86 protein-coding genes and 2 pseudogenes (1 of these 88 running past the window's edge) are annotated in these 115343 nt (G+C 41.6%); 33 read left to right on the plus strand and 55 right to left on the minus strand.

The annotated features are described in order from the left end of the window. The 4 genes from HWQ42_RS06395 to HWQ42_RS06410 all read left to right on the plus strand — a co-directional run. On the plus strand, window positions 1–932 hold a 932-nt coding region (locus HWQ42_RS06395; protein ID WP_292810314.1), incomplete at its 5' end, for a hypothetical protein. Between the two features lie 156 nt (window positions 933–1088). Further along, window positions 1089–2795 (plus strand): amidohydrolase family protein, encoded by a 1707-nt coding sequence (locus HWQ42_RS06400; RefSeq protein ID WP_292810316.1) that lies wholly within the window; start codon window positions 1089–1091, stop codon window positions 2793–2795. A gap of 718 nt (window positions 2796–3513) precedes the next feature. Beyond that, window positions 3514–3789 carry a hypothetical protein gene (locus HWQ42_RS06405; RefSeq protein ID WP_292731765.1) on the plus strand — a complete coding sequence of 92 codons (276 nt, stop codon included), beginning with the start codon at window positions 3514–3516 and terminating at the stop codon, window positions 3787–3789. A 172-nt stretch (window positions 3790–3961) separates the two neighbouring features. Continuing rightward, complete coding sequence (locus HWQ42_RS06410; RefSeq protein ID WP_292810318.1) at window positions 3962–5530, plus strand: HlyD family efflux transporter periplasmic adaptor subunit; 1569 nt, start codon at window positions 3962–3964, stop codon at window positions 5528–5530. Between the two features lie 86 nt (window positions 5531–5616). Here HWQ42_RS06410 and HWQ42_RS06415 read toward each other — a convergent pair whose 3' ends face one another. Next, on the minus strand, window positions 5617–7755 hold the full coding sequence (locus HWQ42_RS06415) for a peptidase domain-containing ABC transporter (RefSeq protein WP_292810320.1): 2139 nt from the start codon (window positions 7753–7755) through the stop codon (window positions 5617–5619). A gap of 431 nt (window positions 7756–8186) precedes the next feature. Between HWQ42_RS06415 and HWQ42_RS06420 the strand changes: the two genes are divergently transcribed. From HWQ42_RS06420 to HWQ42_RS06465, 10 genes are all read left to right on the plus strand, one after another. Continuing rightward, entirely contained in the window at window positions 8187–8480 is a 294-nt protein-coding gene (locus HWQ42_RS06420) for a type II toxin-antitoxin system HigB family toxin (protein WP_292810322.1), read from the plus strand. 14 nt (window positions 8481–8494) lie between these two features. Further along, a complete protein-coding gene (locus tag HWQ42_RS06425) occupies window positions 8495–8872 on the plus strand; it encodes a helix-turn-helix domain-containing protein (protein WP_190894980.1) in 378 nt (125 codons plus the stop codon). A 276-nt stretch (window positions 8873–9148) separates the two neighbouring features. Next, window positions 9149–9562, plus strand: coding sequence for an Mpo1-like protein (locus HWQ42_RS06430; RefSeq protein WP_292810326.1), 414 nt, complete (start codon window positions 9149–9151; stop codon window positions 9560–9562). Then, window positions 9546–10550 carry an aromatic ring-hydroxylating dioxygenase subunit alpha gene (locus HWQ42_RS06435; RefSeq protein ID WP_292810327.1) on the plus strand — a complete coding sequence of 335 codons (1005 nt, stop codon included), beginning with the start codon at window positions 9546–9548 and terminating at the stop codon, window positions 10548–10550. The genes HWQ42_RS06430 and HWQ42_RS06435 overlap by 17 nt, the downstream gene beginning before the upstream one ends. Window positions 10551–10806: 256 nt before the next feature. After that, window positions 10807–11547 carry a hypothetical protein gene (locus HWQ42_RS06440; protein ID WP_292810329.1) on the plus strand — a complete coding sequence of 247 codons (741 nt, stop codon included), beginning with the start codon at window positions 10807–10809 and terminating at the stop codon, window positions 11545–11547. A gap of 5 nt (window positions 11548–11552) precedes the next feature. Further along, window positions 11553–12605 (plus strand): aromatic ring-hydroxylating dioxygenase subunit alpha, encoded by a 1053-nt coding sequence (locus tag HWQ42_RS06445; RefSeq protein WP_292810330.1) that lies wholly within the window; start codon window positions 11553–11555, stop codon window positions 12603–12605. 131 nt (window positions 12606–12736) lie between these two features. Further along, window positions 12737–13642, plus strand: coding sequence for a ferritin-like domain-containing protein (locus HWQ42_RS06450; protein WP_292810332.1), 906 nt, complete (start codon window positions 12737–12739; stop codon window positions 13640–13642). A 39-nt stretch (window positions 13643–13681) separates the two neighbouring features. Further along, window positions 13682–14887 carry a P-aminobenzoate N-oxygenase AurF gene (locus HWQ42_RS06455; protein WP_292810334.1) on the plus strand — a complete coding sequence of 402 codons (1206 nt, stop codon included), beginning with the start codon at window positions 13682–13684 and terminating at the stop codon, window positions 14885–14887. A gap of 18 nt (window positions 14888–14905) precedes the next feature. Further along, window positions 14906–15190 carry a 2Fe-2S iron-sulfur cluster-binding protein gene (locus tag HWQ42_RS06460; RefSeq protein ID WP_292810336.1) on the plus strand — a complete coding sequence of 95 codons (285 nt, stop codon included), beginning with the start codon at window positions 14906–14908 and terminating at the stop codon, window positions 15188–15190. A 189-nt stretch (window positions 15191–15379) separates the two neighbouring features. Continuing rightward, window positions 15380–16333 (plus strand): glycosyltransferase, encoded by a 954-nt coding sequence (locus HWQ42_RS06465; RefSeq protein ID WP_292810338.1) that lies wholly within the window; start codon window positions 15380–15382, stop codon window positions 16331–16333. Window positions 16334–16476: 143 nt separating this feature from the next. On the opposite strand, the gene HWQ42_RS06470 is transcribed toward HWQ42_RS06465, so the two are convergent. The 8 genes from HWQ42_RS06470 to HWQ42_RS06505 form a co-directional block, all read right to left on the minus strand. Beyond that, on the minus strand, window positions 16477–17253 hold the full coding sequence (locus HWQ42_RS06470) for an SMI1/KNR4 family protein (protein ID WP_292810341.1): 777 nt from the start codon (window positions 17251–17253) through the stop codon (window positions 16477–16479). A 256-nt stretch (window positions 17254–17509) separates the two neighbouring features. Beyond that, on the minus strand, window positions 17510–20005 hold the full coding sequence (recG, locus tag HWQ42_RS06475) for an ATP-dependent DNA helicase RecG (protein ID WP_292810343.1): 2496 nt from the start codon (window positions 20003–20005) through the stop codon (window positions 17510–17512). A gap of 91 nt (window positions 20006–20096) precedes the next feature. Beyond that, window positions 20097–20957 carry a hypothetical protein gene (locus tag HWQ42_RS06480; RefSeq protein ID WP_292810345.1) on the minus strand — a complete coding sequence of 287 codons (861 nt, stop codon included), beginning with the start codon at window positions 20955–20957 and terminating at the stop codon, window positions 20097–20099. Between the two features lie 234 nt (window positions 20958–21191). Further along, window positions 21192–22136 (minus strand): translation elongation factor Ts, encoded by a 945-nt coding sequence (gene tsf, locus HWQ42_RS06485; protein ID WP_292810347.1) that lies wholly within the window; start codon window positions 22134–22136, stop codon window positions 21192–21194. 252 nt (window positions 22137–22388) lie between these two features. Continuing rightward, the gene (gene rpsB / locus HWQ42_RS06490) at window positions 22389–23183 is read right to left on the minus strand and encodes a 30S ribosomal protein S2 (RefSeq protein ID WP_163934263.1); all 795 of its coding nucleotides are present in this window, start codon (window positions 23181–23183) and stop codon (window positions 22389–22391) included. A 240-nt stretch (window positions 23184–23423) separates the two neighbouring features. Next, window positions 23424–23591 carry a hypothetical protein gene (locus HWQ42_RS06495; protein WP_292731808.1) on the minus strand — a complete coding sequence of 56 codons (168 nt, stop codon included), beginning with the start codon at window positions 23589–23591 and terminating at the stop codon, window positions 23424–23426. A 373-nt stretch (window positions 23592–23964) separates the two neighbouring features. Then, window positions 23965–24726: a Uma2 family endonuclease gene (locus HWQ42_RS06500; RefSeq protein WP_292810349.1), complete on the minus strand. Its 762-nt coding sequence runs from the start codon at window positions 24724–24726 to the stop codon at window positions 23965–23967. 50 nt (window positions 24727–24776) lie between these two features. Beyond that, a complete protein-coding gene (locus tag HWQ42_RS06505; protein WP_292810351.1) occupies window positions 24777–25574 on the minus strand; it encodes an HAD family hydrolase in 798 nt (265 codons plus the stop codon). Window positions 25575–25678: 104 nt separating this feature from the next. Between HWQ42_RS06505 and HWQ42_RS06510 the strand changes: the two genes are divergently transcribed. Beyond that, on the plus strand, window positions 25679–26503 hold the full coding sequence (locus tag HWQ42_RS06510; protein WP_292731812.1) for a hypothetical protein: 825 nt from the start codon (window positions 25679–25681) through the stop codon (window positions 26501–26503). A 59-nt stretch (window positions 26504–26562) separates the two neighbouring features. On the opposite strand, the gene HWQ42_RS06515 is transcribed toward HWQ42_RS06510, so the two are convergent. The 3 genes from HWQ42_RS06515 to HWQ42_RS06525 all read right to left on the minus strand — a co-directional run bounded on the left by HWQ42_RS06515 (window position 26563) and on the right by HWQ42_RS06525 (window position 30145). Then, window positions 26563–27270: a DevA family ABC transporter ATP-binding protein gene (locus HWQ42_RS06515; RefSeq protein ID WP_292810650.1), complete on the minus strand. Its 708-nt coding sequence runs from the start codon at window positions 27268–27270 to the stop codon at window positions 26563–26565. A gap of 128 nt (window positions 27271–27398) precedes the next feature. Beyond that, window positions 27399–28553 carry an ABC transporter permease DevC gene (devC, locus tag HWQ42_RS06520; RefSeq protein ID WP_292810353.1) on the minus strand — a complete coding sequence of 385 codons (1155 nt, stop codon included), beginning with the start codon at window positions 28551–28553 and terminating at the stop codon, window positions 27399–27401. Between the two features lie 167 nt (window positions 28554–28720). Beyond that, complete coding sequence (locus HWQ42_RS06525) at window positions 28721–30145, minus strand: HlyD family efflux transporter periplasmic adaptor subunit (RefSeq protein WP_292810355.1); 1425 nt, start codon at window positions 30143–30145, stop codon at window positions 28721–28723. Window positions 30146–30176: 31 nt separating this feature from the next. On the opposite strand from HWQ42_RS06525, the gene HWQ42_RS06530 reads away from it, so the two are divergent. Then, complete coding sequence (locus HWQ42_RS06530) at window positions 30177–30473, plus strand: hypothetical protein (RefSeq protein ID WP_292810357.1); 297 nt, start codon at window positions 30177–30179, stop codon at window positions 30471–30473. A 506-nt stretch (window positions 30474–30979) separates the two neighbouring features. Here HWQ42_RS06530 and HWQ42_RS06535 read toward each other — a convergent pair. Next, window positions 30980–31717 (minus strand): phycocyanobilin:ferredoxin oxidoreductase, encoded by a 738-nt coding sequence (locus tag HWQ42_RS06535; protein ID WP_292731818.1) that lies wholly within the window; start codon window positions 31715–31717, stop codon window positions 30980–30982. A 201-nt stretch (window positions 31718–31918) separates the two neighbouring features. Between HWQ42_RS06535 and HWQ42_RS06540 the strand changes: the two genes are divergently transcribed. Then, the gene (locus tag HWQ42_RS06540; protein WP_292731820.1) at window positions 31919–32146 is read left to right on the plus strand and encodes a hypothetical protein; all 228 of its coding nucleotides are present in this window, start codon (window positions 31919–31921) and stop codon (window positions 32144–32146) included. Window positions 32147–32264: 118 nt separating this feature from the next. Here HWQ42_RS06540 and HWQ42_RS06545 read toward each other — a convergent pair whose 3' ends face one another. The 5 genes from HWQ42_RS06545 to HWQ42_RS06565 form a co-directional block, all read right to left on the minus strand. After that, the gene (locus HWQ42_RS06545) at window positions 32265–32861 is read right to left on the minus strand and encodes a nucleoside triphosphate pyrophosphatase (protein WP_292810652.1); all 597 of its coding nucleotides are present in this window, start codon (window positions 32859–32861) and stop codon (window positions 32265–32267) included. A 228-nt stretch (window positions 32862–33089) separates the two neighbouring features. After that, window positions 33090–33635, minus strand: a complete 546-nt coding sequence (gene psbP, locus HWQ42_RS06550; protein ID WP_292731824.1) for a photosystem II reaction center PsbP — start codon at window positions 33633–33635, stop codon at window positions 33090–33092. Window positions 33636–33980: 345 nt separating this feature from the next. Continuing rightward, complete coding sequence (locus HWQ42_RS06555; protein WP_292731826.1) at window positions 33981–34319, minus strand: ribulose bisphosphate carboxylase small subunit; 339 nt, start codon at window positions 34317–34319, stop codon at window positions 33981–33983. Between the two features lie 46 nt (window positions 34320–34365). Continuing rightward, window positions 34366–34773, minus strand: a complete 408-nt coding sequence (locus HWQ42_RS06560; protein WP_292731830.1) for a chaperonin family protein RbcX — start codon at window positions 34771–34773, stop codon at window positions 34366–34368. Between the two features lie 100 nt (window positions 34774–34873). Continuing rightward, window positions 34874–36304: a form I ribulose bisphosphate carboxylase large subunit gene (locus HWQ42_RS06565; RefSeq protein WP_292731832.1), complete on the minus strand. Its 1431-nt coding sequence runs from the start codon at window positions 36302–36304 to the stop codon at window positions 34874–34876. An 875-nt stretch (window positions 36305–37179) separates the two neighbouring features. Here HWQ42_RS06565 and HWQ42_RS06570 point away from each other — a divergent pair. The 4 genes from HWQ42_RS06570 (at window position 37180) to HWQ42_RS06585 (ending at window position 41209) form a co-directional block, all read left to right on the plus strand. Then, entirely contained in the window at window positions 37180–38256 is a 1077-nt protein-coding gene (locus HWQ42_RS06570) for a two-component regulator propeller domain-containing protein (RefSeq protein ID WP_292810360.1), read from the plus strand. A 127-nt stretch (window positions 38257–38383) separates the two neighbouring features. Continuing rightward, complete coding sequence (gene panB / locus HWQ42_RS06575; protein WP_292810363.1) at window positions 38384–39154, plus strand: 3-methyl-2-oxobutanoate hydroxymethyltransferase; 771 nt, start codon at window positions 38384–38386, stop codon at window positions 39152–39154. A 499-nt stretch (window positions 39155–39653) separates the two neighbouring features. Next, on the plus strand, window positions 39654–40490 hold the full coding sequence (gene dapB, locus HWQ42_RS06580) for a 4-hydroxy-tetrahydrodipicolinate reductase (RefSeq protein WP_094350135.1): 837 nt from the start codon (window positions 39654–39656) through the stop codon (window positions 40488–40490). 32 nt (window positions 40491–40522) lie between these two features. Further along, window positions 40523–41209 (plus strand): phosphate ABC transporter permease, encoded by a 687-nt coding sequence (locus HWQ42_RS06585; RefSeq protein ID WP_292731842.1) that lies wholly within the window; start codon window positions 40523–40525, stop codon window positions 41207–41209. Window positions 41210–41410: 201 nt separating this feature from the next. On the opposite strand, the gene HWQ42_RS06590 is transcribed toward HWQ42_RS06585, so the two are convergent. The 6 genes from HWQ42_RS06590 to HWQ42_RS06615 form a co-directional block, all read right to left on the minus strand. Beyond that, window positions 41411–42823, minus strand: coding sequence for a right-handed parallel beta-helix repeat-containing protein (locus tag HWQ42_RS06590; protein ID WP_292810365.1), 1413 nt, complete (start codon window positions 42821–42823; stop codon window positions 41411–41413). 101 nt (window positions 42824–42924) lie between these two features. Continuing rightward, window positions 42925–43554, minus strand: a complete 630-nt coding sequence (locus tag HWQ42_RS06595; RefSeq protein WP_094350132.1) for a precorrin-8X methylmutase — start codon at window positions 43552–43554, stop codon at window positions 42925–42927. Between the two features lie 109 nt (window positions 43555–43663). Further along, window positions 43664–44473, minus strand: coding sequence for a TPM domain-containing protein (locus tag HWQ42_RS06600; RefSeq protein ID WP_292810367.1), 810 nt, complete (start codon window positions 44471–44473; stop codon window positions 43664–43666). Window positions 44474–44829: 356 nt separating this feature from the next. After that, window positions 44830–45369, minus strand: coding sequence for a DUF948 domain-containing protein (locus HWQ42_RS06605; protein ID WP_292810369.1), 540 nt, complete (start codon window positions 45367–45369; stop codon window positions 44830–44832). Window positions 45370–45380: 11 nt separating this feature from the next. Then, window positions 45381–45731, minus strand: a complete 351-nt coding sequence (locus HWQ42_RS06610; RefSeq protein WP_292731853.1) for a YtxH domain-containing protein — start codon at window positions 45729–45731, stop codon at window positions 45381–45383. Between the two features lie 491 nt (window positions 45732–46222). After that, complete coding sequence (locus HWQ42_RS06615) at window positions 46223–46558, minus strand: hypothetical protein (protein WP_292731855.1); 336 nt, start codon at window positions 46556–46558, stop codon at window positions 46223–46225. A 775-nt stretch (window positions 46559–47333) separates the two neighbouring features. Here HWQ42_RS06615 and HWQ42_RS06620 point away from each other — a divergent pair. Further along, window positions 47334–48326 carry a zinc ABC transporter substrate-binding protein gene (locus HWQ42_RS06620; RefSeq protein WP_292810371.1) on the plus strand — a complete coding sequence of 331 codons (993 nt, stop codon included), beginning with the start codon at window positions 47334–47336 and terminating at the stop codon, window positions 48324–48326. Window positions 48327–48456: 130 nt separating this feature from the next. On the opposite strand, the pseudogene HWQ42_RS06625 reads toward HWQ42_RS06620, so the two are convergent. The 20 genes and pseudogenes from HWQ42_RS06625 to HWQ42_RS06720 all read right to left on the minus strand — a co-directional run. Beyond that, window positions 48457–48930 (minus strand): annotated as a pseudogene (locus tag HWQ42_RS06625) (GrpB family protein); the annotation flags it as partial. A 119-nt stretch (window positions 48931–49049) separates the two neighbouring features. After that, window positions 49050–49547, minus strand: coding sequence for a DUF427 domain-containing protein (locus tag HWQ42_RS06630; RefSeq protein WP_292810373.1), 498 nt, complete (start codon window positions 49545–49547; stop codon window positions 49050–49052). 109 nt (window positions 49548–49656) lie between these two features. Further along, on the minus strand, window positions 49657–51240 hold the full coding sequence (locus tag HWQ42_RS06635; protein WP_292810375.1) for an HlyD family efflux transporter periplasmic adaptor subunit: 1584 nt from the start codon (window positions 51238–51240) through the stop codon (window positions 49657–49659). 87 nt (window positions 51241–51327) lie between these two features. Next, on the minus strand, window positions 51328–54339 hold the full coding sequence (locus tag HWQ42_RS06640) for a peptidase domain-containing ABC transporter (protein WP_292731861.1): 3012 nt from the start codon (window positions 54337–54339) through the stop codon (window positions 51328–51330). Window positions 54340–55153: 814 nt separating this feature from the next. After that, window positions 55154–55462, minus strand: a complete 309-nt coding sequence (locus HWQ42_RS06645; RefSeq protein WP_334812221.1) for a DUF4114 domain-containing protein — start codon at window positions 55460–55462, stop codon at window positions 55154–55156. Between the two features lie 349 nt (window positions 55463–55811). After that, the gene (locus tag HWQ42_RS06650; protein WP_292810377.1) at window positions 55812–60110 is read right to left on the minus strand and encodes an amino acid adenylation domain-containing protein; all 4299 of its coding nucleotides are present in this window, start codon (window positions 60108–60110) and stop codon (window positions 55812–55814) included. Then, window positions 60107–63373, minus strand: a complete 3267-nt coding sequence (locus HWQ42_RS06655) for an amino acid adenylation domain-containing protein (RefSeq protein WP_292810379.1) — start codon at window positions 63371–63373, stop codon at window positions 60107–60109. Before HWQ42_RS06655 ends, HWQ42_RS06650 begins: the two co-directional genes overlap by 4 nt. Before the next feature lie 66 nt (window positions 63374–63439). Further along, on the minus strand, window positions 63440–64582 hold the full coding sequence (locus HWQ42_RS06660) for an acyltransferase (RefSeq protein ID WP_292810381.1): 1143 nt from the start codon (window positions 64580–64582) through the stop codon (window positions 63440–63442). Between the two features lie 240 nt (window positions 64583–64822). Then, window positions 64823–65821: a cupin-like domain-containing protein gene (locus tag HWQ42_RS06665; RefSeq protein ID WP_292810383.1), complete on the minus strand. Its 999-nt coding sequence runs from the start codon at window positions 65819–65821 to the stop codon at window positions 64823–64825. A gap of 82 nt (window positions 65822–65903) precedes the next feature. Beyond that, window positions 65904–70853, minus strand: a complete 4950-nt coding sequence (locus HWQ42_RS06670) for a type I polyketide synthase (RefSeq protein ID WP_292810386.1) — start codon at window positions 70851–70853, stop codon at window positions 65904–65906. A 12-nt stretch (window positions 70854–70865) separates the two neighbouring features. Further along, a complete protein-coding gene (locus HWQ42_RS06675; protein ID WP_292810388.1) occupies window positions 70866–72893 on the minus strand; it encodes a non-ribosomal peptide synthetase in 2028 nt (675 codons plus the stop codon). A gap of 613 nt (window positions 72894–73506) precedes the next feature. Further along, window positions 73507–76182, minus strand: a complete 2676-nt coding sequence (locus tag HWQ42_RS06680) for an alkaline phosphatase family protein (RefSeq protein WP_292810390.1) — start codon at window positions 76180–76182, stop codon at window positions 73507–73509. A gap of 384 nt (window positions 76183–76566) precedes the next feature. Further along, entirely contained in the window at window positions 76567–81339 is a 4773-nt protein-coding gene (locus HWQ42_RS06685) for an esterase-like activity of phytase family protein (protein ID WP_292810392.1), read from the minus strand. A gap of 605 nt (window positions 81340–81944) precedes the next feature. Beyond that, on the minus strand, window positions 81945–86189 hold the full coding sequence (locus tag HWQ42_RS06690) for a phytase (RefSeq protein WP_292810654.1): 4245 nt from the start codon (window positions 86187–86189) through the stop codon (window positions 81945–81947). A gap of 156 nt (window positions 86190–86345) precedes the next feature. After that, complete coding sequence (locus HWQ42_RS06695; RefSeq protein ID WP_292810394.1) at window positions 86346–90521, minus strand: choice-of-anchor I family protein; 4176 nt, start codon at window positions 90519–90521, stop codon at window positions 86346–86348. Between the two features lie 413 nt (window positions 90522–90934). After that, a complete protein-coding gene (locus HWQ42_RS06700; protein WP_292810396.1) occupies window positions 90935–91717 on the minus strand; it encodes a COP23 domain-containing protein in 783 nt (260 codons plus the stop codon). Window positions 91718–91756: 39 nt separating this feature from the next. Beyond that, on the minus strand, window positions 91757–91921 hold the full coding sequence (locus HWQ42_RS06705) for a hypothetical protein (protein WP_292810398.1): 165 nt from the start codon (window positions 91919–91921) through the stop codon (window positions 91757–91759). 30 nt (window positions 91922–91951) lie between these two features. Continuing rightward, a complete protein-coding gene (locus tag HWQ42_RS06710) occupies window positions 91952–92677 on the minus strand; it encodes a Uma2 family endonuclease (RefSeq protein WP_292810400.1) in 726 nt (241 codons plus the stop codon). A 201-nt stretch (window positions 92678–92878) separates the two neighbouring features. Then, entirely contained in the window at window positions 92879–93049 is a 171-nt protein-coding gene (locus HWQ42_RS06715; RefSeq protein WP_292736552.1) for a ssl1498 family light-harvesting-like protein, read from the minus strand. Between the two features lie 368 nt (window positions 93050–93417). Next, window positions 93418–93588, minus strand: coding sequence for a ssl1498 family light-harvesting-like protein (locus HWQ42_RS06720; RefSeq protein ID WP_292736553.1), 171 nt, complete (start codon window positions 93586–93588; stop codon window positions 93418–93420). Window positions 93589–93970: 382 nt separating this feature from the next. On the opposite strand from HWQ42_RS06720, the gene HWQ42_RS06725 reads away from it, so the two are divergent. After that, window positions 93971–94681, plus strand: a complete 711-nt coding sequence (locus HWQ42_RS06725) for a pYEATS domain-containing protein (protein ID WP_292810402.1) — start codon at window positions 93971–93973, stop codon at window positions 94679–94681. A 46-nt stretch (window positions 94682–94727) separates the two neighbouring features. Here the strand turns inward: HWQ42_RS06725 and HWQ42_RS06730 are convergent, their stop codons facing one another. From HWQ42_RS06730 to HWQ42_RS06770, 9 genes and pseudogenes are all read right to left on the minus strand, one after another. Beyond that, window positions 94728–96359, minus strand: coding sequence for a mucoidy inhibitor MuiA family protein (locus tag HWQ42_RS06730; protein ID WP_292810404.1), 1632 nt, complete (start codon window positions 96357–96359; stop codon window positions 94728–94730). 128 nt (window positions 96360–96487) lie between these two features. Continuing rightward, window positions 96488–97429: a LysR family transcriptional regulator gene (locus tag HWQ42_RS06735; protein WP_292810406.1), complete on the minus strand. Its 942-nt coding sequence runs from the start codon at window positions 97427–97429 to the stop codon at window positions 96488–96490. A gap of 244 nt (window positions 97430–97673) precedes the next feature. Continuing rightward, window positions 97674–98462, minus strand: coding sequence for a BMC domain-containing protein (locus HWQ42_RS06740; protein ID WP_292810408.1), 789 nt, complete (start codon window positions 98460–98462; stop codon window positions 97674–97676). Between the two features lie 57 nt (window positions 98463–98519). Then, window positions 98520–99296: a transferase gene (locus HWQ42_RS06745; protein ID WP_292810411.1), complete on the minus strand. Its 777-nt coding sequence runs from the start codon at window positions 99294–99296 to the stop codon at window positions 98520–98522. Between the two features lie 167 nt (window positions 99297–99463). Further along, the gene (locus tag HWQ42_RS06750) at window positions 99464–99721 is read right to left on the minus strand and encodes a ribulose bisphosphate carboxylase small subunit (RefSeq protein WP_292736656.1); all 258 of its coding nucleotides are present in this window, start codon (window positions 99719–99721) and stop codon (window positions 99464–99466) included. Window positions 99722–99820: 99 nt separating this feature from the next. Further along, a pseudogene (locus tag HWQ42_RS06755) lies at window positions 99821–101476 on the minus strand (ribulose bisphosphate carboxylase small subunit); the annotation flags it as partial. Window positions 101477–101557: 81 nt separating this feature from the next. Further along, window positions 101558–101860 (minus strand): EutN/CcmL family microcompartment protein, encoded by a 303-nt coding sequence (locus HWQ42_RS06760; RefSeq protein WP_094327600.1) that lies wholly within the window; start codon window positions 101858–101860, stop codon window positions 101558–101560. Window positions 101861–101866: 6 nt separating this feature from the next. Next, on the minus strand, window positions 101867–102211 hold the full coding sequence (locus HWQ42_RS06765) for a carbon dioxide-concentrating mechanism protein CcmK (RefSeq protein WP_010995041.1): 345 nt from the start codon (window positions 102209–102211) through the stop codon (window positions 101867–101869). Between the two features lie 93 nt (window positions 102212–102304). Next, window positions 102305–102613 carry a carbon dioxide-concentrating mechanism protein CcmK gene (locus HWQ42_RS06770; protein WP_012410633.1) on the minus strand — a complete coding sequence of 103 codons (309 nt, stop codon included), beginning with the start codon at window positions 102611–102613 and terminating at the stop codon, window positions 102305–102307. A gap of 659 nt (window positions 102614–103272) precedes the next feature. Between HWQ42_RS06770 and HWQ42_RS06775 the strand changes: the two genes are divergently transcribed. The 4 genes from HWQ42_RS06775 (at window position 103273) to HWQ42_RS06790 (ending at window position 108485) form a co-directional block, all read left to right on the plus strand. Continuing rightward, window positions 103273–105129 carry an NAD(P)H-quinone oxidoreductase subunit F gene (locus tag HWQ42_RS06775; protein WP_292810413.1) on the plus strand — a complete coding sequence of 619 codons (1857 nt, stop codon included), beginning with the start codon at window positions 103273–103275 and terminating at the stop codon, window positions 105127–105129. Between the two features lie 117 nt (window positions 105130–105246). Beyond that, entirely contained in the window at window positions 105247–106752 is a 1506-nt protein-coding gene (locus HWQ42_RS06780) for an NADH-quinone oxidoreductase subunit M (RefSeq protein WP_292810415.1), read from the plus strand. 141 nt (window positions 106753–106893) lie between these two features. Continuing rightward, window positions 106894–108024 (plus strand): CO2 hydration protein, encoded by a 1131-nt coding sequence (locus HWQ42_RS06785; RefSeq protein WP_292810656.1) that lies wholly within the window; start codon window positions 106894–106896, stop codon window positions 108022–108024. Then, window positions 108021–108485, plus strand: coding sequence for a methyltransferase domain-containing protein (locus tag HWQ42_RS06790; protein ID WP_292810417.1), 465 nt, complete (start codon window positions 108021–108023; stop codon window positions 108483–108485). The genes HWQ42_RS06785 and HWQ42_RS06790 overlap by 4 nt, the downstream gene beginning before the upstream one ends. A 47-nt stretch (window positions 108486–108532) precedes the next feature. Here the strand turns inward: HWQ42_RS06790 and HWQ42_RS06795 are convergent, their stop codons facing one another. Continuing rightward, a complete protein-coding gene (locus HWQ42_RS06795; protein ID WP_292736573.1) occupies window positions 108533–109000 on the minus strand; it encodes a GNAT family N-acetyltransferase in 468 nt (155 codons plus the stop codon). A 430-nt stretch (window positions 109001–109430) separates the two neighbouring features. Between HWQ42_RS06795 and HWQ42_RS06800 the strand changes: the two genes are divergently transcribed. From HWQ42_RS06800 to HWQ42_RS06825, 6 genes are all read left to right on the plus strand, one after another. After that, on the plus strand, window positions 109431–109937 hold the full coding sequence (locus HWQ42_RS06800) for a hypothetical protein (RefSeq protein WP_292810419.1): 507 nt from the start codon (window positions 109431–109433) through the stop codon (window positions 109935–109937). 228 nt (window positions 109938–110165) lie between these two features. Continuing rightward, a complete protein-coding gene (locus tag HWQ42_RS06805) occupies window positions 110166–110489 on the plus strand; it encodes a DUF6464 family protein (protein ID WP_099100824.1) in 324 nt (107 codons plus the stop codon). Window positions 110490–110780: 291 nt separating this feature from the next. Beyond that, window positions 110781–112043: an ABC transporter substrate-binding protein gene (locus tag HWQ42_RS06810; RefSeq protein ID WP_292810423.1), complete on the plus strand. Its 1263-nt coding sequence runs from the start codon at window positions 110781–110783 to the stop codon at window positions 112041–112043. Window positions 112044–112050: 7 nt separating this feature from the next. Further along, window positions 112051–113001 carry a branched-chain amino acid ABC transporter permease gene (locus tag HWQ42_RS06815; RefSeq protein ID WP_292810425.1) on the plus strand — a complete coding sequence of 317 codons (951 nt, stop codon included), beginning with the start codon at window positions 112051–112053 and terminating at the stop codon, window positions 112999–113001. Between the two features lie 40 nt (window positions 113002–113041). Beyond that, window positions 113042–113980, plus strand: a complete 939-nt coding sequence (locus HWQ42_RS06820) for a branched-chain amino acid ABC transporter permease (RefSeq protein ID WP_292810427.1) — start codon at window positions 113042–113044, stop codon at window positions 113978–113980. 51 nt (window positions 113981–114031) lie between these two features. Further along, the gene (locus tag HWQ42_RS06825) at window positions 114032–114823 is read left to right on the plus strand and encodes an ABC transporter ATP-binding protein (protein ID WP_292810429.1); all 792 of its coding nucleotides are present in this window, start codon (window positions 114032–114034) and stop codon (window positions 114821–114823) included. Window positions 114824–114825: 2 nt separating this feature from the next. On the opposite strand, the gene HWQ42_RS06830 is transcribed toward HWQ42_RS06825, so the two are convergent. After that, window positions 114826–115343 carry the 3' portion of an Rpn family recombination-promoting nuclease/putative transposase gene (locus HWQ42_RS06830; RefSeq protein WP_292810431.1) on the minus strand. The gene runs 322 nt beyond the window's last position, so 518 of the gene's 840 nt are visible here — the last part of the coding sequence; its start codon lies beyond the right edge, outside the window; it ends in the stop codon at window positions 114826–114828.

The raw sequence follows: 115343 nt of genomic DNA on the forward strand, positions 1-115343 counted from the left end.
AATCCAGCTTATCGTTATGTGTAATTTTTCACAACTCATTTAGGATTGCTATATTACATCAAAAGATAGTTGAAATACGTGAGGAAGCAAATTTAAAGGTGGCAGTTTTAGAACAAGAAATAGAAAATGAGCAAAATACTAATGCTTATCTATTTAATCTACTGACAGAAACAGGAGATGCACTAGTTCAGGCAATCATAAAAACTTTGCAAATACTAGGATTTAAACAAATTAAAGATGCCGATAAGGAATTAGCCGCGCAAGGTATCGAGAAGCAAAACAGGGAAGATTTGCAGATTCATGACTATGAAACAACGCTACTACTTGAAGTGAAGGGAATCAAGGGCTTTCCTTGTGATGATGATGCTATAGCAGTGCAAAAGTACGTTGTACTGCGGATGAGAGAATGGGAAAGCGTTAAGATTCAGGGTCTAACCATAATTAACCACCAGAGACATATTCCACCTCTTGAACGGGATAATACTTTACCTTTTAGACAAGAAATTTTAGATATAGCAAAAGAACAACAAATTGGACTTCTAACGACATGGGATTTGCATCGACTAGCGAGAAGTTTTGTTCAAAATAAATGGAATCATAAACAAATAAAGGATTTGTTCTACCAAGTAGGACGAATAAATATTTTGCCAAGTCACTATGAGTTTATTGGCACAATAGAACGTTTTATAGAAAGTAAAGGAATTTTGGGTATTAAAATTGAAGCATCGTCCCTCAGACCTGGGGATAGGATAGCTTTTAAGCTTCCAGTTATCTTTGAAGAGCAAAAATGTGAGTCATTGGAGTTTGAAAAGAATCTTATTGAAGTTGCAGAAGTAGGAATGCTTGTTGGAACTAAAACTCATTTAACTAAAAAAGATGTTCGCATTGGTATTCACGTATATAAAGTTATCTACAACAAAATGGAAGAGTAATAAGTTCCATAACAGATGGAATGCACTCGCCAATTAACCACAGTTTATCGGCAAATTGATGATTATTTAAATACAAGCGCTCGCCATTTTCAAGAAATTCCCAGCCTATAATGACCCTAAACAGATCCAATAACAACCAAAAGGCAACAAAGAATCATGTTGGATTTGCTGATTCAAAACGGATTAATTTTTGATGGTTTAGGATCTGCACCTATTCGCGGCGATGTTGGGATTGAAAATGGACAGATTGTGGAAATTGCTCCATCTTTATCTGTTGAAGCGCGTGAAGTAGTTGATGCTTCTGGGTTATGGGTTACGCCAGGATTCATCGATATTCATACCCACTACGATTTAGAGTTAGAAATTGCACCAGGATTGAGCGAATCAGTGCGTCATGGTGTTACCAGCGTGGTTATTGGTAACTGTAGCTTGTCTGTTGCGATCGCCCAACCCCAAATCCTGGCTGATATTTTTCAGAGGGTAGAGACACTTTCCCATCGGCTGATTGCAAAATGGCTACAAAAGTCAGTGTCCTGGCAAACACCAGCAGAATATTTACAGCATTTGCAACAGTTACCCCTTGGCCCCAATGTTGCCCCAATGTTTGGACACAGCGCCTTACGCGCTTATGTGATGGGATTAGAACGCAGCTTAACTGTTCAGCCGACAAAATTTGAACTAAATCTTATGCAGCGCATAGCCAGAGATGCAATAGATGCTGGCTTTATTGGCATTTCTATTGATATGTTTCCCTGGCATCGGATGAGTGGAGAATGGCAAGGCTGTACAATTCCCTCTCAACACGCCAAATTTAAAGAATATGCAATGTTGGCGGATTTGTGTCGGCGGTGCGATCGCGTTTTTCAAGTCACACCCAACTTACAACGACTTACTTCCTTTGTGGAGATTCTGCGTATGGGTTCAGGAATTGCACAAAAACCACTGCGCCTAACAGTCCTCTCAGCCTTAGATGCCGTACACGATCGCAAACTATGGCGAATATTTTCCCCCCTACTTTTTATTTGGAATCGGCTTCTAAATGGAAATGTGCGCTTTCAAACCCTAACCGAACCCTTCACCATTTACTCTGATGGATCTGTGACTCCCTTATTTGAAGAATTCTCCACAGGCGCACAACTCAATGGCTGTCAGTCACGAGAGGAAAGGCAACAACTATGGGCATCGGAAACATTTCGTCGTCAATTTCGCCAAGAATGGCTCAATAAACGGCGTAAATCATTCCATCGTCAGTTAGATTTGATGGAAGTTATTCATTGTCCCGAAGTAAGTTGGCAAGGGTTAAGTTTTGCCCAAATTGCTCATCAAAACCAACAAGAACCAGTAGATTTATTTATCCACGCATTACAAAAATACGATACAGATTTACGTTGGGTAGCGACAGGAGCAAACGATCGCCTAAAACCCCGTTTAGCGATGATGCAGCATCCTCATATTTTGCCTGGTTTTACCGATGCTGGCGCTCACGTTCGTAACCTGGGCTACTATGATGGAGCTTTGTCTTTGCTCAAACAAGCAGTTGCAACGAAGTTCCTTTCACCGGAAGCTGCTATTTCCCGCGTTACCGGAGAACCTGCTGGTTGGTTTCGTCTGGATACGGGAGTTCTCAAAGTTGGTGCGAAAGCAGATATAGTTTTACTCGATCCCAATGCTTTAAATCAGCCAATTAGCCCGCAGGTGCAGATATCAGATCCGGTTTTAGATGGCGAACTTCGGATGGTTAAGCGTGGCTCGGATGATATTGTGCAAGGGGTTTATATTAATGGGGTTCAGGTTGTTTGTCGGGGTAAGGTGAGCGATCGCTTGGGGCGTGAAAAGTTGGGAACTGTTTTGTCTCCTTGTTGAATTATCTTATGCGGAGGCTTGAGAGGGGAGCATTAAATTGCTTTTACCCCACACCAGCAATCACCTGCCCAATATCTTGAGGAGTTGCACCTGTTGCTAACATTGCCCGAATCAACAATTCATGCATCGTCATCTTTAATAACAAATACAAGACCCATTTTTTTCTAATAGTATAGGTTGCATTGATTGCCTCATAAGGCTTCTAGCGATCGCCTTCTCGGAGAGTGACAGAAGAGGGCTATCTTGCCTCTGATATCAGCTATGCTATATTTACGCTAATTGATACCTGCTTAGACAATCAATTTCAGGGTAAATAGGTAGAAAAAACTTAGAAAGTTTGTTGATAACTTTAAAGAAATCCTGCAAGACTATAACTAATTCATGATTTTTTTATAAATATTGTTTATATATATAAACACATGAAAAATATTGCATATTGAAAAGCTTGATAATTCTAGTAATAAAGACTATATACCGAATGAAATTCCATAGATTTACTTACTAAGCTTAGATCGGAAAAATAATCCAAATAAATACTGAATCAAGAGCAAAAAAATTGTTATATTGGCTGCTATCTTTCATAAGTTGGATTGTCAAGTCTGTGTATATACATTCTTTTGGATTAATCTAATTAATAGTTAGAGCCAGAAAGAGTATGATTTTCTTGCTCAAGAGTTAACAAGTTAACCTTCGTATTTATTTATTTTGGAGAATAACCATGTCTATTAACAAAAATCAAAGCCTAACAATTGAAAATCAAGAAGAATTGTTTGAAGTCTTATCAGATGAATGCTGTGAACAATTAGCAGGAGGTAAAAGTTGGTGGAAGAAAGTTACAAAAACAGTTTCACATGCCACAATAAAAACTTTGAATAATGCAGGCGGCGCAGTGACTCAGGCTGGAGGCATGACAGCACTTGGACTCTACACAGCAGGTGAGCTAGCTTTAGAAGCAACTGGAATGGTGGGAGAGAACCAATTAGACGGAAATTAGACTAATAAAAATTAAACAACTTATTTACCTCATTTCTCAACTCTAGCCGAGAAATCCAATTACTCAAGCTCTGCCTCCTTCAAATAACTAAAGGCAGAGCTTTTTGCTTACTACACTTCAAGTGCAACTGGAAAATTTATAGCTTCTAAAACTCGTCTTGTTCTACTTAACTATGACTAATATTGATATCTCTTTCATTCCAAATTCTCATTCCTTCCCCAAGGGAGAAAAAGTAATACCTCACCCAGAAGAAATTAATCTTAACTCTCTAGCTGCTGCTACTCCAGAAGATTTTTTACCTCCTATCGGTAAATGGACAACTATTGGCGGTTTGGTACTTATAGCTACCTTTGTTGCAGGCGTTACCCTTGCAAGTATCCTCAAATATAAAACCACAGTTAAAGTAGCTGCTACCATTCGTCCAACTGGAGAACTCCGTCTAGTACAAGCTGCTACGGAAGGGATAATAAAAGATATTTTAGTAAAAGGAAATCAGCAAGTTAAACAAGGAGATATCATCGCTATACTTGATGGCTCTCGCCTACAAACGAAGAAAAGCCAACTTCTTGGCAATATTCAACAAACTACCGTTCAATCAACTCAAATAACTGCTCAAATTTCTGCTTTAGATAAACAGACTCAAGCAGAAAGCGAACTAACAAAGCGTGCCACATCTGCTGCTCAAGCTGAACTGCAACGCACTCAAACGGAATATCACAATAGTCAAATTAGCACCACTACGGAAGTAGAAGAATCAGTAGCTAACTTAAAATTAGTTCAAAATGATTTAGAAACAGCCAAAGCAGAATTAAAGTCGGCTCAAGCGAATTCACTTGCAACCCAAGCTTCATTCAAAGCAGCGATAGTCAAAAGCGATCGCTATAAACCGATAGTCAAATCTGGTGCGCTTTCTCAAGATGCATACGAAGAAGTAACTCTCGCAGTTCAACAACAAAAACAAACACTCTTGTCTCAATTAGCAATAGTAGAAGCTCACAAGCAAACTGTAGAAAAGCAACAAAGAGTTGTTGAAGCAGCCCAATCAAGGTTAAACAAAGCCAAAACTACCCTTAACTCCATAGCAGGAATTGCGATCGCTCGTGAAAGAATCGCTCAAGAAAAAGCTAGAGGGGGAGCAACTTTATCTAGACTTCAGCAAGAAAGAGAACAGCTTATTCAACGACAAACAGAATTAGAAAACCAATTAAACAGCTTCAAAAAAGAACTCAAACAAATAGAAATTGAACTTCAAAATATCATAATTCGTGCTTCTGCCTCTGGCACAATAGCACAACTCAATCTACGAAATATCTCTCAAGTCATTGCTTCTGGAGAGATGATTGCCCAAATTGCTCCTAGTGAAGCACCACTGGAAATCAAAGCCGATATTCCTTCTGAGGAAATCAGTAAAATTCGGCTGGGACAAAAAGTGTATATGCGCGTATCTGCTTGTCCCTATCCCGACTATGGCTCTTTACAAGGTACAGTGAGCAGCATTTCTCCAGATGCAATAGAACCTCAATCTAATTTGAATTCTTCTAACTCTTCTTTAGGGATGGGGGGAATTTCACAAACAGGTAGTTACAAGGTGAATATTAAACCAGAAAACTATATATTGAAGATTGCAGGAAAAGAATGTGCTATCCAATTAGGAATGGAAGGAAGCGCTGATATTATCTCTAAAGAGGAAACTGTATTGCAATTTATTTTGAGAAAAGCAAGATTAATATCCAATATATGATACGTATAAGGCAGGAGCTAGAAGGAGAAAAGATAAACAATAATCATTCATAACTCCTCTAAAATAAAAACTTTTGCTTGAGAATATTAGGGAGTTAAAAATTTCAAGTGCTGACCAGGTAGCTGACGTAATTCATTGGGAGTACCAGTCAGCTTCAACTCTCCTATTTCTAACAGAACAATGAAGTCAGCCCGCTCAATTACTCTAGGGCGGTGACTAATCATAATAGTTGTTTGACCCTGACGCTCTGCTAATAAATTATCTAAAACTTTAGTTTCTAATACTGGGTCTAAAGCGCCTGTAGATTCATCTAAGATTAATACTGGTGGATTAGTAACAATTGCCCTGGCTATTGCTAATCTCTGCTTCTGTCCTCCAGAAATATTTGCACCAAATTCTCCTAATATAGTTTGATATTTATCAGGTAAATTGCTAATAAATTCGTCTGCACCAGCTATCTGACAAGCTCTAACGATTTGTTCAAAATTAACTGAAGGATAGGCAAAATGGAAATTTTCAATAATTGAACGACTCCAAAAGTGCGGTTCTTGAGGAATTAATATTATTTGTTGACGGCGGCATTCTAAAGATATGTCTTGCTGATTATAAATTCCATAACGAATATTGCCAGATTGCAAGTCATATAATCCGGCTATTAACTTTACCAAAGTGCTTTTTCCACAACCTGATTGTCCGATTAAGGCTGTTACTTTTCCCCCAGGAATGGTGAGAGAGAAATCTTTTAATAAATCAACTCTACCTTGATGATGAAAGTTCAGATTAGTACAAACAACATCTGTATCAGCAGTAATTTCCGCCCAAGGTTTTTTACGATCTTTTTCATCCTCTGCTGTAGCATCTAGGACTTCTGTAAGGCGCTGAATTACTACTTGAGCAGTAATAAATTCATTAACTAAGCCTACCACCGAACTCAAAAAGCCTAATAAATTTCCACTCATGCCGTTAAAAGCAAGTAATTGACCTATACTTAGCGTGCGATTAATTACAAAGTAGCTGCCTAACCAAAGTAAACCAATATTTGTCAAACTATTGAGTAGAGTTGTAACGGTGGTGCTGTAAAACCCTAGCTTCATGGTACTCCACTTTAAATTAGCGAGGCGACCGTAATTAGCTTGATACTCTTCCCAAGCTTGAGGAGTACCTTGGGTAGTCTTAAGTATTTGGATGCCGCGAAAAGTTTCTACAAGAAAACCTTGAATTTCTGTATTTAAAACAATAGAAGCACGGGTTTTTTGTTGTAAAGCTGGTAAAAACAGCCAATTAATACCCATAACTATCATAAAGACAAATAAGGAAGCTAAAGAAAGCTGCCAACTATAAAAAATCATTATTCCTAAAGAGATGACAGCGATAAAAAATTGACTGGGTAAACCTAAAACAATTTGAGAAACTAAGTTATGAACCCTTTCTATATCATCAATGCGGCTGACAACTTCCCCACTGCGACGGGCTTCAAAATAAGATAAAGGTAAGCGGAGGAGTTTATACCCGTAATCTAAAATTAATCCCAACTCTAGCCTTTGAGCGTATTGTCCTACTAAGTGAGATTGAACAATACCTATAGCAGCTCGAAAAATATTTAAAGTAATAACCGCAATGGCTACGCTAGTTAATAGCTGCATATCTCCCCTCACCAAAACATCATCTGTGAGGAGCTGCATCATTAAAGGAGCAGCCAGAGAAAGAAGTCCAACGACAATATTGATTGCGATCGCTTCCACAAGTATTTTGCTATAGGGTAAAACTCTTTTGAGGAAACGTCCAAAACCGCCTATATTATCCGATCCCTGTTGATAAAAACGAGTTTCATCTGGAGTTAATAACAGCATGACACCATTCGCCCAACCCTCTAATAACTCTTGACGGTTGAGCTTGCGAATACCTACTGCTGGGTCGGCAATAAGATATTTCTTATCTTTTTGTGCGTACAATACAACCCAGTGATATCCTTTCCAGTGAATGATGGCAGGGAGAGAAATTCTATCCAAGCGTTCTATTAATTCAGGAGTTGCTCTCACTGGACGGGCATTAAAACCCAAGTTTTCTGCCCCTCGTCTTAAACTAAGGAGAGTAGTACCTTGCTTACCTGTACCTACTAATTCCCGCATTTTGTTGATGCCGAAAGTTCTACCATAGTGTTGTGCTATGGTTGCAAGGCAAGCAGCACCACAATCTTCTTCACTATGTTGTAAAACCGCTTTCATGACAGAAAAATACCCAATTTTTTACTTTATGTTTCCCAATTGGGTTCTGAAATTAACACAACGCTTCCCCTAATTACCACTGCTATACGCTACTCTCAATGCCTCTTTTCCCTCTCCCCCACACAATTATCATTTTCAATAAGATTATTTTGAGTATTTTAACTGATTGACAAAAGGCACTTTACCTTAACCTGTCACGGATGATAGAGCAGTCACAAATGCAAAATTCTTCATCAGAAAGTCAATCAAACTCAGAATCCTTCAAAAATAACCTTCGTGGAGCAAACGTGGGCAATTTTGCAAACCAAGTTTCCGGTAACGCACGACAGCAAGCAAATCAGCATATCCATTTATCCGAATCGAAGAAGACTCTTGAGTATCTCTTCAAGTGACTCTTGATCCCACTTTGGGATCAAATTATCATAAATGCTATGCGTATTTTATCCCGCAGCGCCCTGCGAAATTTCTGGGAATCTCATCCAGATGCTGAAGAAGCACTAAAAACTTGGTACTATGAAGCCTCTCACGCCGATTGGCAGAGTCCAGTTGATGTTAAGGCCGCTCATGGTAATGCCAGTATTATTGCTAACAACCGTGTCGTATTCAACATCAAAGGCAATAACTATCGGTTCATTGTCGCAATTCGTTATGATATCGGTATTGTTTTTATCCGGTTTATTGGCACTTATATCGAGTATGACAAGATAGATGCAGAAACTATCTAAATAGAGGTTGATGTATGGAATTACGTCCAATTAGAACCCAAGCTGACTATCAGGAAGCTCTTCGAGAAATTGAGTTGCTGTTTGATGCCGTCCCTAATACACCTGAATGCGATCGATTAGATGTGTTGAGTACCTTAGTAGAAGCTTACGAAAAGGCACATTTTCCCATTGAAAAACCCGATCCTATCGAAGCAATTCAATACTACATGGATACCCGTGGCTGGTCTCGTCGTGATTTGGAGTTATGTCTTGGCAGTCGAGCGAGGGTATCTGAGATACTATCTCGTAAACGCTCCTTGACCTTGGAGATGATTCGGAAGTTAAATCAAGAGTTAGGTATTCCGGCTGAGATTTTGATCCAGCCTTATGATTCAGTGCAAACCTCTGCTTAATAACGGTCAGAAAAAAGCGACGAAATATTAAACCGTGAAAAATTCCTCTATTTTTATGAATGTCAAACTTCAGACTGACAAAGACAAGCTACAGGAAAGCACTAGTATAAACATAAATAAAGAAACAGAAAAAGAGAAGGTTCTATGTTTTCATTGTCAGCGCACTACTACGAATGGTATTAAATGTAAAGGTATTTGTGTAGCTGATAATGACTATTAAAGTATATTTGAGTAAAATTTTTGATGCAGCGAGGCGAAAATTGCTAAGGTTTTGATATGAATTATAATCCTCGACAAAGTTTGAGAAATAGGATTAATAATCAAATTATAGATCATCCTTTTATAGACTATTGGGATATTTTTATTCTTAAACACCAGCATCCAATTAATATTACTCTACACATTTTGGGAATATTCTTTTTTTACAGTTTACTCTTTTATACTTGGAAGTTGCAAAACTTTTGGTTGCTCTTGGGCTTACCGTTAACTCAATTATTGGGATTAACCGGACATTTTTTATTTGAGCGTAGCCATATTGATTTACAAGATGCTGTATTTTCTTGGCGGGCTTCTTATTGTTTAGGTAAAATGTTATTTAGAGTTTTGGTAGGTAAATATCGAGATGATATTCGCCAACGGCAAGAAATATTAAATAATTATCTATCAAACAATTATGCAAATATTCAATAATTGGAATGTAATTGCTCAGGGTTGGTATATTGCCTGTCCTAGTCATGAAATCCCTAAAAAAACAGCAAAATCTGTAGAAGTATGCGGTCATAAAATTACCATTTTTAGAGGTGAAGATGGGCAAGTACGGGCTTTGGATGCTTACTGCCCTCATTTGGGAACAGATTTAGGAATTGGGAAAGTTGACGGTAATTGGATTCGTTGTGCATTTCATCATTGGGCATTTGATGAAACAGGGCTTTGTCAAAATATTCCCTGTCAATCAGAAATTCCTAGTCAAGCTAAATTACAAGCTTATGCAACAGAGGAAAAGTATGAATTTATCTGGATTTATCCAGATGCTAAAGCACCAGAGGGAGTGGCTGATTTTGATGAATTGAAGGGAAAAGAAATTGTTGCACAAGCTGATATTGCATTTGCAAGAAGTTGCCATCATCATATTTGTATGATGAATGGAATTGATGCCCAACATTTAAAAACAATTCATCATTTAGATATCAAAATGGATCTGTCGCTACATCGCAGCAAATTAGGGACGCAAATTGATTTTACAATGCGGGGACAATTCCCTGAAACTACTTGGAGAGAAAAGTTAGGTCAAAGATTTCTTGGTTCTACATATCAATATTCAATGCGTTATGCTCATGGTTGCATTGGCTTGTTAACAATGATGAAAGATGTTAGGCTTTTTCTGCCACTGTTTATGATATATGCTTATACTCCAATTGCACCAGGAAGAACGATAATTCAACCGATTTATGTAACTGAAAAACGTAAAGGTATTGTGGGATATTTGCTAAGTCAGTTTTTGCTATTCTGTACTCGCTTGGCTTACTATATGCTCAGGGATGAGGATGGCAAAATTTACGACAATATTCGCTTTAATCCGAAGTTGCTCCTTAGTATTGATCAGCCATTAGCTGAATATATGGAGTATGTAAATCAACTAAAACCGTCTCGATGGTCAAAAAATAGGGGTGTAGAATAGTAGGTTGGATTAGCGATCGCGTAACTTAACAAGAACTTTGGTAATCTTAGGTTTCTTAAGCTAACTACATCTTAATTCTTTGTAGAGTGGGCAATTTCTATCAAACCTTATTGAGAACGCGCAAGATGTGAATATGAGATTGTAGCATAGATAACCATTTTGCAATCTGTCACATTACACCGTAAATTTACCAAATTGGTCGATAAAGTTTTAAATAAATACATCTTACCAATCGATTTTAGGTAATTTCCGAGTAATGAAGAGTTTGCTGATTCCTGTTCAAAAGTTGCAGCCAAGCGATCGCATTGCCATGTATGCGTTGCTGCAAAATCATTTCCAAGGTATAACCTGGGATGGGTTTCAAATTGATCTAGAGCGCAAAAACTGGGTTTTGTTGTTGAGAGATGAAACATCCAACGTACTCAAAGGATTTTCAACTCTCATGTTATGCCAAACGACTTTTTTGGGAGAAAAAATTAGTGTGGTGTATTCCGGCGACACTATTGTTGATCCTAGTGCTTGGTCGAGTACAACACTACCACGTAGTTGGATTGCCGCCATCAGTTTTCTGCGTCAACACTATGCAGAAAATAAACTTTACTGGCTGCTAATTTGCTCTGGTTTTCGCACTTATCGTTTTCTCCCTACTTTTTGGCAAGATTTCTATCCGCGTTATGATGTTACAACACCTGCCGATGTAACAAATCTGATGGTGAGTTTAGCACGGGAATACTATGGTAGTTTATACCAAGAAGCGACTGGTATCGTCCATTTCCCGCATCCCCAAATTCTCTGTGAGGCGTTAATTGAAATCCCCACAGGAAGACAGACTAACCTCCATATCCAGTTTTTTGAAGAAATAAACCCCGGCTATCGATTAGGGGATGAATTAGTTTGTTTAACTGAAATTAATTATGACAATCTCACTCGTGCGGGAAAACGGATGTGGGAGTCAGAATCATCGTTACAATTTGTGCAAGATTGTGTCATAATTTAACTTTTATGGTATTTACAAACCCAAAATCTAACTTTAACAATCCGACACAATTTATAGAGGGATGGTACTCGGTATTAGCATCAAAAAAATTAAAAGTTGGCAAGGTAAAAGCTATAACTTTACTAGGTAGAAATCTGGCAATTTATCGGGGAGTTAGTGGTCAGGTAATAGCTATAGATGCTTATTGTCCACACATGGGCGCTCATTTAGCAGAAGGTAAGGTGGAAGGTGATGGAATTCGCTGCTTTTTTCATAATTGGAAGTATGACAGTCGCGGAATTTGTGTAGATGTTCCTTCTCTCGGAAAACCGCTACCTGTGTGTATTAAAACTTGGCACACGGCAGAAAAATACGGCATGATTTGGGTTTGGGTGGGAGAAGAAAAGCCAAGTTCGTTGCCTTTTGTACCAGAATTAGAACAGGCAGATTGTGATTATATATTGGGGACTCGATTTGTCAAAAACTGCCATCCCAATGTCTTACTAATTAATGCGATTGATGCTCACCACTTCAATACAGTACACAATTTGCCTTTAGAGATTGTATTTGATTCTCAAAACCTCAACCCCAATGCTATTACCTTCAGCAACACTACACGCGGAGGGGATGATTCGTGGTTAATTCGCCTGATTCGTCCTCTATATCGTAACGAAGTTACTTATAGTATGTGTTACTGGTATGGCAGCACTGGCACTGTGACGCTAGGCCCGGATTTTCTGCACTTATACATTGTATTTACACTGCGAATGATCGAAGGTGGTAAAACTGAAGGGCAAACAATTCTTGTGACTCCCAAACGTCCGGGATTTTTGGGATGGGTTTTAAATCGTAGTTTGTTATGGTTAACTCAGCAGGTTGGTAATTACTTCGCCAAAGGGGATACACAGGTATTTCAAACAATTCAGTTTGATTTAAAAACTCCTACGAAAGCAGATCAATCTATTCTGGAATTTATTCAGCACGTTAATCAACAAAAAGCCTTAAGCTGGGGAAAGTGGGAAACTGTTAATTATCCAAATATTCAAACTTTATCAACACCTAATACTAATTCGCTATGAAGATACAGTTAATTATTAAACGAACCGCCAAGTACGCCAAGTACGCCAAGAGAGAGAAGGAGTAATTATTAAGTGCAAACTTACGGAGAATTAGTATAAACCGGAATTCACATTCATTGGACAGGAGAAAAATGGATTTAAAATATAATATTGTCGGTTTTGATCTACCGTATACAGATAATGATGACCGTTTAGGACGAATATTAACAGCAGCATTACCTAATCAGAATAATTTTCTTAATTACCCACAATTAAATTATTGGAATGCTGAATTTTTCAATTTACATCAAGTCAAATTTTTTCAACAATCTAATCTTACTGAACAATCTGCTATTCTCGAACTTGCCAACCGCAGTCTGTTAGAAGAATCATATTTCATTGAGAAAGCAGGCGTTGGCTACATGGCAAAAATGGTACTGTTAGCCGAAACAGTTGAAGAACGAATGCTTTATGGATTGTTTACGGCTGATGAAGCTACCCACCTTCATCAAATTAGCCATTTTTTACCAGCAATGGAAATAACTGATACGGACGATCCGTTTTTAGACTTATTATCAGAAGTGGTTGAAAGTACAGATAAAACAGTTTTGTTGTTTGTGCTGCAAGTCGTTTTAGAAGGATGGGGTTTAAGCCATTATCGGCGTTTAGCGAAGGAATGCCGCTATCCAGTTTTAGCAGAACTCTTTTCTAGTTTTTTACAATCTGAATCCCGCCATCACGCCACGGGAACCACCTTGTTTAATCAAATTACTGTTTCAGCATTGAGTCAAACAACAATTCTCGATGTATTGGCACAGTTTTTGTTTATGGTACAGGTGGGGCCACAAAGCTTACTTGCAGCAATCGAACAAGTCAAAGGACATCTGACGCGATCGCAAAAAATCAAAATTTTAGAAGAACTAGATACAGAGACTCATAGCGGAACACGATTACAAATATTGCGATCGCTCATGGGGGGAACATCAGCCCAGTCTATCCTGCAAAATTTAGAAGAACGCGGAGCCTTTGAACCACTCCCCGCCCATCAATGTGTGTAATAAATATCAATCTTATCTCTGCGTTAAATAAAAACGGATATGGAAAAAACTATTCATCGCAAATTACAAATCAACCACACCCGCAACAAACAGCAAGATCATACTGCTTTAATGGATGAAGAAGTTAGCAATTTTCGCTATGAGGATTGCCAAAACGAGTATTGGAACCCAGAGGAATTTTCTCTGCTATATGCTACACCTTTATGGGAACAGTCTAGCCAACATCAGCGTATAATTTTGAACCAACTTTACTGGGTAGCTTACTACTCACAAATTGTTTCTGCTGAAATTGCAACTATCTTTTTCAATCAAACCAGTGCAGCCGGACTTTACGCCCAAGAAGATTTTCGCTTAATCTGCGATACCTTAGATTTGGAATCCTCCCAAGAGCGATCGCACATTAACGCCTTCCGCACAATCGCCAAACAGGTTGAACAAGCGTTGTTTGGGGAACTTATCTTTACCTACCCCATGCGTGGCCCCTTTACAGAAACGATGGTTTATGCTGACACCAATGCCCTGAAAACTTGGTGGAAAAAAATTCAACTTCAATACTTTGGGCTGATTTCTGCGAATAATACTTTTTTGGCTTGTCAGTATTTCACTGTCCGGGGAGTGCGGACACTAAACGGCAAGTTAGTACAGCACAAACTCAGCAATTATTATCAAAAACATCCCCATCCTGAAGCTGCTCCAATTCCTGCTAAAGTTTCCTATTATCACTTCATGGATGAAAGTTTTCACTTCAATAGTTCGACAATTATATCTCACGATGTTATCACTTGCCTTAAGCCACCGACTGCTTATGAGCGACTGGTTGCTAATTTAGGATTGCTGGGATGTCAGCGCGATCATTTTCATTTTTCGGCTGCGATTAACGGGATTTTTTGGTACGATCCGGCGTTGTATAGTAATATTTATCGGGTGTTGCGATCGCGCATTTTTGAGATGAGTGACAGGGATGCTAAAGAAATGATGCTGCGTTGTTTTACGGAGGAGTCGGAAGGATTACAACGCAGTTTTTCAACTCATCAGGAGGCGATGAAATCTTATCAAGTGTATGTTGAAAAGCTCGATTATCTTTGGCAACGTAATCGGGATATGTCACTGATGGCTACTAATTCAATTTCTCGATATTTGGCAACTCAAAACAGGGCTTTTCAAGGTTTTGAACATCAAGAAAATTTGATTTTATCTCATGCAGATACGCAGAAGCCCAGAAAGCAATGGAAGAGTGTTGTTTAGGTAAAATTATTGCGTATTATGGCTGACTTCTGTAAAATATCGTTTCCAGGAAGTGATTTTGTTCCTATAACTTTGGAATGTCATCAAAGTTTGTCTGAACATCTCACGATTCAAAATTCACCTGTTTTGTTTGGTTGTCGGACTGGTATTTGTGGCACTTGTTTGGTTGAGGTTATCGGTGATATCTCTCCTCTCCAACGTGATGAACAGGAAACGTTGGAAACTTTAGCAGCTAATCATCCTCATGCGCGGTTAGCGTGTCAAGTTGATGTTACAGGTAATGTTGAAATTCGTAGGATTTAGATGGTGATTTAAACACAACTAAAAGAGCAAGTATGGATTGGTTAGAGTACGTCACAGAAATTCGTAAAACTTGTAACGTGCCAGCATCAGCCCGAAACATTGCTATTGCTATATGGGTAGATGATCAAGTACGGAACAGTGTCAGCGTCCCATCTGTCCTATCCTGGAGATGGATAAATCAATAGTGTTGTGGGTGAGACTGTGTTTTTCAGCGTTGTGATACCAACTTATAATCGCCAACCGATTTTAGAAAAGTGCCTCCGCGCCTTGGAGTTGCAGGAGTTAAGTGAGCCAAGTTCAGTTACTGATTACGAGATTGTCTTGGTAGATGATGGTTCTACTGATGGCACATTGGAGTGGTTAGCAGCACACAAAGAAGAGTTTACCCATGTGCGCTGCTTTCAGCAAGATCATGCTGGCCCTGCTGCGGCTCGGAATGTGGGGGTAGAACAGGCGCAGGGAGACACAATTATCTTTATTGATAGTGATTTAGTAGTGCTGAAGAATTTCCTGCAAGCTCATGCTGACGCCCTAGTAGAGGGGAAAAAGAAATTGGGGAGCGATCGCTTTTTCACTTACGGTGCAGTTATTAATACTTGTAATTTCAACAATCCAACGGCTGAACCCTACAAAGTCACAGATTTTTCAGCAGCTTTTTTTGCCACGGGAAATGTAGCAATTTCCAAATATTGGTTAGATAAGGCGGGACTTTTTGATACTAGTTTTCAACTCTATGGCTGGGAAGATTTAGAACTAGGCGTGCGGCTGAAAAAACTAGGTTTGACACTAATTAAATGTCCAGAAGCCGTAGGATATCACTGGCATCCAGCATTTAACTTAGAGCAAATTCCCCGATTAATTGACCAAGAAATTCAACGCGGACGTATGGGAGTTTTGTTTTATCAGAAGCATCCCACATGGGAAGTGCGAATGATGATTCAAATGACTTGGCTGCATCGATTACTTTGGGGAATTTTGTCACTTAACGGCGCATTGAATGAACGAACAATGGCTCCGTTGTTGCAATGGCTAATTAACTTAGGTAAACCGCAATTAGCTTTAGAAATTGCCCGAATTTTCCTCAACTGGTACAACGTGAAGGGTGTTTATGAAGCCTATGCTCAAATGCAGCAAGTATTGTGATTTAAACACCTTTGGAAAGTACCATCATGTAATCAACCGTGTAAAGATGCAGGATGTCGGGTAATGGGGGAAAGCCGATATGGGGTTAAAAGCGCCTACAGTAGAGTATTCAGCCCCAAATCAGCCCAATCATTGTCACTGTGTTACGCTGTTTTACTTTTGCCCTTGCTGTATTTTTTATGTATCTTCTCAATTGCAAATTCATGCTCATGCTCATTTAAGCTTTGTTCTCGAATCTCAACCCAAGCAAGTAACATATTTGTCAAACTCGGCCACTCAATTTTCAGGATAAAATCACTATCGTAGAAGCTGATTACAGGTGAAGTAACTTGCTGTTCTTCACTACCAATTACAGCTAATATTAAATCCTCAAAACAATCAATCGGGAACCACCGTGGATCAATCTTGTCGCTGTGCATAGCTTGACGTACTAAACCTTTGTACATACTCATAGCTTTTTCTAACGAAAAAAAAGAATCATCAGTAATAAAGGGAAAGTTAAAGTAATTATCAAAGGAGTTCCAATCTTTTGATGTGTCAGCCAAACCAATAGGTAAACAACCATTACCTTTTTGATATAAATCAATTATTTCTAAAGGCAACTGGAATGGATAATCTCTTGTAATTTCTTGTATTTGCTCAAGAGTTAATTTCGGAGTAGAGTAATTAGATACTACTTTTTGCAATGTTTCAGGACTGAGAGACTTTCGCAGTTCCCGTACATCTTTTCCTACTGCATCATATCCATTATTCAGCATCCAATAAAACACTTTCATGTCAAGACTTGTTGGAGCATCGAAACTTGAATAGTAAGCTGCAATCCGCTCAATAGCTTCTATCATCGCCGACATATCAATTAATCTTCTTATCTCTAACGGCTTTTTAACTATAATTTCTCTATTAATCGTCTCAAAACTCAAAACCGCACCTTCACCTATAACTTTCAGTGGCTTAATTCCAAATCATGACCACTAACTTTTCAATCCACTCCCACTCAACGGCGTAGTTTTAGCCAATACTTCGCAATAGAGATGCACAGCACTGGTTCTCATAACTCTTGCTCTGGATCGTTTGCGGCGACTATAGTAAGAACCTCCAGGGGACTTCCAAGGAATAAATTACTTTTAAAAGCTAGGAATGCATAGTCAGTTTCTCTTTTAAACTAACTAAGATATGTTATGTCAAAATCGCTCCACCCATTAAGCGCTCATACCGATACTTTAATTCTTCTTTCATTAAATACCACCGCTCTAAAGTTGCATCCATTTCTATTATTTTCTCGGCTGCTTGGCGTGCTAAAAGTAAAACTTCCTCATCGTCAACCAAACTCGCTAAGGTAAAATCTGGCACTCCAGATTGACGAGTTCCCAGTACTTGCCCTGGTCCACGAAAACGCATATCCATCTCGGAAATAAAAAAACCATCCTGAGATTGCTCCAACACTTTTAATCGTTGTTGTGCATCAGGACTCCTAGAACTGCTCATCAACAAACAGTAAGATTGAGCCGCGCCACGACCAACACGCCCGCGCAGTTGGTGCAGTTGTGATAAGCCAAATCGCTCCGCATTTTCGATGAGCATTACCGTAGCGTTAGGTACGTCTACACCAACCTCGACAACAGTAGTAGAAACCAAAACCTGCGTTTGGTTATCACGGAATTTGGTAATAGATTCGTCCTTTTCGGCTGAACTCATGCGACCGTGCAGCAGCCCCACTTGAAAGTCTGGAAAAACACTTTCTTGTAGCTTTTGATGCTCGTCAACAGCCGATCGCAAATCTAATTTTTCTGATTCTTCCACCAAGGGCAAAACCACATAAACTTGTCTACCTTGGACAATTTCTCGGCGGATGAGGTCGTAAGCATGGTTGCGTTGCTGACCTGACAATACTGTTGTCTGAATCTTCTGCCGTCCCGGTGGTAACTCATCAATTTGGCTCACATCCAAATCCCCATGTATCGTCAGTGCTAAGGTTCGGGGAATCGGGGTAGCAGTCATAGTTAACACATGAGGTTGATTGCCTTTTTGCTGCAAACGCGCACGTTGTTCTACCCCAAAGCGATGCTGTTCATCTATGACTACTAACCCTAATTGCTGAAAGTTTACAGGGTCTTGAATCAAGGCATGAGTTCCCACTAACAGAGGTAATTCACCAGTTCCTAACTGAGAATGTATTTGTCTTCGTTTAGCAGCTTTAGTCGAACCTGTCAGTAATTCCACTGGTAAATGCAAGAGGTTAAACCAACCAACTAACTTGCGATAATGTTGTTCTGCCAAAACTTCTGTGGGAGCCATCAGGGCCGCTTGGTAGCCAGATTGAATTGCTGCGAGGATAGCTAACACTGCGACGACCGTTTTACCAGAACCGACATCACCTTGCACCAAACGATTCATTGGCACAGGTTTTTGTAAATCGTTGAGAATGTCGTTGAGAACTCGTTGCTGTGCGCCAGTGAGTTTAAAAGGCAGTATTTCGTGAAATTTCTCTACAAGTTGACCGCGTGGAACAAGAATGGCGCTGGTTTGAATCGCTCTTGCTTGCTGTTGACGTTGTAATAAACCGAGTTGTAAGTAGAAAAATTCGTCAAAAACTAGGCGACGACGGGCAACTTGTAGGGCGGCGCTATCACTGGGAAAATGGATATTAGCGATCGCATCTTTTAATTCCATCAAACCATACTTCTGTCGCAAACCACTTGGCAAAGGATCTTTCAGGTTAGCCGCAGCAGGCAAAGCAGCAATTACCGCCTGTCGCACTGTATTCGCCACCACGCCTTCAGTTAGTCCATAAATTGGTACTACCCGCCCAATATTTAGCGATTCAATCGTATCTCCTGGATTTGCCAAAACCTCTAGTTCTGGATTATCCAGTGTCAAGCCGTATTTACTTTCTTTCACCAATCCACAGGCCGCCAGAATGCTACCTACTGCATAACGGCGTTTTAAACTTTCTTGCCAAGCGCGACTGCTAAAGCGCGTACCTGCGTAAAAACGGCCAATTTTGATTTTACCGCTGTTATCTTTTAATACCAATTCTAAAATTGATAATTTCTGATTTTTAGGGCTAGAAAAGCAGTTGCAACGCTTCACTGTAGCCACTATTGTTACTGTCTCACCCGCCTGTAACTCGCGGATATTCACCTGACGCGCATAATCAATATGATCGCGAGGATAGTAGAAAAGCAAGTCACGGACGGTATGTAAACCAAGCCGTGCCAAATTATCAGCTTTTTTAAAACCTATTTCTGGTAAATCACTGAGTTTTTGCTCAATTTTTGGTGCAAGTCTCCGACTCACCTCAGAGATGATTTTAGATTTTGGATTTTGGATTTTGGATTGATAAGTTTTCCCTTGCTCCCCTGCTCCCCTGCTCCCCTGCTCCCCCTGCTCCCCCTGCTCCTCTTGCTGTAGTTGTGATAGATACCTACGAGTCTCTGCTACTAAATGCTGCCTTTCTTCCAGCGCTAGATGTGGATAACTAGCAAATTGCACCGCTAGTCCTTGCCAACGGCGGCGTTCAGTATGGGGTAAGCCTGTTGGGAATTTACCCAAAGTTAGGCTCAGAAATTCACTGAAACGGTATTCTCTGCCCATCAAGTCTGTAAAGCCACGTTCAGCTTCTATTGCCAAGGCTTTGTGCAATCGTATCCAATCTGGTTTTTCATTAGTCATTGGTCAGCAGAGTGAGGAGTTAGGAGTGAGGAGTGAGGAGTTAAGAGTTAGGAATAAATAACTCATAACTCATAATTCATAACTCATAACTTTATTCAAACCAACTAGCGCGCCATGCAGCTTCCGCTTCAGCGATCGCTTTTTCTTTATATCTCTTTTTATACTCTCTTCCTAGTTTGTTTAGCTGAACTAAAATACTGCGGATTCGCTTGCGATCTGAGGAAAGTGTCACATCAGCAAATTCAATTTCTCCTAGCCGCAGGTTAATAGCCATGATTTGAGTCAGTCCAGAATTTTCTGACTGTTGCTCATTTTCAATTTCAATTACTAAGTTTAATAAATTGGGTGGCCCTGGCATGACCTCAGCAGATGCTTCTGATGCTGCCGCAGCTGCGGCTAAAATCGGTTCTGGTAATTTTTTCGGTAATACTCCAGCTTTTTGTAATAAAAGATTAGCATCATGCGAAAGTTTTTTCAGTATCTCTTGCGCAACCTCTTCTAATTTCTGTTGCCATTTTGCCAGTTCTATAGGATCGGAGGTGTTGGCAGTGAGATACTGAGAATTAGAAGTGTTCAGAAATAGTGAAGATGAAGAGGGTGTTACTTCCTCATCCACCTCATCCACCTCATCCACTTCATCCACTTCATCAATCTCATCTTCCGCTGATTCTTCACTTGTAAGATAAATGAGCAATTGTTCAGCAGCCAGTTGACCCAACTTGCGGATGGCTTGTTGCAGTTGTTGGCGCTGATTCAATGACAAATGCAAAAAGTTTTCGGGATACCCTTGGGTACAGAGGTGGTAACTCGCGAGAATCAACTGTTTGCGTACAGCTAGCCCCAAGCTATTTAGATAACTAGCATAAGCGCTTTGTAATTCGGTTGCGATCGCTCGGATCGCTTCTTGGAGTGCTGCAATATCCTGCTCAATTCGCTCGATTGCTCTTGCCATGTTTTTTCACTCTTGCCCATCTGAACCATTACATAGTACAAATGTACAAATTTATTTTAGGATAACTTTCCAGAGAATTTTAGATTTTAAATTAAATGCGATATTTCACATCTTTTACTAAATAAAAGACAGGCCAAGCAAATAACCTGACCTGTTTTTTAAAGAGTCATTAGTGATTCGTCAATTGTCCTTGGTAAAGACTAATGATTAATGACCAATGACCAATGACTAATATTACTTAGTGCCCATTTGTGCAGCGACTTCATCAGCAAAGCTCATTTCTTGCTTTTCAATGCCTTCGCCCAGTATATAACGGACAAAGCGAGTCACTTGAATCTCTTCGCCTAATTGTGCCTTCACTTGCTTGATCAAGTCTTCCACGGAAATACTCTGATCGCGAATGTAAGGCTGATCGAGCAAAGTCAATTCTTTCAGGCGTTTTTCAATCCGTCCCTGAACAATCTTTTCTTTGATGTTTTCAGGCTTGTTCGCCAAATCATCCTTGCCCATTTCAATGTCTTTTTCCTTTTGGGCAATTTCGGCGGGGATTTGGTCTACGCTCACATACTCGACATTGGGACAAGCCGCAACTTGCATTGCAGTGTTCCGTGCCAAGGTTTGGAACTCTGGATTAGTAGCCACTGACTCAGTTTGGGAACCTAGTTCTACCAATACACCAACTCGACCGCCAGTGTGAATGTAGCTGTCTACTACGCCTTGTGTGCCTTCTGCTATTGCAAAATTAACAAAGCGGCGCACTTGAATATTTTCACCAAGGGTGGCAATGGTTTGCTTGATGGATTCTTCTACAGTCGCACTTTCATTTTCAATATAGGGTTGAGCCAACAAAGACTCAACACTATCAGCTGTCGCTGCTTGCTTTGCTAGATTCTTAACTAAAGCTTTAAAAGCATCGTTACGAGCAACAAAGTCGGTTTGGCAGTTGACTTCTATGAGTACACCCACTCGACCTTCGGGCTGAATGTAAGTGTCTACTAGACCTTCTGCCGCAATGCGATCGCTTTTTGCTCCCGCCTTAGAAATGCCTTTTTTGCGTAGCCAGTCTGCGGCTTCTTCTACGTTGCCTTCAGTCTCTATCAGCGCCTTTTTGCAGTCCATCATGCCGGCACCAGTTTTTTGGCGTAGCTCTTGGACGAGTTTTGCAGATATTTCCGCCATTTTGCCTCAATTCCTAACTTGACCTCGAGTTGTAATCACTCACCTAATTTAGTACTGAGTACTGAGTTTTGAGTACTGAGTTTTGTTAGCGTTAGCGGGGCGTATAGCCCGTACTGAGTTTTGAGTGTTCAGTTATCAATTTTATTCTTCATTGACAAATCACAACTTACAACTTCAAAAATCAAGACTCAGCACTATTCAATTTGCTGAGTCTTTCTATCTTACTCAGGACTTAGCACTCTTGACTCAGCACTATTCTTCTGTTTCCTCCTCGGGAATTACGGCATCAGTATATTCGGTTTCTTCGTAGTCATCGTCATACTCACTACCGTCGTAATCTTCGTAATCATCTTCAGCATCTAGCTGACCGTGACGACCTTCATAAATGGCATCTGCCAATTTTCCCACTATCAGCTTAATTGATCTGATAGCATCGTCGTTTGCTGGGATGGGGATATCTACTACATCGGGGTCACAGTTTGTATCCAACATGGACACAATGGGAATATTCAGCTTTTGGCATTCTTGAACTGCGTTATATTCCCGGCGTTGGTCTACGATCACCACGATATCGGGTACTTTCCGCATTGTTTTAATGCCACCCAAGTATTTCTGAAGCTTCGTCATTTCCCGACGTAGCATTGATGCTTCTTTTTTCGGCAATAAATCTAGTGCGCCAGTTTCTTCACGGCGTTCTAAATCTTTCAGACGGTCAACCCGTGTTTTGATGGTTGCCCAGTTGGTCAACATTCCGCCCAACCAGCGTTGGTTAATGTAGTGGGAACCACAACGGCTGGCTTCTTGGGCAATAATTCCAGCTGCTTGGCGCTTGGTGCCGACGAAAAGAAATTTCTTCCCTTGTTCTGCGTGCGATCGCATGTAGTTGTAAGCATTATCCATCAACTGGGCAGTTTGCACCAAGTCGATAATATGCACGCCATTGCGGGAAGTATAAATGTAAGGAGACATTTTTGGGTTCCAACGCCGGGTCTGATGCCCAAAGTGAACCCCTGACTCCATCATTTGAGCCAATGAAACTACTGGCATATAATTTTCAACTCCGATTCGGGTTAAACCTCCATCCAAGTGTATTTCCATTGGGAAACACCCGAATTCTTAGATGTGCGAGATTAGTTAACCATACTAGGTTAACACAGATTGCTAACCCAATAGGGAGAGTTGTAGATTGATTATGTAGATTGAGGGCGAGAAAATAGGGCTGCCCACTCAACAATCGGGCAACGCTATGCTTTTAGTGATGAAAATGTTGCTATTTTAACATCTCATCTACTCGCGGTCTTCTCGATCTTGGGATTTAGGTTTTTGTCGCCGTTGTTCGATCTGATCGTCGATAGTTTCTCTCATTTTGCGATCGGCAGCGTCCATCGCAGAATACTTAAAGCGGTTAATTATGCCACTGAACAAGTTGCCAAAGAATCTTTCAATTTCTTGCATAATTTTATACCTCACTATTTAAAGGTAAATTCTTAACTCGACATTGATCTTGGACTTTCTAGTAGAAGTAGGAAATAAAACGCTAACCTATCCTTGAAGTATCTGTTAATCTCTTAGCGTCTCTGGGTGCTTAAAGAGTTGGCGGTTTATTTATCCTTTGATTCAGTTTTGCTTGGAAATTACTGTATAAAACAGTCTTCTCAATTAAATTAGTATTGTTGAGACTTACTAGATTGAAACGCCCTAGAGATTCATCTATTGTATTCTGTCTCAGGTAATAAATGTAGCAAAAACACAGGTAACAAATTGTCTACTTGTTTATAACACCTACCATGTCTACGATGGGCGTAGCTATAGCAACTCCTGGTGTGTGTTACTCAATAGTATCGGGGTCTACATTGAGCGATCGCAATCTTGCCTTTAACTGTTCTATCTGCAATTCTGCCTGTTCTGCTCGTTGGCGTTCTTGTTCTGCTCGTTGTCGTTCCTGTTCTGCTCGTTGGCGTTCTTGTTCTACCAGTTCTTCTGCCTGCTGTCTTGCTAAAACTTCCTGCCTTAAAGCCTGTGCCAGTTCACCAGGGATCAGTAATTTTTCCCCTGTATCCTCTTGATAAAACCCAATTAGCCTTTCCTCAACCACCAACCGCAGTTGTAACGGTTCACTACGTCCATCCTCTATAGGTTCGTAGATTTCTCCCCGCAGACGATAGCCACGTAACTGTTGTTCCACCCACTCGCTTTTCGGGTCAAATAGCCAGTATTCCTTGACACCTAGCTGCTCATAGAGGGTCTTTTTGAAGATTTCGTCTTGTCCCTTTGTCCCAAAGGATGTCATTTCAAAAATAACTGTGGGTACTTGACCCTCTTCCCAAACTTTATAGTTGTCCCGACCGCCAGGTGCAACATCAAAAATCACCATTACATCTGGGGCTACCCGCAATTTGGGAAAACCTTGTGCATAGTAAAGAAATTGATTTCCCAATACTGTTGCCTGACGATTTGCCAAATACTGTTTCAGGACTTCTAAGGTAGTTAGTAAGGCATAAAGGTGGTCGTAGGTTTCTGCCACTGGTTGACCATCAGCACTGGGGTAGAATATTTCTGATTCGACACTAACAGGTAAAGTAGCCGTCATGGTTGTAAAATCAGTGCTACGAGATTATTGTAGAACAACTCTAGTTCTTCCTAACTTGAGATGTGCAAGCTTTTCAAAATATAACTAGATAACTCACAAAATCCTTCCCCTTCGGCAGCAGTGGTAATGTAAGCAGGCTGATATTTTAACTGATTCACATATTCTAGGACATTTGCCACGCCTACAGAAACAGGAAAATAGCGCCGATTAAATAAACTTTCATCATTGGGGCTATCGCCAACAGTGACAATTTGTTCTGATGAATACTGGGGTAAATATTCGCGCAATACTTGCAACAATCCCACGGCTTTATCTTGCCCTTGGGGTTTAATGTGACACTGCACGTTGCTATAGGTAAATCCCCAACCCATTTGTTGACAGAGATTATCTAGGGTTTGTAGTTCGTCTTGACGCAAACCAGCTACATCAAAAGTCCAGTCGGTGACGCGAAAGCGATTATCAGCAGATTCTTGGATTTGGGGAAATTTAGTTTGTAAGTTCTCAAAAGTCGTAGCCAAGTGCTGGCGATGTTGAACCAAATCAGGAATGGGTGTTAAGACTACTGGTTTCTGATTTCCAGGTGGAAAGTACAAACCACCATTTTCTGCGATCGCACCTGCTACTGGCATCAAACTACTCAATCCACTTACCCACCCAGCAGAACGTCCGGTGACAATTAGCACTTTAATGCCAGCTGCGGCTAAATCCTCTAAAGCTTGTAGTAGTGCTGGAGTAAATTTTCCTCGTCTAGTCAGGGTGCCATCCATATCTGTGGCTATCAGACGAATATTGCTCAAGCTTGTAGATGAAACCTCAGATAGGGGAGCGAGGCTCAAATATCTGGACATATACGATTTGTAAAAGGCTGTAAAAAATATTAATCATACAGCAAGATGACCTTGAAAATTTGGGCATCCTAAACATCAGGAGTCAAGTTTTTCAGTTTCCCACCATGTCCACTTCAATGTTTCTTGCCCAATCCTCCGGGAAAAAGACTACTAAAAAGGCATCCCAGGAAGTGCCAGCAAGTAATCCTCAAATACCACCATTACTGTTGGTAACTTCTGGAGGACTGGCTTTAGTGGTGATTGCTTTGATTGTGTATATTAAACTCCAGAAAGATAAGCTGGAGAAAAAACTTAAGTTTGAACAATTCCGCGCCCGAGAACTAGAGAAAAAGTTTAAGCTGGCGCTGGAAACAATTCGCAAAATGGAAACTAATCCCGATTTGGTGAACTCACGGGATTTTAACCTGGATTATCTGCGAATGCGGATGTCAGAGGAGGTGTTTCATTTTGCAATTCTTAATCAAATAAAGATTCAGATCAAAGAAAAAATTTCTCAAGCCCTGCGTCCAAATCAAGCACAACTTGGATCGGTTGGAATTGCTAATAGTGCTGGACGGCAAGTAGATGAAATTTTTGATGTCGAGTATGAGACTGGTAGTCCAGGAAATGCTGCTAAACGGGTGCTGTTTCGGATTCAAATCCGGTTAATGAAATTACCGACGCAAGCAACTTCTGCGACTATTAGTCAAATTATTGATTGTATAGAAACTTACCTAAGCCCGATAGAAGACGAAGATAGTTGGCAACCAATAATTCAAGGTCGGATTGCTACCATGCATTGGGATCAAAAGGCTAAACCTACGCCTCTACTAGTAATGGAACAATCAAATGAAGGGGTGAATGTAACTTTCCGTACTAGTCGCCAACCAAATACTCCAACTCCACCAAAGTCATCTGGAATTAAAAAATCAGGTTCGGCTAGACAATAAATTATGGCTGTCATTGGTCATTAGTCGTTCACAAAGGACAAATGACTAATGACTAAAAATCATGACTGAATAACTGTATTGGGAGAATTACGGGTTAAAAGACCATCTTCCATTTCGACGATGCGATCGGCTATGTCTAAAATGCGGTTGTCGTGTGTCACCAATAAGATAGTAGTTCCCTGATTTTTGGCAAGACTCTGCATTATTTCCACGACATCTCGTCCTGATTGTTTGTCTAATGCTGCTGTTGGTTCGTCTGCTAGTACCAAGGGGGGACGGTTCACCAAGGCGCGGGCGATCGCAATTCTTTGTTTTTGTCCACCAGAAAGATTGTCTGGATAGTAATCAACTCGTTCTTCTAGACCAACAGACCCCAGCATAGCTTTTGATTTAGCCACTGCTTCTGTTTGAGAAATATTATCGTTCAATTCTACCGCCATTTGCACATTTTGCTTGGCTGTCAAGAACCCTAGCAAATTGTGAGCTTGGAAAATATAACCAATGTTGCGTCGCATCTGCACTAATTTGTTTTGACTGACGCCAATAAGTTCTTCACCTAAAAATTTTAAACTTCCTTCTTGTACAGAACGCAAACCACCAATTAAGCTCAGTAAGGTTGTTTTACCGGAACCTGATGGCCCAGTCATAATCACAATTTCACCTGGATAAATATCTAGGTTAATATCAAATAATATCTGTTTTCTCAGTGAGCCTTTGCCATAGAAGTGATTGAGATTTTTAATGGCGATTACAGGTTCTTTTTCCATCATATTTTTGTTAGTTATAAATTAGTAGTTCCAAAATTTAACTGTACTGACTGTCAGAAAGAAAATTTGCTTAGTTACGATCATAAGTCAAACTTATTGCTAACATCTTTTAATTAATACAATATTAATTAAAAGATATCTGCTGGATCGGCAGAACGTAATTTTCTAACTGCGATCGCACCAGAAATAATGCACATTAGCATAGTTAAAATCAATACCATTGCCGCTCGTTCGAAACTCATAAAAACTGGTAATAGTGTTGCATTTCTAGCGCTGTCATACATAAATAAGGCAAAAACTATTCCAGGAAAATAGCCTAAAACTGCTAATAATAAAGCTTCTTGAAGAATGACCGTCAATAAATAGTTTTGTGTGTAACCTATCGCCTTGAGAGTAGCGTACTCAGCTAAGTGATCTGCAACTTCTGTATAAAGAATTTGATAAACAATCACAGTACCCACAATGAAACCCATGACAGTCCCTAATGTGAAAATAAAGCCAATAGCTGTACTATTCGCCCAGTAACTCCGCTCAAAGTCAATAAATTCTTGTTTAGTTAAAACATTTACTTCATTAGGTAAATACTTGCGTAATTGTTGGGCAACAACATTAGCATCTGCTCCCGGCTTTAATCTAATTAGCCCAATATCAATTAATCCTTTTTGACGATTGCTGAATATTCGGAAAAAGTTGAGATCGCTCGTAATTAAATTACCATCTGCCCCAAATGATGCACCTAATGTAAAGAGTCCTCCTACTTTAATTCGCCGCCTTCGTACTTCTGCCGTTACAGGCTTTCCTTGGTCATAATTAGCAGCGATCGGGCCATACTCTACCCTAGAAGAACGGTCAAATAGAACTACATCAGGTAGTTTAAGTTTATCTAAATTTTCCTGAACTCCAGGTAAGTTAACTAGGTTAGTTTCTGGGTTCATTCCAAAAATTAGGATACTCCGAGGACGACCTGTTACAGGATTTTTCCAGATTGTAAAGTCCAAATAGATCGGATGTACTGATTGAACTGCGGGTAATTCTAAAGCTTTATATAACCGTCGTTGAGAAAAGCTTCTCATCGCCAATATAGCGTTAGATTGACTATTAATTAAAACAATATCGCCTTGTAAACTGTTATGGAAGCGAACGTTACTATAATACAGAGCATCCCGAAAGCCGAGTTGCATAAACATTAAAATATCGGCAAAAGCAATTCCTGCTAAAGCCACAGCTAGACGAGTTTTTTCCCTTGTCAGTTGTAGCCACGACAGAGGTATTTTTTGATTCATTTTATAGGCATCTCAGCAAGTTTAGCATTTTAGATTTTCAATCCATTATGGTGACACCCATACCGAGTTTATAGAATGTTTAAAATTGATTAAACAGACCATTCCAGAATATTTTTAATCCAAAATATCAAATTATGGATTAGGATTACTGCTCACCAACAACTTAATTAATTATTAATATCGACAATAACTTTGGCGTAAGTTAAACCAGAAACTTTCTGGCTATCTTCTTGAGACAGAGCAATTTTAACTTCTACAACTCTGGCATCTACATCTGCGGCTGGATCTGTATTCAGCACATCTTTTTTACCAATTTTTCTGCCAATATCAGTGACAGTTCCCTTTAATTCGCCGCTAAATGCACCGTTATCACTGGTGATAGTAGCATTTTGACCAAGACGTACTTTACCAATGCTGTCTTCAGCGACTTCAGCAATTACAAACATTTGGTTAGTTTGGCCAATTTCAGCAATGCCATTTGCGCCGATCGCTTCACCCGATTTGGTATAAACCTTTAAAATCTCTCCAGCGATTGGTGCTTGAACGTAGCTTAACCTTAGTTCTGCTTCGGCTTTTCTGACATTTGCGATCGCATTACTAACTTGGGCTTGCGCTACTTGCACATCGGTAGGACTAACATCTAAAATTCTGCTTAGTTTGGCCTTTTCTTCATCGATTTGTCTTTGCAAAGTTGCCACATTTTTATCGCGGTTAACTTTAGCTTCGATTAACTGCTGTTGCAAAGTTGCTGAATTTTGTATTTGGTTGGCTCTAGCCTCAGCAACTTGCTGTCGCAAGGTTGCCAATGTCTGCTTTAGGGTAGCTTGGCTTTCAGCCACCTGCTGATTAGCAGTTATTGCACTCAAGCGTCTTCTGTCCCGCTCTTGCTGAGAAATAGCACCTTCTTTGTATAAATAATCATAGCGTCCGGCATCGACTTGAGCATTGCGCTGTTCGGCTTGAATACGTGTAATCGTTGCTCTGAGAGCATCTCTTTGCCCACTAAGTTCAGCTTCTAGGCGATTCACGGTTGCTTGTTGGACAAGTTTATCACCACTTAACTGAGCTGCAACCCGCGCGATCGTTGCTTGCCCTGCATTCCTTTCGCCAATTAACTGCGCTTGTAGGCGAGCAATAACTGCTCTTTGAGCTTGAATATCTCTTGGAGAGCCAGCCCTGACTTGCGCTAAATTCGCACTGGCTTCTTGGACTTTCGCTTTTGCCTCTTGTAGTCCGGCAATTTGGGTATCGCGGTTGTCCAAAATTGCCACAATTTGACCTTGCTTTACCCGTTCACCCTCTTTCACCAGAAGTTGCTGAATTCGTGACGATGGCGCTAATCCTGATGATGGGGCGGACAATTTAACAACTTCGCCTCGCGGTTCCAAACGCCCTACAGCACTAATGCTATTGGTAGATGGCATTACTGGTACGGATGTAGCTAGTTTTCTTAACTGCTCGATTTTGGCCGTACCTAATATCCCAGCGGCGATTACTATTGGCACAGCTACAGCGATACCCCACCAAATCTTAGGTTGTTCATGATTTAGTGTCTGTTCACTTGGCTTCGGCTTTTCAGTCACCCTTGACATAGTATGTTGCCCACTTACCTGAATTGTGCTGATGGAAGTAAAAATAAAAAGGTTTTTAATCAACAGCCAGCTGTTAGGACAAACAACAGTGGTTTCAAGCTGGGTATGGCTTAAAAATTCATTGTGTGATGAACGTTCAACACTATGGCTTTACAAAATGGTGTTTTCTATAGCCGCTTATTATGTATGCAATACACTTTTACCTCTCTCCAAACCTCCTCTTAAAAGAAGAGAGGCTTTGAGACTTACTAGAGGGTGGGGTTTGGTCTGTATTGAAACTGAAAAACGCTATAGTAGCTGGCTATTCAATAACTCTGAGTATTATTGAGACATGAGTGCAATGGGAGTTAGCAGAATTCATAAGCAGTATGAATCTAGATATAGAGACGCGATATATCGCATCTCTATAAAAAATTCTCAATTGGTATGATGCGGTACTTTACTGCTACATTTACTACGGCTATAGTTAGTGACAAAATTGAAAAGAAACATCAAAAATAGACTGTTGCCTTTGTTGGACACAATCTTGCTAAAAAAGTTAGTCTTCCTTAAGTCAATCAACGATTAACTAACTAAAAAATGTCTGTCAACTTGAACATTCCTAACATCAGAGTTTCCTTAACTTTCTGGTCAATGAGTTAGCTGTCTCTAGTTGTTTGCACCTACCAAGACAACAAACCATTTTGTGATATCCGCTTCAAAGACCTTACTATTCTCGCTGTTGCTGTTTTGGAACTCCATTAAACTCTCGTTGAATGAATTCTACATTTATCCGTTAGCTGAAAACGTAGCAGAGCCTACAGATGGGGGAGATGAGGGAGATGCAGGGGATGATTAAGTTGGCAGGTCGAATAAAACTGTGGTCATGTAATTTTCTGCCCAAGCTGGCCCAAAGGCTTTTTCTAGGACGCGGCGGGTTTTATCATTTTGCTGCTGTTTGGTGCAGTAGTTGTGCTGTCCGGCGAGATTTTGGGTGACTTGTTCAACTGAAACAGGATGTGAGGCGATCGCTTGGATGCAATGAATATCTAAAAATTCTCGCACCCGCGACAAAAACATTGTTTCTTCTTCAGGAGAACTGGGGCGCACAAAGATACAAAAATCTGAAAAAATATTTCCCCATTCTGGTAATTCACGGGGTTGGGAAAAGTTAAGCACTGTTAGCTGTGTCAGCGCAGAAGTATAAGATTCTGGTAAGGTGCGTTCTACTTGGATAGGAGAAAGGTCTGCGATCGCAGCACTAATTTGACCTCTACCCCCAACTAAATCACAACCAAACATCGGCAGGTTGTATTCTGGACGGGGAAACATGACGCAGTGCAAAATATCCAGCATATTGCCGATTTTTGCCAGTTCCAAGTGCATTTTCCGAAACTGGGGCGTTTGATAGCAACGGTTTTCAATTATCAGTTTTTCGCCTTCTAGTCTACCTTCCACATACCCCAACTCATTAGGCAAATGGTAGGGAGATAAATCCAGGTGCTGATGCCAAGCTGCCTCAATACAATCAGCTAGCTGACGAATTAGGGGATGTTGTTGCTCACGCAGCGAGGGCATAGAAGTAAATGACATATTCTAGTTGGGAATGCGATCTAATGGCCAGTCTACAACCTGTCGTGCCATACCTGTTGTGGTCTGCAATATAAGCAAACACTTACACCCAGCCAACGTAAATTTATAAGACAGATGCTTTTCACAATGATTATTTATTTTGTAGTCTAGGTTACAGAAATATTTTTAGATTAGCCCATTTGTGAAGGTTAATAGAAAGCTATGAAACTAGATTCTCATAGACCGGATTTTGCTGTGCAAGCAAGAAGGCACAATCTGGAAGGCTTACAGAGGTTCAGAGCTTCTACTTGGGTAAACCTTTTGCAACTTCCCAACCCCTTTAGTTTTGACGAAGCACTTTTATTGTGTCCGGTTTCAGTAGATGAGTGGCTAGTCTGGATTCCAGATCATGGGGAGGCAATACTGAATATCAGGCAATTTAGTTATTAGTTATAGGGCATTGGGCATTGGGCATTAGTTATAGGGCATTGGGCATTGGGCATTGGGCATTGGGCATTGGGCATTAGGCATTGGTTTTCACTTTGGACAAATGACAAATGACAGATAACTATTGCTGCCAGAAATCAGTGACATCGTATCCCAATTCACTTAGCATCTGCCGCAGCAGGGGTAAACTGAGTCCAATGACATTGCTGTGACAGCCTTCAATTTTTTCCACGAAGAAACTACCAAAACCCTCAATGGCAAAAGCACCAGCACACTTGAGTGGTTCACCAGTGGCAACATAAGCTTTAATTGCCTTTTCGCTCATTTCAGCAAAGTAAACTCTTGTAACTTGAGACTTGACTAAAGTACGGTTTTGGTTATGGTCAATTAAGGCGTGACCTGTGTATAAGTCGCCAAAGTTACCTTGCATTATCTGCCAACGAGCGATCGCTTCAGAAAAGTCTGCTGGTTTGCCGTAAATTTCACCATTCATGGACAAAACTGAATCACAACCCATAATCAAAGCCGATTCAAACTGTGGGGCTACAGTTTCCGCTTTATACTGGGCAAGAGTTTTGACCAATTCTGCTGGTTCACTAAGTTCAATTTGCGACTCATCAAAGTCACTTGCTCGAACTATCGGTTCAATACCAACAGTTTGCAGCAAGCGGCGTCGGGCTGGGGAAGCTGAAGCAAGTACAAAAGGTGGAATTTTCATGATCTGACTAACTTGGTAATTGGGGATGGGGTACTGGGCACTTGTACTGAGCGACTTGCCTTGACTTGTGCCGAGCGTTCGCGTAGCGTCTCGTAGAGAAGCCGAGGTAGCGAAGTCGAAAGGAGCCGAAGTATTGGGCATTGCTTATTTCCCTTGTTCCCCTTTTCCCCCAGTCTTTTTTTTAATTTTTAATTTTTAATTTTTAATTGATGTCTCCCCATTCCCCAATTAATAAACAGAAAAAGAATTGACAACCTCATCAATCATTCGTTTAACTTTCTGCCAGCGTTTTTCAGGAATTGAGGCGTTGAAGGTAAAAAGTTTACCACGACTCACAGCAACGCTGGCGATGTTGTGTCGTTGCTGTTGATTGGGGAGTTTTACCTCATACTCTAAAAGGTAGTAGATTTTACCGTCTACTTCTCGCTGTGCGGCATTGACTAATTCCGCCGAACGACCAGAGTCAGGAGGCGCGAGAGCAGCTTTTCCTAATTTGTATCCTACTTCTGTTGGGGTTCCCAATTCTGACAAAGTTTTGCCTTCTGGAACTGGGCTAATCACAACCGAAACATTTTCAGACACCTCAATCAAATCGTGGAAAACCACATCTGGCCCATCGGCAACTTTAACTGGCAGCCAGCCGTTAGGATATAAAAACTGATAGCCATCACTAGTATCTACAAAGCTTTTGAGTCCAGCCGCAGCCGCTACATCCGAATTACTCAGACTGAAACTTAACACCAATAGCAAAATTAATACAATTCGTTTTAACATTTCTACAGATTCCTTTGGGCTGGAGACAACACTAGGCTTGCATCATTTCTCGTCTTTATTGTCCCACCAAGCGGGACGCTTCGGATAATGCATTAGATCGTGAAGCTTCAATCCCCAAATGTCGACAAATACTTCCTGAACTACTTAGGTTCACGTCTAATCGTAATGTTGCAACCGAACCTGATATTACTTCTTGTAGTATTATTCCTCTCTTAAAAAACGTAGAGGCACACAGAGAATAACTCCGCGTCCCTTTGCGTTTCAAAAAAAATTTAGTAAATAGGAGAGGCAGATAATTCTACCTCTCCTATGGGGATAAACTAAATTACTTAAAGCTAGCTAGCTTTAGTATCTGTTAGCTTTGTTGGGTTTGTGAACAAGAAAGCTGAGAATTTGGCACTGCTTGATGTTGTCAAAACCGACAACACGGATATAGCTGGTGTTGAATTGAGAACGGCATCCTTGGACTTCGCTCAATACTTCTTGAGTGGATTTAGCACCGAACAAAGGCAGCTTCCACATTGTCCAATATAATTCTGTTGGCTCAGAAGTTTCGTTGAACTCGATCGCTGGAATGTAACCTTGATTCAAAATGTACTGGATCTGCTTGGCAATTTGAGCGTCAGACAGAGGGGGCAAATAAGAAAGGGTTTCGTAACGACGCTCTTTTGGTAAAGTTTGCATAGCTTTTGATAATGGGTTGCGATTTTTTACTACTAGGTTGACCGAACTAATTGGATAAGTTATCCAAATTCTGATCTGAAGTTGTTTGCTGTTCTGGTTGCAGACTGGGGTTAGATGTGTCTATTCGTGTGATGCGTTCTAAATGCTGGCGACGCTGTTCCATGTTGGCTTGTTGAATGCCAGTACGAACCATTTCCGGTAAAAATTCTGCAATTTCTTCCGCAATGTGTTCTCTGACAGTCATGATTCGCAAAGCCAAATCTGGTTTTTCTCGCAACAGTTGCTCAATGAATGACTCACCATTTTGAATTTTGCCAGACGAAAAGTTATGCAACCAAAGTTCTAATGGCGGATTAGTTTCGCCTAGCTGTGCCAATACTGTCCTTAGAGCCTGATAAGTCAGATAGCTTTGGAGAGTTTTGGCTGTGTCCTTCGCAATTTGCTTAAGATTCATGCTTGACCCCAGCCCTGAAGAGTTATGAGTTATGAGTTATGAGTTATGAATTAATGCAAATCCTAACTCTTAACTCTTAACTCTTAACCGTTAACCCAGATCAGACGGTATCCATTGCTTCAAACTCGAACTTGATTTCTTTCCACAGTTCGCAAGCAACAGCCAGTTCAGGAGACCACTTGGCAGCTTCGCGGATGATATCGTTACCTTCACGAGCCAAGTTACGGCCTTCGTTACGAGCTTGAACAACGGCTTCTAAGGCGACACGGTTAGCGGTTGCACCAGGAGCGTTACCCCAAGGGTGTCCAAGAGTACCACCACCGAATTGTAGTACGGAGTCATCACCAAAGATTTCTACCAGCGCGGGCATGTGCCATACGTGGATACCACCAGAAGCAACTGCCATTACACCAGGTAGAGAAGCCCAGTCTTGGGTAAAGTAGATACCACGAGACTTGTCTTGCTCAATGTAGTTTTCACGCAACAGGTCAACAAAGCCCATTGTGATGCCGCGCTCACCTTCCAACTTACCAACTACTGTACCAGTGTGGATGTGGTCGCCACCAGATAAACGTAGGGCTTTAGCCAATACACGGAAGTGGATACCGTGGTTCTTTTGACGGTCAATTACAGCGTGCATAGCACGGTGAATGTGCAGCAAGATACCGTTATCACGGCACCAACGAGCCAATGTGGTGTTGGCGGTGAAACCTGCGGTGAGGTAGTCATGCATGATGATGGGCATTTTGAGTTCTTTAGCGTACTCAGCCCGCTTCAGCATTTCTTCACAGGTAGGAGCGGTAACGTTTAGGTAGTGACCTTTAATTTCACCGGTTTCTGCTTGAGCTTTGTTGATAGCTTCAGCTACGAACAAGAAGCGATCGCGCCATCTTTGGAATGGTGCGGAGTTGATGTTTTCGTCGTCTTTGGTGAAGTCCAAACCACCGCGTAAGCACTCGTATACAGCGCGTCCGTAGTTCTTAGCGGAAAGACCCAATTTGGGCTTAATGGTACAACCCAGTAAAGGACGACCGTATTTGTTTAACTTGTCGCGCTCAACTTGGATACCGTGAGGCGGCCCTTGGAAGGTCTTGATGTAAGCCACTGGGAAACGGATGTCTTCTAGACGCAGTGCCCGCAAAGCTTTGAAACCAAATACGTTACCGACAATTGAGGTCAATACGTTGGTTACAGAACCTTCTTCAAACAAGTCCAGAGGATAGGCAACGTAACAAATGTACTGGTTGTCTTCGCCGGGAACTGGTTCGATGTCATAGCAACGACCTTTGTAGCGATCGAGGTCGGTGAGCAAATCTGTCCACACAGTTGTCCAAGTACCTGTGGAAGATTCAGCCGCAACAGCCGCACCTGCTTCTTCGGGAGGAACACCAGGCTGGGGTGTCATACGGAACGCAGCTAGAAGATCGGTATCTTTTGGTGTGTAATCCGGTGTGTAATAAGTTAGTCTGTAATCTTGAACCCCGGCTTTATACCCAGATTTGCTCTGAGTCTTCGTTTGAGCGTAAGACATATTTTATCCTTCCCTGAAATCACTCTTTTTAATTATCAAATCACGTTTCGTGCAACTTCCCCTCACCCCGCCCCTGCCCCCTTGAGCGAGGGGAAGATCGGGAAAACATTTTGTTAAGAGTTGCCTTTGGCAGAGATTAGCAGTTTTTTTGCGGCGGACACTTTGGTAGCGGTGGTAGCCCTCCTCACCAGTGTTTTCCCCTTCTAGGGGTACACGACCTAGCGCTTCTACTGTTTCCTCTTGCTAAAAATCAAAATTCTTTTTTACCTCTTCTTCGCACCCAACTAAACCTTCTCAATTTAACCAAAACTTCCGACTTTTGCGGCTTGATTTAGATAATTACTCCATAAACCGGGGTATTCAGGGGATTGGTCTGGCTGGCACACATTCCCGCCTTTACACTCCTCATATCTTTCCCTTTGATGGAAAAGATACCAGAAAAGAATTTACTTGAGAGAGATTTAGCAGAGTGTTGAGTGAAAGATAAAAAATTGCACACGGCGTAATTTGTAACTTGTTTCACAATATATCAAGAATTCGATAAGTTATTCTTTGAAAGTTTTTAACTTATCTATTTAATTTTGTTATTACATAAAGATTTAAACTTTTTGTTACAAAAGCTTTACAAATTGTCATTAATAACTGTAAAGGACTTAAAAGATGAGGGAGATGGAGAAATCCCCAGTCCTCAGCGATGCACTGACTTGTACTGAGCGCAGTCGAAGTAGCTTGTCTTTGGCGCAGCCTCTTGTAGAAAAGTGTCCCCAGTTCCTAATCCCCAATGTTTAAAAAATCCCAACTAGGGGAACACTGAAATTAACCCAAAGCCAGTTTAGGTAAATGCTGTGGGTACTGTCTCCAAAGGAAATGTCACCGTGGTATTGTTTTACAAGCGTACTAGTTTATTAATTACTTCTATCTTGCTGGGGTTGATAGCTTTGCCAAATATGGGATGGGCGCAAAAAACCCCTGACATTAATTCATCTGATGTTACCCCCGCTTACCCATCTTCCGCACCGCCACCGCGAGTAGAACCTTTGCCTGATGAGCGGGGAGTTGAAGAAAATTCGCCAAAAACTGATTATCGTGTTGGTAACTTACTAGGAGATGTTACGGGTAATCTTTGGGTAGGTTCTTGGCGCGGACTATCGCGGATTGATCCTAAAACCGGCAAGATTATTTCTCGTGTTAGCTTACCAAATGTTGCCATTGGTGCTTTAGCCCAAGACAAAGTAGGACGTTTGTGGGTAGGAAGTTATGAGGGACTAGTTCGAGTTGACCCCCGCACTAACGAAATCACCGCACAAAATTTATTTTTGCCTTCTAAGCGCGTATTGTCACTGTTACTTGACAAACGGGGTTATTTGTGGACTGGAACTGATAGCGGTTTAGCTCTCATTAGTCCCGACCAAGGCTTAATTATGACAACATTAAAGAATCTGCCTGGTGTCAGCGCTAATGCCCTGACTTTAGATGCTGAAGGTCAATTGTGGGTTGGTACTCTAGATGGATTGGTACGGGTAAATACTGCTAGTGCTGCGATTATGAAGCGAATAGCAGATTTACCAGGGACAACTGTACAAGCTTTAGCTATTAGTCCAGAAGGGTTAATTTGGGCGGGAATGCCGAATAATTTACTAGTTATTAACCCAAAGACTGGTGCAGTGTTGCGGTCTGTAACTCGCCTGCGTGGGCGTGATGTGACAGCGATACGTTTTGCTAAAGATGGTAGTCTCTGGGTCGGGACTAATAATGGTTTGTTACGATTAAATCCAAATACAGGAGCTGTCTTAGACGGAGAAGTTGCTGGACTTCCTTCTAGTCGGGTTATTACTCTTGCACCTGACATCGGCAATAAATTATGGATTGGCACTAGTGAAGGTCTAGCTTGGTTAATGCCCAAAACGGACAGTGCAAAACCTCATATTGCTTTCAGCCGCGCCGTGAAGTAACAAGTTAGGAGTTAAGAGTTAAGAGTTAGGAATTAGAAGTTATGAATTAAATTAAATCCTCAACTATTTACTCCTAACTCAGCACTTCTAATTCAGCACTTCTAATTCAGCACTCAACACTAAAAAAATGGCAATTACTACCCAGCAATTAATTCAATGGAAACAACAGGGACGTTCAATTGTCGCGTTGACCGCTTGGGATTATGCGATCGCTCAACTTCTCGATGCAGCTGGTGTAGACTTAATCCTTGTGGGTGACTCGATGGCGGTAGTTTTAGGGTATGAAACAACACTGCCAATCACCTTGGATGAAATTATCTATCACGCCAAATCTGTGCGCCGTGGGGTGAAACGGGCATTAGTAGTTGTAGATTTACCATTTTTGACGTATCAAGAAAGTCTCCAACAAGCGATGCACTCAGCTGGGCGGGTACTAAAGGAAACGGGCGCTCAAGCGGTAAAGTTAGAAGGTGGCTATCCAGCAATGGCCGAAACTGTGGCTCGTTTAGTACAAGCTGGAATTCCAGTTATGGGTCATGTCGGTTTGACACCACAATCAATACATCAACTGGGTTTGCGACAACAAGGAAAGACACAAGAAGCCAGTGAGAGGATTTTACAAGAAGCGATCGCTCTCGAACAAGCTGGTGTATTTTCTCTAGTGTTAGAGCATATACCCGCAGATTTAGCAATGCAGATTTCACAAAAATTAAGTATTCCCACAATTGGTATCGGTGCGGGAATTCACTGCGATGGACAAGTTTTAGTTACCTCAGATGTTCTCGGACTGGCAGAAAAGCATCCACCATTCGCCAAAGTTTACACGAATTTGCGCGAGACGATTACCAAAGCCGTGCAAGATTATGCCGTGGAAGTGCGAGAGCGGAAGTTTCCTTAGAAAAGTAAAAGAAATAAGGAAATAATCGAGAACATAAAAAACCCCGACTTGATAGCCGAGGTAGATGGGAGAAGTCCAAATGTCGATGGGATATTTCAAAACCGAAGTCTGTTTTTCTTAGTTAACACCCAATGCAACCAAAACTAGATAGGTAATAGACAAGGTGCAATTTTAGCTATGCAGCTTACTTTGGCGCTTTACTAAGCTATGTAAATAAATATAACAATAATATTACAATTGGTCAACTAGACTTGACAAACAAAGGCTGATATATTTTATAAGGACTACTTATCAAGGCAGTACGATCCGCAAATAAAACGGGTTACTGAGTAAGATAGTGCGATGAAAACGAGAACCGATCTTTTGGGGAGTAGAAAAAGTAAGCGATTAGCTGCACAATTCAGGTAGGTAGAATTAAGCCAAAAATTTGAGAAGCTAGCTACTAGATCGCCAAAGTCTTTACAATTCCCTTGTTGACTCAAAAAGTATTTCTCGACCTATGACGAATCAAGCTCCTATCCCGGTTATTGTCAACGGTGCTGCTGGCAAAATGGGCCGTGAAGTGATTAAGGCGGTGGCGCAAGCACCTGACTTAAACCTAGTGGGTGCAATTGACCACAGTTTGGAACATCAAGATAAAGATGCTGGGGAGTTGGCGGGTTTAAGCGAACCTTTGGAAGTGCCGATTACCAATCAATTAGAACCGATGTTGGGGTATGTGGCTGGCGACAGACAGTCTCCTCCAGGAGTGATTGTAGACTTTACCCATCCTGACTCAGTTTATGACAATATTCGCAGTGCGATCGCTTACGGTATTCGTCCTGTAGTTGGCACTACTGGGTTAAGTCCAGAACAAATTCAAGACTTGGCAGACTTTGCCGACAAAGCTAGCACTGGTTGTCTAATTATTCCTAATTTTTCCATTGGGATGGTACTGTTGCAACAAGCTGCGATCGCAGCCTCAAAATATTTTGACCATGTAGAAATTATCGAACTGCATCACAACCAAAAGGCTGATGCTCCCAGTGGTACTGCCATTCAAACGGCGCAGTTATTAGGAGAATTGGGTAAAACTTTTAACCCTGCTCTTGTAGAAGAAACGGAAAAATTAGCAGGAGCAAGGGGCAGTATCGCAGATGAAGGGATTAGAATTCATAGCGTGCGCTTGCCGGGATTGATTGCCCATCAGGAAGTGATTTTTGGCGCAGCAGGACAGATTTATACTTTACGACATGATACGAGCGATCGCGCTTGTTATATGCCAGGAGTGCTACTAGCGATTCGCAAAGTTTTAGCGCTAAAGTCGTTAGTATATGGATTAGAAAAGATACTTTAAACACACAATTGGGCATTCATTACTTAGCACTCATGTTAGTACCACTGACTCGCCAGAAATTTGAACAAGTTGTCCCCCTAATTGCCACTGGTTTGCAGTACAAGTACTATTGGGGGAAGTTCTCAAATTTTTTGCAACGGCTGTTAATTTCTGTAGTTGCAGTAGTTGTTATTTTGCTTGCAACAGTTGTTTTCAAGCTTGAGTTTGCTTCAATAGTATTTGTGCTAGGGGTAATTAGCGCTTTTTTTTGGCTGTGGTATCCAGTGTTTCAAGCAAGTATGCGGAATTTACAATGCCGCCGTTATAAGTACGGCGGCTTTTTCCGTGGTCGAGTCCTAGATTGGTGGATTACAGACCAGTTGATGGGTAAAACCGAAACAGTCAATAACAAAGGCGAATTGGTGATTATAGAAAACCGAGAAAAACAGATAAACTTAGAGGTAGGAGATGACACGGGATTTACCATTGAGTTTGTAGCACCATTACGTCCTGCCCACAAAGTTATTACTCGCGGCCAAATTGCAGAAATGGTAGTGATGTCAAATCGTCCAGATTTGAGCAGTATTGAAGAATTCAGCGATATATACTTTCCCAATCGTGACCTGTGGGTTAGCGATTATCCTTATCTGCGGCGGGATTTCTTTAACGAAGTCGGTCGTCGCTTGCGTGAAGACCAACAACAAAAACCGCGTCGGCGGCGTCGTAGAGTAGAGGATTGAAGAAGTAATTAATACAGGCTTCTCTTTCAGAAACGTATAGATAGACCTACGCCCTGCATTTACGCAGGGTTCAAGTCATTTAATAATTACGAGATGTAATCGCCAATATTTCAGCAGTTTGCTCTCAACTGCAAAACTTCTCGATGGTCGCCCAGGAGGTTCAAGCATTTAGATTCGGGATAAATCTCTCCTGTCTTCTTGCTAACGAGAGCATCCTACTTTGATGAGTTTTCCTTGCAAACGATAAGTCACTGTCCCACAGGTAAAACCTGCCGACTTAGGTTCGACATAAGGCCGTGTTGGCGGATTTTGTTTATCTAACCGCGATTTCCAATTGCCAGATATTTTTTTTAGAGTAGGATAATTGCTTAAAAATTGTGAGCCCGCAACAATATCGTGAGGCCCCTTAACATTTATCTTAGAGCTATTCATGTAGATATTATAATCATAAATAACGTTTTTATTTTTAGTCTTATTATTAATATTTTTTCCAGGAAAAGCATAGAGGATGTTCCTTAGAATTTTGACATCAGATGACGTATGAGCAAATATTTGCCCGCCATTAAGTTCTGGACTCTGATTATTTAAAACAGCTGTATTATTTACAATATCAACATGCTCGCTTAAAAATGCATGAATACCCGATCCACCATTATTAAATGCCAGATTATTTTTAACTAAAGTATATCCTTTATATGCATCCAATTTTGGGTTTTCATCATTTCTTGTACTATCGATAATAATGCCATTACCATCTGTGATTTTTCCGACTGCAATCCAAGGGATGTACATACGATTGTTGTAGGTTTTATTGTTCGTAACAAACATCTTGTATCCCCGCTTGTTGTCAGAATTCCAATTATTCAACATCGAAATCCCACTGGTACCATAAACGCTATACCAGGCATTATCGAAAACTTCGTTATTATCTATTGTCACATAGTCCGATTCAATCGCTGAAATGCCTGCTCCTCCACACTTATGTACCTTGTTGTTGACAATACGTATATGGTGACTATGACCATTTGTTCGTCCATCCACACTGATACAGTTTCCATTCGTTAGCGGGTTTCGTTTGTTAGTCTTCTGACTCATCGCATAATCAAGGGTTATATTGGCATTATTTCCTATTACCTCCAGCCCATTTATCTCGATATATGAAGCTCTATTTGAAATCGAGATACCGTTCCATGTATTGTGCCGAATTTTTGGGACATGACCAGGATATGCTTTATACTTAATCCATGCTTTTGCAGTTCCAGAACGTTTAATACTTACTGCACTACCAGCTTTGCTTAAATTTGTGTACACTCCGTTCATAATCAATACTGTATCGCCAGGGTTAGTCAGATTTGCTGCCTTTTGAATTGTCCTAAAGGCGGATGAAGTAGAGAGTCCGCTATTTGTGTCATCTCCAGCACCACTAACATAGTATGTTTTTGGAGTTGCCCTAGTGCTGATTAGCTCACCCTTGGATAGGATAATTTCCTTGTTAGTAGATACCTGACGAACGTTTTTAACTAAATATACTTTTATTCCTTCTCCATCACCCAAAAGACTTAATATCACAGGAATTGTAAGAGATGCGCTTAAACTGAAACCTTGAATTACCACAAGAAAAGGCTCCTTGAACGGCACGACTTCACAGAAATATCAGGATATTCAATGATTTATGAATACTCTTTTGGATACAAAATATAATAGAGCCGACTTTCCTAGCTCCCCCGATTTCCATCTTGTCCATAGGCTTGCCAAGCTAAGTCTACCAACCCATCAACGATCGCAGCTGCTACAACTGCATTACCTTTGCGGCTGTCAATTATAATGTGAGGCACTAGAGACTCTTGTAAACGCTCCTTAGCTTCATCAACATTTACAAATCCTACTGGAGTTGCAATTATTAAAGCAGGTCTAATTTCCTCAACTTCAATTAAATCCACCAGTGCAGTCAGTGCCGTTTGCGCTTGACCCACCACAAAAATGCCCTCTGGATAACGCTTTGCTAAGGTTTCTATTCCCCATGCTGCGCGAGTCTTTTCTTTTTGAGGGCGTGTTAGAGCTTCCATGCTGCAATACACTGGATTTGCAAAGGTGTTTTGAATGTCATAAGCAATACCTACTTGTACCATCGGCACATCTACCACAATCGTGGTACGTGCGGCTAGCGCTGCTGCTCCAGCTTGCAAGGCACGCTCAGAAAAGCGAATCAAAGACTTATACTCAAAGTCAGCCGTGGCGTAGATTACCCGACGCACAATCTCATACTCTGCGGGTGAAAAGACATGATCGCCAATTTCACTATCAATGATTGCTAAACTTTGAGCATCAGTTACGTGCCATTCCATTTTTGTTGAGCTTCTCAAATATTAGCTTTCAGCTTATCAGCTTCAGAGAGTTAAGAGTTAGGAGTTAGGAGTTATAAGTTAATTAAACTACTCACTCCTAACTACTCACTCATAACTCATTACTAGAAGAAGACCGACTGAAAATAGGAGATAGGTAGGCAACCAAGACGCCAATGAGAAACCCAGAGATATTGCGAACTAAAGGCAACCAGTCGCTTGTACGCGTTACAACTGGCCCAATGCCGAAGGCAATAAACAAGATTCCCCACAAAGGTGAGAAAATTAAAGCCCATTGCCAAGCAAAAACTTGTCCTTTTTCGCGGGGTTGAGCTGCAAATCCACAAATCACCCCACCAATAACTGAGGTAATCAAGGTGAGAATCCATTGCTCTCGTGGTAGTCCGGGGACAACATTGCAGCCCCCTTTGAGCAAACAGCCTTTAACCGATTCTAAGGCTTGTAGAATGGCTTGGTCTTCGCCTTGTTCGCGGACAAAATACAAATTACCGAAGCGGGTTTGCAGTTCTATCCAAAAAGTCCGGGGTAAAAGTTCATAAACAGCATCGCCGACGCTAAAACTGAGGATGTTACCACCACGAGAATCAGCAACGAGTAGAATGCTTTTGTCATCCAAACCCCAATATTTGATAACCGCGCGACCTGGGGTGCGGTCATACTGGGTCAATACTCGCAGTTTCCAGCCCGTGTCAGCTTCAAACTGCTCTAAATCTTTGACAAGCTGTTCTTCTTGCAGCACAGGCAGAGATTTAGCTAAATCTACAACTGGGGTAAAGGTGTCAGGAAGTAACTCAGGATTGTCATAAGCCAGTGCTGGGGGAGAATGCATCACCCAAATTGACCCAACCAGAAAAAATACTGCAATAGATACTAGAATTCGTCGCCAAAAACAAGATTGCATGGACGTTTTTATACAAATATTAACGGTAAAAGCGAACAAGTTGTTTTAAAAGAGTACTAGAAAAATGATAGTTCTTTACACTTGTTTACTTTACTCTAATCTAAGGGATCAAAGCAAAGCGTTTTTGAGTATTGGGCATGGGGCATTGGGCATGGGGCATGGGAAAGAGGTAGGAAACATAGATTGAGGTTAAGCGTTCGCGTAGCGTCCCGTAGGGAAGCGCAACCCAACAAAACAACGTTAAATGTTGGGTTTTATCCCTCAACCCAACCTACAATTAAGTCTAATTTGGGGTTTGAAAACACGCTCTAGGGACTAGGAAAGAGTTTTCAAATACCAATGCCCAATGCCCTAATTCAATCTTCGTCATCAAAATTGCTTTCCCAGCTAGCAGTGTCGTTGTAACCGTCATTAGCACGGTACACTTCTGCTTTGATTCGGCGATTTTCTTGCTTCAGCACTTCTCGTTCTCGCAACGTTAGAGGTGGCTTTTCATTGCTTGGTAAGCGATCGCTCGTGCGCCTTACGGGTTTTTGGCGCGTGAAGTTTTTCCAAGCAGCTTTCGCGCCAATCAAGATGCTGCGCGTACCTACTTGCAAATTTTGAGCCTGAATTCTTGCGCTATCAAGACTTTGGTCAACTTGCTTCACTACTTGACTAGCACTTTTTACACCTTCACTGACATCATCAGTTAAGTCAGTGATTTCTAAGCCAGTCACGCGGATAGCTTCTAAAGTGGGTGGTAACTCCCGCGAGAGAGTATCAAATAGCTTTTCTGCACTGCGAGCTGCGCGTGCTAACTCCTGCAAAGCCGGTATTGCCGCCACTAAAACCGCAGTCAAGCTTGTGGCGACTAAAAGTAAAGAAAGTCCCAACCAAAACAGGGGTTCAATCACGATTATATCATTTATGAGCGTTCTAATTGCTGGGGAAGCGAATCTGAGTCTTCAACAGATGTTTGTCGCTTTAAGACTTGGTTTTCTCGCTGGCTGGCATCTACACCTGCTGCGATCGCTTCCCGTAATCTATCTAAAGTCTCATCCCAGTTTCGCAGTGCGCTAGCAGAGAGACGATCTGCCTGAATTTGCACACTCATTGATAAATCTTCTGCCAATTCTGGGATAGCATTGGCAGATTTTTTCAAAATTTTACGCGTTTCGCGCCCTGTGCGTGGAGCCACGAGTAAACCGGTCAAAGCACCGATGGTAGCTCCCAGCATCAAACCGCCAATAAATACTCCAGAACGGTTATTAGACATCTTATTGTTTCTCTCCTTACACCCATTTTAGGTGGGTTTTCTCCCCTTGCAAGACTCAACTGATTTTATTCAGTCAATCTATGGTGACAAAATATCAGCCAGAAATGTTGCTTTTATTCATTAATACTAAAAGCATTAATTGCTTATAATTCAAAACTCCCCATATCTCCCAAAGTTTTGATACCTCTGGTGGGCATCTCTTTGGGTTGTGTCTTGAGTAGTTCCGTTCCCTTCTCCTGATGGAGACGCTCTTAGTAACAAGCTTTGAGGGTATGGAAAGGGGAAGCGATGCCTACGCTAGAAGTCAATGCACTCTATGGGATCTTACTACGGACTTCTCTGCGTTTTCCCCCGTCAGCCTTAATCATCAATGTTCATCTGAACCTGACATAGAGCAGATTTGAAGTTGGTGAGGTACACAAGCTAATTCTGCTTCCCAGATATAAAGCGTGTTTTACTCCTGAATTCGCAATTCTGAATTCTGCTGTAACTCATTTTGCAGCTGTTCTTTTCCCAGATATTAACTCTAGCTTCAGAAAATAACGCTGCCAAATTTGCCGTCCTAGCAAAAGTAGACTGATAATTTGCCGCACTTGTTGAATTTGTATTTGTAGCGCTTGATTTCTCTGCCGTAAGTTATAAATATTCTGTTGGCTGAGATAAATATTTTCAGGTGCTTTATTCAGTGCTGCATTGGTACAACTTTCATAGGCGGTTAACCTATCTGCTATATATGCTAGCTGCTGCTTAAGTTGCCACACCCGCCAAGCCACATAGAGTAGTGTCAGCGAAATCAGGGTGTTAATTATGACAACTAAAATTACCATTGTTTATCTTGACCAATATTAACTTTGAGGAATTGTTCTATATACTTGATTTGGCTCTTATTGAATGATGAAGAAACTAGAGGATAAAATTTATGGCACAAAGTACATCTGGGTTCTGGCAATAAAAAGTAGTTAGATGATGCTCTAACCAATATTGAAAGACTTTACTAGGTGAAAATTAGTGTAACAAAGGCTGATGGCTAAAAAATCGCCAATTTGCCAATTTTGTAACAATGATATGTCCACACCTCGCAAAACCACAGCTACAATTGCCTTAGATTCACGACTCGGTTTGCGAAATCAACCCGTATGCTCCATAAGCCCCATCATTACTACCTCCGACTTCTTAACTTGATAATCCTAGTCAATTTGGAGCTTTGTGGGATGTAAGCACAATGGTATAGACCCTTCAACAGATGGTGAGAGAACTACACTACCCTCTTTGGATACTCCCCAGCATTGCCTTTATTATTGTGCTCCTACCTCTACCAGTTTTCCAGCCTGTCGTGTGCAGTTAACTAATATTTTGCCTGTAAAAACCTCACTAGTGGTTCACCAACCAAAAATTGCTGGGTGTGGACTGGAGAAACAGATAAGCGAAGCGATCAAGGAGAAAGTCTATTAATTCCTCTTCCATTAACCTTTACCCTTTTCTTTCCCGAAGGCTTCCCCCTCAGCCCTTAACCTCTTCCCTGCTGAAGACTTTCCCCTGGTATTTTACTAATACTTTACCAATAATGATTATCTTTTTTTATACATCCAGTAGGAGTTGAGGATGTCAAAAAAATCACCATTGAATAATTTCTTCCGCACTATTCTTGCGGCCTTGACAATTGGATTTGTTGGATGTGGAAATCAAGCTGTAAGAACTACATTCACTCAGACTAACACCCAGGTAAATGAGAATCTTCCCCAAGTTGTAGCGACTACAAGCGTACTGTGTGACTTAACCAGGCAGGTTGCTGGAAATACAGTTAACCTCACCTGCTTAATTCCCTCTACTGCCGATCCCCAATTTTATAAACCAAAACCGGAAGATCGTAAAGCAATTGAGCAAGCTAATCTTATTCTTTATAATGGTTACAATTTTGAACCAAATCTGATCAAGTTAATTAAAGCGACTAAAAACCCTACACCAAAAATAGCCGTCGCTCAACTGGCAGTGCCTAAGCCACAAAAATTTCAGCCAGGTGGTAAGAATGTAACCGATCCTCATGTTTGGCACAATACCAAAAATGCTATCAGAATGGTGCAGGTAATTAATAGTAATTTGAGAAAATTACCATCTAGTGATGCAGAGGTTTATAGCAGTAATACTAAAAAAATTACCAATGAACTCACTCAACTAGATAATTGGATTAAGTCAAGAATTGCCAGTATTCCTACCAAAGAACGTAAGTTAGTTACAACCTCTGATGCACTGAGTTATTACGCCAAAGCATACCGTATTTCATTGACAGGAGGATTGCAAAGTATTAGTACTAATGAAAAGCTGACAGCAGAACGAGTCAAAAATTTGGCTACAAACATTAAACGGGCTAAAGTCTCAACAATTTTTGCTGAGGTGGAAATTAATCCTAATTTGATTCAATCTGTAGCCAAAGAAGCTGAAGTGAACATTTCTGACAGAAAGCTGTATGCTGAGGGGCTTAGTGAACCAGGAAGCGACGCCGACACTTATCAGAAAATGATGATTGCCAATACACGCACAATTGTAGAAGGGCTAGGAGGAACGTATTTGATGTTTGAAACGAAAGCTGCTAGGTAGCTATAACATCAATTCAGTAATCCTATAAACCGGGTTTTTTGATATTTCAGAAAACTTGGTTTATTAGTCTATCTTTGGAATACAGAATTGGAGTTTTAAATGTTACGGGAGATGGGTAAAAGAGATTGTGTTATTCAGATTTATTCAGTGTCCACCATACCAATGCTTTCTTTTGCATTTCTTTGATGAACCCATCTTTCCCATCCATATATCCGATGATATCGTTAGCATATTGTTTTGCTAACTTACGTTTTAATTCACTATATTTTTGTGCATCTTCAGGATGTGCAATCATGTAATCCCGAAATGCTAAGTGTCGTTCTACTTCTGGCTATCTGGTTGTAAAGGTGTGGACATGATGCGTTCTTGTACCTGTTTCATTATCTTTACGAAAGTAGCGGCGAACTGGTATGCCAAACTCGCCCATTACTTCATAACCTAATGCTTCCATACTCAAACTACAATCATCTACTTTGGTAATGTTTTCAACTTCAACCAGCAAATCAATAATGGGTTTGGCGCAGATATGTGGAATTGCTGTGCTGCCAATATGGTGAATAGCAACTACATTTTCACCTAGTGTAAGCGCAACATACTTTGATTCATCGTCGAATTTGCCGTGCTATGTTGGATTATGTGGTACTACTTCTACTTTCATCTGGATTTAGAAACAACATTCTTGAATTTGAATTCAAAATTTAAAATCCAAAATCCAAAATCGGCTTACCATCCCCAAGTACCAGGAGCGCCTTTAAATGGCCCTACAATATCACTGGTTATCCAACCGCCGTAGAAGTTACCTGGTTGTGGTTGCACCTCTTCGCCATTGACGTAGCATTTATCCATTAAATGAGCATAAAAAGCTACATAGTCCTTCATAGATTCAAAGGCTGGTGTGGGCTTGGGGTAGAACCAGGCAGCATTATGGACTTCTTTTTCACCAACTCGGATTGTGTAGTAACCAGCACTTCCCTTCCATTCACAAAAGCTGGATTGCGGAGTTATCTGTAGATATTCCATTTTGATATCCGCTGGGGGAATGTAGTAAGAAGGAGGATGACTGGTTTCTAAAACACGTTTGGCGCTGTGAGTATCTACAATTACTACTCCGTTAAAGATTATTTGGATATGTTTGGTTGTATCCTCCAAAAGAGGAGGACGGGGATAATCCCAAACTGATTCTTGTCCGGAAGCGGGTTCGATGCGTTGAAAATTAACCATTATCAAGAGTGTTGAGTGCTGAGAAAGGAAAAAGTACTCAGTACTAATGTACTTAGTGAAGTAGCAACTCTCCTTGTGGAGTCACTGCGGTCTTTTAACTCAACCCTCTTTATCGTACCTCTTTAAGAGCATCAACTTGCTTGGTAAACAACTCAGTGAATAAACTAAGCACAGTCCGTTCTTCGCGCACTTTTATATTGGCACTGATGGACATACCTGATTGCAAGTTAACTTTTTTACCCTTAATTACTAGGGATTGTTTATCTAATGAGACTTTTGCCGGAAATCTGTAAAACTGATGGGTTTGGTCTGGCGGTAATGCATCTGAACCTATCCCAGTCACTTCTCCCTTGATATCGCCAAACTCACTGTAAGGAAAGGAGTCAATTCTGACATCTACTTTCATACCTTTTCGCACAAACCCAATATCTTTGTTAGTGATGAAAACTTCAGCGATATAGTTTTCATTGGGGACAATTTGCAACAGTTTTGTAGTTGGAGTTGCGACAAATCCAGGATTTTTTGCTTGCAAATCGAAAACTGTTCCAGCTACAGGTGCGTGGAGTTCTTGATATTTAACATTTAACTGTGATTGAGATATTTTACTATTGACATCTGCCAAACGCTGCTCATTTTCCAGCACAACTTTCATGAATTGGCTATCGATTGTGGCAATCTGTTGTTTGTTCTGGGCTATCTTATCCAAAATGCTTTTATCAGAAACAGCCACCGTATTGCTTAACTCTTGTTGTCCTTTTTCTATATCAAACTGGAGACGTTTCAGTTCCTCACCTAGTTGCGCTACTTCTGCCGTGCGGTTTTGAACTTCTTGTTGCTGATTGAGATACTGAAGTTGAGAAATCCCACCTTCTTCTGCTAATATCTTCAGCTTATTTAAAATCCCCTCTTGAATAGCTAAACTTGATTTACTATCTTCCAGCTTAATTTGATTTTGAACCAGTTGTTTTTTGGTTTTTTCTACTTCCAATCGTGCTGCGGAAGATCGAGAGTCTAATTCCTGTTTGGCAACTCGTAGAAGTTGTTGTTCATCAATTCCTACTCCAGAATCTTGACCAGAATTTTTTAATTGAGTGCGGAATAGCTCATTTTCTGCTACTAATGCTGCCCGACTTTTCAGCAAAAAAGCAGTTTCTTGTGGCAAGTTCCCGCGCAAATATAACAGTTCAGATCCATTGGCAGTACTTGCACCCATCAATCGGCGATAAATCTGGTTTTCTTTCATTAATGCAAGGCGAATTTTATTCAAAGAATTTAATTCGGCAACAGAGGCGATGGAATCAAAAGTTAGCAGTAAATCACCTGCCTTTACTTCTTGTCCATCTTTTACATTAACTGTTTTCACCACTCCACTAACAGGAGCCTGAACTTCTTTGACTGTTCCTTGGGGTTTTAATTGCCCTGTTGCTGGCACTACTTGCTCAATTTTTGCAAAATAAGCCCAAGCAATTCCAAAGCAGGCTAGCCCTACTAGTGTAATCATGATTGTACGCGACCAAATTGGAGATTGGCGCAAGACAATAGATTGCTCAAACTCCTGATTGTTTAAGTTAGTAAAAGACTCTTGAGCAGCTTTCTGTTGTTTTGTCAGTACCTGTGAATCGTGCTTCACTCCATTTTTGTGATTGCCGTTTTTCTGATTGCCGTTGAGGTGATTCCCATTAAGTTGAGTCATAACAATTTTGGATTTTGGATTTTGACTTTTTTGTAGAGTGGGCAATGTTTCCCGATGCCAAAAACCTTTGCCCTCAATAATGACTAATTACAAGTTTACATCTTGTTGCTGATACAGGTAATAATAATGACCCTTGGTAGCCATTAATTCTTGATGGCTACCTTGTTCTATAACCCTGCTGTTATCCATGACAACAATCATGTCTGCATTACTGACGGTATTCAGTCGGTGGGTAATAAAAAATACTGTATCGCCCTTGAATGCTTTGGCTAAGTTGAGACATATTTGGCGTTCTGTGGGATAATCTAATGCACTAGTTGCTTCATCTAAAACTAATAATTTTGGTCGTTGTAACACAGAACGAGCGATCGCAATTCTTTGTCTTTGTCCACCGGAAAGTGCAGAACCTCGTTCTCCCACCCGCGAGTTGTAACCGTTGGGTAAGTTCATGATAAACTCGTGGGCGCACGCAACCTGAGCCGCTTCGATAATTTCTTCGGTTGTGGCATCGGGATTGGTTAGGGCAATATTTTCCTGAACGCTACCGTCAAACAATAATGTCTCTTGGGGAACTACGCCAATTTGTCGTCGCAACGAATAAAGTTCCACTTTGGCAATATCATAACCATCAATCAAAATTCTGCCGGACTCAGTTTCGTAGAGTCTCAGCAGTAACTTCATCATCGTACTTTTACCAGATCCACTTTGCCCGACAATGCCGACAAATTTCCCTGGCTCAAATTCGAGGTTGACATTAGAAAGTTGCAGAGGGCCACTTGTGCCAAAACGAAAGGAAACATTTTCATATTTCACTGCTCCCTTAATCGTCGGTAAGGGTATATTGTAGCGGTCTGTTTCTCCTTCTTGTGGGGTATCGACAATATCGCTTAAACGCTCTAAAGATAAAGCAGTTTCTTGGAAGCTTTGCCAAAGTTGAGCTAAACGCAATATTGGGCTAGTGACGTAACCCGATATAATCCTAAAAGCAATTAATTCGCCTAAAGTTAATTCTTGTTGCAGTACTAAATAAGCTCCTACCCACAAAACTAGTAAGCTGCTAAGTTTGTTGAGAAAGTTGCTCGTAGAGTTAGCAAGGGTAGAAGTCACAACTGTTTTAAAACCAGCGGCGACAAATCGGGCGTAACGCTCTTGCCAGGAAAAGCGCGATCGCAATTCGATATTTTGCGCTTTTACTGTTTGAATGCCTGACATCACCTCCACTAAATAAGATTGAGTTTCGGCGTTGCGTTCGGCTTTGGCACGTAACTGTCTACTAATGGTGGGAGAAGCAACTAAGGTGATAATCACAAATATTGGAATTGTGCTTAAGCCGACTAAGGTGAGTTGCCAACTGTAAATCAGCATCACACCGATATAGACCAGCGAAAACAAAGCATCTAATCCCACTGTTAAGGCAGTACCTGTGAGGAATTGGCGGATATTTTCTAGTTCGTTAATACGAGTGGAAAGTTCACCCACCGGTCGGCGTTCAAAATAGCGCAGTGGTAGACGTAGTAAGTGGTCGATGATTTCCGACCCTAAACCCATATCGATCCGGTTAGTGGTATCGACAAATAGGTAGGTTCGTAAGGTAGTCAGCACTGCTTCAAATAGCCCGACTACTAATAGCAAAACCCCCAAAATATGTAGTGTGCCAATACTATTTTGAGTGATAACTTTGTCGATAATTAACTGAACGACTAGGGGATTTGCCAAGGCTGCCAACTGCACGAAAAAGGAAGCGACAAAGACCTCTATCAAGACTCGACGGTGCTTTGACAAATAAGGCAGAAACCATCGTAAACTAAAGCGTTCTTGGGGTGTTTGGTTAGTAGCAGTCAGCAGTAATACCCTAACTTTGGGCGGAAAGTCAGTTGGATCGACATCTAATTGTTCAACCAATTGAGCGGGTTTGCAGCGCACAATTCCTTTGGATGGAACACCCACAACCACAGTATTGGCATCTACTTCATATAAAACGGCAAAATTATCACCGTAGCGAATCAGCGCTGGTGTTGGAATGCGCGTCACTGAAGCGACTGGTAACTCTATCAACTGCGCCTTCAGTCCGATTAACTCTGCCAGGTAAGCGGTAACTTGAAATGATATAGTCCCCTGACGTTTGACTTGCTCAGTTAAGATGCGGCGAACTACCTCTCGACGAAACGGCATTTCTAGGTACTTCGCGATCATTTGGAAGCAGGCGAAGGCTGAATTTAGTTCTCCTTTACCGCCAAAAAATGGGTATTTTTGTTTTGACGAATTCTTGGAGTTTTGAGGTGCTGTCTGTGGAACTATTTCGTCTGATGCGTAAGGAATAATCTTTAGGTCGTCAGCGCTATCTCTATCTACTCTGGTTTCAGTTACTGCAAGTTCTATCTCATGACTATCTTCTAAGAGCAAATCTGACGGATGTATACCAAGCAACCGTGCGGGATTTTGACCGATAACCTGAATCTTGTCTCTGTCATCGTCTGATTCTAAGCGATCGCCAGGTGACAAATCCGTGATTGTACCACCGCCACTCACAAACCAAACGCTTTTACTATCCAGTTGGTTGAAGGGAGTTTTTCCGGAAGGGAGATAATGTATTTTCGCCTGTGGTAAGGCTTTTTCTGCCAGTTCTCTGAGATTTAAGGTAGCGATCGCTTGCTTTTGCCAATAGGAAGCGAGAATATCGAAAACTTCTACCAAATAACTGCGGTTCTTCCGAGCTTCCGCAAAAGCTGGGTATGAAGCTAGAAAGCTAAAATATGCTGTTGCACTCAAGGTTAAACATACTACTTCGGTGGAAGCGATCGCTGTTTCACAGGCGATATCGCGCAACAAACCAATTTCACCGATAATTTCTCCAGGTTGCAGTAATTTTAGGGTGATTGGCATTTGCGTCTGGGGGTCGTATCCCAACAGGCGTACTTGTCCCTCATAAATGATGGTGATGCGTTCCGGGAGACTTTCTTTACCAATGATTTTCTGGCCTATGCGATAGCGCCAGGCTTGCAGTTGTTCTGATAGATTAGCGATCGCTCCATCTGGCAACTGCTCAAACCCCTCTAGGGTGGTGAGAAATTCGGGAAAAGTGTTCTTAATATAAGTCATATAAAACGAGTTAAAGTGAGTAATTAAGTCGAAAATATTAGGGAGTATCTCTTTTACTAACAGTGGCAGTGTTTGGTTTTATGCTATTGGTGACAATACTTCTGTGGAATTCAGGTGTTTAAATATCTACCAGCACATAGGTAAGATTAGTCTAATTGCAGACCTGTATTTATATCACACGCTTACGATTGTGATGCGTTTTTCAAAATAAAGCATACTGTATATAGATCGAGGACAAGTTATCACTTGGTTAACGCTACATAATTTATACAAAATTAAAATCAATATTTAGTATTGCAACTATGTAAGATGGATACTCATCATCAAACCAAAACACATAAACGTGGTTGTTCAATTTAGCACCGTATATTTTACTTTATGATTGTCAACATGAAAATATCACAGATGCTTTCCTAAGTAAATACCCTAGTTAAGATTTATGTAATAAAAAAAACTTTAAATTTCTGAATTATTTTTTACAAATTATTGAATATAGGGATTGAGCATATCACTAATGGCGAAAAACAGGAGGTTTCCTGGTTAAACATCACCTATACCTAATTATGAAATAATTCTCCATCACTTTTTTGCTAGTTTAATTTAATAAAAATTAACTGTAAAAGTAAAAGTGAAGATTTTTTTCACCATAGAGGAATCAACTATATAAATTTATAAAGGAAAGATAATAACTGCCTTCAGTAAATTTACTAGTTTAATTAATAGCGAGTCCATGTAATCGCTATACATAAAATAACCTCACTCCGCAACCGGGACGAGGTTGTATGATTTTGCTAAGTAATTACTCGCCTTTCATCTAGGCAAGATTGACACTCAAATTTATCTGTACAATCACATTGTTGTAATCTTTATCACCACCATTGACTAAATATTCAAAACCAAAGGTGTTATTTCCCAACAGTCGAATGTGATCTACCTTATCTGAGTTAGCACCCAAAAATGCAAAGTAAACATTCCTATCAACATTGCTATTGAGAATTGCATCGGGTTTACCATCTACAATAATAAATGGCGCAAACAAAGAATTCGGCCCGAAAGCAGCGGTATAATTTGCAGTACCTTGGTTGTCCAACGCCAAGTTAATGCCTCCAACACGCCCACGCACAGGGCTTTATTGGCGATCGCATTTACACATCTATCAAGCGGCCACTTGAAGTTATGAACCGCAATTGAAGAAAAACTCAGAAGTCAGAATTCAGGAGTCAGAATGAATCAGTGGGGGATTCAGACCCGCAACTGTTTTGTTTCACCACTAAATATGCAGATTTAGTGGGGGTATTAAACCCCTGGATTCATCCACTATGAAGTTCAAAATTCATTCTGTTAGCGGATAGCTAAGGTTTAGCCCATTCTGGCTCCTGACTCCTGAATTCTGTTTCAATAAAACAACCCCATCCCAAAAGCGAGATGAGGTTGAAAGCTATAACTATTTGTGCAAACTAGTTAGATCGATTTTAGATGTCTACAATAGCTCGATCTATACAAGCCCTCATCTTTTCAGATAGAGTTCGGACATGGGGTTCTCTAAAAATAGAGTCGTGGTTTCCTGGGACATTTTGAATATCCAAACCTCCTAAGACCATTTCACTCCAACCCATTTGGGGGTCAACCTCTCGTTTTTCCAATGCAAAGCGCTCTTCTGCTCGGAATACAGTGACTCGACCTGGATAAGCTTTTAGAACGTATTCTTTGGCTGCCTGTTTATTGGCCTCTTCGATTGTTAATTTACGGTAGTTATAAGGTACAGTCCGCCAGATTCTTAAGGAAAACTTAAAGATCAATTTTCGGAACTTTTCTTGAAGTTTATACTTCAGCCAAGAGCTTTTGTTCCTGATTTGCTCAAGCACGTAATTAGTCCCAAGTTTTGTCAGGTTGTCCCAATGCTGAGAAACTCGCTTTTCTAATGGCGCTTGTTTAATATAATTTGGGCCAGTGGTATCAAATAAAGCTAACAGAGCTACTTTTTGACCTTGCCTTACGAGTTGTTGAGCCATTTCCCAAGCTACTAATCCGCCAAAGGAAGAGCCACCCAAAAAATAAGGGCCTTCAGGTTGAATAGTTTGTATTTCTTTGATGTAATGAGCCGCCATTTCTGCAAGCTTGGTAAAAGGAGCTTCTTTCCCACTTAATCCTCGTGCTTGTAGTGCATAAAATGGTTGATTTTCACCCAAATGAAGTGATAAATCTCGGTAGTAGAGAACACTTAAACCAATTGCATGGATACAAAATATAGGTGGCTTGGAACCATTGGGCTGCATTGGTACTAGTGATGACCAAGCTATCGATTTTCCTGAGTTGGTACTAGTACTACTCTCAACCTGATTATGGCTTTCTGGCGAAAACCCTTGCTGGCGAATAATATTAGTTAATTGCTCAATGGTTGAAGATTGCAAGAGAATAGCTAAGGGCAGATTTAAGCCAAATATCTTTTCAATCTGAGAAAACAGGTGTACTGCAAGTAGTGAGTTTCCACCCAAATCAAAAAAGTTGTCTTTTATGCCAATAGGATGAATACCTAAAAGGGTTTCCCAGATTTTAGTTAACTGAAATTGTAATGGATCTTCTGCTGTGGCAAATGTTTTTTCGATTTTAGAATTATTTGGATTCAGCGCAGATAAGGCTTGGCGATCAACTTGACCATTAGCATTCAATGGCAGAGAATCGACTATGAAAAAGGCAGAAGGCAACAAATATTCAGGTAACTTTTGCTGGAGAAAACTCAGCAGTTGCTCACTCCCAAAAGTTTCTCCTTGTTTGGGAACAACATAAGCAACTAAAGTTTTATCCCCAAGAACATCTTCTTTGGCAATCACCACAGTTTTTTGTACGCCTGGATATTGACCCAAAATTGTTTCAATTTCAGCCAACTCAATGCGAAAACCGCGAATTTTTACCTGATTGTCTAAGCGGCCCAGAAACTCAATATTACCGTCACTTAAGTAGCGTCCTAAATCACCAGTTCTGTAAAGGTATGCCCCAGATTCGCTGCTAAAGGGATTGGGGATAAATTTCTCAGATGTTAATTCAAGACGGTTAAAGTAGCCTTGTGTAACACCGATACCGCTGATGTAGATTTCACCAGTTACGCCAATAGGGAGGAGTTGCGATCGCCGATCGAGAATGTAGATTTGGGTATTGGCGATCGCTTTTCCTATGGGAATTTCTGACCGAGTGTTATTGGCTTCAGTGGCAGTCTTTGGATCGTAAACCGTGGCGGTTAAAGTTGTTTCTAGCGATCCATAAGCATTCAGCCAACGTACTCGTTTACCAACTTTTTCTACCCAAGTTAGATAAGCTTGACGTGAGAGTTTTTCACCACCAACCATGACTAAGCGCAAGCTGGCTAGCAAAGTTTGGGGAGATACAGATGGCTCTTTAATTAACTCATACCAAAAAGCAGTAGGTAAATTGACAACGCTAATCTGTTGTTGAGCAATGAATGGGAAAAACTGCGTCGTCGAGTTTTGTAGCTCTTGAGACTGAAGAATTGCGGTAGCACCAGCAATCCAACAGGGGAAAAGTGATTCAATTAAATTATTGCAACTGATACTAAGTATGAGTAATAGGCGATCGCTCTGGCTCAACCCCCAAGTTTCGCTAATTGCTAGGCTGTGGGTGACGAGATTACGGTGGGTAATAGCTATACCGTTGGGTTTTCCCTTGGAGCCGGACACATACATCACACAGGCAAGAGTCTGCTCTGTGGTGTGACAGATTGGATTTTCGATCACGTGTAGAGCGATATCTTGCCAATCACTATCCAAACAGATAACTTGTGCCTGATGCTCAGAGAGTTTTTCAACCAATGAGCTTTGGGTTAATACCAAAGATATTTGGGTATCTTCTAAAATGAAAGCCAAATCATCTTGCCCAGATGTCGGAGCGAGCGATACGTAAGTGCCCCCGGCTTTCAAAATACCCAACAGCCCCACAATCATCTCCAGGGAAGGCTCTAGATCAAGACCGACGAGTACCCCCGATCTTACCCCTAGAGTTTGCAAATAGTGGGCTAGTTGATTTGCACGCTGGTTGAGTTCCTGATAGGTTAGTTGCTGATTCTCAAAACTTACTGCAATATTATCTAGAGTTCGTTTAGCTTGAGCCTCAAACCATTGATGGATACAAGTATTTTGAGGATAATCAGTCTGTTTGCCATCCCAATCAAACAACATTTGATGTTGTTCACCTGCTGTCAACAGGGGTAATTCAGATATCGGCCGATCGGGATTAGCAACAATACCTTCGAGCAAAGTTTTGAAGTGTCCCAACATCCGCTCTATTGTACTGGCATCAAACATCTCGGCATTATAATCAAATACCATGCCCAGACCATTATCCTGTTCCCGCAGAACCAATGTTAGATCGTATTTGGTTTTGCCATGATAGATGTAGCCAAATAGAGAAGTGATAGTCAAATCAGGTAGTTGCATTGATGCCATGCCACGACCATTCGACCAAGGAGGATTGAGGGAGAATTTTACTTGAAACAGGGGTGAACTATTGCGACTTCGCTGTTCTGGTTTAAGTTCTTCAATTAGCTTTTCAAAGGGTAGGTCTTGATGGGTATAAGCCTCTAAACAATCCTTACGCACTCGGTCTAATAATTCTCGGAAAGTTGGGTTAAGAGCAAAGTTACTCCGCAGTACAAGAGTATTAGAAAAAAATCCAATCAGCCCCTCAGTTTCAACTTGTCCTCGACCTGCACTTGCAAAGTTAATTAGTAAGTCTTCTTGTCCAGAATAACGGTAGAGCAATAGCTCGAATGCTGCCAGTAGAGTCATGAACAGGGTGACACCCCATTTTTGACTCATCTCTGTTAGAGCATGGTTCAGCGTCTTTGATAGCAGCAGGGCAGCACGATCGCCTCGATAGGTTTGCACTCCTTGAGGACGGGGGCGATCGTAAGGTAACTCAATGATGGGTAAATTACCTTCTAGCTTTTGCTTCCAGTAGTTTACCTGTGACTCTAAAACCTCTCCCTGGAGCCATTGATATTGCCAATTGGTAAAATCAGCATACTGCACTGGTAAGGGAGTTAAAGGAGAAACCTGACCGGCTGATAATGCTTTATAGATAGTAGTGAGGTCTTGATAGAACAGATCGGATGAAGCTCCATCACAAACTATGCAGTGCATATTCCAAATCAGCAGATGTTCGTGATCGCTTAAGCGCAGCAGTAACACCCGCAAAATTGGCCCATTGCCTAAATCAAAGGGTTGATGAGCTTCTTTAGTTGCCAGTAGGTGAGCTTCCGCCTCTCGTTGTTCATCTGGTACTTGCCGCAAGTCAATTATTGGCAGTATCAAGGAAACATCGGTGGCAATTACTTGAGTGGGCTTGCCATTCACTGGTGGAAAAGTTGTCCGCAGAACTTCATGGCGACGGACGACTTCTCTTAAACTTTCCTCTAAGACAGCAACATTCAGATTCCCCGTGAAACGCACCACAACAGGCATATTATTTGAGGAACTATCAGGTTCAAACTGATGGAGGAACCATATCCGTTGCTGACCAAAGGAAAGCGGCAAGTTACCATTCCGTTCACAAGCGACAATTGGGGGAATCTGTGAACTGGCGGCTGTGTTAATTTGTCGGAGAAAGTTGATGATTTCGGCTTTTTGAGTTTTTAACTCGGTCAGCAATTCTGGTGTGAGACTATCTTTTGCGGCCCGATAGCGTAAGCGATCGCCCTCTAGCCAAAGTTTGACATTGCGCTGACGTAGCTCAGATAGTAGTTCATCTAATGTTTTCATAGCTCACCTTCCTCGTAATCATCAGCTGTTTCACTCTCAGCAGCCTGAACACCTTGGGTTGCCCACCGCAGAGTTTCCACTCGTTCAGCTAAATCCGCTACCGTTGGTAATTCAAATAAATTGGACATCAAAATTTCTGCTTGCAAGGCTTGGCGCACTCGAGAAACCACTTGAATTCCTAGTAGAGAATATCCACCCAATTCAAAAAAGTTATCGTTAATCCCAACCTGCTTGACATTAAGAACCTGCGCCCAGATATCTGCAATCTGCTGCTCAATGGGAGTGCGAGGTGCTACATAATTTGCCTCTAGTTCCGGGCGGGAAGCATCTGGTTCTGGCAATGCCTTGCGATCGACTTTGCCATTGGGGGTTAACGGCATAGCTTCTAGTGCCATAAAGATCGTTGGCACCATAAAGTCAGGAAGTTGTTGTTTCAAGAATCGACGCAATTGCGAAATCACTTGCAAGCCATCTTGACCAGTTTCGGCAACAATATAACCTACTAGACTAGTCTCGTTAGGAGTGTCTTCTCGAACAATGACAACGGCTTCTTTTACTTCTGGATGTTGCAGGAGTGCGGTTTCAATTTCACCCAATTCTATGCGGAAACCACGCAGTTTTACCTGATAGTCGATACGACCCAAGTATTCAATATGTCCATCTGGTAAATAACGAGCTAAATCTCCAGTTTTGTATAAGCGCGATTTCGGGTTTGGGCTGAAGGGATTAGAAATAAATCTTTCAGCAGTCAGTTCGGGACGATTCAGATATCCTCTTGCTAGTCCTTCGCCACCAATATACAACTCACCTGATATACCAATGGGAACGGGTTCTAAATGAGAGTCTAAAATGTAGATTTGCGTATTAGCTAGAGGGCAACCAATGCCTATTGCTTTATTTGCCGTTGTCACCTTGTAACCTGTTGACCAAATCGTTGTTTCTGTAGGTCCGTACAGGTTCCACAGACAAGCTCCCTTCGGTAATAATTGATTGGCGAGGTCTCTAGGTAAGGCTTCACCTGTGGAAATCATCTTCAGTTGAGGACTACCTTGCCATCCGGCTGCCAGTAATAGCCGCCAAGTAACTGGTGTCGGTTGCATAAAGGTTGCCCCGGAGGTGGTTAGCGTTTTTAACAGTTGTGTGCCGTCAGCCGCAACTTCACGACTCACCAACACCAACTTCGCACCTACAGACAGGGGTAGAAAAATTTCTGAAACGGCAATATCAAAGGATAGGCTAGTAACAGAGAGGAGAGTATCTTCAGCAGTTAAACCGGGTTCTTTAGCGATCGCATTTAGGAGATTAACAGCACTCTGATGTTGAATTTGAACGCCTTTCGGTTGACCTGTCGAGCCAGATGTATAAATGACGTAGGCTAAGTTATTGGAAGTGATATTATGTGTTGGGTTATCTAACCCGTAATCTATGGACTGCCAGTTGCTATCAAGACAAATAATCTTTGCTTGATGGTTGGGTAGCCCTGACTTTAGCTTCTCCTGGGTTAGTAGCACTGACACCTGAGCATCTTGCAGCATGAAAGCTAAACGTTCTTCAGGATAGGCATAATCTAATGGTACGTAGGCTCCTCCGGCTTTGAGAATGCCTAAAACTCCTACAACCATTTCCAAGCTGCGCTCGACACACAGACCAACTAGAACTTCTGACCCGACTCCTAAGCTTTGGAGATAATGGGCTAGCTGATTGGCTCGCTGATTCAGTTCGCGGTAGCTAATTTGTTGATCTTCAAAAACTACAGCGATCGCATCTGGAGTCTTCTCCACTTGAGTTTCAAACAGCTGGTGAATGCAGATATCTTGAGGATAAGCTGTTTGAGTATTGTTCCATGTTGCTAATAACTGTTGCTCAACTGCTGGCAAAATTGGCAATTTAGCAATAATTTGATTAGGGTTAGCAACTATGCCCCATAATAAAGTCTCAAACTCTGCCATCCGGCGGCGGATAGTGTCAGCGTCAAATAGATTAGTGTTGTACTGGCATTCCAGAATAAGTTCACCATGCGATTCTGTAGCATTGATAAACAGTTCAAAATTCTCGAATGCGCGGGGATTGGAAAAAAATTCTACCTCTAACCCGATAAAGGGAAGTCGATCGCTGTCTAAGGCTTGATCGACATTAAATATAATTGGTACTAAGGGAATGCGACTAGAATCCCGTGGCAATACTAATTTTTTGACCAGGCTACCAAAGGTAAATTGTTGATGGTCATAAGCATCTAAGACAGCTGAACGCCGCGTTTGCAAGTAATCGCTGAACGACTTTTCGCCATGAATCTGGCTACGCAATGGAAGTAAATTTACACAGTGACCTACAAGATTATATTGCCCTAAAGCAGCTTGTCCGGCGGCTGGAATACCAACCACCAAGTCGTTTTGCCCTGTCAGACGGTGCAGCCAGACCTCGAATCCTCCCAGGATCGTAGTCATAAAGCTACAACCGAGTTTTGTTCCTAGTTGTTTCAGGTTGGCAACTAATTCGGGGCTTAAATGCCAATCTTCGCGGGCGGCGTTAAAGGTTCTGAGTGGGGGACGGGGGCGATCGCTAGGGAAATCCAGTACAGGTACAGAGTCAGCGAATTGTTGTAACCAGTATTGTTCTGTGGCGATCGCTTCTGGACTATTTGCCTCTTCTTCCTGCAAAATCGCATATTCACTTAAGTAGTCTGGTTCTTCTAATTCAGGAACAATACCCTGTTGCAAGCCAGAATAAAGTTTACCCAAATCTGGCATCAGCACCGCCCAAGACCAACCATCACAAATAATATGATGGGCTGTCAAAATAGCTAGATGCTCCTGCGGCTGCAATTTGACAATTTTTGCCCGAAATAGAGGCCCATGTTCCAAATCAAAAGGTTGCTCTATCTCTTGTCGCAAGATCCTAGCTAATTTTTCCTGTTGTTCCTGTGGTTCTAGGTTAGACAGTTCAATAATAGGAATTTCAATTTGCCGAGAAGCAACAATGCAGAGTGTATTGCCATCGGTACTAAAAGTTGTCCGTAGTGCTTCATGACGTTGTACTAACTTTTCCACCGCAGATTGGAAAAGTTTGACATCAAGTTTGCCTTTTAGTCGCAGAGATTGAGACTCATTATAAGCACAATTAGCAGCATCACCCATTTGTACAGAAGCCCAAATTTCTTTTTGTGATTCTGTAGCAGGAGCGGTTAGAAGTAATTCTCCATCTGCAAATGGATCAAAATCAACCGCAGTTAATGTCGATTGGTAATCTACAGGTGATAAGGTCATAAAACTCTCTTATTTTCTCAGTTTATTGAATGTGGTTAAATCTCAATCTTTTTTAAATTACTGACTTTAAATACATTGTTTACTCAAGATTGTAGACTTTAAATAATTACGCATAGGAACTTCTACAAATCTATATGTCAATGATGCAGTCAATAAAATAATCATAAGAAATACTCCTAAAGATGTCAATGCTTGATATTCTGTGAATCCTTTGCCAAAAACATCGTGAAATTTATAAATCCAGAAGATTTTTAACAATTCTTGAAGAAACCAATGAACCATATAAATTGAGTAAGATATAGTCCCGATGTATAGCATGAAGCCTGAATTTAAAAATTTTGATATCACACTATTATTCTTGATGGATACAGCTAAAATAAGTAAAGAAAAAGCCGGTAAAATTAGCCAATCATGAAGGTTACGAAAATGATCCCAGTAGTAATGCATAATCATAATTATCCAAGTTATAGCTATCATTGCCAGTAAATTAATATTTAAATACTTTTTATAATTACCTCTGCGGTAAATTTTGTAAGTTATAATACCAAGTATGCATTCTAGCCCGCATCTAGCTATTGAAGGGATGCCAATAATAGTATCTAAATTGCCACGGGTAAAGGTTATTAGTAGTAAGATACTAAAGAGAGTAAAGCTATAAATTATCAAATCATCTTTTCTATCGTTTTTTAATAAAAATAATAATAAAAATGGAAAAATACAGTAAATAAAAAACTCTACACTGATTGACCAAGCTGGCTCATTCCAATAGGTACTACACCATAATAAAGGTGGGCATTTTAGATCGAATGCTTGGAGAAGAAAAATATTGGCAAAAAGAGCAGTTAAGTTAAACTTACCAGTGAAAGCAGAAGTATTTAGGAAGAGTATTTTGATAATTTCTAATCCAACAAACAGAGAAATAATAAATATATGCAGAGGATAAATTCTAGAAAAACGCGAGAATAAATATAATTTATAGTTATTTAAACTTACTTTTAAATAAAAAGCATCTGCATAAACGTGGGTCATGATAAAACCACTCAGAATAAAGAAAAAGTCAACCCATAAATATCCATTTTTAAAAAAATTACTATAGACTGATAAAGTTGAACCTGTTTTTGGTAAACCGTAGTAAGAAAAATGGTGTATAACAACAACCAAGGCTGCAATACCGCGTAAAGAAGTGAGCGATTTGATATGTTTATACATTGATATTTTTGGTTTTATTTTCTATCTATAGCAATCCTATTTAAATTGTAAAAATTATTTTTAAAACTCAACACGTAATTGATTTATGTCGGCTACATAAAGGATGTAACAAGTACTTGTTATTGTATAAAAACAAGCTACGCAAAGTGTCTAAAAGAAAAGATTTTACAAATGATTTAGAATTGCTATAGAACACGATTCAATATTCAGGCTAATTAATAATTAGTCCTTGGAAAAAAATTAGATTTTTTTGACAATCTTGTTGATAAATTGCTTTAACTTTCCCTCAATAGATTTGAGTCTTAATACACCAGAGCGCAGTATCATAAATTTACTTTTCGGTTGGCGATCGGATAGAAGACCCAGAGCAAAAATTTTGAGCCGATCTTTCAAAGTAGATTTACCTGGTGGAGTGGGTTCTAATCCCAGTCTGCGTAAATAGCTGTTGACTTGATATATTCTGGCTTTGAGATCGTAAGGTCGCAGATAAAAGAGGATACTCAAAGCTACAGAGACATTATTACTATTTTTGGCCCAATGGGGTGCCAATATCGGATGATGGAGTCCCTTACCTGGTTGCAAATGGTAAACCCTTGCTTTACTCTGATTATCCTCTCTATAATTTGCTACGTTCAGGTCGCCTACATAAAATTTTTCAATCTCCTCTTCGCTCAGTACAGAACGATCACTTTGATTGAAGAGGCTCATATCTTTTTCGCCCTGAATTTGAAACAGGAAATTCAACTCACTATCGATATGGTAAGGTGTAATAGAATTTGGGGAACCAATAAAGATGTAAGCACCTAACCACGTCATCTGCTTCCGAAGGGGTTTACCTGTAAGAGTTTCGAGTTCAGTTATAATCTGGTTGACCAAGGCAGCATATTCTGGGTCTACTTGAACATCTTCAAGCATGACCCAAGAATCCGATTCCCCAATATGTGCGATCGCCTCGTTAATGTGCTTGATTCCAGGTCGCTGATTCCACTTTTGCTCAACAGGAACTTTGCTGATATAAGACTGGATTTTATTTGTTCTACCCTGACTTAGCATAGTATTTGCAAGCTCAACTAAGCGGGGGATCTCAAATAAAGGATGTCCTGCAAGGTTATGCGAAAACATGAAGTGAGAAGAGTTGAAGTTTTCCCGAAAGTTTGAAAAATCGGTTTCAATGATTTGTTCAGGAAGCTTCGGATCGGACTTAATAGAACTCGGTTCAAGTAGATTATCAACTGACATACAAAAATGGATGAGTATTTACTATTTGCAAAAATTACTAAGGCTTACTACACTGTCTATGCACTTGATTTTTGAAAGCACTTCAAGAAACACTTGCGACTTGTAAATATTTCCCAGGACGCTCGGTATCGGGGATATACCAAGCGGGGTTTCCTTGGGGATCTCGTCCTAATTTGGCATCAGGTTGCGGAGGACGATTACGTAAACTGTTATTGGTAACTTCGCGGTTTGTTACTTCTATGGGCGGTGCAGACAAGAAGCCAGCAGACTGCATTTCGGCAATACTTTCTTTAAAGGCTGCCATTACGAAAGCCAGATCAGCTTCGGAATGGGCTGTCGTCAAGAAGCAAGGACGGTGATCCCAAGTATGCACTCCCTTATCCCGCAGCAAGTAAAACAGTAAATCTCCGTAGGGAAACTCTGGTAAAGACTTCACCATGAAGAGGGAGCCGAAATTATAAGCTGTAAACGGAGCCTGAACTTGCTGGAAATAGCCCATAAGTTCCGCTACAAACTTATCGGTTCTGGCATTGAGATTTTGCTGCAAGCTGGGACCACTCTGTTTTAAATGCTGAAGTACTGCTTTGGCGGCTGCTAGTGCTAAAGGATGGCGGACAAAAGTACCGGCAAAGTAAGTCACGCCTACCTCTGGAACGGAGTCATCGCCAAACTGCCAAAACCCTCCATCTAAAGCATCCATATATTGTGATTTGCCAGCAATGACTCCAATTGGTAGTCCACCGCCTATAATCTTGCCGTAGGTTGCTATATCTGCCTTGATACCGAAATGCGCTTGAGCGCCACCTGGATGAATTCTAAATCCGGTAACGATTTCATCAAAAATCAGGGCAATACCAGCATCTTCCGTGAAATCACGCAATTGCTGGAGGAATTCTTTAGGCTGGTATTCAGGGCGACGGCTTTGCACAGATTCTACCATCACTGCTGCTAACTCATCAGCCCGACTTCTGAGGATTTCTAGAGACTCAGGCGAATCGTAGTCCACTACCAAAATGTTCTCTACCATTTCCGGTGGGATACCAGGAGCAGCAGGAATTGACCGGAGTTTTTTTGTACCCCGAACAATTACTTCATCCAAAATACCGTGATAAGCTCCAGAAAAGATGGCGATTAAGTTACGCCCTGTGATAGTGCGTGCCATCCGCATCGCTCCTAACACCGCTTCCGAACCTGTGTTGCAAAAGGCTGCTCGGTCAAAGTTGGTCAACTCACACATTAGCTTTGCCACTTCTCCAACTAAGGGAGTTTGCGGCCCAATTTCCATGCCGAGTTTGAGTTGTGCTTCAATTGCTTCGGTAATGAAAGGTGGCGACCAACCAAACAAATTCAAGCCAAAGCCATTGCTTAAATCGACATATTCATTGCCATCAACATCCCAAAGTTTAGAACCAGATGAACGAGATACCACGATGGGGTAAACCATCTCTTTCATCGTCGGGTTAAACCCAGAAACAGTTCTGGGATCTGCTAAGTAAGGGCGATGAGTTTGAGTATATTCTTTGGATTTTTGAGTCCGTTTTGTATATCTTTGGATAATTTTGTCTAGATGAGTGCGTTGTTGTGCTGTCAGAGTTTTAGTCTGGGTCTTTTCAATTCGAGCAGCCGCACCGAATGCCTTTTTGGCACCATTTGACTCGGTATCTACAGATACTTGTGATTCTTTGCTGGTTTGGATTGGGGGGATAGATACAGCGTTTTGTGGCTTGACACCATTATTTTGAGATGTCGCCGCAGGTACAACTGGGACTGTTACAGATTGACTGCTATTACCCAATAGCGCCAATTGCTGGCTCATAATTTGTAGCTGCTGATTAATCACACCTTCTAAGACGCTATTAGATGCAGCAGGTTGCAGGGAAATCTGAGGTGTAGATCCATTTGATCCATTTCTATGAACTTCATGCACTACCAAAGTGGGTGATGTGGTTGCAGGTGCAGGTTCTGGCAATGGTGCTTCTGGAATGGGGTCTGCAACGGTTTCTGTTAATCCTAGTGCAGATAAAGCTTCGGGAGACAAGGCTTGATTGATCAAGTCAGCCAACGTTACTAAGTTTGGGCAAATTTCTAGTAACTGCCTAAGTGTTACCTTAACTTTAAATTTTTTCTTCAAAGCTAACCCGACTTGCGTTAGAGATAAGGAATCTAATCCCATTTCTAAAAATGTTGTCGAGTCGTCAACACTAGCAATTTCCAATCCTGATGTTTCTTCGATAATTTCTTTGAGCAGAGGAATAAGTTTTTGCTGAGGGGATGTTGTCATAGTTTGGGTCTTTTCTAATAACTGGGGATTTGGAAGTTTGGGAGTTGCTGCGCGATTGGGATGAGGTGGAGGATCAATCCAGAAGCGTTGGCGTTCAAAGGGATAGGTAGGAAGAGGAATTCGTTGTCGCGTTTCCCTTTGATAGAAGTTGCTCCAGTCAATAGATACTCCTGCTAGCCACAGTTGTCCTACTGCCTTGAGTAATGCCGTCCATTCGGCTTCGTTTTCGGCGTTATCACCCAGAGAAGGAATCGCTATCTGTTGTTTAATATCTTTTGCTTGTTGGCGAGCTAGGGTTGTAGTTGTGATTCGTGGCCCCACCTCTAACAGTAAGCGTTCTGGCTGCTGCCATAGGGTTTGTACGCCCTCTGCAAATCGCACAGTCTGACGCAGATGTGTAGCCCAATACATCGGATCTGTTGCTTGCTGGGCTGTAATCCAATCGGCGGTAACTGTGGATACAAAGGGAATTTGGGGTGGCGATAATTTAACTTTCCCAACTACCTCTGCAAAGGGGTGAATGATGCTATCCATCATTGGGGAGTGGAAAGCGTGGGAAGTGTGTAAATGGCGACAGATAACTTCTTCGCTTTCTAATTGTTTTTGCAGAGTCGCGATCGCCTCTGTGGGGCCAGAAACTACACACAGGGAAGGGCCATTAATTGCAGCGATCGCTAGTTCTGCACTCAATCGTGGCTCTACCTCTTTGGCTGGTAAACGCACTGAGAGCATAGCCCCTGCTGGTAACTCCCACATTAAGCGACCGCGAGTTGCAACCAACATCAGCGCATCTTCTAAGGAAAATACACCCGCTATACAAGCAGCGACAAATTCACCAATACTGTGGCCAATCATGCCTTGGGGCTTGACTCCCCAACTTTGCCACAGTTGCGCTAAAGCATATTCAATAACAAATAATGCTGGCTGGGTAAAGCAAGTTTGCCGCAAGGAGATAGTCGCAGTTTCGCGTAGGCGTAGCCCGCCGTAGGCATCGCTCGGTGCTGGATACATAATTTCTCGTAAATCCCTGCCCAGTAAAGGCTTAAGGATTTCAGCACATTCATCCACTGCTTCCTGAAATACAGGTTCGTGGTTGTAGAGATTCAGTCCCATGTTCACATATTGCGATCCTTGTCCGGGGAACATGAAGACAACGGCTGGATTGCGAATTTCTGTATGACGGGTATTTACTTGATTTGGATCTAAAGATTGGAGGGCTGCGATCGCATCTGTTATATCGTGACAAACTATACTGCGTCGGTAGTTAAAAGCTTTGCGTCCTCGCTGTAAGGTATAAGCTACATCAGCTAAGTTAATTTCGGCATTGTATTGCAAATGCTGCTGTAAATTAGCTGTTGCAGCCTCCAAAGCTTGACTAGTTTTTGCCGAGAGCAACAATAGCTGCTGTGGGCGAGAAGATCCGGAACTTTGGATTTGTGGCGCTTCTTCTAGCACAATATGAGCATTAGTCCCGCCGACACCAAAAGAACTCACACCTGCTCGTCGCGGAGTTTCACCCTCCGACCACTCAGCTAGTTGGGTATTTACATAGAAGGGGCTGTTGGCAAGGTCAATCTTGGGATTGGGAGCCTCAAAATTTAAACTAGGTGGAATCTTTTTATAATGTAGAGCGAGAGCGGTTTTAATTAACCCTGCTACTCCAGCCGCCGCAACTAAATGTCCGACATTGCTTTTAAGAGAGCCGATCGCACAAAATTGTTTAGCATCTGTATGTACCCGAAATGCTTGCGTCAGCGCTTCAATTTCAATTGGGTCGCCTAAAGGTGTAGCTGTGCCGTGAGCTTCAATATAAGAGATGGTTTCTGGGTGAAAGTTAGCATAAGCTTGGGCCATTGCAATGGCCTCTGCTTGCCCGTCTACACTGGGAGCGGTAAAGCTCACCTTATCAGCGCCGTCATTATTGATACCAGAACCACGAATTACAGCATAGATGCGATCGCCATCATTGAGTGCATCTTCTAAGCGCTTGAGGACAACCACTCCTGCGCCATTGTTGAACATTGTGCCCTGAGCGCTGACATCAAAGGGACGACAATGCCCATCTCCAGAGAGCATACTGCCTTCTTGAGCCATATAACCGCTATTTTGAGGTGTAGTCATAGATACACCACCAGACAAAGCCAAATCGCACTGATAGCTGGTTAAGGCTTGGCAAGCCTGAATGACTGCTACTAAAGAAGTGGAACAGGCTGTATTGACGCTGACGGCTGGGCCTTTGAGGTTGAGTTTGTAAGCAGCACGGGTGGTTAAAAAGTCTTTTTCATTGGCTAACATCGTTTGGAACTCACCGATGCGATCGACAATTTCCATACGACCAGCAATATGGTTAGCAAAATAAGTATTTTGACCACAACCAGCATACAAACCAATCAAACCCTCAAAAGACTCTGATTCATAACCAGCATTTTCTAGGGCTTCATAAACCAACTCTAGGAATACTCTAGCCTGTGGGTCCATAACTACAGCTTCTAGCGGATTAACGCCAAAGAAGGCAGCATCAAAGGTTTCTCCCCCAGGAATTATTCCTCTAGCTTTTACATAGCTAGGATCTTTGCAAAGGTTCGGATCGATACTAGGATCTAGTTCTTCATCTTGAAAGAAAGTCGTTGATTCTAATCCCTCACAGAGATTGCGCCAAAACTCATCGACATTTCCAGCACCAGGAAATCTTCCTACCATGCCAATAATGGCAACACCATCACTAGGATCTTGGTTATTGGATGCTTGCATATTTACCATTGCTTAAACACCTTGTTGATGATTACGGCGACGAGTCCGAGCTGCTTGTTGGCGTTGGGCGCGATTTTGCAGCTTGTCAGAAGACGGTTGGCTGTTCTGGTTTGAATGCAAATAGTTTGCTAAAGAGCCAATTGTTGAATACTGAAATAGCTTCACAGCAGGTAGCTCAATACCAAGTTCCTGTTTTATTCGCGCAGCAACTTGGAGAATTGAGATTGAAGTTGCTCCCAAATCAAAGAAATTATCATCAATCCCAACGCGATCGATTTTGAGCAGTTCGGATAAAATACCTGCAAGCAGACGTTCTAAATCGCTTTGGGGAGCAATGTACGCTTGTTCCAGTTGTGGACGTTCTCTACTTGGTGCTGGCAATTTATGTCTATCTACTTTGCCATTTGCAGTTAAAGGCAGTGATTCTAACATCACAAATGCCGATGGCACCATGTAATTAGGTAGTCGCTGTTGTAAGAAACCACGTAATTTATTGTGCGTGTATCCGCTGTTATAGTGAGGAACAATATAAGCTGTCAACTGTTTTTCACCTACTTCATCCTGACGAGCTAAAACGACAATTTCCCGAACGTCAGGATGTTGTGCAATTTCTCGCTCAATTTCCCCTAGTTCAATTCGGAAACCACGAATTTTTACCTGATTGTCAATACGACCTAAAAACTCAATATTTCCATCTGGAAGATAACGAGCTAAATCTCCCGTTTTGTAAAGGCGCGTTGCTAAATTGTTATCAAATGAGTGAGTAATGAATTTTTCGGTAGTTAAGTCAGGGCGGTTCAAATAGCCTCTAGCTAATCCATCACCACCAATGTACAATTCACCAGCTTCTCCAATTGATACTGATTGGAGGTTTTGATCTAATATATAAACTTGGGTGTTAGCAATTGGGCGACCAATAGGAATCGAAACATCTGGTTGTAGTGGTGCTGTTATCGAATGACAGCAGGTAAAAGTTGTATTCTCAGTTGGTCCATAACCATTAATTAGTTGACAGTTCTCTACTGTTTGGAGAAACTTCTGCACATGGGGAACAGATAAGACATCACCACCCGCTAAAAGTTGACGCAAGGATTTTAAAGCATCAATTTTTTCATCCACTATCAGGTGAAATAAACCGGCTGTCAGCCAAAGAGTAGTAATTTGGTATTGCTGAATAATCTGCCCTAATTCTTCTAAAGATGGTGTATTAGGAGGATAGATTACTAATCGCCCACCATTAAGTAAGCAACCCCAAATTTCAAAAGTGGAAGCATCGAAGGAAATAGGAGCAAGTTGCAGAATTACTTCTTCAGGCGTGAGTTGAGCATAATTAGTTTCTTTGACTAACCTAACTACACCACGATGGATAACGCTAACACCTTTGGGTGTACCTGTAGAACCTGATGTATACATGACATAAGCCAAGTTATCAGCAGTGACACTAGTGCTTAGGTTATCTTTTTTATTTTGGGCAATTGTGTTCCAATCTGTGTCTAGGCAAATTACAAATGCTGTGTGAGTAGGTAATTTGGTAACTAGTTCTTTTTGAGTTAATAGTACAGATACCTGGGTATCTGACAGCATGAAAGCTAAACGTTCTTGTGGATACCCTGGATCTAATGGTACATAAGCTCCACCTGCTTTAAGGATAGCTAAGAGTGCTACAACCATTTCTAAGGAGCGCTCTATGCAGATTCCTACAAGAATTTCTGTTCCTACCCCTAGTGATTGTAGATGTTTTGCTAGTTGATTAGCACGATTATTCAAATCTCTATAAGTAAGATGCTGATTATTAAAAATTAGTGCTACAGCATCAGGTGTTTTCTCGACTTGTGCCTCAAACAACTGATGAATACACGCTTGTTGAGGATAATCAGTTTGAGTATGATTCCACTCTATTAGTAGGTTATTTTCAGATTCTTTCAAAATAGGTAATGTTAAATTATCTTGTTTTAAGTTATTTTCTGATGATGAAGGTTTACCATTAGTCATCAGTAATTCATTTTTATTTTGGGACAATGAATTAGTTATTAGTTTCATTTTTAAATTTAAGGAAAAATATTTATATCAATGAGCAACAAGGAATTAGGTGTATTTCAATTTAAGATGAGATGTTTATTTTTCGTATTTAGAGAAACAGATAAAATAAAAATTTTGAAAGCATTTCTATGTATTTTTTATTAGTGTTTCCACGTAGAATTCATGGTTCCATTCTTAGCTTTAAATTTATATTAAAAGACTAATTTGACAAAAAATTATGCCGCAATCCTACAATATTTGTGTGAAAGGGCACTGACTCTAAGATTTAGTTCTCTCATTCTGACCTATTTCCTCCAAATCGCAGTTATTTCCAGTACATCTTCATTGAAAATTAAAACTTTAGAGATGTTTGCAATGGGAATATTAACTGTACGTAGGCTTATTTGGAGATAACAAGAAGAATTAATACCTTGAGGAACAAGGAATACTGCGATTTTAGCAACTGATAAGTAATGTAAACTCTTCGAGGTAGGTTGGACTCCAGCGAAACGAGAATAGGGTGAGCATTACAATGCCCACCCCACAATAACCAACTATTTGCTGTAGTCTACGTAATAGAAAACCGCTGTTTCAACTGATAGTTATTTCTGCTGTGCTGCACTAGGCCAACAAACTAAGCCACAACACTAGCAGAGAAAACGAAATCATTTGCTGTCAGGTTAGTTGAAGTAATTTCTAGTAATGAAACCAACTCTGTATTTCCGGTTTTTACGATAGTGTCAGCACCCTGTTGCAATAGGGTTAGGGCACTAAACTGAGTGACGCCAATACCGCCAAGCCCAATTTTATCAATACCGATCGCAAAATCAGTCACAATGTTCTTGCTAGTTGGGAGACTGGCGTTAGCAATCCAGAATTGGTCAGCACCAGTACCACCAGTTAAGCGATTACCGCCCTGTTGACCAGCAAATAGCACATCATCACCATCGCCACCAAACAGCGAATCATTCACACTGGAGAAGAGTTTGTCATCTCCAGAGCCACCATATAGACGGTTATTGCTACCGTTACTCTTGAGGGTATCGTTACCTGAGCCACCGAAGGACAGTTGACGCGAACCTTCAACGACTGTGAGAGTATCAGCACCTGCGCCTCCGAACAAATTATTACTACCATTGGCTTCCACTACAGTAACTTCGTCATTACCATTGCCACCATCGGCACTAGTGTTACTAGCAGAGCTATTTACGCCAATAGAAACTTGATCGTTACCATCTCCTGTGGACACTGAAGAGCTACTGCCGACTAGCACCGTGTCTTCACCATTCCCAGTCACGATTGTGTTACCTTTAGTACCTTCTACAAAGTCTGCGCCGTCACCTGCAAATAAGGTTTGATTCGGCTTGAGGGTGACATCATCACTATTAGTAGAGCCAAATTGGAGGTCTAGTGTTGTTAGTCCAACAGTGCGACCATCAAACCCTGCGCCTGTAAAGTACTGAGTATTGCCTACACTCTGAAAATCCAGAATTGTTGCTTGGCCATTAGCAGTTTCTTCCGAAGTCAAGACTTCTTTCGTGGAGGGAACTACATCCGGGCCTCCCACCAGTGCTTCTGTAATGGCACGACCTTTTAAATCGCCATTACTGGGAATTTTTAACCCTAAAATACGAGCAAGTGTAGGTGTTACATCAGCATTACTGACGGGCGCATAGTCCACATAGCCTTGTTTAAAATCAGGGCCAATAGCTTCCATATTATTGAAGGTATCACCTCGACCAAAGCTGCCATGCATCCCCTGCCCTTGCTGCAAAGTTGTATCAGCAATTTCTACTTGAGCTTGAGGGTTATTTGGGTTGCTTGGGTCGGTGCTAAAGCTTTTGAAGTTGATAACAATAGATGGAACTGGTGTTTTAGCATCACCTTTTAGCCCGATCGCACTTAGTGGTAAAGCACCTGGGATGTCTCCATAAGCATCGTCTACAAAAATCCCACTGATGTAGTCTTTTTGCGAAAGCAAATTCACTACCTGTTTGGCTAAGTCAGCATTGCCATTGGGCAGATAAATCAGGTCAGATCCACCATTGGCAGCTACAACTATCTTTGTACCTGGGTCAAGTTGGCCATTAATTACCTGACCTGTACCACCAATTACACCATTCCCAGAAATAGGACGTTGGCCTTGTGTGGCATCAACAGTTGCATACTGGATCTGGTTGAGGTCTGGGGGAAGGGTTGTAGGGTTAGGATCGTATAAGCGTAAACCTAGATCGTGAGCTAAATCAATTGCAACAAAACCTGCTGGGAGAAATCCCGGATTTACACCCGCGTATGTTTGGGTAGCAGCATAACTTGTAGTTTTTGTTCCTTGGCTATCAATAGCTTGTTTGCTGATGGTAGAAAAACCGTGGTCAGAAGTAATAAAGACATCAGTAGTCTTGTCTAAGCCAGTGCTTTTAAGATAGTCAAGAAGCTGCTTTAAATTATCATCAGCATTTTTGACCCCAGCTTTTGAAGTAGGACCATTAATACCTGGTGTCAAAGTGTTTAAACTATCACCTTGATTGTGTTGACTACCATCGGGATCTCTTGACCAGTAAACTAATGCGAATGGTTTACCATCTTCCTGAAACTTAGGTAAAATTACTTTAGTGGTGGCATCTGCAAAATATTGTTGTTGAGCCACATTGGCATTTAGAGTACCAGGAGTTGTGTTGGTACCAGCTGGCTGGACTCGCGTTGTCGGTTTTACATCTAGACCAGCAGCTTGTAAGCGTTTGACAATATCTGGATCGAGTGGAACACCAGAAGGTGAACCGGCGGCTGTAGGCGGCGGGGTTGCACCATTCGTACTGTCATCAATAATTATTGTATCGGGAGTAGGAATAGTACCTGTAGTACCACCTTCTCGGTTAACTTGGGTAACATCTTGGATCGCAACTGGTCCTAATTTACCAACTGCTGCTGTGTTGAAACCCTGCGATCGCGCGTAAGCTAAGAGTGACTCTTCATCTAAAAAGTTATTACCGGGGAATTTTTCGTCAATATCTCCCAAAACTGCATCATTTTCGATGAATGGTGTGACACTACCATTGGCATTAGGGCTTGGAAAACCAGTGTAAATGGTGTTGCTAAAGTCACCTGTATCACTAAGATAATGCCCTGTGGCGATCGCAGAAGCATTCGGGGTGGTAAATGTTGGAAAGATCGAATGACTATTGGCGAAACTAACTCCTTGCTGACGGACATTATATAAAGTCGGGGTATCAGTGGGGTTTACAGAACCGTTACGCAATCCATCTGCAACAAAAATAATGACATTTCTACCGTTGCCATTTGTATTAGCCATGTCGACTACTCCTTAAGTATTGTGAGTACAATTAATCACAGCAATTGTGTGTTTATGGACTGAGCGATTAATTACACTCAACCTCAGCAAAAATTATTGGCTACGAAACATAAGTAGTATTTGGCGACAAAATGCTTAGTGTCCACACAAAATAGTGCAGATAATTATGAACTTAACTTTGGTTACTGTCTCAAAAGATAGTTGTTCAATGTTTAAGGAAAGTTATAAGCAAGTTAAGATTTAGGACAAAAAGGAGAAGGATTTTTAAAGACAAAATTACTAATAGATATAAAAAGCGAGGGAATATCATTCCCCCGCATTAGCAAAATCGCTACAGCTTGACTAATGAATGAATATTGAATCTAAGCTGTAATCATCTTTTGGTTAAACGACACTAGCAGAAAAAACGAAATCATTTGCTGTAATGCTAGTTGCTGCAATTCCCAACAATGAAACCAACTCTGTATTTCCGGTTTTCACGATAGTCTCACTACCCTGTTGCAACAGTGTTAAAGCACTAAATTGAGTGATACCAACACCGCCAAGCCCGATTTTATCAATGGCGATCGCAAAATCAGTCACAATATTCTTGCTAGTTGGCAGACTGGCGTTAGCAATCCAGAATTGATCGACACCAGTACCACCATTGAGGCGATTACCGCCCTGTTGACCAGCAAATAGCACATCATCGCCATCGCCACCAAACAGGGAATCATTAACATTAGAGAAGAGTTTGTCATCGCCAGAACCACCGTTGAGACGGTTATTGCTACCGCTACTGCTAAGGGTGTCGTTACCTGAGCCACCAAATAATGATTGACGAGAACCCTCAACTACAGAGAGAGTATCATCACCTGCCGCCCCAAGTAAATTATTACTTTCACTGGCTTCCACTACGGTAATAACATCATTACCATTGCCACCATCAGCAGTAGTATTTTGAACTGGGCCATTTTGACCAATAAATATCTGATCGTTACCGTCTCCTGTGGACACCGAGGAGTCACTACCTACTACTACAGTGTCTTCACCGTTTCCAGTCTGAATTGTGTTACCTTTATTACCCTCTACAAAGTCTGCTCCATCACCTGTGAATAAGGTTTGATTTGGCTGAACGGTAATATCATCGCTGGTAGTGGAGCCAAAATTAATTTCTTCAGCTTGTGGTTGACCTAAGCCAGGAGCAAGATTAAGGGGCTTCTCTAACTTAAGTTGTAGAATCTCATTGTTGTCTATAACTGGATTTTGAGGATCGTTCCCAGGGCGACCTGTAGAGAAGGGATAATTGTTGTCATTAGCTACCAAAATGGTATTTTTGTCAACAACTAGAACATTTTCAATGGTTTGGAATGGGAAGTCGAAGGTGGTCTTACCATCCCCATTCAGATCGTTGGGATCTTGGATATTTAACAAGTCTGCAACTTCTTCTTTAGCGACATAGCCATTAGAATCTGTTTTAGACAAATCTATTTTGTAGATCCTCTTAAATTTAGCCGCATCCCCTTGATTGTTATCTCGTTCAATGACTAGGTACTCATTATCATTAATGACTGCTAAATCCCCTATGGAATTTGATGGATTATCTAATCTGTAGTAACGTAACTGATCGCTGTATTTGTGGCTAGCTAAATCAAATTCGTTAATCCGCAAAGCACCAGGAGTATCGCCTTGAACTGTACCCTCTAGCAGCATATAAAGCTTGGTTTTGCTGGCGTTAATTGCTCCACCTTCAAAACCTTTGGAGCCACCCAAGTTAGCAAAGGCATCTCCTGAAAGCACATCGGGATTTTGTGGCGATCGCACTACATTATACTGAGGATCGTCTCTGAGGCGATCGCGTACTTCATCCGCGATATCTGGGAAATCACTAAATAGCGCGTCTACACCTAATTGATAGAACTGCTGAATTTCTAGTGCTAGTTGGCCTTTGTAATCTGCTGCCAAGTATTGGTCTTCGGCCCGGAAGGTGTAAGGATGAACCTGCAACCCTGCGTTGTGAGCATCTTGAATTAAGGTTGAAGGAGGTAATGTTGTCTTGTCAGCATCATTAACTGCTCCATCCCCATTCACATCATCGGCTTTGCCATCACCATTCGCATCAGTACCTTTGACGCTCACAATCATCCGTTTCCAAGGACCAATGCCATCAGCATAAGTGGCAACTTCAGCCAAGCCTTCTGGAGTTCGCAAGTCGCCATAAGTGCGAGTGTCACCACTTACCTTCAAGTCATAAGGCTGACTTTCTACGATCTTGCCATTGATATCAGTGTCACTTGCATCTAGCAATTGAACTAAGGGAATATTCACCCCTGCCGCAGGCATAATGCTATCATGCAGTTTTTTGAGGTTGCCCACTTCAAAGGACTGGATGAAGATGCGACTGGGGTCAGTGAAGTTATTTGCCTTCAGCGTATCAATTAGTAACTGACTGATGTTTCTATTAATTTTGTCCGTAGTACCTACATAAGTGGCTTCATCGGCAAAATAGGTTGGATGCTTAGTTTCAGGGTAGATGCCAATTTTTTTACCTGTATCAGCTTCTACTTGCTTAACCAAGTTGATCACTTCCGTGAGGGTAGGAATCTCAAACTGATCGTCAAAGGAATGATCTCGGAAAGGTAGACGCTCTTCCGCCCGTAAAGTCTTGATTTCAGCTAAGGTAAAGTCTTCAGCAAACCAACCTGTAAGTGTATTTCCATCTAAACTTACCGTTTTTTTGCGATCGGCAAACTCTGGATGTTTGTAAACATCTGTGGTTGTGTTGTTGAAATTAATAGTGCCATCAGCGTTCAAAACTGCTAAAGCTGGCTCATGGCGAGCAATTAACACACCATCTTTTGTCACAACTAAGTCAGGCTCAATGAAGTCAGCGCCTCGCTCAATTGCTTGCTTATAAGACTCTAAGGTATGTTCTGGACGATAGCCACTAGCACCTCTATGGCCAATGACTTTAGGTGCTTCTCCATCTAATGTTTTGAATTGGTCGGGTGTAGCAATGGGAGCCTCTAATAACTTACCACTGGCATCAAAATGCAGCAGGTAGGGGCCAAACTCTTCTCCAACCCAAATTGTCCCGTCTTTATCAAAGACAAATGACTCTACATCAAAGTCTGCACCAGTTAGTAACCTTTGAGTAGTTCCCTCATTCACAATTTCAAAAGGAACTTTGTTGTTAGGGTCAGAGAGTTGAATGTAGTCTAAAACTTTAACAGTACCATCGCCATTCTCTGTTCCCTTAAAATTTGGGTCTAGACGATTGATCCGCAATAGAAAGTCTTCACTATTATCTTTGCTACCGTAACCGTTATCTGACAGGAAGTACAAAGAGTTGCTGTTAGCAAATTGAACACCGCTAAAACCTTGTATTGGCTGTCCTGGGAAAGGCCCGGTTCTACCATTGGCTGAAATTTCTGCACCAGAAGTTGGCCCATCACTAAAGGTATCAGCAGGTAAAGAGGCAAAACCTACTAACTCAACTTTTGGCACTATTGAAGCAAACATTGTTTGGTAGATGTGGGTTTGATCGTTTAAACCCGCAATTCCTGGAATATCAGAACCGTAGGCGTTATAACCTTTACCTACCAAGCTATTTAACACTTCAGAACCAGCACCTTGGTAGTAAACAGGTACGGGACGGTTGGTGTGAGTTCCCCAACCATACTTGACAGTGGGATCAGACCCCCAGTAGTGTCCAACATCTGCTGGAGTATCTAAATTAGTTAATGCTTCAGCACCTTGATTTTTTACTAAAGTCGGAAAATTACCGTCGAGAGTCAGGTAGTGATCGTGGTCAGCTGTAACGATTAGTAGGTTTTCATCCCAACCACCATTGTTATTGATCCAGTCAATCGTAGATCCAACTGCCTTATCGAAGTCCAAGGTGGTGCCGATCAAGTTGTCTATGTTGTTATCATGGGCAGACCAATCGATATCGCCACCTTCAACCATTAACCAGAAACCATCGGGGTCTTTACCCAATACATTTAATGCAGCATTTGTCAAGTCATTGAGCGTTGGGTTTTCGTTAACCTCTTTGGCAATGAAAGATGCATCCGTTTCTCCGGGTAACAGTGGGCGCGTGGTGTCCACCTTGCTGTTATCACCTTGGTTAGCGAAAACGCTGAACATATCTAAACCAGTGGTGCTGTAGTCGCCGTTGGCAGAACTTACAGGCAAGTTACCATTTTGACCACGCGCACCGTACAGACCGAAGAGGCGATCGCCTTTTTCTGGATCGATTGTCGCCGCAGTTTCAGCTAGTTTCTGGGCGGCATTCTCACCCCGCTCCAAAAAGGTGTAATCGTAGAGGTTGTTTGTTGGTTTAGTGCTAAGTTCTGTGTAGGTAGATTGACTAATGTATTCATTGCTCGTATTCGGCTCAACCCCTGCTGGTAATAAGTCTCCAGGAGCAGAGAGTGGGTGTCCACCACCAAGTAATACTGTTGGTTGATAGACACGAAGTTGCTGTTGCAGGATGTTATCTAATGCTGGATAGTCAGCATCATACTTGCTGCGACGGTTAACGTTGGCAGCAGCAGCAGCAGGTGTTGCATGGTCAATGGGAACTGAAGTTACCAAACCAGTAGATTTACCAACTTGGTTCGCAGTTTTGAGAATTGTTTCTAGAGGATTCTCGAAAATATCAACGCCAACAGCGTTGTTGTAGCTTTTAACGCCAGTGTACAGAGTTGTTGCGGTGTTTGCAGAGTCAGGATAGCTGTACTTAATATATTCAGGATCGTTACCAGGAGTCCAAGGATTAACGCCGCCTCTGGTAGGGTCATAACCTACTAGGTTTCCAACAGTACCATCACTGACTTTTGCACCACCTGTTGGGGTATTACCTTGGTTAAAAGTTGGATCAAAGGTGAAACCAGGACGAACCTGGCTCTCTCCTGTGATGGGATTAGTCCCGTCAAGGGCTGAATTAGCAGTACTAAAAACTCCATTATTATCGGCGATCGTTGTCCCATAGGTGGTTGCCAAACCGTAGCCTTGGAGTGTTTGAAAGTTGAGTCCTTGACCTTTACCTTGTGTATAAAAATCACTTAAGTTAGCACCTGTCTTACTATTTTGAATCTCTTTGTAGATGGACGCAGCACGAGCCATTTCCCAGCCCATACCATCCCCAATCATTATGATGACGTTCTTAGCCATGAAAGAGAATCTCCCTGTGTTTAATTGTTGAGATGGTCTTCGCTCTAGTGAAATCAAAAAAGTAATATGGTGAGGAAAAACTAATAGTTTTAGGCTGCAAAGATGTAATTGACTTGTCAGCTTTTTGAGTCTGAACTATTAAATGTCAACCACCACTACAATTGCCATTTCCTTAGAGACCTTTAGTATCTTAATTAACAATGCCAATTGCATATTAATTAAGATACATAGCAAAAGTTGTGAATAAATTGTGGACTGGTTAAGAAATCTTGTATTGCAATCTTGTACCTAATATGCAGTTAACAAATATGTCTGTATTTTGGATGGTATGAAAAATTATTTTTTATATACTGATATGATGCTTAATTTTGTAACTTTCGTCAGATAATACTTTATAACCCAATACGCTTGGGTTAAGGGCTACTTGTACAAAATCGTGGGTTTTGAGACGCGATAAATCGCCGTCTCTACAAGTGTTTTGGTCTTATCTTAACTGTATTGCTTTATAGCCTTTCTCTTTAATTGCTTTTGCAATAATGATTGAGTACAGCTTCATTAACTTTTGCTGTGTAATGAAGCTGTAACAATCACAATAGGCAAACAAATTAACCTACAACACTGACAGAGAAAATAAAGTCATTTGCTGTAAGAGTATTTGATGTAATTCCTGTCAATGAAACTAACTCAGTATTTCCGATTTTCACGATAGTATTATTACCCTGTTGTAATAGTGTCAGGGCATTAAACTGAGTAACACCAATACCGCCAAGCCCGATTTTATCAATGCCAACTGTAAAATCAGTCACTATGTTCTTGCTAGTTGGCAGACTGGCGTTAGCAATCCAGAATTGATCGACACCAGTACCACCACTAAGGCGATCGCCACCCTGTTGACCAGCAAATAGGACATCATCACCAGCGCCACCAAACAGGGAATCATTGACATTAGAAAAGAGTTTGTCATCACCAGAACCACCATAAAGACGGTTATTGCTACCGCCACTTCTGATGCTGTCGTTACCTGAGCCACCGAATAATGCTTGACGAGAACCTTCAATTACTGTGAGATTATCATCACCTGCCGCCCCAAATAAATTATTGCTACCACTGGCTTCTACCACAGTAATAACATCATCACCACTGCCACCATCGGCACTGGTATTTTGAACCGAGCCATTTTGACCAATAAATATGCGATCGCTACCGTCTTCCCCAGAAACTGAAGAGTTATTCCCTGCAAGCACTGTGTCATCTCCATTTCCAGCCAGGATTGTGTTACCTTCAGCACCTTCTACAAAGTCTGCTCCATCACCTGCACTAAAGAATTGTCCTGGCTCAAGATTGACAGTATCGCTATTGCTAGAACCAAAACCGTTCGGAAAAGTAGGCTGTACAGTTGTCAGATTATTGGGTAATTCAAGAATGCCGAGTTTTTCCGCAGCCGTATTACCCGTAATGTTGAAGTCGTTGTCATTAATCAAGGCTAGAGTATTGGGTGCTACCAATGCTAGACCTTCTAATTTTTCCACTCCGGTGTAACCCAACTGAGCAGCATTAGCAATTAAACTCTTGCTGACAGGGTTAATATTGGCAGTAGCTAACTCCGCAGAGGTAAGTTGTTCAATAGTTTTACCAGCTGGCAAGGTAAAGTTAGCAGGATTGTTGACGTTGGTCGCCCCAGCTAAATCAATTTGGTAAATTAGTTTATTGCCAGCAGATGTACCATTGTCATCTCGTTCAACTACTGCAAATTTGCCGTTACCCAAGGAGACTGCATCGCCAATTTTATCAGTTCCCGGTAGACCTTCTAGGCGATATAAATACTCTCCTGTTACGTGCTTGCTGACAATATCAAACTCTAGAATTCGCAGGTTGAGAGAAGCTTTGGAAGTCCCATCATTGGCGACATCTGGATTATCAATTGGACTCTGAATAAAGGCATATAATTTATTACCTTCCAGTGCGACAGCTTCAAACCCCCGGTTATTGCGGCGTTGGGCATAAACTGCTGGCAAGACCTCAGTGCCAAAAGTTCCAGCTGATTGATCTGGGTTAGGTGCTGTGGCAGTTCCTTGAGGAATAAAGCGGTCAATCAGCTTACCGTTAGCATCAAAGTGGTAAATTGCCGGACGGTACTCATCCACCAACCAGTAATCTCCATTTTCCGCAATTACAATTCCTTCTAAGTCAGCACCCAAAGGATCGTTAGCTAAAACATTTTTGTCTAAGTCAACGGCAATTTCATCTGTGTAGGCTAAACCGTTTCCTACAGCTTGCAAGTTAGGCAATCCCGTTAATGGGGTCGTTCCATCTTGGCGGAATAGACCAGTTCTGTTGGTAACGGTGATTTCGCCTGTGGTGCGGTTGAGTTCAAAACTAACTATTTCTGGCTGGAAGTTGGGTAATAAAAATGGTCTTTTAACACCATCAGGTTCTCCATTGGGGCCACGGTCTGTATTGGTAACAAATTTCAGGTTGCCATTTGCTGCAAACCCTTGGAAATACAACCCAGAAAAACCACCTAAGAAAATATCTTGATTCTCAGAGGTTGTTCCTAACTTGGGTAAGTTTTCAAATTCATAGATAGTCAGCTTGGGTTGAGCAACAGGATTGCGAGGATCGTAACTAGTAGTGTCGATATTTAGAGAATTGGGGAAGGCATTGGCAATATTTTCCCAAGGTACCAGCTTGAAGTTAGAGCTGATGTTTTCTTCTTCGCCTTCATCACTAACTATTTTGGCAGGTTCATTAGAACCATCTTGAGTGACAAATAAACCAAATGGAAAGTTAGGCCCCAGTGGCACGTTAATGACATCAGCACCATCTGACTCTTGCACGCTGTCAATTGACCCATTGTTACCAATGGCAAAGTTACCTACGTATTCGTTATTACCTTCACGTGTGTAGGCAACAAAGGTGCTATCGCCTTGGCTGGATGCTAGTAAGTAGCCTGTGCCGTTTTTGCCGTAGTAGATAGTCAACCCTTCGGCATCATCGGTGAGGTGAGAACCACCCTCAAAACGAACGCGATCAATCAGCTTGCCTGTTGTGCCACCGTTTGGTTCTGCTTGGAATTTCCAGATGCCCACATCTTCTTGGGCTATGTAGAGAAAGCCGGTTTCTTGGTCTACCACCATACCCTCGGTTTGCGGAGAACGCCCTGCTGTGGTGGGCGAAGGGATGGTGAACTCCCGCACCAGTTCCGCGCCAATTTGGTTATTACCTTTGTCGATCAATTTGAATTGAGCTATGTCTCCAGTTTCTCGCCGACTGGTAAAGACATAGTAATCATTAGTTATGGGGCTACGGTATAAGGTAAGTCCGTAAGAACTGCGAGTTGATGGGGAATAGGGAGGTTCAAAAGGTGCTGCTTGGAAGATAGTAGCAATATTGCTATCGGTGATATCTTCCAAGTATTGTCCGGGGATGGTGGGGTTGGGGTTAATTTTGAAGATTGCTAGTTTGTCGTTGTTGCGATCGCTAGCGACAGCAATATCGACCGATTGATTGCCTAATTTAAACCCGTATTGCAGGTCAATATTGTTATAGCGAATGCCACCGGGGTTAACTGTTTGCAACAAATTACCAGACAAGTCATAAACCCGCAATCCAGCATTTTTGACTGAGGTTAATACTAGGCTATCAGCAGAGTTTGTGGCATTAACATAGATTGCAGGATCATCAGCATCGGCACGTTGATCTACTGGTAAGGTTTCATCGTCCAATAAATCGGGACGAGTTTCTACTGTGGGTGCAGCAGTTGGAACTAAGTCTGCATCCAAAGTGAGGATTTGGGTAAATTGGCTTTGATTGAAGTTGTTATCACTTACTAGCACAATCGACTGGCTACCATCTGCTAGTTTTGGGCCAAAAGTAATACCCTCAATGTTATCTGTACCGTTAGGCAAGTTTAAGTCATTTAAATTCAATAGCAGACGCTTTTGGGCAGGTTTAATAGCTGCTAGTTGTTCAGCACTCAAATTATTGAGAGAATCGTAGAAACTAATGTCAGTTGCACCTTGCAAAGAAACTTCGTAGATTTTGATGGTGTTGCCTACACCTTGTGCAAAAGAACGTTCTAAGGCCAGTAATGTGCCACGATTATCGATCGCAAGTAAATCTGTCAAGCCATTGTCAGCCGAGCCTGTGCTAGGGTTGGGTGCTTGGGCGATCGCATCGGTAATGTAAAGGTATTCTTTTTCTGGTTGTCCACTAAGCAGATTGTATTGCAGAATCCGGGAACGGCTGCTACTGGTGAGTGAAGCTTTTAATCCATCTTGGGACAGCGCGTTTTCAGTCGCAGTGAATAAGGTTTTCTGGTCGGGTGTAATGGTGAGGCTTTCAAAGGCTAAGTTATTGTAAACACCTGATGTCTGCGTATCATCTGCATAGAGAATACCGTTACTGTTGGTATCTTCAACTACTGGTAGGAATTTCCTGGGGACAAATAGCGATCTTATTTCTTGCCCTGTAGCTAGCGAAAACTCTTTAATAAAGGGATTGCTAACGCGACCAGCAGCAGGGTTAACTTCCCCCTCGGAAGAGATAAAGACTGTATCATTGTTAGTTAAAGCGATACCTTCTGGGTCAAGGCTATTGGTTGCAAAAAATTTGTCATTGGTATCTTTCAGGGTGGTGACATTAGTAAAATTCACCCCGGAATCGGTGGCGGTGAAGGTATAAAAACGGGCAGGGGCAACTTGGGAGCGATCGTCTGAGATTGCATAGTAGCGGTTGTTAACTGCATCGTAGGTGACACCGGATAGTCCACCCACTGGAGTTTGTACCCCATTCACAGTTCCCGCCGCACCAGCAGGAATAAAGCCTGTGGCAAAAGTACTTTGCTTCACCAAAGAAGCGTTGAATTGAGAAAAGCGAATTGTATTAGTAGTTACCATGTTTAATTCTGAGATAGATTCTAGATATGAGACTGCTTTGAAAATTGGGAATAGGGAACCGCAGAGGCGCAGAGTACACAGAGAAATCGGAGTTCGATTAAATCTGCGTTAAATAAAGACGAAACGAGTATCTGTTGCCAAATTTGTATTGCGGTTTAACCCGTTTTCTACAACAGCAATTAATTCCGTTCCATTGTTGGTGAAAATGCCTACAGCCGATCTAACTGACCCTAGTGAGTAATTGTTAGCAACTCCCTTAAGCTGAATCTGATCGCTTGCTTGAAAGTTGAGAATATCGGCATAATCATTGTTGCGAGAACTGGTATAAAAAGCTAAGGTGGCATCACCTAAAACGTAAGTATCTGCACCCTGATCGCTGTTGAGGAGGTCAATTTCGTTTGTGCCACCGCCCCAACCAATCAGGCGGTCATTGCCATTACCCCCAGAAAGTGCGTCATTGCCAATTCCACCTAAGATTGTGTCATTGCCATCGCCACCAAGGAGTACATCTATGCCTCCCTTGCCATCCAGGTAATCATTGCCTGCTCCACCGTCGATTAATTCACTGGTATTAGTGCCGATGACGCGATCGCTCCCTGCTAGAGCATTGACTATGTATCTGTTCAAACCAGTAAGTTCGCTGACAAAGATAATGTCGTTGCCAGATGTTGCCTTGTTATTGGCAACAGTCAAGTCAAAGATATCGCTAACATTACCGCCTTTACCATCAGCTGCGGTAACTGTGACTGCAAAAATACCGATTTGGGAGATAGTGCCGGATATCACACCTGTGTTGGCAACGATACTAGAACCAGTAGGTAAACCTGTTGCACTGTAAGTCAGGGTGTCGCCTCGATCTACGTCAGCAAATTTGTTACTGATATTGAAAGAAAAAGCTTTATTGGTAGAAATGATTTGGTCGTCAATTGGCTGTACTACCGTAGGAGCATTGTTTTTAGGGAGATTAAACCGAGCCACACTAGGGTCATGATCGCTATCCTGATCGGCAAACTCTGAGTTGATGTGAACTACATCATATCCATCCAGCTTGTTGAGCAAATTATTACTAACTAAAACGTGGTCAAGGGTTTGGGCGTTACCTTCAAAGTTGTAGGTGTAACGCTCATTTTGCGGCAGAGTTTCAATTAAGGAAGTCAGTCCAGCGCTTTTTAGGGTGTTGACGGGGTTGGAAAATTCAAAGTCATTTAAGTCACCCGCCATTACTACATTGGCTTTGGGGGCGATCGCTAAAATACTCTCAACAAAGTTTTTCACCAGGGTAGCTTGTTGCTGGCGCTGGGTTTCACTAGCGAGAGTTGGTGGTTGATTCGGCCCAAATAATGGTTGGTCGCCACCTTTAGAATTAAAGTGGTTGCCAATTACATAAACAGTTTCACCGTTGAAAGTAAATTCACCAACTAACGGCTTACGACTGCTAGTGAAAGCGGAGTTGGTGGGGTCGATTAAACCAGGACTATTAGAAACTGTAGGAACACCAGAGACATTAGTAACTGTGGTGCTGATCGTGGAAGTACTGCCAGAGCGATCTACAAAGTTGACACGATTAGGATTAAACAAAAAACCTACCCGGATATTTCCACCAGGTTCACCGCCGTTCGTATCGTCTACTGGGTTAATTTGGCGATATTGATACGTGGGGCCACCAGCAGCAGTAATTGTATCAATTAACTTTTGGAAGGTGGTGCTGGCATGAACGACGCTATCATTTGTTGCACCGTTATTGTCCTGAATTTCTTCGAGACTAATGATATCTGGTGATTTGAGATTATTAACAATGCGATTAGCCAGGTTGTTAAACTTGGTTTGATCGTCACCTGGATCGAGATTTTCAACATTGTAGGTAGCGATCGTCAGTTGGTTGGTGGTAGAAGTTAGGTTAGTGACTTCTTTTTGAATGTTACTGTTCTGTACTACTGTGGGAGCAGCCGATACTAGAACTTCATAGTTGTTAAAGCTGTAGTCAACGACACCAACAATATTACTAAGTTGCGTACCAACATTAACTTCAGGTAGCACTAAAGCATTGTTGAGATCGTCAATTTGAATCCGCTCAGGATTGAAGTCTGAAGCACTAATCAGGCTACCACCGCGAACCGTCCTACCTGTAGCATTTGCGCCATTGTCTGCTAATACCCAAATTTCCTCTGATGTGCCAAAGTTTGCAGTGGGTGAAGTAGTAATTGGGTTATTCACCTGTACCAGCATTCCTTCTAAGCTTTCATAGAAGTCGATGCCATCCTGGGCAGGATCGAAGGTGGTTGTTCCAGTTTCGATATTAGCGATCGTGTCGTTATCGATTACCGTTGTCGGGATTGTTCTGCCACCATTACCAAGGATTGTAGTAGTGGGTAGATCATTGCCACTAGAAACGGTAACAATTGTAGGAGTGGTAATTTGTGTTTTGGTTAAATTATTGGCATCGTTGCCAGAACGAAACTCTGTAACTGTTCCACTGACTAATACCGAATCGCCGACGGATACAGTTGGTGCTGATGAGGTGAAAACAAAAATGGCTTCAGAAGTGCTATCGTCGCTGTCTGGAGTAGGATCTTGCAAGTAAAAACCGTTACTTGCTTTAACCGTGACAATTCCCGCTACATTGCTGACAGTCTGATTTCTAAAGGATGAGATATGCCCCGTTCCCTGAATGTCGCTAATCCGAACAGATGGAGTTACTTCAAATACCGCAACAGTCTTGCTGACTTCGGCTGTAGTAACTAACAAAGGTTTGCCTGTGGGACTGTCAGCCGCCGAGACAAAGGTTAGCCCTTCGATCGCAACATTTTCAGGAGTGTTGATATATTGAACGAAACTTGGCTTGTTGGGATTTGTCACTTCGTAAACGATGACATCGCCAGTACGTTCTAAACCAATAAAAGCATAGGTGCGGTTATTGATGACTCCGATCGCCACGCCTTCGGGTTCAGGGCCTTTGTTATCGCTACGGGTGTCAAAGGTATCAGCCGCACCATCTGAGTTAAACAGAGTTGGTACTTTGGTTGCCGTAATTTGTTCAAATTGGTCGCCACTGTCGAATATCTGATTGCCGCTGGCATTCCAAATCGAAAAGGAACGTCCCCCAAATGCTTCGATGCGGTCAAAATCTCCGTCTCCGTCCGTGTCTCCTGTGGCATTTGTAACTGTCAACCGTCCCAGGTTGGTGTTTTGCTTTAAGGTAGCTGCATTGGGGAAAACTGTTGGATCTAAAACATATCCATTTGCGCCCACCCGGATTTCCTCGCTAAAACCAGTGTAGTCGCGGGAATCTCCTTCGTTAGCGGTAATGTAGTAAGTCTGTCCGTTGGCGGTGAAGCTAGCGATCGCATCGGGTTGATATAACCCAAACACTGGCCAATTCTGAATATTAATTTTACCACTACTGCTGGTTAGGTCGCGATCGCTAGCATCTAATCCGTTACCTGGAAGATTGTAATTCTTCGCACCCAGAGGCAAAATATTGGTGATGGTGGCGCTGGCAATATCCAGAATAGCGATCGCATTGTTTTCTTGCAAGGTAATCCGCGCAGTTTTGCCATCTGGAGATACAGCAATATACTCTGGTTCTAAGTCTTGTGCCACCGTCGAGCCGGGGCCAGTAATCCGCACACCTGCGGCTTTGAGTGTGGCAATCTGGCTATTGAAGCTCGTAAATGAGGCTTGGGCAACAGTTGCATTCGCTACGCCACCAGAGATATCAATAATACTGACTGAACCTTCAGGATCTACCAAATTTACTTGCCCGTAGCTGTTGGGTTCTCCCTCATTTGCTACTAATACCTTCGTGCCATCGGGCGTAAAGGTGAGCATATCGGGTAATGCACCCACCGCCACCGAGTTCAAGAATGTGCCGGCGGCATTGTAGAAACTCACCTGTCCTGTCTGTTGGGCGTTTGTGGTGGTGTTTTGGATGGCGTAGGCGACTGCGACAATACCATTTTTCACCGCAATACTATTGGGAATGGCTTGTGTCCCTGCGGGAGGCGTAAATCCTGTTGTCAAAGAACCAGCTAAGGCTAGCGTGCCTGTATTGCTGACATTATAAATTTCAACTGTGCTGCCAGCAACCACAAATAAGCGATCGCTTCCAGAATCAAAGGCGGATATTTCGGCTCCATTAGTACTGCTAAAGCCACCAACTTTCTGCAAAATGCTGGAGTTATTGTTGGTAATCGTAATATTTTGGGAAGTGGTGCTGCCCATAGACCAGCCATCTTCATCAGCATTGAAAGAGATAAAAGCAATATCGCCTTGTGTCAAAGCCATTAATAACGTCTCCTTCAATTTATTTTGTATTGTTTGAAATTCGCCTGAAAAGCTGATGTTAAATAATAATTTCCAAACATAATCTAGTCACATTGACAATCGCAATATCACTATCAAGAAAAACTATTTTGTAGTCAAAAAAGCTACGGCTTTTACTAGTATTAATCCATATTCAGCAACCTCAAGTTATCTCAGCAACATTAAGAAACTGCTAGCAAAAGGTTAAAAGAACAAATATTTGGTATTGAGTTGCTTTCAGAATATACAGTTGGATTTAAATCCCCGACATCTTGAAGAAGTCCGGGGGCAGCAATTTTACGCCCATAAAAAAAGGCGGACAAGATGTCCGCCCCACAATAAGTAGTTGGATATTTTTTATTTGAAATTCATTTTGTATTAAAAACCACTCTTGCTTACCGGAACTTACCAGGGCTGAGACGAACACCGTTAGGTTGAGACTGACGACGAATTGCTACTCCACTCCGCAAATTGTTTCCAGTACCGCCATCTTGACGATCGAGGAAAGGTTTCAGATTAATCCCACTTCTAGATGAACTAACCGGATTATTGCCACTGCCTAGAAGTGTGCGTCCTAAATTATATAATTCGTTGCCTCCACTACTGCGATCGCCATAAGTATTAACGGCTATAGTCTGTTGTCCACTGTCAGCAGTAGTCAAGTTCTGAAAAATGCTATTGCGGATAACGTAGGGGTCTTTTCCACGGGGGACTGTCAGCACAATTCTACAGGTTGGGTTAGTTTCAGTTGTAACGCAGACAATATTTTCGTTATTTTCTACTGCTGTCTGGAGTTCTTGTAAACCATCTGGGCGATAAAGTTCCAAACGACTAGCAATTGCTGTACAACGCCTTTGGGCGTCCCAACCACCACCTAAAGCCGCAGGTGCTGCCCAAGGAAAGAATTGTCCTGGTTGACTTTGGGGCTGATACATGACAGTGTACTGTCCATTATAAGTTTGACAGGTAAACCGAGTTGTACCGTCAGCTGAGGGTGAAGGTGGTACACCTGTCGATGTGTCTATTGGAACTGGTGCTGATGTACCACCTGATGGTACTGTTGGTACTACAACACCATCGCCAGTAGAATCATATTGCGCCATCGCTACGGAATTGCCCAGACACAAAGATAAGCCAAGACTACCCAAAGTTATAAATCGCAGCAGTTGTGATGACATAAATCATCCTCCAGGAGAAATAAGTAGGGAATTGATAGTTTAAATGACGAATAATTCTGGCTTTTGATTCAGCAAAAACTTATTTTTTTCTTTTTGTGCTTTTTTGTCGGCGAGTAGCTTTTTCACCAGCTTGAATTTCTGTATGATGCCCCACTCCTTGGTAAGCGTAACGGGTGCAGCACTTATTTGCTTGAACTGAGTCACTCAAATACTTGAAAATTTTATTTTTATCTGCTAAGGCAAATTATTTGGATCGATACCTTGAGATTGTAAATAGGCAATTAGCCGTTCTTTTTGTTGACGTTCCTGTTCGATTTGTTCCACTGCCCAAAGTAACAAATTACCTGCCTCATCCCACCAGCGCAACCAATAACCAGTTCTGGCTTCTTTTGTTCCTTGCCAAGTTCCCAGAAATAAACCCATTGAATCAATCCAATGACGGCCATTTTCATCAGGTTGCTTTAACTCGTAGCGTCTATTTTCGAGTTGGTAAAATTCTAACAAACCGCCATTTGGGTCAAAAATTACATAAATTGGGACTTGAAGAATCTGCTGGTAAAAAAACCATTTTCCTGGTGGATAAGTTCGCTTAAAAGAGTATTCTCCACCCTCAGTGTCAGATAGAAATTCCATCACAATTGCCGGAATATCTCCATCTAAATTGGGTGTATAGCTTTTGCGTTCTCCTAAAACCTGATTTACCGATGGCACATAAACCCAGTCGCGTGCTTTAGCAACAAATTGTCCGTTTACCGTCGCACAAAGTCCAAAATTTGAGGCTATCAACATCTGCGGTTGGATGAAACCACTTATCTCAAGGCTTTCGCGCAAAGCACCAGCCAATAGTGGCTGACCTGTATTTTCCACTGGTTCATCCTCTAGATGAAAATCTGCGGGCAATGCTTCCCAAGATATTACCAGTTCTGTTGAAGATTTAGCTTCACCGAGTTGGGTTGCCATAAACACCCCCTTTTATTGATTTGTCTTTATTTTATGGCTCACCAGTGGTTTGTTGTCAGGAGCAACGCTGTTATTTTAAAACGCAATATACGACTCGCACTTTGGAATACATAAAACACAAAAAACCCCGGCTAAATTAGCCGAGGTAAAGTCGAGAAGTGAGATTAACGATGAGATACAACGATACCGAAATTTAAAATCTTAGCTAACGCTAAAACCAACTAAAACTAAAGCGGTGACAATTAAAGTTGCAAAAAGACTCTGTAAAACGTATTTACGTTGTTCCCAAATTGCCGGGTACTCAGCGTAGTACATTTTAGGTTCTGCTGCGTAGTTGTTGAGAATGCCGTCTTCGTTAGTGGTGGTGTACATAGTTTTTTCTTTTTTTTGTTTATTTATGTAAATAAATATAATATTTCTGTTACAAATCGTCAACAGGACTTGACAAAAAAAGACTGATGGTAAATATAAAAATGACTTATCAGTATACTAAGTAAATAAACAAAATTAATTACACAATGTCATTGCGAATGCAGCGTACCCCTACGGGGAAGTAAGCTACGCGGTAGCGTCTCCAAGAGTTGCGAAATGTTCGCTCGCAATGACTGTAATTAATTCTGTACGCTTACTTACTACCGTTTAAGATACATAAAACACAAAAAACCCCGGCGAAACTAGCCGAGGTGACAGAGAGAAGTATGAATGACAATGAGATACAGCGATACCGAAATTTAAAAATCTTAGCTAACGCTAAAACTAACCAAAACTAAAGCGGTGACAATTAAAGTTGCAAAAAGACTCTGTAAAACGTATTTACGTTGTTCCCAAATTGCCGGGTACTCAGCGTAGTACATCTTGGGTTCTGCTGCGTAGTTGTTGAGAATGCCGTCTTCGTTAGTGGTGGTATACATAGTTTTCTTTTTTTGTTTTGTTATCTTATGTAACTAAATATAACAGTTTTGTTACAAACTGTCAAGAGGGCTTGACAAAAAAAGACTAATAGCTTTGATAAAATTGATTAATCAGCGATCGCAGATTCTGGCGAAGCGGTTCCTCTAGACAGAGCAAAAATGGCGATCGTATTGTAATGACAGGTAAAAAATGGTGAATTAGAAAATAGAACTGATATGTTAAATCGTGTTCTATATATGAAAAAAGAGAGTACCAAAATGTTTGAGAGTTTGAGCTAAAACTAAAAAGATTAGGTGAAAAAGGTTGATTCCCCTGTCCAACATCTAACTGGCTATTATTGGTGATAAGCTTGGCTTTGGATATATTTGGTTTAACAACATAATGAAAATTATTAATTTTCAGACTATTTATATTGCACAAACCTCTGAACCATCGCCATCCCCAATTCTCAAAAGGAAACAGGACGGAGTAAACCTACTAGGTGCGAGTTGGGTTCCTTTCTGGCAAACCATAGTCTGGTTAGTATTTTGGGTTTTTATAATCAGATATATTAATAAAAATTTTAGCGAACAAATTAGTAGCTTATTTAATGCTTTTATCGCAAGAATCCAAGATGGTTCTCCAGTTAAATTCGGAAATTTTGTGGAGTTAGATGCTCCACTAGCGATCAAAAATGCACAGGTAAGGACTGCAACTTCGGAAGGTGTGAGTGGTATAACTATCCCTGAAGATATTAATGAAAAAGTTCTGAATTATCAAAAACACTCTACAGTAATTGATGAGAGTGTCTATTTAATTCATACATCTGAGGTGATTGCACCCAAAACTTTAGACAAACGTGGACTTTACCGGGTTAAGGTTTGGCTAGAAGCTTATTCAGAAGTTGATTTTAATAATTGTATTCGCGTTACCTATCGCTTACATAACTCTTTTAAAAAGCAAATTATTGCTACTGAGTCACATAATAATCAGTTTGAACTATGGCTGAATATTTGGGGAGAGTTCACGGTAATTGCATACGTTGAACGAAAAAATCAAGAAGCGTTATGGCTGACTCGCTATCTCGATCTACCAGGACGCCCACCAGAGTAATTAACACACCCTAATAACTATTAGAGAATTTATTTTTTATAATTCCTTAAATATCTAACCCCACTACCATTAAGTCAGGTGGATGTTCAAGATTAAACTGATAATATATCTCTCGTCGCTCTTGTGGTGGAAGACTTAACAGCCATTCTAAAATTCCCATTTCACCGAGTTGAATTTGTGGGTTGCTGCGACTGAGGCGTACTTTAATTTGCTCGTTGCGGCTAACTGGCAATTGTTCAGTTAATTTTAGATTTACTTCTTTCTCTAGTAAGTTAGTAACAATCAACCGATAACTATAAGTAATCCGGCGCTGGTTGCTAATTAATCTTTTATCTACCAGGCGCTCAACTAAGTCGCGCTCAATTTTTAAACCTTCGTCAATTCCTAAGTTCAGTTTAAACTCTTGCCCTGGTGCAATATTTTCTAACTGAGTTGTCCCAATAAAAACGTTATCGCGGAAAATATTCGCTTTACCTGGTAACAAAGTCGCACCGTGGGGATTATTTTTCACATTCGCTTGTAGATAAGCAAAGCTTACCAAGCGCGGCATTGCTACATAATCGAAGCTACAAGGATAATCATCATTGAAAATTGTAGTTTTATGAGGTGCGCCATCGCTGGGAATGTTACCACCGCCATTCAATTTAAAGGTAACTACACTACCTTCTTTGGATACTTCTGCTGTAACGGTTTCTGCTGGGATAAGACTATCCTCTGCAACTTCTTCTTGTTCTTGCCAATCAGATCTGGCAGCAGAAGCAGGCGGTTCTGGTATGCTAGGCAGCAGTGGTGGCTGGGCAGCTAATCGAGATCGTCGTAACATTTGGGGACGTGGCGCATCAATATACCAAGGTTCAAGTTTAGGTGGAAGTGTACCTAGTCCTGGTTTAGCGGTAGAAAGGGTGAGATTTGCGCCAATCCAATCTTCGCCAGTGCTTTGAGTGATTTCTGCAAGGTAGCTCAGATGCACAATATCGCTGGTAGTGCTAAAGCGCAAGTCATAAAGCGGATTCCAGCTAGCACGATTTACTATGTAGGATACCTCTAATTCAAATTCGCCTTCACCCGCTACTTCAACGGCTACAACTAAGCTAAAACTCTCTTTGGGATGGGGCGTTTGGATTATTTGCAATGAGCTGTAGAGTGCTTGCAGTTGTTTGTCTAATTCCTGCTGTTGGGTTTTGCACTCTCCAGATGCGATCGCATATTCACTATACTGGCTTCCGAGAAAGTTGAGGAAATCCAATGTTTCGCTGAGGCTGAGATTTTTTCGAGACAAACTCTGTGAAAAGGGTTCTTCTGTTTTTTCACGTAAGCCGGCAATAAAACTAGACTGCAATGCTAAAGCATCTACCTGAGCTTGTAGGTGGCGTTTTTCTGCTTCTAATTGCTGAATCTGCCTTGTCAAATGTGCTACTCGCTCCGCTATAGGTTCAGTAGTGTAGATGCGATCGCTACTAACTCCCACCAAGCGCACCCCTACCGTACCTGTACCACTAACTCTGACAGACTCAGTTTCTAGAGTTATGGGCACTGGGGTAATTACTAATTCCTGTTCAATTCCTGTTAAATAAACTACACCTCGTCGTGTAACCAATGCTCTGTCAGAATACACGGTAACAGCTACAATCTCGCTTTGTACTGTTTTGCGCCAAGACGGTAGTTCCGGGTTAACCACTGCCAGTTTTCCCCCATTTTTAATGATGCTGCTGGTTAATTGTCAATGTTTCCCAGTCTAACAGTCAACCCCTTTAGGGAATTCGTAATTCATAATTACGAATTACGAATTACGAATTACGAATTCTCTTACCCGTGAATTGGTTCAAGGGTACTAGAAGCAGTATCAGAATTTTGGTCGACAAAATTCTTTGCCGCAGCTAGTAGATACTCATAATAGGCACGAGCGACGATAGATATCTGTTTGCCAGATGGATAAACCATGTACCAATGTCGCTGAATCGGGAAGTGTTGTACATCTAAAATGCTAAACTCTGAAGTGTCTGACAGTAAGGTATGACGAGATAAAACAGAAATACCTAAACCACCTGCGATCGCTTGTTTAATTGCTTCGTTACTGCCCAATTCTAACTTGACTTTTACCGTCACACCTTGTTCTTCAAAGAGCTTTTGGACGGCGCGACGAGTTCCTGAACCTGGTTCCCGCATAATAAAAGGTTCGTTAGACAGGCGTTGTATAGGAATATTTTTTTCTTTAGATAACGGATGATTAGTCGGTGCAAAGACTATCAAAGGGTTTTCTAAAAATGGTTCACAAGTCACATCGATATTGTCTGGAATTTGACTCATAATATATAAGTCATCCAGATTCTGACTCATCCGTTCCAAAATTTGTTCGTGATTTGTTACTTGTAGCGAGATATCAATCCCTGGATAAAGTTCGCAAAACGGCCCTAATAAACGTGGGATAAAATATTTTGCTGTTGTAATCACTGCCAAACATAATTGGCCCTGTTTTAGCCCTTTTAAATCTGCCACCTTCATTTCATACTGGGCTATATTGTGAAAAATCTGCCGACAAGTGGCAAATAATTCCCGTCCGGCTTCTGTCAGATACAACCGCTTCCCCACTTGCTCAAATAATGGCAATCCTACCGATTTTGTTAGTTGCTTGATCTGCATAGAAACGGTAGGTTGGGTGAGAAACAATTCCTCAGCAGCACGAGTAAAGCTACTGTGCCGTGCCGCCGCCTCGAACACCTTTAACTGGTGCAGCGTCGCTTGGTTCAAGGGTGATTCTCCTATATATAGCGATTAATAGATATAAAACTAGTATTGCTGAACACTGGCAAATGATATAGTGATGCTCACAGAAAGTTACCAGTTTTATCCATAGACAAAACTCTATCATTTATATTAAATAAAGGTATTTTATTTATGGATTCAAGAAGCTATTATCAGAACAGCTAAAGCGTAAGATGCCTTCCATCTCCCGATGAATGCTGAATGATGATTTTCCAAAATTCATCACTCATCATTCATCATTCCATAATTCTTCTTGAACTTTTGTCGGTAGCTTGGTTAAGTCTGGTAATCTTAGTACCTCAATTTCCGCAACTTGTTCTTTAATATTCACTGGCAAGTTTAACGGTTCGCGTTCTTCTATCCAGCAGTTTGCTAATGGCAGGGTTAACTCCATTTCGTCTAACGGTCGAGGAATTACCATCACTGCATTCAATTCCCCAATCCGTTCTGCTTCAAACATTCCTGCTTCCACTGCTACCGCCACATTCGCTACGGAACCACGAATAATGGCTGTACACAAACCCGCACCAATTTTTTCATAAGCTGCTAAATGAACATCAGCGGCTTTGAGCATGGCATCACACGCTCCGACCATCGCGGGAAATCCTCGCGTTTCTACCAAACCAATTGCTTGATTACTCAGACGGCTATAATTGCCCTCTTGCATCAATTTAGTGAAACGGGTTGTGATGGGAAGCACTATATCTAGGTTGGCATAAGGTCGGGGAATCACCAAACTAGAAACCAACTGACCAAACTGTTCAGCCGTTTGCACACCCGATTCTACCGCCAGACGCACGTCAGCAATTCCACCCCGGACGATCGCAGTACAATGACCACTACCAGTTTTTTCATAGCCAACGAGGTGAACCCCGGCCGATTTCAGCATCATATCCGCCGTCCCAACGATCGCTGGAAAGCTGCGGGTAGAAACTAAACCCAAAGCAGTATCCTGAAAGGTTTCTTGACTACTAGTTCCCTCGATGGTACGAATAGGCCGTTGATTGTATGTTTCCATGATGAATTCTCCAAAATACGGAAAAAGCCGACAACTTACAATTAACACTTACTCGGACTAATCGTCAGAGTTTGGGTCGCTCAAGGATTGTCTATGAGGAAACAATGTGGTCAACAGTCTGCTTATGTTCCCTTGTCCATAAATTTGAGTCCCAAAACCGTTAGGGGATTCTGCGACTGGCTGACTGGGGTCTAAGTTATGCTCTGTAGACGGTTGGGCGGCTGATTCCAAAGTGGAGTCAGCATCATTGGTCGGTTCCTCCACGGGAGGAGACTGACTTTCGGGAGTGGCGGGAGATTTAAAGTAAGAAATCGACTTGTTTTGTTTGAAATCTACAAAAGCCGAAGCTGAGAAGTTAGTTGAGGAAACTACCTTTTCCTGAACTCCACCTAAGCCATTTTCTTCTTCCTTAGGCGGTGGCGTACTTGTAGAACCTGGGCTATTTGTTGTAGATGGTTCGGGTTCCTTTGTTTGAGCAATCTGCCGACTGGTGTCTCCTAAAATTGAACCAGGTGGTACTACTTGTCCAGGTTCAACCGAATAGTTAAAAATTGTTGTCGCAGAACCAATGCAAGCATTTGCTCCAATTTTGCCTTTGCCAACCATCAAAAAACCGGCTCCCAGGTTTGCACCTGCTTCTACCTCTAGGGTGCCCTCATGGACTTGGAGAATTGCTCCCATGCCAATACAGACCCCTGGGCCAATGACGATCTTGCTGTTTATAGCCGCTTGGAGGATTACCCCAGGTGCAAGTACCGCGTTTGGATGAATAGTCACCTCACCACTAATATAAGTATCAAAGTTATTGCTGAGGCGCAGTAGCGGCACAGACATGGAAATTTTAACCTCGGAAGCCGGATGAAGTTCTGAGTGCTGAGTGCTGAGTGCTGAGTGCTGAGTGCTGAGTAATTAGTATGTTCTAAAATCTGAGTTTACAGTTGTTTTGACTGGTGTCTTTAAAAAGTGTTAACTCAGCACTCAGCACTTTTAACTCAGCACTACTATGGGCGTTGAATAATCGTTTCTAATACCCGACGTTTGGCTTTGGGGTCAACACCAATTAAGCGCACATATTCCCCTGGATATTCGCCGAGTTGTCTTTCTACAGCTGCGATCGCTTCTCTTTCTGAGGAGGCTTGAATTTGACCGGTACTAGTCCAGGAACCTGTACGGAACCGACGTTGATCTACGTGTTCAATGCTAATCTTTGAGCCGCTAGCCAATAATTGCCGGAGTTGGTCTACTACTTCAGAACTCAAGCGGGTAGCTGTTGCTGTTGCTGTTGCTGTTCCCGTAGCAGAGGGTGCTGCACTAGTAGTAAATGATTTCTGACCGCCAGAGGAAGCTACTTGACCATTTGGACGTTGGATAATGGTCTCTAATACCCGCCGTTTGGCTTTCGGGTCAATACCAATTAAACGTACATATTCCCCTTCGTATTCGCCGAGGTGTGCTTCTATGGCTGCGATCGCTTCTCTTTCTGAGGAGGCTTGAATTTGACCGGTACTAGTCCAGGAACCTGTACGGAATCGCCGTTGATCTACGTGTTCAATGCTAATTTTTGAGCCACCAGCCAATAAATGCCGGAGTTGGTCTACTACTTCAGAACTCAAGCGGTTACTGCTAGCTGTTCCCGTACCAGAGGGTGCTGTACTAGTAGTAAATGATTTCTGACCACCAGAGGAAGCTACTTGACCATTTGGACGTTGAATAATGGTTTCTAATACCCGCCGTTTGGCTTTGGTGTCAATACCGATTAAACGTACATACTCGCCTTGATGGCTTGCTATACATTCTTCCAAAGCGGAGATGACTTGATTTGTGGAAGTTGCATCAATTGGCGTGCAACTAGTCCAGGAACCAGTGCGGAAACGACGTTCATCTACGTGTTCCATGCCAATTTTGTAACCACCTGCCAAGAGTTGGCGGATTTGCTCTAGAGTTTCGCCACTGACTTTGCCACTGCTAGAACCGTTGCTGTTGCCGTTACCATTACTGCTGCTGTAACTGCTATTGCTACGACCAGTCGGCGCTTTAAAGCTGGTAGCTGGTTTTGCATCATCATCGGGACGTTGGATGATGGCTTCTAGCACACGTCGTCTATCTTTGTCAATACCAAACAGTCGGACATACTCGCCGCTATGGTCATTTACACAGCTTTCTAATGCTGCGATCGCTTCACCGAGCGATCTCGGTTCGATTGGTTGGCAACTAGTCCAAGAACCCGTGCGGAAACGTCTTTGGTCTACATGTTCCGTACCAATTTTATACCCTTGCCCCAATAGATACCGCAACTGATCTATTGTTTCTGCACCCAAGCTATTGCTCGACACTTCACTACTCCTTTCCAACTCTAAAACAGTAATACCATTACCTGTATAAGATTTAGCATTCTCATCCCGGATGGGTGCTATACATTTGCTATCCGCAGCACAGAGATAACCAGCTCGCAATGCCTGATTAATTCCAACCACATGATGAGCAAATTCTTTATCCTGATCTTGCACATCTGGCAAGCGATCGGCTTGCTGCTGGCTGGTAATTATCGCTCCCGAAGGTACATACTTACCAGGGGGAACCTCTACGTCTTGAATTAAAGCGTGCATCATCACGATGCAACCTGCACCCACCCTGGCATTAAATACCGTAGAGCGAAAGCCAATGAAGGAATTATCACCTACATAAGCTGGCCCGTGAATTAGAGCCATGTGGGTAATGCAAGCGTTTTTACCAATCCATACTGAGTATTTATTTTGGTCATCGCCAATTACTCGGCCTTGCTCCAACCCATGAATGACAACACCATCTTGAATATTGGTGTTTTCACCCAGATAAAAAGGTGTGCCTTCATCCGCTCTAATCGTAGTCCCCGGAGCAACGATTACATTTGCACCTATTCGTACATCCCCAATCACATTGGAGAAGGAATGCACAAAGGAAGTTTCATGGATTTGGGGTTCAGCTAAATTCCTTGACCACGGGGTTGGGGGTGCCGCCGTGCTGCGGACTGCCATCGCGAGATTCCTCCTGTATTGTCTGCCATTAGTCATTTGTCCTTTGTCGAGAGCTAATGACTAATGACTAATGACTAATGACTATCGATATTGATCTTTTTTGCTGTAAATGAGGCGATCTTCAACGTAAATAGTATCTATGATCGCCACCACTGCTGCATCCAATGGACGCTGTTCATTGCCAACAACTTGACGAGCGGCACTACCACGAGTGATGAGTACCCACTCATCTACTCCTGCTCCCACAATATCTGCTGCTACTTCATACTCTGGTAGGATATTGCCGTTTTCATCTACTAATTGTAACAATAGTAGTTTCACACCTCTAAGAGTTGGATCTTTTTGGGTGCTAACTACTGTGCCGCGAACTTTGGCAATTTGCATTACAAATTACGGTCTTCTACCAAAAGGACGAATTGCATTCACATTTTCCCGGAACTGCTCTACGTCTTCGGTATAACGAATTGGGAGGACGTATTCCAAGTTTTCGTGAGGACGAGCAATGATATGAGTAGACAGAACTTGTCCGCCGTTGACTCGCTTTACAGATTCAACTCCTGCGGCCACAGAAGCTTGCACTTCCGAAACGTCACCCCGAACAATTACCGTCACCCGACCACTACCGATTTTTTCATAACCTACTAAAGTGACGCGGGCAGCTTTCACCATCGCATCAGCAGCTTCTACTACTGCTGGAAAGCCTAGCGTTTCAACCATTCCCACTGCAATTGACATTAGTTTTAATCCCTATTTCAAAGTTTTTTAGCCTTGGACAAAAGTGATGCTCTTTTCAAGCAAAGAGCGTTAATTACTTTGTTTAAACAGCTTTTAAGTACGGAATTGTTCCACCGCTTCTGTGTAACGTATCGGCAAGACGTATTCCAGGTTTTCGTGAGGACGAGCAATGATGTGAGTGGATAACACTTCACCACCAAAGACTCTTTTTGCCGCTTCAACCCCAGCTGCTACAGAAGCTTGCACTTCCGATACATCTCCCCGGACTATCACGGTGACGCGAGCGCTACCAATTTTTTCATACCCTACTAAGGTGACACGGGCGGCTTTCACCATCGCATCAGCAGCTTCCACCACTGCTGGAAAGCCCTTCGTTTCAATCATTCCAACTGCAATTGGCATCGCAGAACTCCTACAAAATTAATGCAATCTGTACTGTCGTTTGAATTTTTTGACGGGGAGAGCCTGATCTTATAGCTAAGAAAACACTTCCAAATTAAGCATAGGAAAGCTTGGCGTTCCTGGCAATATAAATTACTATAATAGTTTATGATAAGAAAGTTTTAAAAAACTTAACAAAAAGTTATCTAGGCATCTGAGCAATTAAAGTTTACAGATTCCTTGAGCTGGCACTTATGCTTTATAATTTCTTTATCACATTTACAAAACGACATTCATAACCAAGGCTAATCCTATCTGATGAAGGGTAAGCAGCGGCTGTATGTTTTGCTGTATCTATCTTTTCTCAAATATTTCTAAGTGTACAATGACTAGGTGAAATATATATAACTTTTTCAAATATATCGTATAAAGTACTTTGGTCAAAGTAGAAATACAAATGTAAAAAGGTCGGTGATATTAAGGCAAGTAAATGCTTTTGCTTATGTAAAGTTATATTTTATTTATATTTAATAGGGTAACGTTAAGTAAAAGTACTTCTGTAAGTTTAGTTAAAATAATAGTAAAAAAACATCGGAATTTTGGTAAATTAATTTTATTAAATAAAAAATTGGTTTGAATTTTTTTTTTAAAATTAAGGTTGAGTCATAAAGGTAATTTAAATGGATCAATTTCTATTTTCAACAAGTTGGTTTGTGCCTTTTTATAGCTTATTGGGCGCAATTTTGACCTTGCCGTGGGGAATAGGAATAATTCAGCGGACAGGGCCAAGACCTGCGGCATACTTAAACTTATTGACCACTGTTTTAGCTTTTGTCCATAGCCTGTTTCTATTTAAAAATATCTGGGATAGAGAACCAGCAAACTTACTAATTAATTGGTTTAAAGCAGCAGATTTAGACTTATCTTTTGCCTTGGAACTATCGCCGGTCAGTATTGGGGCAACAGTTTTAATTACAGGGTTAAGCTTACTAGCACAAGTTTATGCTCTGGGTTACATGGAAAAGGACTGGTCGTTAGCGCGTTTTTTTGCGCTGCTGGGATTTTTTGAAGCGGCGCTGAGTGGTCTAGCAATCAGTGATTCTTTGTTTCTCAGCTATGCCCTTTTGGAAGTACTGACGCTTTCGACTTACTTGCTGGTGGGGTTCTGGTATGCTCAACCCCTAGTAGTGACTGCGGCGCGAGATGCGTTTTGGACTAAACGGGTAGGAGACTTGTTGCTGCTGATGGCTGTAGTGACACTTTCTACCTTAGCCGGGAGTTTGAACTTTTCGGATTTATATGAGTGGGCACAAACAGCTAATTTAAGTCCAATGACATCGACGCTTCTAGGATTGGCACTAATTGCTGGGCCTGCGGGTAAATGTGCCCAATTTCCACTACACCTGTGGTTAGATGAGGCAATGGAAGGACCCAACCCCGCCTCGGTAATGCGGAACTCTCTGGTAGTAGCTGGTGGTGCTTATTTACTGTATAGATTTCAACCATTATTAGCGCTGTCGCCAGTTGCCTTGAATGCCCTGGTAGTCATGGGTACGGTGACAGCGATTGGGGCCACATTAGTATCCATAGCTCAAATTGACATTAAGCGATCGCTGTCTCATTCCACCAGTGCATACATGGGGTTAGTGTTTTTAGCGGTGGGATTACAGCAAGGGGGTGTAGCCTTGATGTTGCTGTTAGCTCATGCGATCGCCAAAGCATTATTATTTATGAGTTCTGGTTCAGTCATCTTAACTACCCAAAGCCAAGACTTAACAGAAATGGGCGGTTTGTGGTCACGGATGCCAGCTACCACTACAGCCTTTGTAGTTGGTTCAGCCGGGATGGTAACACTCCTCCCCTTGGGAAGTTTCTGGGCAATGTTAGCATGGGCTGACGGTTTCGTGAATATTAGCCCTTGGGTAATTGGGGTTTTAATATTAGTCAATGGTTTGACAGCATTAAATTTGACGAGAGTATTTAGATTGGTCTTCTGGGGTAAACCGCAACAAAAAACCCGTCGCACGCCAGAAGTTGGTTGGCAGATGGCCTTACCAATGGTGTTTCTGACAGTGCTGACTCTGCTTCTACCTCTGATGCTACAGCAATGGTACTTACTACCAGACTGGGAAAGTATTAATTGGTATGTGGTGTTAGCCTTGTTTAGTTCTACCGTAGTGGGGGTAGGAGTAGGATGTACAGTTTATCTGCACAAAGCTTGGTCAAGATCCAGAATCTTGGCGTGGAGATTTCTGCAAGACCTATTAGGTTATGATTTTTATATTGACCGAGTTTATCTTGTAACCGTGGTCAGTGTAGTAGCACTGCTATCTAAAATTTCTGCTTGGAGCGATCGCTACTTGGTTGACGGTTTTGTAAACTTGGTTGGGTTTGCGACAATTTTCGGCGGACAAACCTTAAAGTACAGCATTTCTGGGCAATCTCAGGGCTATATGTTGACCATCCTAGCAGTTGTCAGCGTCCTGGGTTTTTTCATCAGTTGGTCATTGGGTTTATTAGATAAATTGCCTTTTTAAGAGTGCTGAGTGCTGAGTTAAGGAGTTAAAAATTTATTATTTTCTCCCTGCTCCCCGGTCACTGAGCGTAGCCGAAGTGCTGCTCCCCTGCTTCCCTGCTCCCCTTACCTAAAGTCTATGCTTAGTGTTTTAATTCTAGTGCCGTTAATCGGCGCAGCTTTAATTGGTTTCTCCCCCTCAAGCATTAGTGGAAAATTCGCCCGTGGGGTGGCTTTGGTTTTTGCCATTATCGCTTTCTTGTGGACAATCGTATTAGTAAGTCAGTTCCATCCAGGAGAAATTACTCAACAGTTTGCTGAGTCTCTCCCTTGGGTAGATGCTTTAGGGTTGAACTATAACCTTGGAATAGATGGTCTATCTTTGCCATTGCTGGTTTTAAATGGATTGTTAACTTTCATTGCCATCTACAGCAGCGATGAATCGCTACAGCGTCCTAAATTTTATTACTCTTTGGTACTATTATTAAGCGCTGGGGTGACAGGAGCCTTTCTAGCACAGGATTTACTGTTATTTTTCCTGTTTTACGAATTGGAACTGATTCCGCTGTATTTGCTGATAGCCATTTGGGGTGGCGCCAAACGGGGTTATGCTGCGACTAAATTTCTTATTTATACAGCCGTTTCGGGAATCCTGCTCTTAGCAAGTTTCCTCGGTATGGTTTGGCTAAGTGGTTCCTCTAACTTTGCACTAGCAACCTTGAACGCGACAACTTTACCTCTAGGAACACAGCTTTTATTGCTAGCGGGAATTTTGATCGGTTTTGGAATTAAAATTCCCTTGGTTCCCTTCCATACTTGGTTGCCAGATGCTCACGTTGAAGCTTCCACACCGATTTCCGTGCTATTGGCTGGGGTGCTGTTGAAGTTGGGAACTTACGGCTTACTGCGCTTTGGTATGAACTTATTACCAGAAGCTTGGGCTTATCTGGCTCCTTGGTTGGCGACTTGGGCTGTAGTGAGCGTACTGTATGGTTCATCTTGCGCGATCGCCCAAACCGATATGAAAAAAATGGTAGCATACAGCTCCATTGGACACATGGGTTATGTGCTTTTAGCGGCGGCGGCCGCCACACCTTTAAGTGTATTGGGTGCTGTGATGCAAATGATTAGCCACGGCTTGATTTCCGCCATGCTGTTTTTGCTCGTAGGAGTTGTGTATAAAAAAGCCGGAAGCCGTGATTTAGCAATCATTCAAGGATTACTGAACCCAGAACGGGGTATGCCAGTAATCGGTAGCTTGATGATTGTCGGAGTCATGGCCAGCGCCGGTATACCAGGAATGCTAGGGTTTATTTCCGAATTCGTAGTTTATCGGGGAAGTTTCCCAGTTTTTCCAGTGCAAACCCTGTTATGTATGCTTGGTACTGGTTTAACCGCAGTTTACTTCTTAATTCTCGTCAACCGCGCCTTTTTTGGACGTTTATCTGCACAAGTTACCAACTTACCACGTGTGTATTGGAGCGATCGCATCCCAGCTGCAATTTTAGCTGTGCTGATTGTGATTTTCGGCATTCAACCTGGTTGGTTAGTGCGTTGGACTGAACCAACAATTACAGCAATGGTAAATACCCAAAACGTCGTATTAGCAGTGTCCTTAGATAAAGCAATGGGGAATGGGGAGTAGGGAATGAGGAGTAGGGAATCGGGAATCGGGAATCGGGAATCGGGAAGAGTTTTCCCAATGCCCAATGCCCAATGCCCAATGCCCAATGCCCAATACCCAATGCCCAATGCCCCAATCCCTAAACTTTTTGGAGAGATGGCAATGGTAACTATTAAAAAAAAAGCTACTCACAATCCTTTAGCTGAGTATATTGAACGTCTACAAAAAGGAGACGCATTACTCCCCGATAGTCCAGATAATGTGCTGGAAGTTGTGGGTATTCTTAAAAGCTATGGGGTAGTTTTAGATGCTTACTCAAAAAATCTTAACTATATTGCCGAACATCAGTTTTTAGTATTTTTCCCATTTTTTAAATACTTTAATGGAGAGGTTTCTTTTCAGAAATTACTCCGTCACTGGTGGCATGACCGAATTAATTTTGAATATGCCGAATATTGCATGAAAGGCATGATGTGGCATGGTGGCGGCGGACTAGATACGTATTTAGATACACAAGAATTTCAAGAAAGAGCGCAAGCCGTTATTAACGCAAAATTTAAAAATAATCCCTTAATTCAGAGTATTAACCAACTGTTTCCAGATTTTTTAACAGAACATTTGCGCGTTTCTGCTTACTACACTGGTTTAGGTCAATTCTGGCGAGTCATGGCTGATATGTTCCTTAACTTATCAGACCGCTATGACCGAGGCGAAATCAAATCGATTCCCCAAGTTGTAGAACACATTAAAGCAGGGTTAGTGGCAAATGCATCAAACCCAATTACCTACGCTGTCAAAATTCGAGGTAAGGTCTATGAAATCATTCCCAAAAGCGTTGGTTTGACCTTCTTAGCAGATACAGCAATACCTTATGTAGAAGCAGTATTTTTCCGGGGAACTCCTTTCCACGGCACTGTTTCATACAATGCCCAAGGATATCAAATTCCCCCAGATCAAACCCGATTTCAATATGGCGCATTGTATGCCGATCCTTTACCCATCGGCGGCGCAGGTATTCCTCCTACCTTGTTGATGCAAGATATGCGTCATTATCTTCCAGAGTATTTGCACGAAATTTATCGTCGCAGTCTTCGGGGTGAAGATGATTTGCGAGTCCAAATTTGCATAAGTTTCCAAAAATCGATGTTTTGCGTGACGACAGCAACGATTTTGGGACTGATGCCTCATCCTTTAGATACTAAAGATCCAAATGAGCAAAAAGATAATCGAGTTTATTTAGAGAAGTGGATGAGTCGGTTACAAACTTCGCGGTTGCTGGATGTCAATAAATGACAGATGATTCCACCATTACTCACGAGGCATTCAAGCAATTTGAGCGCGACAAATTTTCTCTTGTAGCTCAAGAATACGATCGCACGTTAGCGAAGCTCACCGGAGGTATCGCTGTTGTGACTTCTCAGGTAGATGAAGCCATATTGGATGCCGTCGAAGCTAAGTCTGGTATTCGATTGCTGGATGTGGCTTGCGGAACTGGGTGGCTTAGTGCCGCAGCACTAAAGCGGCAGGCTATAGTAACAGGATTAGACTTTGCAGAGAAGATGGTGGACATTGCCAAAGAGCGATGTCCTCAAGGGTCATTCCATCATGGGGATGCTGAGAACCTAACTTTCGAGTCGGGCCAGTTTGAGGCGGTGGTTTGTAGCTTGGGTATCCTTTATCGAGGGAGCCTCAAAGTATGTCACAAAAAATGGTGTGGAAATTCCCGCTTTTGTAATTCTGGCTGTAGGTCATAAATCATAAGCTAGAACAACTTTTTTTAAATTACTTGAATCCGATGAGTTTAGTAATTTTTGAAGTCTTTTTCCATGACGAAATTTATCAGCTTTTGCCCTCTACGCTCTACCTCTTGCTTTTTGATAACAATAAATCCCTGACTCTCAAAAAAAGGTTTAGCTGTAATACTGGCTTCTGTAAATAACTTTTCCACTCCTAAAGACTTTGCCTTTAATTCAATCTGTTCTAAGATTTTCTTACCAACACCTTTCCTTTGAAAATCTTTATGACAATAGAAACGGTCAATATGGCCATTAGCCTCTAATTCTCCAAAACCAATAATTTTGTCTTCTTCTGCTACATAAGTAAACTTACTTCCTAAACTTTTAATCCAAACTTCAATATCCATGTTTGCTGGTGCCCAAGCAGCTACCTGTTCTTCTGTATAATCACGAATATTCACCTCGTGAATAGTATCGTAGAACAATTTCATAATTTCTTTGGTATCAGCTATTTCGTATATTCTTATTCTCATAAATTAATTAACGATCGCTAACTCTAATTAACAATATTATCAGTGTTGATGAGTCTGGGTATTTCCACAGAGAAACATATTTTGCGGCGCTATTTTCGCTTCAGCATAATAGACTTCTGGTATGAATCAAAAACCCTCACCCTAAATCCCTCTCCCAAGCTTACACGGTGTATACACAAGTCTGAAATACCTGATGAATCTGGGTTTTACCCCACCCTAACCCTCCCCTTATAAAGGGGAGGGAACTGGATTTCCGGTTTCCCCCCTTTATAAGGGGGGATTAAGGGGGGTAATTCGACTTGTGTGTACACCGTAGAGCTTGGGAGAGGGACTTTAAAATTCGCTGATGTTCAAGGGAAATTGTTTTAGTACAAAAGTACTATTTGCTGCTAAAATGCCTTACAAGTCAGCTAGCCTTGTTTGAGGTAGTATGCAAAAAATACAAAACATTGACAAAAAGCCCATTTTGCGAAAAGTTTCGTTGTTGCAGCCTAAATCTGTAACTACTGCTATAGTGCCACTGCGACCCCAAGAGGAAAAAATCATCAGCGAAGGAGAGCGTTTGATTGCACAAGTTGAACGTATCAATCAGATGGCAGGAGAGTTAGAAGCAGCGATATTCGAGTTGAAAGCGATCGCTAACACCCTAAATACTCAAAAAAGTTACCCAATTCTAGATCAGGAGCCATACAAAAATATTTGTCAGTATTTTACAGTTAGCGTTCCTTGGGTGAAACGAAAGTCTGACAACTCATTTATTCTGACGACGCGAAAAGTTGATTTATTCCGAGCCGAAAGGGAAGCCACACAGCTAGCACAGCAACTTCGTCAGCAAACCAAAAAAAGATTAGCATCGCAGCCACAGACAAAAAACAAGAGTGGGGTTGAGGCTGACACAAAATGCTTGTTTAAAAAGGTGTTAGTAAACAAATCTTAAAATTATCAACATTCAACGGCATCTCACCCTTGAGGTTGTAACAGTTATGCTGATTGAAGTGGCAGAAGGAACTTATTTCTCAAAATTGCTAGATACCACACTGCCATTATTTCTTTGCAACCATAGTTGGTGACAAAGAAACAAAGCCGCCCTAATATTTGCACTTCCGTAAAACCAGAGTGTAACATCAGGGACAATCAATCAGCGCACAGAAGAGGTAAAAAGAAGGTGTTAAAGACACTTTTAGTGATTGCCGTTGGTTTTTTACCGTCCCTGTTTTCTCTGTGGATGATCCGTAGAACCCAGCGATCGCGCTTGCGGATGAGGCAAGCAGCCATGAATTTTCCAGTGGTGCAGGGACGGCAAAACGTCAGACCTGTGGAAGGCGATCGCTATTATTTAGAAGGGGTGGGTTATTTAATTGGCGATATCAGCTGCAAGTTTAATGCTCGGTCTGGTTACATCCGCTGTGCGATCAATCCTGAAGGCCCATGTAACGGTTGCCGTCACTACGAACCTAGAGAACTAACTGGTAATGAAAAAAGCACTTAAGATTCCTTACTTAATACTCAACCGACCTAAAATTACCTGGTTAACACAGACGCTCTGACGCGGATAATTTTCCAGCGACTTCATAGCAGTAGAACCAGGGAATGATAAAATCATTACTAATTATAATAATTTGTATTTACAAGCACTTTGAATATTTCTCTTTGCATGGTGAAATAAGAATGATTTAATAGAATTCGTGCAAAAGTGTAAATCTGCATTATTTTGTTTGCAGATTATAAGCTTTACTATTAACTCTTGCCGAATATCTCATAACTAAATGACTATCCAACGATGAACAACGCGATCACTCGGACAACAGCATTATTATCAACTTGCGCTTTACTACTAACAGGCTGTGGTGGTGGTACTAGTACAGTGACAAATTCTCCCACTAATACTCCAAATACTACCCCAAATAACACTGCAAGCAATACCCCAGCGACAACGGGTACATTATCAGGTGGTATTCCCATCGGTATTGGTGTTGCCCAAACTAGCAATGTGGCATTATTGGGTCAAGAGCAAGTCGCTGGAGCCAAACTTGCCCAAAAGTATTTCAATAGTAAAGGTGGTGTTAATGGCACACCAATTAAATTAGTTTTTCAAGATACTAGCGGTGATGAAGCAGGAGCAATTAACGCTTTTCAAACTCTAATTAATAAAGATAAAGTTATTGGAATTGTCGGGCCAACTTTGTCACAGCAAGCCTTTAGTGCCGATCCGATTGGCGAACGTGCAAAAGTACCAATTATTGGGCCATCAAATACTGCTAAAAATATTCCTGAAATTGGTGATTACGTTGCTCGTGTTTCTGCACCAGTTTCCATCGTTGCCCCTAATTCGGTGAAAGCGGCACTTAAGCAAAATCCTCAACTGAAAAAAGTTGCAGTTTTCTACGCCCAAAATGATGCATTTAGCAAGTCAGAAACGGAAATTTTTCAGCAAACAGTTAAAGATCAAGGGCTGGAATTGGTAACAGTCCAAAAATTCCAAACCAGTGATACAGATTTTCAAAGCCAAGCTACCAATGCAATTAATCTCAAACCAGATTTGGTAATTATTTCTGGCTTGGCTGCTGATGGTGGTAATTTAGTTAGGCAATTGCGGGAACTAGGTTATAAAGGCTTAATTGTCGGTGGAAATGGTCTAAATACATCGAATTTATTGCCAGTTTGTAAAGCACTTTGTGATGGAGTATTGATTGCTCAAGCCTACAGTCCAGAACATCCAGGTGAAATTAACGCGGCATTTCGTAAAGCCTATATTGAAGAATATAAAAAAGAACCACCCCAATTTAGTGCCCAAGCTTTTGCAGCAGTGCAGGTTTATGTCGAAGCACTCCAATCTTTAGATAAAAAGAGCAAAATCAACAAACTACAGCTATCAGAATTACGGACGCAGTTAAACAAACAAATACTTGAAGGAGCATACAATACACCATTGGGTGAAATTGGTTTTACTCCCACAGGTGAAGTTGTACAAAAAGATTTTTATGTTGCCCAAATAAAAATGGAAAAAGATGGGAGTCAAGGTAAATTCACATTTCTAAAATAGTTGCGACATGAATATCAATATCTTTTTGCAGCAATTATTAAATGGGTTATCCATTGGCAGCGTCTATGCAATTTTTGCCTTGGGATATACCTTGGTTTATTCTATTTTGGGCATTATTAATTTAGCTCATGGCGCGATTTTTACCTTGGGTGCATATTTCACTTATGCACTTATGGGTGGGAACTTTGGATTTAATGGCTTGCTGGCTAATGCAGCCTTGCCGATAAATTTACCATTTGCTATAGCCTTAATTTTAGGAAGCACCTTGGCAGGATTGGTAGGGGTAGTGATGGAACGTGTTGCTTTTCAACCTTTGCGCCGTCAAGGCTCCGATCCTTTGCTAACTGTTGTTTCCAGTTTGGGAGTAGCAGTGGTAATTGTGAATTTAATCCAGTATTTAATAGGCGCGGAAAGTTATACATACCCCGCAAATACTTATGGTAATTTGCCACCTGCGATTAACTTTGGGAGTCCAGAAAACCCAATTCCGATTCGCAGTGTTCAGGTGGTAATTTTTACTGTGTCAGTAGCGATCGTGGCAATTCTTACCTATTTTATCAATCGAACTAAATATGGTAAGGCAATGCAAGCGATCGCAGAAGATCCAACTACAGCTAGTTTGTTAGGAATTAATAGCGATCGCTTTATCATCCTAACATTCTTCATCAGCAGTTTTTTAGCAGGATTAGCAGGAACTTTAGTTGCCTCTAGTGTTAGTATTGCAGGGCCATATTTCGGCATTGCTTTTGGTTTGCGGGGTTTAGCGGTAATTGTCTTAGGTGGTTTAGGTAGTATTCCCGGTGCAGTGTTGGGAGGTTTGTTAATCGGATTAGTAGAGGCGTTTGTCCCTGCTGATTATTCTGGATATAAAGACGCAGTAGCCTTTGCAATTTTGTTTATCATGCTATTAGTTAGACCTCAAGGTTTGTTAGGGCGGCGGTTTATTCAGAAAGTTTAAAGAGACGTAGCGCTATGAAAACATATACATATTAAATAAAATGGCTGATTTTTTCGCTACTTACGCTTCTTTAATTGTCTCTATGGTATTGGGGGCGTTACTAGGGTTATCGCTTTACTTACCGCTAATGACAGGACAATTGTCTTTAGCTAGTCCAGGATTTTATGCTTTAGGTGGATATATTGCAGCAATTTTATCCACAAAAGTTTTTACATCTAGCAGTAGTTTATTTCCAATTCACTTGTTGTTCTTGGAGATGTTAATTGCTGGTGTAATTTCTGGATTATTGGGTGTAATGGTGGGAATTCCAGCATTGAGATTGCGAGGAATTTATTTAGCGATCGCAACTATCGCTTTTGTGGAGGTTCTACGCGTCATCTCCCTCAATCTAGATATTACAGGCGGTGCTGTTGGGATTTTTGGCATTCCTCAACCGTTCCAAACACAACTTGAATATTTATGGATTGTTCTGCCTTTACTATTAATTAGTATGGTGCTACTTTATCGTTTAGAACGTATCCGCGTAGGAAGAGCTTTTATCGCGATCCGTGAAGATGAATTAGCTGCGGGTGCAATGGGGATTGATCCGACTTATTACAAAGTTTTAGCGTTTACATTAGGGGCGATACTTGCAGGGGTTGTAGGTGCAATTAGCGCTCACTTCCTCAATACCTGGAATGCTCGCCAAGGTACTTTTGATAGTAGTATTATATATTTAACTTTTGTTTTAATTGGTGGTTCGAGAAGTTTTTTAGGACCAGTAGTCGGAGGTATGGTATTTACAGCTTTACCAGAGATTCTGCGAAGCCTTGCTGATACTGGTGGTTTACCTAATTGGTTAGCGCAGTTTTTGCGAGATGGTAGATTAATTATTTTTGGCTTTTTAATAGTAATAGGTACAATATTTTTCCCTCAAGGGCTAATTACTCCAGATGTTTTTCAAATAAAAAAACGAACCGCCAAGCACGCAAAGGAATAAGAGTTTTAGAGAGTTATTGCGTAAGTTTTATATTCATAATAGTATGCAAAAATGTCACATAGTATTTCAGAAGCTAACAGCAATATTGTCTTAGAAGCAAGAGCATTAACTCGCCGCTTTGGTGGTTTAGTGGCGGTCAATAATGTATCTTTTAGTGTAAATCAACATGAAATTTTTGGATTAATTGGCCCTAATGGTGCTGGCAAAACAACACTGTTTAATTTGATTACTGCCTTCATTCCACCTTCTAGCGGTAACTTAATTTATCAAGGTGCAGAAGTTTCTCAACTGCGTCCTCATCAAATTGCTGCTTTAGGTATCGCCCGTACCTTCCAAAATATCCGCTTATTTGGGGAATTATCAGCGTTAGAAAATGTGATAATCGCCCGACATTTACACACTAAAAGTAATATGATTACAGGTGTTTTGGGATTACCACCAGCACCTCGTGAAGAATTAAAAACTAAGCAAAAAGCTTTAGATTTATTAGATTTGGTGGGATTGAGCGATCGCGCTGACGAAAAAGCCAAAAACTTTGCTTACGGCGATCAGCGACGGCTAGAAATTGCCCGCGCTTTGGCATTACAACCACAAATTTTACTTCTCGATGAACCTGCGGCGGGGATGAACCCTAACGAAAAGCAGCAATTGAGTGAATTTATCCGTAGCCTCCGCAATGACTTCAATTTGACGATCGTCCTTATAGAACACCATGTACCATTAGTTATGGGTTTGTGCGATCGCATTGCGGTGTTAGATTTTGGGCAATTGATTGCATTGGGCGAACCAGCAGTTGTCAGAAATGATCCGGCTGTAATTGAAGCTTATTTGGGAAATGAATGAATTTACGTAGACAAAATTACCACAAATTCTTCTAAAGAACTCACAGCGATCGCACTATCCATTAAATTTTCTAATTTTTCCACACTCTCGCCCTCAAACCTTACTTCCACTTCATGAGGAATTTCGCCAAAGCGTTGTTCCAATACCCGGATTAGCTGCCGTCGCGCACCCTGCTGAATACCTCTTTGCTCAATTTCCTGATACCAAGGCGATTCTCGCAATACTGCCATATCCCACCTCATGATTTGTTGTACTAAAGGCGTGTCTAAGACAAAGCTAGCAAAAAATGCCAGCAATGATTCTAACTCGTTCAACTGTGCGTCTGCTCGTAGAGCCTGTAATGCGCGTTGCACAACTGATACCTCTCCCCCTCCTCGCAGGATTGGTACAAAGGGTAACAACGATGGTAATGGTTGCTGAAAGACTATCTCAGCATCGATTTCCCACAAATTAATCGTCCGATAATCTTGGATGGCACGTAATCCCAAAAATTCCTGATCGTAACCACTGGCAATAGTTA

It is taken from the genome of Nostoc sp. JL23 (genome assembly GCF_017115065.1).
Lineage (GTDB): Bacteria > Cyanobacteriota > Cyanobacteriia > Cyanobacteriales > Nostocaceae > Nostoc > Nostoc punctiforme_A.

Coding starts and splice junctions, on each gene's coding strand:
- HWQ42_RS06720 (WP_292736553.1), bottom strand. CDS start 93,588: ATGTATACCACCACTAACGAAGACGGCATTCTCAACAACTACGCAGCA.
- HWQ42_RS06675 (WP_292810388.1), bottom strand. CDS start 72,893: ATGAAACTAATAACTAATTCATTGTCCCAAAATAAAAATGAATTACTG.
- HWQ42_RS06500 (WP_292810349.1), bottom strand. CDS start 24,726: ATGACGGCTACTTTACCTGTTAGTGTCGAATCAGAAATATTCTACCCC.
- HWQ42_RS06725 (WP_292810402.1), top strand. CDS start 93,971: ATGAAAATTATTAATTTTCAGACTATTTATATTGCACAAACCTCTGAA.
- HWQ42_RS06640 (WP_292731861.1), bottom strand. CDS start 54,339: ATGACTTATATTAAGAACACTTTTCCCGAATTTCTCACCACCCTAGAG.
- HWQ42_RS06420 (WP_292810322.1), top strand. CDS start 8,187: ATGCGTATTTTATCCCGCAGCGCCCTGCGAAATTTCTGGGAATCTCAT.
- HWQ42_RS06800 (WP_292810419.1), top strand. CDS start 109,431: ATGCAAAAAATACAAAACATTGACAAAAAGCCCATTTTGCGAAAAGTT.
- HWQ42_RS06740 (WP_292810408.1), bottom strand. CDS start 98,462: ATGGAAACATACAATCAACGGCCTATTCGTACCATCGAGGGAACTAGT.
- HWQ42_RS06630 (WP_292810373.1), bottom strand. CDS start 49,547: ATGGTTAATTTTCAACGCATCGAACCCGCTTCCGGACAAGAATCAGTT.
- HWQ42_RS06540 (WP_292731820.1), top strand. CDS start 31,919: ATGAAACTAGATTCTCATAGACCGGATTTTGCTGTGCAAGCAAGAAGG.
- HWQ42_RS06505 (WP_292810351.1), bottom strand. CDS start 25,574: ATGTCCAGATATTTGAGCCTCGCTCCCCTATCTGAGGTTTCATCTACA.
- HWQ42_RS06405 (WP_292731765.1), top strand. CDS start 3,514: ATGTCTATTAACAAAAATCAAAGCCTAACAATTGAAAATCAAGAAGAA.
- HWQ42_RS06765 (WP_010995041.1), bottom strand. CDS start 102,211: ATGTCAATTGCAGTGGGAATGGTTGAAACGCTAGGCTTTCCAGCAGTA.
- HWQ42_RS06760 (WP_094327600.1), bottom strand. CDS start 101,860: ATGCAAATTGCCAAAGTTCGCGGCACAGTAGTTAGCACCCAAAAAGAT.
- HWQ42_RS06710 (WP_292810400.1), bottom strand. CDS start 92,677: ATGGCAACCCAACTCGGTGAAGCTAAATCTTCAACAGAACTGGTAATA.
- HWQ42_RS06560 (WP_292731830.1), bottom strand. CDS start 34,773: ATGAATCTTAAGCAAATTGCGAAGGACACAGCCAAAACTCTCCAAAGC.
- HWQ42_RS06810 (WP_292810423.1), top strand. CDS start 110,781: ATGAACAACGCGATCACTCGGACAACAGCATTATTATCAACTTGCGCT.
- HWQ42_RS06530 (WP_292810357.1), top strand. CDS start 30,177: ATGGAAGTAAAAATAAAAAGGTTTTTAATCAACAGCCAGCTGTTAGGA.
- recG (WP_292810343.1), bottom strand. CDS start 20,005: ATGACTAATGAAAAACCAGATTGGATACGATTGCACAAAGCCTTGGCA.
- HWQ42_RS06660 (WP_292810381.1), bottom strand. CDS start 64,582: ATGTATAAACATATCAAATCGCTCACTTCTTTACGCGGTATTGCAGCC.
- HWQ42_RS06595 (WP_094350132.1), bottom strand. CDS start 43,554: ATGGAATGGCACGTAACTGATGCTCAAAGTTTAGCAATCATTGATAGT.
- HWQ42_RS06770 (WP_012410633.1), bottom strand. CDS start 102,613: ATGCCAATTGCAGTTGGAATGATTGAAACGAAGGGCTTTCCAGCAGTG.
- HWQ42_RS06820 (WP_292810427.1), top strand. CDS start 113,042: ATGGCTGATTTTTTCGCTACTTACGCTTCTTTAATTGTCTCTATGGTA.
- HWQ42_RS06695 (WP_292810394.1), bottom strand. CDS start 90,521: ATGGCTTTGACACAAGGCGATATTGCTTTTATCTCTTTCAATGCTGAT.
- HWQ42_RS06700 (WP_292810396.1), bottom strand. CDS start 91,717: ATGTCATCACAACTGCTGCGATTTATAACTTTGGGTAGTCTTGGCTTA.
- HWQ42_RS06515 (WP_292810650.1), bottom strand. CDS start 27,270: ATGGAAAAAGAACCTGTAATCGCCATTAAAAATCTCAATCACTTCTAT.
- HWQ42_RS06450 (WP_292810332.1), top strand. CDS start 12,737: ATGGATTTAAAATATAATATTGTCGGTTTTGATCTACCGTATACAGAT.
- HWQ42_RS06445 (WP_292810330.1), top strand. CDS start 11,553: ATGGTATTTACAAACCCAAAATCTAACTTTAACAATCCGACACAATTT.
- HWQ42_RS06825 (WP_292810429.1), top strand. CDS start 114,032: ATGTCACATAGTATTTCAGAAGCTAACAGCAATATTGTCTTAGAAGCA.
- HWQ42_RS06635 (WP_292810375.1), bottom strand. CDS start 51,240: ATGACTCAACTTAATGGGAATCACCTCAACGGCAATCAGAAAAACGGC.
- HWQ42_RS06555 (WP_292731826.1), bottom strand. CDS start 34,319: ATGCAAACTTTACCAAAAGAGCGTCGTTACGAAACCCTTTCTTATTTG.
- HWQ42_RS06785 (WP_292810656.1), top strand. CDS start 106,894: ATGGTAACTATTAAAAAAAAAGCTACTCACAATCCTTTAGCTGAGTAT.
- devC (WP_292810353.1), bottom strand. CDS start 28,553: ATGAATCAAAAAATACCTCTGTCGTGGCTACAACTGACAAGGGAAAAA.
- HWQ42_RS06435 (WP_292810327.1), top strand. CDS start 9,546: ATGCAAATATTCAATAATTGGAATGTAATTGCTCAGGGTTGGTATATT.
- HWQ42_RS06430 (WP_292810326.1), top strand. CDS start 9,149: ATGAATTATAATCCTCGACAAAGTTTGAGAAATAGGATTAATAATCAA.
- HWQ42_RS06715 (WP_292736552.1), bottom strand. CDS start 93,049: ATGTACACCACCACTAACGAAGACGGCATTCTCAACAACTACGCAGCA.
- HWQ42_RS06650 (WP_292810377.1), bottom strand. CDS start 60,110: ATGAAAACATTAGATGAACTACTATCTGAGCTACGTCAGCGCAATGTC.
- HWQ42_RS06480 (WP_292810345.1), bottom strand. CDS start 20,957: ATGGCAAGAGCAATCGAGCGAATTGAGCAGGATATTGCAGCACTCCAA.
- HWQ42_RS06440 (WP_292810329.1), top strand. CDS start 10,807: ATGAAGAGTTTGCTGATTCCTGTTCAAAAGTTGCAGCCAAGCGATCGC.
- HWQ42_RS06680 (WP_292810390.1), bottom strand. CDS start 76,182: ATGGCTAATACAAATGGCAACGGTAGAAATGTCATTATTTTTGTTGCA.
- HWQ42_RS06460 (WP_292810336.1), top strand. CDS start 14,906: ATGGCTGACTTCTGTAAAATATCGTTTCCAGGAAGTGATTTTGTTCCT.
- HWQ42_RS06415 (WP_292810320.1), bottom strand. CDS start 7,755: ATGAAAGCGGTTTTACAACATAGTGAAGAAGATTGTGGTGCTGCTTGC.
- HWQ42_RS06545 (WP_292810652.1), bottom strand. CDS start 32,861: ATGAAAATTCCACCTTTTGTACTTGCTTCAGCTTCCCCAGCCCGACGC.
- HWQ42_RS06665 (WP_292810383.1), bottom strand. CDS start 65,821: ATGTCAGTTGATAATCTACTTGAACCGAGTTCTATTAAGTCCGATCCG.
- HWQ42_RS06535 (WP_292731818.1), bottom strand. CDS start 31,717: ATGTCATTTACTTCTATGCCCTCGCTGCGTGAGCAACAACATCCCCTA.
- HWQ42_RS06780 (WP_292810415.1), top strand. CDS start 105,247: ATGCTTAGTGTTTTAATTCTAGTGCCGTTAATCGGCGCAGCTTTAATT.
- HWQ42_RS06565 (WP_292731832.1), bottom strand. CDS start 36,304: ATGTCTTACGCTCAAACGAAGACTCAGAGCAAATCTGGGTATAAAGCC.
- HWQ42_RS06400 (WP_292810316.1), top strand. CDS start 1,089: ATGTTGGATTTGCTGATTCAAAACGGATTAATTTTTGATGGTTTAGGA.
- rpsB (WP_163934263.1), bottom strand. CDS start 23,183: ATGCCAGTAGTTTCATTGGCTCAAATGATGGAGTCAGGGGTTCACTTT.
- HWQ42_RS06790 (WP_292810417.1), top strand. CDS start 108,021: ATGACAGATGATTCCACCATTACTCACGAGGCATTCAAGCAATTTGAG.
- HWQ42_RS06585 (WP_292731842.1), top strand. CDS start 40,523: ATGTTAGTACCACTGACTCGCCAGAAATTTGAACAAGTTGTCCCCCTA.
- HWQ42_RS06795 (WP_292736573.1), bottom strand. CDS start 109,000: ATGAGAATAAGAATATACGAAATAGCTGATACCAAAGAAATTATGAAA.
- HWQ42_RS06615 (WP_292731855.1), bottom strand. CDS start 46,558: ATGGTAATTTTAGTTGTCATAATTAACACCCTGATTTCGCTGACACTA.
- HWQ42_RS06425 (WP_190894980.1), top strand. CDS start 8,495: ATGGAATTACGTCCAATTAGAACCCAAGCTGACTATCAGGAAGCTCTT.
- HWQ42_RS06620 (WP_292810371.1), top strand. CDS start 47,334: ATGTCAAAAAAATCACCATTGAATAATTTCTTCCGCACTATTCTTGCG.
- HWQ42_RS06685 (WP_292810392.1), bottom strand. CDS start 81,339: ATGGCTAAGAACGTCATCATAATGATTGGGGATGGTATGGGCTGGGAA.
- HWQ42_RS06670 (WP_292810386.1), bottom strand. CDS start 70,853: ATGCAAGCATCCAATAACCAAGATCCTAGTGATGGTGTTGCCATTATT.
- HWQ42_RS06815 (WP_292810425.1), top strand. CDS start 112,051: ATGAATATCAATATCTTTTTGCAGCAATTATTAAATGGGTTATCCATT.
- HWQ42_RS06525 (WP_292810355.1), bottom strand. CDS start 30,145: ATGTCAAGGGTGACTGAAAAGCCGAAGCCAAGTGAACAGACACTAAAT.
- HWQ42_RS06510 (WP_292731812.1), top strand. CDS start 25,679: ATGTCCACTTCAATGTTTCTTGCCCAATCCTCCGGGAAAAAGACTACT.
- dapB (WP_094350135.1), top strand. CDS start 39,654: ATGACGAATCAAGCTCCTATCCCGGTTATTGTCAACGGTGCTGCTGGC.
- psbP (WP_292731824.1), bottom strand. CDS start 33,635: ATGTTAAAACGAATTGTATTAATTTTGCTATTGGTGTTAAGTTTCAGT.
- panB (WP_292810363.1), top strand. CDS start 38,384: ATGGCAATTACTACCCAGCAATTAATTCAATGGAAACAACAGGGACGT.
- HWQ42_RS06455 (WP_292810334.1), top strand. CDS start 13,682: ATGGAAAAAACTATTCATCGCAAATTACAAATCAACCACACCCGCAAC.
- HWQ42_RS06410 (WP_292810318.1), top strand. CDS start 3,962: ATGACTAATATTGATATCTCTTTCATTCCAAATTCTCATTCCTTCCCC.
- HWQ42_RS06655 (WP_292810379.1), bottom strand. CDS start 63,373: ATGACCTTATCACCTGTAGATTACCAATCGACATTAACTGCGGTTGAT.
- HWQ42_RS06775 (WP_292810413.1), top strand. CDS start 103,273: ATGGATCAATTTCTATTTTCAACAAGTTGGTTTGTGCCTTTTTATAGC.
- tsf (WP_292810347.1), bottom strand. CDS start 22,136: ATGGCGGAAATATCTGCAAAACTCGTCCAAGAGCTACGCCAAAAAACT.
- HWQ42_RS06610 (WP_292731853.1), bottom strand. CDS start 45,731: ATGTCTAATAACCGTTCTGGAGTATTTATTGGCGGTTTGATGCTGGGA.
- HWQ42_RS06600 (WP_292810367.1), bottom strand. CDS start 44,473: ATGCAATCTTGTTTTTGGCGACGAATTCTAGTATCTATTGCAGTATTT.
- HWQ42_RS06745 (WP_292810411.1), bottom strand. CDS start 99,296: ATGTCTGTGCCGCTACTGCGCCTCAGCAATAACTTTGATACTTATATT.
- HWQ42_RS06495 (WP_292731808.1), bottom strand. CDS start 23,591: ATGCAAGAAATTGAAAGATTCTTTGGCAACTTGTTCAGTGGCATAATT.